We start from the raw sequence: 115,343 nt of genomic DNA on the forward strand, positions 1-115,343 counted from the left end.
GGCCGCAACAGGCCCTCGGCGTGCAACACCCACTCTGAGCCCGGCTGCGCGACATCCGAATACACCGACAGCCGACGCCGACCCGACTCGTCCGCCGCCCCGACGACCAGCTGCACCTGCACACCGTCCCCGACGGACAGCACCAACGGCGCCGACAGCGTCAACTCGTCGAGCACGCCGCATCCGACCTCGTCGCCCGCGCGGATCGCCAGCTCGACAAAACCGGCCCCCGGGAACAACACCGTCTGGCCTACCGCGTGATCGGCCAACCACGGATGGGCGGCCGTCGACACCCGGCCGGTCAGCACCACACCGCCGGAGTCGGGCCGCGGCACCACCGCGCCGAGCAGCCCGTGTTCGGCGCCGTCGATACCCAGGGTGGCGACGTCATACGAGCCCGTCGACCCGCCCGGAAGCCAAAAGTGTTGCCGCACAAACCCGTACGTGGGCAGGTCGACACGCCGGCCGCCCAGGCCGTCGAATGCGGCACGCCAGTCCACGCCCACGCCCGCCACGAACGCCTGCCCGGCCGAGAGCCAGAAGCGGTCCACGCCGCCGTCGTCGCGGCCCAACGACGGGAGGACGCAGCCTTGTTCGTCGTCGGGCATCGTTTCTTCGATGGCGGCCATCAGCACGGGATGCGGGCTGGATTCGATGAACGCCCGATAGCCCGCGTCGCAGGCGTTGCGGACCGCCCGCTCGAACTGCACCGTTTGCCGGATGCTGCGGAACCAGTAGTCGGCGTCCAGTCCCGCGGTGTCCATGAGCTCACCGGTGACGGTGGAGAAAAACGCGACCGACGACGACCGCGGCGCAATGCCGTTCAGCGCCGCGGCCAGGGGCTCGCGGATGGCGTCGACCTGAATGGAATGCGACGCGTAGTCGACGTCGATGCGGCGGGCGCGGATGTCGTCGGCTTCACACCGGTGCATCAATTCGCTCAGCGCGTCCACCTCGCCGGACACCACCACCGCCGAAACCCCGTTGACCGTGGCGATATTCAATCGCTCGCCCCACGGCGCGATCAGCTGCTCGACGTTCGCCTGCCCGCGGGCCAGCGAAACCATGCCGCCGCGGCCCGACAGCCCCACCAGCAGCCTGCTGCGCAGCGCCACCACCCGGGCGGCGTCTTCGAGCGACAGCGCCCCCGCCACGTAGGCCGCCGCGATTTCGCCCTGCGAGTGGCCGATCACCGCGTCGGGAACCACGCCCACCGAGCGCCACAACTCGGCCAGCGACACCATGACCGCCCACAGCGCCGGCTGCACCACGTCCACCCGGTCCAGTCCGGGCGCGCCGGGCAGGCCGCGGATGACGTCGATCAGCGACCAGTCGACGTGGTCGGCGAGAGCGTGCGCGCACCGGTGCATCTGTTCGGCGAATACCGCGGAACCGTCCAGTAATTGGGCGCCCATGCCGGCCCATTGCGAGCCCTGGCCGGGGAACACGAACACCGTCTTGCCGGGCGACTGCGCCCGCCCCACCGCAACGCCGGCGCCCTGTTCGCCGGCGGCCAATTCGGCCAGCCCGCGCAGCAGCTGCGCGCCATTGGCGCCGACGATCACCGCCCGGTGCTCGAAGCGCGACCGCGTCGAGATCAGCGACCAGCCCACGTCGAGCACCCGCAGCGCGGGATGGGCCTTCACGTGCGCCAGCAGCCGCGCCGCCTGGTGCGACAGCGCCTCGGCCGAGCGGGCCGAGAGCACCCACGGCACCACCACGTCATCGCCTGGGGGCGAGTCGCTTTCGGGCTCCGGCGCATACTGTTCGACGATGACGTGCGCGTTGGTGCCGCTGATGCCGAACGACGACACACCCGCGCGGCGCGGCCGGTCGAGCACGGACCAAGGCCGCGACTCGGTCAGCAGCGACACCGCCCCTGCCGACCAATCCACGTGCGGCGTCGGCTCATCCACGTGCAGCGTCTTGGGCATCACGCCGTGGCGGATCGCCTGCACCATCTTGATCACACCGCCCGCGCCGGCCGCGGCCGAGGTGTGACCCATGTTCGACTTGATCGACCCCAGCCACAGCGGCCGGTCCGCCGGCCGGTCCTGCCCGTAGGTGGCCAACAACGCTTGCGCTTCAATCGGATCCCCGAGCGTGGTGCCGGTCCCGTGCCCTTCCACCAGGTCCACGTCCGCGGTGCCCAGCCGCGCGTTGGCCAGCGCCGCCCGGATCACCCGCTGCTGCGAGGGCCCGTTGGGCGTCGCCAGCCCGTTGGACGCGCCGTCCTGGTTCACCGCGGACCCGCGTATCACGGCCAGCACCGGATGCCCGAGCCGGCGCGCGTCGGCCAGCCGCTCCAGCACGAGCACGCCGACGCCCTCGGAAAACCCGGTGCCGTCGGCCGCGCCCGCGTAGGCCTTGCAGCGGCCGTCGGCCGCCAGCGCCCGCTGCCGGCTGAATTCGATGAACATCGCCGGTGTGGCCATCACCGTCACACCGCCGGCCAGCGCCAGATCGCATTCCCCGGAACGCAACGACTGCGCCGCCAGATGCAGGGCCACCAGCGACGACGAACACGCCGTGTCGACCGAGACCGCGGGGCCCTCGAGTCCCAACGAATAGGCCACCCGCCCGGATGCCACGCTCAGCGTCGAGCCGCGCAGCCCGTACCGCTCGAGGTGCCCCGGCACCCGGCCCTGGCCCCCGTAGGAGCCGTGGAATATCCCGGCGAACACCCCGGTGGGCGAGCCGCGCAGGGTGGCGGGATCGATTCCGGCCCGCTCCAACGCCTCCCACGACACCTCGAGCAGCAGACGTTGCTGCGGGTCCATCGCCAGCGCCTCGCTGGGGGCGATCCCGAAGAAGGTGGCGTCGAAATCCCCGACGTCCGAGAGGAATCCACCGCAGCGCGCGTACGACTTTCCGACCGCGTCGGGATCCGCATCGAAGAGCCCCGCCAAGCTCCAGCCGCGGTCCGACGGGAACTCCGAGACGACGTCGCGGCCCTCGACCACCATGTCCCACAACGCCTCTGGTGAGTCCACCCCGCCGGGGTAGCGGCATCCCATGCCGACCACCGCCACGGGTTCGGTGGTGGCGGCGAGGTAGTGGCGGTTCTCGCGCTTGAGTCGCTCGTTGTCCTTCAGCGCTTGGCGAAGGGCCCGGACGAGCTCTTCGTTGTTGCCGTTCATCGACCGCGGCCTTTCGTGTCACTCACAGCGCCACCCCCGGCGGTGGGTCAGTTCCCCGTCGACTTGGACCCGCCGCCACGACTCCCGACCGCCCAAGGGCGCTTCAGGGTAGGAACGCAAGTACACGAGCGACCATCAGTGCCAACGCAACAACACGAGTTCGGAACAGAAGCCCGGGCCCATCGCGAGCATCAGGCCGGGGCTTCCGCTCGGGGGCGGCTTGGCGATGGTGTCGCGCAGCACGTGCAATACCGACGCCGACGAGAGATTGCCGATCTCGCCGAGCGAACGCCAGGTCAGTTCGAGGGCCTCGGGCGGCAGGCTGAGCGCCGCGTTGATCGCCTCGATGACCTTGGGGCCGCCGGGGTGGCTGACGAACGCGCCGATGTCGGCCGGGGTCAAGCCGTGGGCCCCCAGGAACTGGGTGACGTCGTCCTCGATGTATTGCTCCACGACGGCCGCGACGTCCTTGGACAGCACGAGTTCGAACCCGCCCGATCGCACGTCGAACCCCATGGTGCGCAGGGAATCGGGGTACAGGTGGCTGCGTGAATCCAGGACGCTGGGCCCGCCGGCCGCGAGCTGTTCGGCGCGCCGGTCGCCCACCGCCACCACCGCCGCGGCGCCGTCGGCGAACAGCGCGCTGCCGACCATGCCGGCCAGCGACGGCGTGTAGCCGGGATAGGTCAGCGAGCACAGCTCGACCGAGACCAGGGCGGCGACGGCATCGGGCGCACCGCGCAGGTAGTCGTTCGCGCGCGCCACCCCCGCGGCGCCGGCAACGCAGCCGAGGCCGAACAGCGGCACCCGGCGCACGTCGTCGCGCAGGCCGAGCCGCGCGGCGATGCGGGCGTCCACCGACGGCACCGTCAGCCCGGTGACGGTCGTCGTGATCAGCACGTCGACGTCCTGGGGCCGCAGGCCCGCCTCGTCGAGCGCACCGGACAGCGCCTCGCAGCCGAGGTTCACGGCGTGCTCGGTGAAGATCCGGTTGGCCATGCCGAAGTCGGTCAACGTGGGGTACTGCTCGAGCGGCAGCACCAGGTGACGGCTGTCGACTTTGGCGCTGGCGTGCAGCTGCCGGACGATGTCTTCGTAGTCCGCGAACTCGGGAATGCTGACGAAGAAGTCGGTGAGCTCGCGCTGCGAATAACGGTGCGGCGGTAGCGCACCGAAGACGCCGGCGACGACGCTCATTGGTTTCCCACCCCTTGGTCACGGGGATCCGGCCCGAAACGTTCATCCGGATCGCTTTGAGCCCGAAGTCTAGTCGGCGCGGCAACGACGGGCAGAAAAACCGCCCTCATCTAACGACTCCCACGCGCCCCGTCGCCGAGCCGCTCTTTGAGCCGTTCGGCGCTGGCCAGGACGTTTTCGACCTGCTCGGCGACGCGAACGGGCGCGGTGCCGCCCCGCGCGTCGCGCGAGGCCACCGAGCCCTCGATCGTCAAAACCTCGCGAACCTGCGGTGTGAGGTCAGCGCTGATGGCGGCCAGCTCGTCGTCGGTCAGCTCGTCGAGCCCGACGTCGCGCTGCTCGGCGGCGCGCACGGCGGCCCCGGCGGCCTCGTGCGCGGAGCGGAACGGCACCCCCTGGCGCACCAGCCATTCGGCGATGTCGGTGGCCAGCGTGTACCCGGCCGGCGCGAGGGCGGCCATCCGGTCGACGTCGAACGTCAGGCTGCCCACCAGACCCGCCATCGCGGGCAGCACCAATTCCAGCTGGGCCACCGAATCGAACACCGGTTCCTTGTCTTCCTGCAGGTCACGGTTGTAGGCGAGCGGCTGGGCCTTCAGCGTGGCCAGCAAGCCGGCCAGGTTTCCGATCAGCCGCCCCGACTTGCCGCGGGCCAGTTCGGCGATGTCCGGGTTCTTCTTCTGCGGCATGATCGAGCTGCCGGTGGACCACGAATCGTGCAGGGTCACGTAGCCGAATTCGGTCGAGCTCCACAGGATGACGTCCTCGGCCAGCCGGGACAGGTCGACGCCGATCATCGCGAACACGAAGGCGGCCTCCGCGGCGAAATCCCGCGATGCCGTCGCGTCGATGGAGTTGTCGGCGGCAGCCGCAAAGCCCAGCTCCGCGGCGATCGCGTCGGGGTCCAGCCCCAGCGACGATCCGGCCAGCGCCCCGGATCCGTACGGGGAGATCGCGGCCCGCGTGTCGAAGTCGGCGAGGCGGTCGACATCACGCAGCAGCGGGTGGGCGTGCGCGAGCAGGTGGTGGGCCAACAGCACCGGCTGGGCGGACTGCAGGTGGGTTTTGCCGGGCATGATGGCGTCCGGGTGGGCGGCGGCCTGGGCGGCCAGCGCGCCGACGACGTCCAGCGCCCCAGCGGCGACCCGGCGCACGGCGTCGCGCAGCCACATCCGGAACAGCGTGGCCACCTGGTCGTTGCGGGAGCGGCCGGCCCGCAGCCGCCCGCCCAGGTCCGGCCCGACCCGGTCGATCAGCCCGCGCTCCAGCGCCGCGTGCACGTCCTCGTCGGTGATCAGCGGCGAAAAGCTGCCGTCGGCGACGTCGGTGGCGAGCTGGTCCAGGCCGGCCAGCAGCCCGTCGCGCTGCTCTTCGGTCAGCAGCCCGGCCCGGAACAGGATCACCGTGTGCGCCCGCGAGGCGACGATGTCGTAGGGGGCCAGCACCCAGTCGAAGTGGGTGGACTTGCTCAGCGCGGCCAGCGCGTCCGACGGGCCGTCCGCGAACCGCCCGCCCCACAGTGACCCCTCGCGCGTGCTCACCTACCCGCTCCTGCGCCGCGAGTGTGAGCCCCGCGACGGGTCGACGGCGTGTCGCGTCGTGGAATGCACAGTCACGCCTCGGTGGCCTGGTCGCGGCGGGATGCGATCTTCGACGACAACCCGTGCACGTAGACGAAACCCTTTGCGGCCGACTGGTCGAAGCTGTCGCCCTCGTCGTAGGTGGCCAGGTTGAAGTCGTACAGGGATTCGGCGCTGCGCCGCCCGTTGACCGCAATGTGGCCGCCGTGCAACACCATTCGCACCTCACCGGTCACGTGCTCCTGGGTCTTGGCGACGAAGCTCTCCAGCGCGTCCTTCAGCGGCGAGTACCACAGCCCGTCGTATACCAGCTCGGCCCAACGCTGATCGGTGTGCCGCTTGAACCGGCCCAGCTCGCGCTCCAGCGTGACGTGTTCGAGTTCGGTATGCGCGGTGATGAGCACCATCGCGCCGGGCGCCTCGTAGATCTCGCGGCTCTTGATGCCCACCAACCGGTCCTCGACGACGTCGAGGCGGCCGACGCCCTGCGCGCCGGCGCGGGTGTTGAGCTCCTCGATGGCGCCCAGCACCGACACTCGCTTGCCGTCGATCGTCACCGGCACGCCGCGCTCGAACCCGACGATCACCTCGTCGGGGGTACTCCAGTTCAGCGTGGGGTCTTCGGTGTAGGCGTAGACATCCTTCGTGGGCGCGTTCCAAAGGTGTTCCAGGAAGCCGGTTTCCACCGCGCGGCCCCACACGTTCTGGTCGATCGAGAACGGCGAGCGTTTGGTCACGTTGATCGGGATGGCGTTCTCCTCGGCGAACGCGATCGCCTTCTCGCGCGTCCACGCGTAATCGCGGACGGGGGCCAGCACCTCGAGATCGGGTGCCAGCGAACCGAATCCGACCTCGAACCGGACCTGGTCGTTGCCCTTGCCGGTGCAGCCGTGCGCGACGATGCCGCCGCCGTGCTCGCGGGCCGCCGCCACCAGGTGCTTGACGATCAGCGGCCGGCTGATGGCCGACACCAGCGGGTAGCGATCCATGTAGAGGGCATTGGACAGGATGGTGGGAAGGCAATAGCCCTCGGCGAATTCGTCGCGGGCGTCGACAACGACGGCCTCCACCGCCCCGCAGTCCAGGGCCCGCTGGCGGATGACCTCCATGTCTTCGCCGCCCTGGCCGAGGTCGATCGCCACCGCTACGACCTCACGGCCGGTCTCCTTGCCGATCCAGCTGATGGCCACCGAGGTGTCCAGACCGCCGGAATACGCCAGGATGACGCGTTCTGACATGAACCAATCTCCTTAGGTTGAAATCGCTTACGTGAGTTTTTCCAATGTGGTGGCCAGTTCGGCGCCGGTCATCGGCTCTCGAGCGGCCACGAAGACGGTGTCATCGCCGGCGATGGTGCCGACGACGTACGGTAGCGCCGCGCGATCGATCGCGCTGGCCAGATAGTCGGCGGCGCCGGGCGGCGTGCGCAGCACCGCGAGGTTGGCGCTGGCGTCGGCCGACACCAGCAGCTCGCTCAGCAGTCGCGACAGCCGCGCGGTCCCGCCGGACACGCCGCGCACCGGGTTGCCGTCCTCGGGAACCATGTAGACGCCGACGCCGCCGTCGGCGCCGCGCAGTTTCACCGCGCCCAGCTCTTCCAAGTCGCGCGACAGGGTGGCCTGGGTGACCTCGATGCCCTCGTCGGCGAGGCGCGCCGCCAGTTCGCTTTGGCTGCGCACCTCGGCCGACGACAGGATCGCCACGATCCGGGCCTGCCGGCCGGCCCGGGTGGTTTCGGGGGTGGTCTTGCTACGAGTCATCGGCGTCGCTCCAAAAGCCACACCAGCAGCGCCTTTTGGGCGTGCAACCGGTTTTCGGCCTCGTCGAAGACCACGCTGGCCGGGCCGTCCATCACCTCGTCGGTGATCTCGTCGCCGCGGTGAGCCGGAAGGCAGTGCAGCACAATGGCTTCCGGGTCCGCCAGGGTCAGCAGGTCGGCGTTGATCTGATAGGGCCGGAACGGCTTGATCCGGTCCAGGCCGTCGTCCTCCTGGCCCATCGACGTCCAGGTGTCGGTGACCAGGACGTCGGCGCCGCGCGCGGCCGCCGCGGCGTCGGGGGTGACGGTGACCGACGCGCCGGTGTCCTCGGCGCGCCGCCGGGCCGCCGCCACGAACGCCTCATCCGGGGCGAAGCCGTCGGGCGCGGCGATGGTGACGTGGACGCCGGCGGTAACCCCGCCGAGCATCAGCGAGTGCGCCATGTTGTTGGCGCCGTCACCGAAATAGGCCATCCGCAAACCGGTCAGCGAGCCCTTGCGTTCGGCGATGGTCTGCAGATCGGCGAGCACCTGGCAGGGGTGGAACTCGTCGGACAGCGCGTTGACCACCGGCACCGTCGCCACCGCGGCCATCGCCTCGAGACGCTCCTGCCCGAACGTGCGCCAGACGATGGCCTCGACGTAGCGGGACAGCACCCGCGCGGTGTCCTCCAGCGTCTCCTCGCGGCCCAGCTGGGTGCTGCGCGCGTCGACGACGACGGCGTGCCCGCCGAGTTGGGCGATGCCCATCTCGAACGAGAACCGGGTGCGCGTGGAGTTCTTGTCGAACAGGACCGCGACCCCGCGCGGGCCCTCCAGCGGGCGGGCACTGAACGGGTCCTTCTTCAGTTCTGCGGCCAGCTGCAACACTTCGGCCTGCTCCGCGGGCGACAGGTCGTCGTCGCGCAGGAAATGTCTAACCATGTGCGGCCCCCGCCTCATCGAGAATGCCCGGCAGCGCGGCGACGAAGCCGTCGAGCTGGTCTTCGGTGATGATCAGCGGCGGCGCCAGCCGGATGACGTCGGGGGCGGCGGCGTTCACCAGGAACCCGGCCGTGCGCGCGGCGGCCTCGGCGTCCTTGGCGCGAGCCGCGGTGAGCGCCACCCCGCACAGCAGCCCGCGCCCGCGCACGTGGTCGACGAGCGGATGGCCGAGCCCCTCGATGCCGTGCCGCAGCGACTTGCCCAGCACCTCGGCGTGGCGGACCAGGTTTTGCGACGCCAGCACCCGCAGCACCGCCAGCGCCGCCGCGGTGCACACCGGGTTGCCGCCGAAGGTGCTGCCGTGCAGGCCGGGCGTCATCAGCTCGGCGGCGCGTCCGACGGCCAGGCAGGCCCCGATGGGCAGGCCGCCGCCGAGCCCCTTGGCCAGCGTGACCACGTCGGGGGTGATGCCGTCATGCTGGTGTGCGAAAAACGTTCCGGTGCGGCCCATCCCGGTCTGCACCTCGTCGAGCACCAGCAGGGCGCCGTGCCGCGCCGTGACGTCGCGCGCGGCGGCCAGGTATCCCTCGGGCGGCACGACGACGCCGCTCTCCCCCATGATCGGTTCCAGGAACACCGCCGCGGTGGCGTCGTCGACCGCCGCGGCCAGCGCTGCCACGTCGCCGTACGGCACGTAGGTGACGTCGCCGGGCAGCGGGGCGAACGGCGCCCGCTTACTCGGCTGACCGGTCAGCGCCAGCGATCCCATCGTCCGGCCGTGGAAGGCCTCTTGCGCGGCAACCAGTTTCGTGCGGCCCGTGAGCCTAGACAGCTTGAACGCCACCTCGTTGGCCTCGGTGCCGGAGTTGCAGAAGAACACCCGCGCCGGCGTGTCCTCGGGCGCGCCCAGCAGGGCGACCAGTTCCTCGGCCAGCGCGATACCCGGTTCGGTCGCATACAGGTTGGACGTGTGGCCCAGCGTCGCCATCTGCTGGGTGACGGCCTCGATGATCGCGGGGTGGCGATGGCCGAGGATGTTGACCGCGATGCCGCCGAGCAGGTCGAGGTAGCTGTTTCCGTCGGCGTCGGTGACCACGGCCCCGTCACCGCTGGCCAGTGCCACCGCGGGGGTGCCGTAGTTGTTCATCATCACGGCTTCCCAGCGCCGCTTGATCGCGTCGGTATTACTCACGCTGAGACCACCTTGGTGCCGGTGCCCTCGTCGGTGAAAAGCTCGACCAGCACACAGTGTTCGACCCGACCGTCGATGACGTGCGCGCTGGGCACGCCCGCGGTGACGGCCCGCAGACACGCCTCGACCTTGGGAATCATGCCCGCCTCCAGCGTGGGTAGCAGTTGCGACAGTGTGGCCGTGTCGATTTCGCTGACCAGCGAATCGCGGTCGGGCCAACTCGTGTACAGGCCTTCGACATCGGTGAGCATCAACAGCTTCTCGGCGTGCAGCGCGTCGGCCAGCGCCGCCGCGGCGGTGTCGGCATTGATGTTGTGCACCACACCCTCGGCATCCGGCGCCAGCGTCGATACCACCGGAATGCGCCGTGCGGCAATGAGATCCAGCACCGCGGCGGTGTTGACGCGCTCGACGTCGCCCACCAGGCCGATGTCGGTGGCCACACCGTCGACGGTGACGCTGCGCCGCACGGCGGTGAACAGCTGCGCGTCCTCGCCGGTGATGCCGACGGCGTACGGCCCGTGCGCGTTGATCAAGTTGACCAGTTCGCGGCCGACCTGGCCGAACAACACCATCCGCGCCACATCGAGCACTTCCGGTGTGGTGACCCGAAATCCGCCCTTGAAGTCACCCTGGATGCCGAGCCGCCGCAGCATCGCGCTGATCTGCGGGCCGCCGCCGTGCACGACGACGGGGTGCACGCCGCAGTTGCGCAGGAACGCCATGTCGGCGGCGAAGGCGTGCCGCAGTGTGTCGTCGGTCATGGCGTTGCCGCCGTACTTGATCACGACGATCTTGCCGTGCAGCTGCTTGAGCCACGGCAGGGCCTCGGCGAGCACCTGCGCCTTGACCGCGGTGGATAAGTCGCTGGCGCGGGTCATGAGCTGTAGGCCGAATTCTCTTCGACGTAGCCGTGGGAGAGGTCGGTGGTCCGGATGGTGGCAGCGCCATCGCCGAGCCTCAGGTCGACGGTGATGTCGATGTCGGCCCCCGAGAGGTCCACCTCGCGCGCACCGGGCATCGGAACCCCCTCGGCGAAGACCGCGAAACCGTTGAACGACACCGTGATCCGGTCAACGTCGAGGGCGATGGGCGCGATGCCAACGGCGGCGAGCACCCGGCCCCAGTTGGGGTCCGAGCCGAACACCGCCGTCTTGACCAGGCTGTCGCGGGCGATGGTCCGCGCGCCGACCAGGGCGTCGTCCTCGGAGGCGGCGCCGGTGACGGTGACGTTGACACGTTTGGTGACGCCCTCGGCGTCGGCCTGTAGCTGCGCGCACAGGTCGTCGCAGACGCGCAGCACGGCGTCGTCGAGATCGCCCTGGCCCGGGGTGATCCCGCTGGCCCCCGATGCCAGCAGCAGCACCGTGTCGTTGGTCGAGCACGCGCCGTCGATGTCGAGCCGGTCGAAGGTGCGCGCGGTGGCGTGGCGCAGCGCGGAGTCCAGCGCCGCGGCGTCGACGGCCGCGTCGGTGGTCAGCACGCACAGCATGGTCGCCAGCGACGGCGCGAGCATGCCCGCGCCCTTGGCCATCCCGCCGACCGTCCAGCCGCCCGGGTGGTGCAGCGCAACCTGTTTGGGCACGGTGTCGGTGGTCATGATCGCCTGGGCGGCGTCGTCACCGCCGGACAGGCCGCCGGCCATGTCCTGCACGATCGCGCGCACACCGGACAGCACCTTGTCCATCGGCAACCGGTCACCGATCAACCCGGTGGAGCACACCGCCACCTCGATGGCGCCGGTCTCGGTTCCCCAGTCCGACAGCGCGGCCGCGACGGCCTCGGCCGTGGCGTGGGTGTCCTGGAAGCCGCCCGGCCCGGTGCAGGCGTTGGCGCCGCCGGAGTTGAGGATGACCGCGCGCAGCGCGCCGGTGCTCAGCACCTGCTGGCTCCAGAGCACCGGTGCGGCCTTGACCCGGTTGCGGGTGAACACCCCGGCGGCCGCGTAGTCGGGTCCCTCGTTGAAGACCAGGGCCAGGTCGCGCTTGCCCGAGGCCTTGATGCCGGCGGCGATGCCCGCCGCCCGGAATCCGGCCGGCGCGGTCACGCCCTGCTCGCGCAGCAGCCGCGCCTCGGCGGCGGTGGACGTCATGGCGCCACCCCGATCACCGAAAGGCCTTCGGTCTCCGGCCAACCCAGCGCCAGGTTCATCGACTGCACGGCGGCCCCCGCCGTGCCCTTGACCAGGTTGTCGATCGCGGCGATCGCCACGAAGGTCTGGGCCGCCTCGTCCACCGCGACAGCGATGTGGGCCGCGTTGCTGCCGATCACCGCTCCGGTGCGGGGCAGCTGACCCTCGGGCATCAGGTAGATGAACGGCTCTGTGTCGTAAGCCTTTTCGTAGGCCTCCCGCAGTTGCGGCAACGACGCGCGGGTGCGGGCGGTGCAGGTGGCCAGGATCCCGCGCGACGTCGGGATCAGCACCGGGGTGAACGACACCGTGACGTCGCGGCCGGTGACGGCCCCCAGGCCCTGGGCGATCTCCGGGGTGTGCCGGTGCGCCCCGGCGATGTTGTAGGCGCGCGCCGATCCGATGACTTCGGCGCCGAGCAGGTCGGTGTTGGCGGCCCGCCCGGCTCCGGAGGTGCCGCTGACGGCGACGACCGTGACGGCGGGCTCGATGAGGTCTGAGGCCACCGCGGGCAGCAACGCCAGCAGCGCCGCGGTCGGGTAACACCCGGGAACCGCGATGCGGCGGGTGCCGCGCAGCCGCTCGCGCGCGCCGGGGAGCTCCGGCAGGCCGTACGGCCAGCTGCCGGCGTGCGGGGAGCCGTAGAACCGTTCCCACACCGCCGCGTCGGTGAGCCGGAAGTCCGCACCGCAGTCGATGATCACGGTGTCGGGGCCGAGCTGAGAGGCCAGCGCGGCCGAATGGCCGTGCGGCAAGCCCAGGAACACCACGTCGTGGCCGGCGAGCACGGCAGGCTCGGTCGGCTCGACGACGCGCTGGGCCAGCGGTGTCAGGTGCGGATGATGCTCGGCGAGCGTGCTGCCGGCGCTGGTCGCGGCGGTCAGCGCGCCGATCGACAGCCGCCCCTGGGCGTAGGCCGGGTGCCCGAGCAGCAGGCGGAGGATTTCACCGCCCGCATAGCCGCTGGCGCCGGCAACTGCCACCTTGATCACGTCGGCCATTTCGACGATTCTGCATGGTTATGCAGTACTTTGCAAATCCATTCCTACTGGGCGCGGAGCTCGGCGCCGACCGACTCGGCGGCCCGGCGCACGGCGGCGTCGCGGGCCGCGGTGGCGTCGTCCTCGGTCAGCGTGCGATCCGCCGCCCGGAACCGCAACGCGAAGGTCAGCGACTTGCGGTCCTCGCCGATCTGCGGGCCGGTGAAAACGTCGAACAACTGCAGGTCCTCCAGCAACTCCCCCGCGCCTTGGCGCACGGCGTCCGCGACCGCCTGTGCCGGGACGTCCGCGGACACCACCAGGCTGACGTCCTGGAAGACGGCCGGGAACGGCGACACCCGGGGCGCGGGCAGCGCCGCGACGAGGGGCATCGCGTCGAGGTTGAGTTCGAGGGCGCAGGTGCCCTTGGGCAGCCCGGAGCGCTCGGTCACGGCCGGATGCAGCTGGCCCGCGTACCCCACGGTGGTGTCGCCGACGAGCACCTCGGCGCACCGGCCCGGATGCCACGGCAGCTGCTGCGCCGCCCGCAACCGCACCTCGATGCCGGCGGCGCGGGCGATGATGCGCACCGCCTCGAACGCGTCGGCCGCCTCAGCGCGCCGGCCCGGTCCCCAGGGGCCGCGCGCCTCCCGCAAGCCGGTCAGCACCGCGGCGACGTGCTGGGGTTGGCGCGGCAAGGACGCGTCGAGCGTGGCGATCTCGGCGTCGGTGGGCCGGCGATCGACGGGAATCAGTGTCACGCCGCGGGTCTCGGTGGTCGGCTGCACCACCTGGGCCAGGGCATAGAGCGAGACGTCGATCAGGCCGCGGGACACGTTGCGCACCAAGGCTTCCAGCAGCGCCGGCAGCAGCGTGGTGGCCAGCTGCGGGCGGTCGGCCTCCAGCGGGTTGAGGACGTTGGTCGTGACGCGCCGCGGATCGTCGGGCGGCAGTCCCCACAGGTCGAAGACGCCGGCGGGCAGGAACGGCGTCGGCAGGATCTCGACGTACCCGGACTGGGCCAGCGACTTGCCGATGGCGCGGCGGCGTTGTTGCACGGCGGACAGCCCGCGGCCGGCCGGCGCCGACGGCAGCACCGACGGAACGACCTCCAGGCCCTCGAGCCGCAGCACCTCCTCGACGAGGTCGGCGGGCTGCAGTAGGTCCGGCCGCCAGCTCGGTGGGGTGACCGTCAGCGTGTCGCCGTGTTCAACGACGGCGGCGCCGATTTGGGACAGCCGCTTGGCGGCCGTGCCCGGGGCGTAGGCCACGCCGGCGATGCGGCCGGGTAGGTCGGCGGCGATGTCGATCGGCGCCCCGGCCCAGTCGTCGCGCGGCGGGTCGCCCCGCCAATCGGTCAGCGTGTCGGCTACCGCGCCGCCGGCGATCTCGGCGAGCAGTGTGGCGCAGCGGTCCAGCGCGGCAACGGAAATGGCCGGATCCACGCCGCGCTCGTAGCGGCGGGCGGCCTCGCTGGGCAGGTGCAGCCTGCGCTGGGTGCGCGACACCGCGGCGGGATCCCAGACCGCGGCCTCGAGCAGCACGTCGGTGGAATCGGCGCGCACCTCGGTGCTCGCCGCGCCCATCACACCGCCGATCGCCGTGGTCGCCGCGTCGTCGACGATCAGGACGTCGGCAGGTTCGAGTTTGCGCTCGATGTCGTCCAGGGTGACGACGGTCTCGCCGGGCCGGGCGAAGCGCACGCCGAAGCCGCCGGTGATGCGGTTGCGGTCGTGGGCGTGCATGGGGTGGCCGAGCTCGAGCATCACGTAGTTGGTGACGTCGACCGCCGGCGAGGTGGCGCGGATGCCGCAGAGCAGCAGGCGCCGCTGCAGCCACCACGGCGACACGGCGGCGGGGTCGATACCGGTGACCGGTCGTAGCGCGAATCGCCGCACGCCGGTGTCGGGCTGCACCGTCAGCGGCCAGGCCTCCCCCTCGGCCGGCAACGGCTTGATGTCCGCCGGGTCGACGAAGTCCAGGTCGTAGGCGCAGGCGACCTCGCGCGCCAGGCCCCGCAACGACATGCCGTAACCGCGGTCGGGGGTGATGGCCAGGTGGAAGATCACGTCGTCGAGTCCCAGCACGGCGTGGCCGTCGGCTCCGGGCTCGGCGGTGCCGGGCGGCAACACCAGGATCCCCGAATGGTCGGCACCCAGACCGAGTTCGGCCGCCGAGCAGATCATCCCGTCCGAGGTGCGGCCGTAGGTCTGGCGCGCGGCGATGGCGAACCCGCCGGGCAGCGTGGTTCCCGGCAGCGCGGCCACCACGAGGTCGCCCACCACGAAGTTGGTTGCGCCGCAGACGATCTCACGGTCTTTACCCTCGCCGACGTCGACGTGGCAGAACCGGATCGGCTTCTTGAAACCGGTGAGCTCCTCGATGTCGGTGACGCGGCCCACCGTCAGCGGGCCATCGACGGGCCCCAGGGTGAGAACCTCTTCGACCTCGTGGCCGATGTCCACCAGCGCCTGCTCCAGCTCGGCGGGGGCCACATCCCAGCCCGGTGCGCCGGCGTTGACGACCTCGCGCAGCCAGCTGTACGGAACGCGCATCAGGCACCGACCCCGAACGGCAGCGAGAACCGGACGTCGCCCTCGACCATGTCACGCATGTCCGGAATCCCGTTGCGGAACTGCAGCGTCCGCTCCAGGCCCATGCCGAACGCGAAGCCGGAGTATTCCTCGGGATCAATTCCGGCCGCCCGCAACACGTTTGGGTGCACCATCCCGCAGCCGCCCCACTCCACCCAGCCGGGGCCGCCCTTCTTGCCGACGAACCACACGTCGACCTCGGCGGAGGGCTCGGTGAAGGGGAAGAAGTGCGGGCGGATGCGGGTGCGCGCCTCGGGACCGAACTGGGCGCGCGCGAACGCATCCAGCGTGCCCCGCAGGTGTGCCATGGACAGGCCGCGGTCCACCGCCAGGCCCTCGACCTGGTGGAAGACCGGGGTGTGGGTGGCGTCGAGCTCGTCGGTGCGGAACGTGCGGCCGATCGAGACGATGTAGACGGGCAACTCGCGCGCCAGCAGCGTGCGCACCTGCACCGGCGAGGTGTGGGTGCGCAGCAGCTGGCGGGAGTCCTCCGGCGCGATGTAAAAGGTGTCCTGCTCGCTGCGCGCGGGGTGGTCGGCGGGGAAATTGAGCGCGTCGAAGTTGAACTGCTCGGTCTCGACCTCGGGGCCGTCGGCCACTTCCCAACCCATCGCGATGAAGGTGTCGGCGATGTTTTCGGCCAGGATCGTGATCGGGTGCCGCGCCCCGGTCGGCTGCCGCGTCGACGGCAGCGTGACGTCGATGCGCTCGGCGACCAGCACCGCGGCGTCGCGTTCGGCGCGCAGGGCGGCGAGGCGTTCGTCGTACCCCTGCTGGGCCTCGCCCCGCGCGGCGTTGACCCGCTTGCCGGCGTCGGCACGTTGGTCTTTGGGAACGCTGCCCAGCGCCTGGCGCGCCAGCGCCAGCGGCGAGCGGTCACCGAGGTGCTCGGTCTTGGCGCGCGCCAGGGCATCGAGGTCGCCGGCCCGCGTGAACGCCTGCCGGGCGGCGTTGACCGCCTCGGTCAAGGCTTCGGGCGACAGGTCGACGGGTTGCTCACCCACGCGGCGACACTCTCCTTGCTGACGAGGCTGTTAGGGCTGCCCGCATCGATAGTGCTTTCCGCGCGCGGGTCGTGCTGATCATAGTGATCGGATGCGCGGCGCCCGGCGGCCGCTGGGCAGTCGCCCGGCGGGGCTCAGCCGGCGACGGCCGGCGCCGGGCCGGGCAACGTGTCGTCGCCGTCCAGCGGGGCGTCCGGCAGGCCCCGGCCCGCGACGTACTTGGCGCCCGCGTAGGCGACCAGGGCGCCGAGGAGGCCGAACACCGGCGTCGCCGCCATGGTGCCCCAGTGGTGGGCCAGCATCAGGAAACCGAAGCCCGAGGAGGCCGCCAGCATCAGGTACCGGGCCGGCGTCCAGTGGATCGGCTGCCGGAATCGTGCCGACACCAGCACGCCGAGGATCACGGCGACGGTGTGCCCGGCGTCGGTGAAGTCAGCGCCGACGATGGCCGAAGCGATGCCCGCCGCCACCCACCAGCCGACCCAGGCGGCCCGCCAGCGCGACGGGATCACGGCGGTCATCGCGCCGAGGACTGCCAGCGCGCCGTAGCTCATCCCGACGTCGCTGGCCCGGGTGATCGACACGGGCAGCCAGCCGAATTCGACGGCCCCGGCCAGGGCGGCGGCCACCAGCAGCGTCGCGCCGATGTGGCCGACCAGGAACGCCACCACCAGCCGGATGGTGCGCAAATGCAGCTCCGCCAGCGCCAGCAGGCAGGTCAGGAAAGGCAGCCAGAAGTAGAGCGGGCCGGCGTCGACGACCAGCGCGCTGCCCAGCAAGGTGCCGAGATGCCCGTGGGCCAGGTTGTGCACGTTGGTGCTGGCGCGCGCGACGATGACGTCATGCGCGTCCGGGCCGAGCGCCAGGATGGCGCAGCTGATGGCGAGCAGCAGCGCCGCATACCCCACAGTGAATTGGACCCGGGCGAGCCGGGACACGATGCCCCCGATCATTGGCACCCATTATGACTGCGGTTTTGTTTCGGTTGTGTCATCAGCGCCTGACAACTCCCTATAAGTCTTGAGGCGATATATCGCCAAATCTGCGGGCATACCGGCGGGCTTCGGCCCGAAAACCGGTTTGCGGGTGCGTTTGGCCTCGACGCCCAACGCGTCCAACTCGCTTTGCGGTATGAGATCCAACGTTGAACTCGACACCATGATTCCACCTTTGGTGGCCCGTTCCATAACTCGTGCGGCGATGTTCACATCCACACCGAGCCAATCGGCGGCCAGCCGCTGCGGCCGTCCGGTGTGGATTCCCACCCGCATCCGCGGGGTGTGGCCCTCCACCTCGACCGAACGGAGCGCCTCCTTGGCGGCCAGTACCGCCCGCACGGCGACCATCGGGTCGCCGAACACGGCCATGAGTCCGTCGCCCATGCGTTTGACGATGTGCCCGCCGGCGTCGAGCAGCGGCGGCTCGAGGGCCCGCGCCACCTGACGCAGCAGCGCCAGCGCCGCCTCGTCGCCGGCCTGCAGGGACCACGTCGAGAAGCCGACCAGGTCGGTGAAGACCAACGTCACCTCGGGATTGGCCGGCCGCCGGGAAACCCCTTCGGTCAGCGCCTGCCACACCTGCAGCACCCCGAGGCTGACCTCCCGCGACACCGCGTCGCGGTCCCCCAGCAGCCGGTCGGCCGCGCGCGCCGCGGCGCGCGGACCACCCTCGCCGGCCGTGGACAACGGATCGCCGAACTCGGGATCCCCGGGCAACAGCCGGCGCGCGCGCCGGACCAGGGCGACCGCCCCGGGGCTGCGATTGCGGCCGTGCAGCCATTGAGTCGCGTTATGCACCGACAGCGGCGAACGCCGCGCGGCGGAATGCGCCGCAGGGGATTCGTCGGGCTCGCCCGGGTCCAGATCGCGACGCGCGAGTTCCACCTGGCCAGGTTATTTGGTTTCGTCAGAGGCAGGCAACGACTGTCCCGGGCGGGCCGGCGATGTGTGTCGTAAGTCGCACCTCACCGCCTCATCACGGTGGCGGCACACCGGTGTGGAAGCTCGATAACACCTGGGCGGACACATCGCCGAAATCGTAGACAACGTGCGTTGTCAAAGTTATCGTGAGGCCAATCGGTGCAGGAGGCCGCGATGACTGCCAGATCGACTACGCCCGCTGATCCGCTCGGACCAGATTCTTTGACCTGGAAGTATTTTGGCGATCTGCGCACCGGAATGATGGGTGTGTGGATCGGGGCGATCCAGAACATGTACCCCGAACTCGGCGCGGCCGTCGAAGAGCATTCGATCCTGCTGCGCGAGCCGCTGCAGCGGGTGGCCCGGTCGGTCTACCCGATCATGGGCGTGGTCTACGACGGCGACCGCGCGGCCCAGACCGGGCAGCAGATCAAGGGCTACCACCGCACGATCAAGGGCGTCGACGGCGAGGGGCGCCGCTATCACGCGCTGGATCCCGACACCTTCTACTGGGCGCACGCCACGTTTTTCATGCTGATCGTCAAGGTGGCCGAGTACTTCTGCGGCGGCCTGACCGAGGCCGAGAAGCGGCAGCTGTTCGACGAGCACGTGCAGTGGTACCGGATGTACGGGATGAGCATGCGGCCGGTGCCCGGGTCGTGGGACGAATTCCAGGAGTACTGGGAGCGGGTCGGTCGCGAGGAGTTGGAGATCAATCAGGCGGTCCTCGACATCTTCGACATCCGGATTCCCAAACCCCGGTTCGTGCTGATGCCGACCCCGGTCTGGGACCAGATCTTCAAACCTCTGGTGGCCGGGCAACGCTGGATCGCGGCGGGCCTGTTCGAGCCCGCGGTCCGCGAAAAAGCCGGTATGCGTTGGACTCCCGGCGACGAGGTGGTGCTGCGGTTGTTCGGCAAGATCGTCGAACTCGCGTTCCTGGCGGTGCCCGACGAGATCCGGCTGCACCCGCGCGCGCTGGCCGCCTACCGCCGCGCCGAGGGGCGGCTGCCCAGCGACGCGCCGCTGGTCGAGGCCCCGCCGTTCATGGCGCCGCCGCGGGACCGTCGCGGTCTGCCGATGCACTACTTCCCGCCACCGCCCAAGTTGCCGTTCGACCCCGCGCTGCAACCCGCCCGGGCGCTGCTGGAGCGGGCCGGATCGCTGGTGCACACGACGTTGTCGCTGGCCGGCCTGCGCGCCGGGCGGGCCCGCTCGAAGCGAGCGGTCAGGGCCGCGTAGGCAGCTTGAGCGCCCGCGCGCTCGCATACAGACAGATGGCCGCGGCCGACGCCACGTTCAGGCTCTCGGCGCCGCCGGACATCGGGATGCGCAGCCGGTGGTCGGCCGCCGACGCGATTTCGCTTGGCAGGCCGTGGGATTCGGGCCCGAACAGCCACGCCGTCGGCCCGCCGAGCAGTTCGCCGGCCTCATCCAGCCGTTGCTCACCGTCCACCGTGGTGGCGAGCGCCTGCAGACCCGCGGCGCGCATCGCCTCGAGGGCGCCGAGCGTGTCCGGCGCGACGACGACCGGGATCGAGAAGATGCTGCCGGCCGAGGCGCGCAAACACTTGCCGTTGTACGGATCGACGCTGTGGCCGCCGAGGATCACACCGGACGCACCCATCGCGTCCGCGAGGCGGATCAGGGTGCCGGCATTGCCCGGCTCGCTGATCTCGACGGCGACCGCGATCAGCCGGGGCGAGCCGGCCAGCACGCCGTCGAGGCCGGTCGCCGGCATGTCACACACTGCGACCAGCCCCGCGGGGGTGACGGTGTCGGAGAGGGTCTTCGCGGCGCGCTCGGTGACCGGGTGGACCGGGCAGTCGAGGGATGCCAGCAACGACGCATGGCGTTGCTGGGCGACTTCGGTGACGAAGACGTCGCGGACCAAGTCACGACGCGCGGCGGCCTCGACCAAGTTGGGCCCCTCGGCCAGGAAACGCCCCGCCCGGCGGCGGCCGACGTGGCGGTGCAGTTTGACGGCCGCGGCGACCCTGGCCGAACGTTCGGTCAGCACCTGCCGGTCAGGCATGTCCGAGCGGGTCGGTTAGGCCGCTTCTCCCGAATCCGAGGGAGCGTTGACGTCCTCGGGCAGCGCCGCGCGGGCGATGTCGACCAGCGCGGTGAAGGCGGCCGGGTCCGCGACCGCGATGTCGGCGAGGTTTTTGCGGTCCACCTCCACCCCGGCGGCCTTGAGGCCTTGGATCAGCCGGTTGTAGGTGATGTCGTTGGCGCGCGCCGCCGCGTTGATGCGCGAGATCCACAGTTTGCGGAACTCGCCCTTGCGCGCACGGCGGTCGCGGTACGCGTACTGCAACGAATGCAGCTGCTGCTCTTTGGCTTTGCGGTAGAGCCGGGATCGCTGGCCGCGATAGCCCTTCGAGGCCTTAAGGATGCTGCGCCTCTTCTTGTGGGCGTTGACCGCCCGCTTCACGCGTGCCATTGGATATTCCTACTCTCGTTCATGCGTCGTGGGTCGATAAAGGGGTTCGCCGTGCCAGCTCGCGATGCGGGTCTGGCCGGCGCGGTGGTCAGCCGTTCAGCAGCCGGTTGATCCGCTGGGTGTCGTTGGCGGCCACCACGGTGCGGCCGTCGAGGCGCCGGGTCCGCTTGGTCGGCTTGTGCTCGAGCAGGTGCCGGCGGTTGGCCTTCTGCCGCACGATCTTGCCGGTTCCGGTGCGCCGGAAGCGCTTTGCGGCCCCGCTGTGGGTCTTGGCTTTGGGCATGTTTCCTCTGGTTCTCGCTTGGTTCTCGCTATTGGGTCAGTTCGACGTAGGTTCGGCGTCGGCGGGGGCATCGGAATCCGGCGCCGCGCCTCCCGGCTCTTCGGGGTGCCGCGCCCGGGCGCGGGTCTTCGCGCCGCGGTGCGGTGCCAGCACCATCGTCATGTTGCGGCCGTCCTGCTTGGCGGACGTCTCCACGAAACCGTATTCGGCGACGTCGGCGCCCAGGCGCTGCAGCAATCGATAGCCCAGCTCGGGCCGCGACTGCTCACGTCCGCGGAACATGATGGTGACCTTCACCTTCGATCCCGCCTCCAGGAAGCGGATGACGTGGCCCTTTTTGGTCTCGTAGTCGTGATCGTCGATCTTGGGCCGCAGCTTTTGTTCTTTGACGACGGTCTGCTGCTGGTTCCGGCGGGATTCGCGCGCCTTTTGCGCCGCTTCGTATTTGAACTTGCCGTAGTCCATGATCTTGCAGACCGGCGGCCTGGCGTTCGGGGCAACTTCGACAAGGTCGAGATCGGCGTCCGCAGCGACGCGCAGTGCGTCTTCGATGCGCACTATGCCTACCTGCTCTCCCCCTGGGCCAATCAATCGGACTTCAGGTACGCGGATGCGCTCGTTGACGCGGGTCTCAGTGCTGATGGGGCCTCCCTTGTTGGGCTTCTCTATGTCCTGCGGTGACGACCGGTGACCTGGGTTCGTCGGGAAGCAGCGGCGGAGACTCCACACCACGAGCAAAAAAGCCCTGCACAAGCAGGGCCCAATGCCGACCGATCGCGGCCGAGGACTACTCGGGCCGCCCGCGCTACGCGCGGAACAGGCATACACGTTGCCTGTGACCGGACCGCCGAACCTTCCGCAGATCCGCCAGGGATCTCGTCGGTTCGCGGTGGGAGTGGGACTCCACTTAACTGTTCCTGGCGTTCGCCGGGATGGTCGCAGGCGTCAGTTTAGCAGCCTTGAGGTGCCTTTTAGCACTTCGGCCGATCGACGGGCCTGCACCGGCCACCAACCGGGCCCGAAAAACGAGGGCAAACTCGTCCCCGCCACTCTTAGCGCTTCGGCAAGCTTTTCACGGATTGAGGGCATATCCTCGCGGTCTGTGACTCTCGCTTCTCCTCGTTCAGGTCCCCGTTCGGGGCCGCGCTTGGGGCCCCGTAGCCGGTCGAACTCGCGGTATCGCTGGGTGCCCGCGGCGGCCGGATGGACCGTGGGTGTCATCGCCACCGTGTCGCTGCTGGGCAGCGTGTCCCCGTTGATCCGTTACCTGATCAAGGTGCCGCGCGAGTTCATCAACGACTACCTGTTCAACTTCCCCGACACCAGCATCGCGTGGTCTTTTGTGTTGGCCTTGTTGGCCGCGGCCCTGACCGCGCGCAAGCGGATCGCTTGGCTGCTGTTGCTGGGCAACATGATTCTGGCCGCCGGCCTGAACGCCGCCGATATCGCCGCCGGGGACAACACCGCCGCGGAGATCTTCGGCGAGAACCTCGGGTTCGCGCTGCACATCGTCGCGATCGTGCTGCTGGTGCTGTCCTATCGGGAGTTCTGGGCCAAGGTCCGCAAGGGCGCGCTGGTCAAAGCGGCCGGTGTGCTGGTGGCCGGGGACGTCGTGGGGATCCTGGTGTCCTGGGGCCTGGTCGAGTTGTTCCCCGGAACGCTGGCCCGCCAGGACCGCCTGCCGTACGTGGCCAACCGGGTGGTCGGATTCGCGCTTGCGGATCCGGACCTGTTCACCGGCCGGCCGCATGTCTTCCTCAACGCGCTGTTCGGTCTGTTCGGCGCGCTCGCGCTGATCATGGCGACGATCGTGCTGTTTCAGTCTCAACGCGCCGAAAACGCGCTGACCGGTGAGGACGAATCGGCCATCCGCGGGCTGCTCGAGTTGTACGGCAAGAACGACTCCTTGGGGTACTTCGCCACCCGCCGCGACAAGTCGGTGGTCTTCGCCCAGAGCGGGCGGGCCGCCATCACCTACCGGGTCGAGGTCGGCGTCTGCCTGGCCAGCGGCGACCCGATCGGCGATCCCCGGGCGTGGTCGCAGGCCGCCGACGCCTGGCTGGGCCTGTGCCAGACCTACGGCTGGGCGCCGGGCGTGATGGGCGCCAGCACCCAGGGCGCGCGGACATATCGCGAAGCCGGCCTGAACGCGCTGGAGCTCGGCGACGAGGCCATCCTGCGGACCGCCGACTTCAAGCTGTCCGGTCCCGATATGCGCGGCGTCCGCCAGGCCGTGACCCGGGCCCGCCGGGCGGGGCTGACCGTGCGGATCCGGCGGCACCGCGACATCGGCGCCGAGGAGATGGCCGACACCATCACCCGCGCCGACGCCTGGCGCGACACCCAAACCGAACGTGGCTTTTCCATGGCGCTGGGCCGGCTCGGTGATCCCGCCGACGGGGATTGCCTGCTGGTCGAGGCGCTGGACCGGGACGGCGCCGTCGTCGCGATGCTGTCGCTGGTCCCGTGGGGAACCACCGGTGTCTCCCTGGACCTGATGCGCCGATCGCCGCAGTCCCCCAACGGCACCATCGAGCTGATGGTCAGCGATCTTGCCCTCAACGCGGAAACCCTTGGCATCACCCGTATTTCACTGAACTTCGCGATGTTCCGCTCGGCGTTCGAACAGGGCGCCCAGCTGGGCGCGGGCCCCGTCGCCCGGCTGTGGCGCGGGTTTTTGCTGTTCTTCTCGCGGTGGTGGCAGCTGGAGACGCTGTATCGCTCCAACATGAAGTACCAGCCCGACTGGGTGCCGCGCTACGCCTGCTACGAGGACGCCCGCCTGATCCCGCGGGTCGGCGTCGCCTCGGCCCTCGCCGAGGGCTTCCTCGTCATGCCGTTCGGCCGGCGCAAACCACATACCGGCCATCACCCGGCCGTCCCCGCCAGGCTGGCCGAGTCCGGGCTGCTGCACCACGACGGCAGCGCGCCCGACGTCAGCGGGCTGCAGCGACGCCAGGAGTCGGCCGACGAAGAAGAGGCGAGATCCCGGCTGCCCGAGCAGGTTCGGGTACGCCTGGCCAAGCTGAAGGTGTTGCGGCGCAACGGCATCGACGCGTACCCGGTGGGCCGCCCGCCCAGCCACACCGTCGTCGCGGCGCTCGACGCCGACGACCGCGAGACGATCACGGTCTCCGGCCGGATACTGCGGATCCGTGACTTCGGCGGAGTGCTGTTCGCCCAGCTGCGTGACTGGTCGGGGGAAATGCAAGTGCTGCTGGACAACTCGCAATTACAGCGCGGGCGAACGGCCGACTTCACGGCGGCGATCGACCTCGGCGACCTGGTCGAGGTGTCCGGGCACATGGGCTTTTCCAAGAAGGGCACCCGCTCGCTGATCGTCGGCGACTGGCGGATGATCGGCAAGTGCCTGCGGCCGTTGCCCAACAAGTGGAAGGGGTTGACCGACCCGGAGGCCCGGGTGCGGACCCGCTACGTCGACCTCGCGGTCAATCCCGAGTCGCGTGAGCTGATCACCGCGCGCAGCGAAGTGTTGCGCTCGGTGCGCCAGACGCTGTTCGCCAACGGATTCATCGAAGTCGAGACCCCGATCCTGCAGCAGATCCACGGCGGCGCCACCGCCCGGCCGTTCGTCACGCACATCAACACCTACGACATGGACCTGTTCCTGCGGATCGCACCGGAGCTCTATCTCAAACGTTTGTGCGTCGGGGGCGTCGAGCGGGTCTTCGAGTTGGGTCGGGCCTTCCGCAACGAAGGTGTGGACTTCAGCCACAACCCGGAGTTCACCTTGCTGGAGGCCTACCAAGCGCACGCCGACTACAAGGTCTGGATCGACGGATGCCGCGAGCTGATCCAGAACGCCGCCCAGGCCGCCCACGGCGAGCAGACCGTCCTGCGCCCAGGCGGCCAGGGCACCAGTGGCCGCCTCGAACCGGTCGACATCTCCGGCGTGTGGGCGGTCAAGACCGTGTACGACGCCGTCTCCGAGGCGCTCGGCGAGCACATCGACCCGGCCACGCCGCTGCCCACCCTGCGCAAGCTGTCCGACGCCGCGCGCATTCCGTATCGGGCCCACTGGGACGCCGGCGCGGTGGTGCTGGAGCTGTATGAGCACCTGGTCGAGGACCGGACCGAGGAACCGACGTTCTATGTCGACTTCCCGACCTCGGTGTCACCCCTGACCCGGCCGCACCGCAGCGAGCCCGGCGTCGCCGAGCGGTGGGACCTGGTGGCGTGGGGTGTCGAGCTGGCCACCGCCTACAGCGAGCTCACCGATCCGGTGGAACAGCGCCGCCGCCTGCAGGAGCAGTCGCTGTTGGCCGCGGGTGGGGATCCCGAGGCGATGGAGCTCGACGAGGACTTCTTGCAAGCGATGGAATACGCGATGCCGCCCACCGGTGGGCTGGGAATGGGCGTCGATCGCCTCGTCATGCTCATAACGGGCCGCAGCATCCGCGAGACGCTGCCGTTCCCGCTGGCCAAGCCCCATTGAGCGAGGTCAGCAACCGTTCGTCCGTCGTCGGCGAACATTAGGTAAATAGGTTCCAGGCCGGTAAACAATAGATCACAATGACTCACGTGACAGCCTCGACGAACGGTGCGCCCGCGCAGTTCCTGGCCTTTAGTCACACCTCGCTGATGCATGGCTGGGTGCCGACGACGATCCAGGTGCTGGCCGCCGTCGTGCTGACGGTGGCGGTCGGCTGGCGGTCGCGACGCTGGCGCACGGGGCGGATGCCGGCGGCCGCGCTTTGCGGCGCCGCCGTGGCCTACCTGACGCGCTGGTACATCGTCGACCATGGGCTCTCCGAGGAGCCGGCGCCGACGGCGCTGTGGGTGTGGATCGCGCTGACGGGGATGGCGGCCGCGGTGCTGGTTCTGGGTTGGGGCAGCGCGCGGGGCTGGCGGCGTGGCGCGGCGGTGCTGTCCGTGCCGTTGTGCTTGCTCAGCGCGGCGCTGGTGCTCAACCTGTGGGTGGGCTACTTCCCCACCGTCCAGTCCGCGTGGAGCCAGCTGACGTCCGGTCCGCTGCCCGACCAGACCGATCAGGCGACCGTTACCGCGATGGCCGCCAAGGGAACCCGGCCCCCGCACGGCACCGTTGTGCCCGTCGCGATCCCCTCGGACGGGTCGCACTTCAAACACCGCGGCGAGCTCGTCTACCTGCCGCCCGAGTGGTTCGCCACGTCCCCACCGCCGCCGCTGCCGACCGTGATGATGATCGGCGGGCAGTTCAACACCCCGGCGGACTGGACGCGGGCGGGCAACGCGGTCAAGACGATCGATGACTTCGCGGCCGCGCACGGCGGCAAGGCGCCGGTGTTCGTGTTCGTGGACTCCGGCGGCGCCTTCAACAACGACACCGAATGCGTCAACGGGGTCCGGGGCAACGCGGCCGACCATCTCACCAAAGACGTCGTGCCCTACATGGTTTCGGCGTTCGGCGTCAGCCCGTTCCGGTCCAACTGGGGCGTGGCGGGCTGGTCTATGGGCGGGACCTGCGCCGTGGACTTGACCGTCATGCATCCCGACATGTTCAGCGCGTTCGTCGATGTCGCCGGCGACTTCTTCCCCAACGCCGGCAACAAGGCCCAGACCATCGCCCGGCTGTTCGGCGGAAACGCCGACGCCTGGGCGGCTTTCGATCCGTCGACGGTGATCAATCGGCACGGGGCGTACCGCGACGTGGCCGGCTGGTTCGCGATTTCCTCGGACGGTCCGCCGGCGGCGCGCCGGGACATCCAGCTGACCGACACCGGCGCCATCCGGGTGGCCGGGCGCGAGGCGGCCGCCAACCCCGCCAATCAGACCGCGGCCGCCTATTCGCTGTGCGCGCTCGGCCGCGCCAACGGCATCGACTGCGCCGTCGTTCCGCAGCCCGGCCGACACGATTGGCCGTTCGCGGACCGGGTGTTCGCGACGGCGCTGCCCTGGCTGGCCGGCGCGCTGGGTACGCCGGGTATTTCGCGCACGCCGCTGCCGGCACCCTCCGCGCCGGGCGCCGGTGCCCCGGTCGTCGTCCCGGCCGAACGTTCCCGCACCGCGATGCGGTAGCGGGTGTTATCCGTTGCGCGCGTTCGGCGTGCGGTCTTCGCGCGGCACTGCCACCCGTGGAGTGCGTGGACCCGGTGGGCGAGCACGCCGTTGATTCTCGTCCCGCCATGGACGCGGAAACGGAGCCACGCGGTGTGGATTGCGCTGTGGCTGGCCGTGAACCCGTTCGTTTTCGGCAAGCCCGCGCATCACCGCGCCTGGTCGACCCGGGCGATGCTGGGCGAGGAGCTGTGGATCAGCCGTCGCCCCCGCGATGCGGCGACGGTGGTCAGCGGGGCGACGTCGGCCGCCGCGTTGGGCGCGGTGCTCGCCGCCCGTCGCCATCGGTTGCGGCCGGCGCTGAGCGCGGTCGCCGTGCAGATGGCGCTGACGCTGGTGTACTGGCACCAGATGGTCCGGTATCTCGAACGGCAGTCGCGATAGCCTCGTGGGACCTCCCGGCGACCTACAGCCCTCGAGCGAACGAAAACGCCGGAATCGATACGCAAATACGGTAATCCGATATTTACATATGGAGATGCGGTGCGGGTGTATTGTCCGGCCGTGGGATCCACCCGGCTGTTTCCGTACGACCCGCCCCCTCCGACAGAACCCTCGGCCAAGGAGCGGATTCGCGACGCCGCGCTGAGCTGCTTTGCTGTTCGCGGCATCGCCGCAACGACGCTGCGCGCGATCGCAGAGGCCGCGGAGGTTTCGATTGGGCTGGTGCAGCACCACTTTCGCACCAAGGAAGCGCTCACTGCTGCCGTCAATCAGTACGTGCTGCAGGTGGTTGGCGACGCGTTGGAACCGACGGCGCTTCCCGAGGCGCCCTCCGACGGGCTCGACGAGGCCGGTCGCCGGCTGACTTCCTTGATGGCCGCACGACCCGATCTCATGACCTACCTCGGGCGCGCGCTCGCAGAGGGCGGCGCCTTCGGATCCGTCATCTTCACCGGGCTTTTGGGCATCAGCGCGGGCCAGCGCGAGGAGTTCTCCCGGTGGGGCAGGCCTCATCCTGACCTCGATCCCGATTGGGCCGCCCTCAACCCGCTGATCCTGCGCGTCGGTGCGATCATTCTGCATCCGTACATCGAGCTATATCTGCGGGAGTCCTTCTTTACCGAACCGCAATTGCGACGTTGGGATGCAGCCGTCACCAACCTCATCCGGCATGGCCAATTCCTCGACGAAGCGGCACCCCGCGAATCAAGTCGTCACCAAGTGTGAGATCGCCGACAGCCGCGAGGTTGCGCGACGGAAAGCGGGTCAAACCCGGTCGGGCTCGCCGCCTGGGTGCTATACACGAAGCACCATGGATGAGTCCGCCGTATCCGCTTACTCCGCGCAGATTCTCAACGCCGATGCGCCTGACGGCGATGCGGCGTTGCGGCGACTCCAGGCCGACCCCGGCGTAGAATTTATCGACCGGCTCGACGCACAGGTCGCCTGCCTGAGAAGCCTTCGGCCCGGCCCGCGCCCTGACCTCCTCGCGGAGCCTGGGCGATGGGCCTACTACCCCTGGAGGCGCGCCGTCGTGGCCGTCCTGGGCCCGCGCGGCTACCGCGCGGTTCGTCTGGACCGCAACCGCAACAACATCACTCCGACGGAACAGGATCGGTTGGGCGCACTCCGGATCGGCGTGGCCGGGCTTAGCGTCGGGCATGTCATCGCGCACACCCTTGCCGCCCAGGGATTGTGTGGCCGCCTTCGGCTGGCCGACTTTGATCAGCTTGAGCTATCAAACCTGAATCGGGTGCCGGCCAGCGTGTTCGACCTCGGCGTCAACAAAGCTCGTGTGGCAGCGCGCCGGATCGCCGAACTCGACCCGTATCTCCCGGTCGAGGTGTTTGACGCCGGGCTCAGCTTCGCTACCGTCGACACGTTCCTCGAGGGACTCGACATCGTGATCGAAGAATGCGATTCGCTGGACATGAAGGCGGTGTTGCGGGAAGGCGCCCGCGCTCGCCGTATTCCAGTTTTGATGGCTACCAGTGACCGCGGTCTGATCGATGTGGAGCGCTTCGACCAAGAACCGCAGCGCCCAATTCTGCATGGTCTACTCGGCGACCTGGACGTCGGGCTGCTGCCCGGCATGAGCAGCCGCGACAAGGTGCCCCACATCCTGCGTCACCTTGAGGCCGAACGGCTTTCACCGCGCACGGCCGCCTCACTGCTAGAGATCGACCGCACGGTGTCGACCTGGCCGCAGGTGGCTTCCGACGTCATACTGGGCGCGTCTGCCTTGGCCGAGGGCGTGCGCAGGATCGGGCTCGGCGAGGCGTTGTGTTCGGGCCGCACTCGCATCGATATCGGCTGGGCGCTCGACCAACTTGATGAACCCGACATGGCTCGGGGCCAGCCCGTGCCGGTAGACGATCGCCAAGCGCCGGAACTACCCGGGATGCCCGGAGTCATCGCCACGGCGGCGATCCGCGCGCCGTCGGGAGGAAACGTCCAGCCGTGGTGCATCCATGCCGCACCGGCGGAGATCACAATCGACATTGCCGCACAACACACTTCGACAATGGACGTCGGGTTTCGGGGAAGCGCCGTCGCCGTCGGAGCCGCCCTGATGAACGCTAGAATCGCCGCGGCCTCTCACCACGTGCTGGGACAGGTCAGCCTCGCGCACGACGCCAACGGATCGCCGTTGCGCGCCACCCTGAAGTTGAGCGACGGCACCGACCCCGGCCTCGCTGACCTATATCAACCGATGCTCGAACGCGAAACCAACCGGCACCACGGAAGCCCCCAACCGATCGACACCGTCGCCATCGAGGCGCTAGTCAATGCCGCACAGCGGGAAGGCGCGCAGCTCCACCTTCTCACTGAAAGAGGCGACATCTCCCGTGCGGCAACACTTCTGGCCGCTTCCGACCGTACCCGGTACCTAACACCGCAGTTACACAAAGAGATGGTCTCGGAACTGCGCTGGCCCGGCGATGCGGACCCCGACACCGGCATCGACGTACGCAGCCTCGAACTCGGCGCTGGCGATCTGGCGATGCTCGACATCCTGCGCCGCGCCGACGTCATGACCCGCCTGGCCGAATGGGATGCCGGCAGCGCGCTCGGCGAAGACACTTACGACCGAATATCGGCCAGTTCCGCACTGGCCGTGATCACCGTGCCCGGACGCGATCTTTGCGACTACGCCCAGGGAGGAGCGGCCGTCGAGCTGGTCTGGATCATCGCCCAGCGGCACGGGCTCTCGGTCCAGCCGGTCTCGCCTGTCTTCCTGTACGCCCGCGACCGGACCGAATTTGACGAGCTGTCATCCGAGTTCGCCGATGAACTCAGCCTATTGCAGCGCGAGTTCCAAGCATTAGCTGGCATACCGTCCGAGCAATCGCCGGTGCTGGTACTCCGGTTCGCCGTCGGGCCGCCCACATCGGTACCGAGCCGCCGCAGTCTTGATCGTGCCCGGGTGTTCAGTTGAGCGTTTCGTTGCTGGACCACCGAGGGACGCCGAATCCGTTTCGCACACGGATTCGTGACGTCGCACGCGAAATCGCCACCGCACACCTGATGCAGCTACGGTAACGGTAATGTCGGGTACGGACTATCTCGTTACCGCTGCGGCCGCACAGCTGATGGCGGCCACCGCGGCGGACGCCGCCGCGATCAGTCAACAGGTGCTCCACGACCTGGTTCACGAATTGGGCGTGGACTTCAGCTTCCTGCGCCACAACGATCACACGATCCGCGCCACGGTGCTCGTTGCGGAGTGGCCGGCACGCAACGCCGATCCCGACCCGATCGGTGTCGTCTATTTCGCCGACGCCGACTCGGTTTTCGCGCAGGCCGAAAGCCTTAAGGCACCCCAAGTCGTGCGTCCCGCGCCAGCCAACGCCGACTACCAACGCAATATCGACGAGGGCACCGGTTGGGGCGCTGTCTCCCTTGCCGCCGTGCCGCTGCTGTCTGGCGACGTGACAACCGGGACGCTCGCTTTCGGCAAGGTCGGGGACCGAGAATGGCTACCGGACGAGCTGAACGCGCTGCAGGCGATCGCCGCCCTATTCGCGCAGTTGCAGGCACGCGTCGTCGCCGAGGAGCAAATCCACTACCTGGCCGAGCATGACGAACTCACCGGGCTGCTGAACCGCAGGGCGCTCATCGCATATCTCGACGATCGGCTCGGTGACGGACAACCGGGTCCGGTCTCGGTGGTGTTCCTTGCCCTGGACCGCTTCAAGGTCATCAATGATCGCCTCGGCCAAAATGCCGGTGACCGATTCATCGAAGCCTTCGCAGCGCTATTACGTGAGGCCACCGAGGGTATCCCCACGGTCGTCGCCCGCTTCGGCGGTGACGAGTTTGTCGTCGTGCCGGCCGCGGCCATGGACGTCCCGGCTGCCGAAGCGTTTGCTCAGGCGCTGCACAGCCGAGTCCATAGACAGATTGCGATCGATGGTGAGATGCTCAGTCGCACCGTGAGTCTCGGCATCGCAACCGGTCATCCCGGCCAGGACAGCACCTCGGACCTGTTGCGCCGCGTCGACCAAGCCACCCGGTCGGCCAAGGGCTCGGGCGGCAGCAAGGTCGCAACTTTCAGCCCGGACATGTCGACAACTGACATGATCCGCAACGACATCGAACTGCACCTGGAAGGGATGATCGACAGCGGTGGTGGCGCCCTCGTGTTGCATTACCTCCCGGAGTTCGACATGCGGACCGGCGACATCCTCGGTGCCGAGGCGCTGATCCGTTGGCAACACCCAACACTTGGGTTGTTAATGCCCGACTCGTTCATCCAGGTTGTGGAATCGATCAACTTGGGCGCCAGACTCGGCCGTCTCGTCATGCGTTCGGCGTGTGCGCAATTCGGCCTCTGGCAATCACGCGGCGTCGGACTAGGCGCGGTACTACGGGTCAACGTGTCGCCGGTGCAGCTCGTCACAGACGGTATCGTTGGCACGGTCACGGCCACGCTCGACGAATTTGGCCTCGATCCCAGTACCGTCTGTCTGGAGATCACCGAAAGCGTTGTCGTCCAAGACATCGACGCAACACGCAAAACGCTGTTCGGGTTGAAGGACATCGGAGTACAGATCGCCATCGACGACTTCGGCACCGGCTACAGTGTGCTGACGTACCTGAAGTCCCTTCCCGTCGACTCACTCAAGATCGACCAAGGTTTTGTACGCACTGTGGATACCAACCCCGGTGACTTGGCCATCGTGCGCTCTACCATGGCCCTGGCTGACGCCTTCGGGCTCGACGTCATCGCCGAAGGAGTCGAAACCGTGGCGGCGGCAAAGACGCTGCTGAGCCTGGGTTGCCATCGCGCACAAGGCTTTCTGCTCTCTCGCCCGCTAGACGGCGCCGCAATGGAGTCGCTCCTCGCCCAACGCGTCATACCGATGAACTTGACCGACGCGGGGCCTACGGGAGACGAGAACGCAATCTAGATCCGCGCCGCGCGGAACCTCGCCACCGATCGGGACTTAGGCGCGTCGCTGGAACAAGTAATAATACGTCGGGGTTTTCTCGTCGAGCTGCCGCTCGTCACCCGTGGACAACAACGTCCAGCCCGGCGCGAATCGTCGTTCGACCTCAGCATGATCGATGCCCGGTACGCCGAGCCGGCCACCAGGCGGGAACGCGACGATGTACAACCGCGCGTCGGGTGCCGCGATGGCACCAACTTCCCGAACGTAGGCCTCGCGATCGCCGCCACTCATGTTGTGGATACACCCGTTGTCGACGATCAACTGAAAGCCCGCCCCGATCCCGGAGTCACTCAGCTGCGTGACGTCGGCGCGGACAAATCCGACCGCAACGTCGGCGGTGCGGGCCTTGGCCCGCGCCTTTTTCAGTGGCTTTTCGACGTAGTCGACCCCGGTGACGTCCCAGCCGTGCTGGGCGAGGTAGATGGCGCAATCCCCGGTGCCGCATCCCACGTCGAGGGCCGATCCGGCGGGCAGCGGCGCGGTGTCACCGGCTCCCTCGACCAGATCTCGCAGGCCCTGCCCGATCGGATGACCTTCCCACGGAGTGAAGCCGACCCGGTAGAAGAACCGAAATCGCGCGTGTCGAGAAGCCATAGCCGCAATGATGGCATTCGCAGCGACCTGCCCGTCCGAGACCCCGCCCTACGACACCAGCCAGCTTCGGTGCGGCGCGCGGGCGTGGAACCGCATAAAGATCAGTGACGCAGTCGAATCGTGGCCCTGATCGGAGCGGCCGCGACCATGGTGAACGGAACTGCCAGCGGGAAGTCGCCCGAAAGGGAATCAATTTCGACGCGGCGAACGATGGTGGCCAACGCCAGAGTGGCTTCGAGCATTGCGAAGTGGTCTCCGATGCATGAGCGAGGCCCGCCTCCGAATGGAAGATATTGCCAACGGTCACGATCGCCGGCGTGTCCGGGGCTGAACCGGTCGGGATCGAACCGGAGCGCTTCATCCCATAAGGCCGGATCTGTCTGTACCGCCATTCGTCCGAATGCGAGCATGGTGCCGGCTTTAACGCGATAGCCACCGACCTCTACATCGCGGGACGCCATCCGGGTTCCGGTCGGCCCCGGCGGGCACAATCGCAGCGCTTCCTGCAGTACCTGGACCGTAAAGCCCAGCCGTGCAACGTCGTCGGGAGTGAGCTGGCCGTCACCGAGCGCGGCGGCTTCGGCCGCGACCCGCTCCTGGAAGTCGGGATGGCGGCCCAGCGCCCACAGCGCGTAGGTCAAGGTCGTCGCCGTGGTGTCGTGACCGGCGAACAGAAAGATGATCAACTCATCACGGATCTCGTCGTCCGACAATGCTTTCCCGGTTTCCGGATCAGTGGCTGCGATCAGCGCATGAACCAGCGGAGCCTCTCTGTCGTCATCGGCACGGCACGCTTGCAGAATCTCGTCAGCCAGCTGACGAATCGCTCCGGCGGCGCGCCGGGCGTGCCTCCGCGCAGGGGTCGGCATCCACTCGGGTGCGCGGATCGGCCGCAGCGCACGCCTCACCGCGTAGCTCGTCGCCACGCGCAGCGGCTCAGCGATGGCGTCGGAGCGCTCATCGAGGTCCAAGCCCAACACCGAGCGCCCCAACGCCCGCAATGTCAGCGTGCGGCACTGCTCATCCAGATCGATCTCGGTGCCCTCGTGCCACTTGCTGCAGACGACCTCCGCCGCCTCGGCCATGTGCCCACCGAACTGACGGACACGCTGCCGGGTAAACACCGGTTGCAGGGTGCGTCGCCGCGGCAGCCACTCGCTGTGCGGTAAGACGAACAGGTTTCCGCCGAGCAGCCGGCGAAGCTCGGTGGCCACCGTGCTGGTCTTATCGACCGAACCGTCTCTCACACTGACGATGTCGCGGATTCCTTGCGGGGATGTCGCCAATACGATCGGCGGGATCAACCACCGAGGCCCTAAGGTCACCCGGGTGACAGGCCCGCCAACATCGCGCAGTTTGTTCGTGCCGGTGTGAAATTCCCTGATCGCCTTAAGTCGCTCGCGATACGGAAGCGGGTTTTTCGGAGCCAACGGCAAAGCGGCCACGTCACGTTTGGACTCGGCGAGCGACACGACTCGACCCTAGAACACTTTCGCGGCCAACCGGAACCGCCTCGTCACGACGTCAGCTCTTCCAATGCCGAAAAGCGGCTAAGGATTTCGGCGTTCTCCGCGCACATCAGCTTGAATTGTCCGGGCTCGGCATGGGCGGAAAGGGTGCGACGATCCCACCACATCACTTTGGTCCGGTAGTTTTCATTCGGATAGGCCGCCGCCGGAACGCGTGCGGCCACGACGCCCCCGGAGGATTGCCACTGCTCCAGCACATGGGCCGCCGCGGTAGCCATCACAAATTGAGCGCCCAGTAGCGTCATCGTCGGCAGCGCCGTGCGGGCCAATACCCGGGAAAGCGACTGATTGCCATATTCGCGGGAATTGGCCCAGGCGCTTTTCACCTCCACGACGCCAAACGGAAGCCGGTTGGCGATCATATGACGCAACAGGGAAAGGCCGGGGCTGCCTTTCCACTCCACCAGGGCGTGGGAATCCTCCGGCGTACGCAATGGCCCCACGACGCGGGTGCCCCCGACCACGCGCCCCTGCGGATCCAGCGCGGCGAAGAACAGCGCCGTGTCCGCACCGTCCTGGATGGCGTCCACGTCGAGCACCCAATCCAACCCGTGCCGGCGATAGCTCTGCTGTGCGCCTTCGAGGTATTGATTCCACAGCGCGGGCTCCGCCCTGGGCGTGGAGGCGACGACCCAACATCCCGTCGCGTGATCGCGCCAGCCGGACGCAATGTCCGACCGCGGGGCATCAAACAGGCTTGCTTCGAGCTGAGCCGCTTCCATGGGTTTCCTCCACTATTAACCGTGCGATACGCACTATTTCTTGAACGCGCCTTGAATCGTTTCTCAATTCGACTCGCGACAAATAACCAAGGAGATTGTGGCATAACTAGCTAATGGCAGCCGCGCAGCGCGGGCGGAAATTTTCGACGGCGCTTGTTCACCGGCGCATGGGATTTGGCGGATGCGTCAGCTACTGTTCAGTAACCCGCGACCGCAACGGATTTACGGTTAACGCCGGTCGGGGCCAGAGCACCGGAAATGCAACGCGCAGCGACCAATCCGTCGCAAGCCGATACGAACATATTGCCCCCAAATCAACTGACAACGCGCGTTGCCGATTTCGGCCGCGCCGCGCAGTAACGTGGCGGCATGCCCGACGAACCCAGCGCCAAGGGCACCGCCGACGACGGATACGACGACGACGGTGTGCCGACCTTCGAGTCCGTGCGCGACAAGATCGAGGCCCGGTACGCGACGGCACAAGGTTCCGCCGAACTCGATGCGGAGTCACCCGAGGGACGGTCGGTCGAGGCCGAGTACGACGAACGCCGGCGCGCGGCGGCCGAGCGGCTGGCCCAGATCCGCGAGTCGATGCGACCGGACGGCGACGCGTGAGGGCGACGGACTGCGTCGCCGTTGAGGGGTTTTCCAGATGCCTTGCCCGGCAACGCTACTCGGGTCGTGCGATGGCGGTCATCGTAGCGAGGATGGTGGCCACGTGTTTGGCGTCGCGCCTCCGCTGATGGCATAGGCATCGCCCCGGCAGACCGTGAGGTCGCGACCGGGGCGCACGGCCTCGCCGCGGGCGCGCGGACGATCGCCAACGGCGGGAGCGAGCAGGTTGACCTTTAACTCGACCGTCAATACGACCATCCCCCGCGCCATGAGCGTGAACGCCGCGTAGCCGCACGCGCTGTCGAGGTGGGCGATGCCGACCCCGGCGTAGAAGGACCCGTCTTGATCGCGAAAGCGGGCTCAGGCGGTGGCTTTGCGGCGCCGGGTCGACCGGCGCGCGGGAGCGCTCGCCGGCGGCGCGCTGCGCCCGATGACCTCGGCGAGGAACTTGCCGGTGTAGCTCTCCGGCACCGCCGCGACGTCCTCCGGAGTGCCTTCCGCGACAACGGTTCCGCCCTCGGCGCCGCCTTCTGGCCCCATGTCGACGATCCAGTCCGAGGTCTTGATCACGTCCAGGTTGTGTTCGATGACGATGACCGTATTGCCTTTGTCGACAAGGCCGTTGATGACCTTGAGCAGCTTGCGGATGTCGTCGAAATGCAGCCCGGTGGTCGGCTCGTCGAGGATGTAGACGGTGCGGCCAGTGGAGCGCTTCTGCAGTTCGGCGGCCAGCTTGACGCGCTGCGCCTCGCCGCCGGACAGCGTCGGCGCGGGCTGGCCGAGCCGCACATAACCGAGGCCGACGTCGACCAGGGTGCGCAGGTAGCGGTGGATGCCGGTGATCGGCTCGAAGAACTCCGCCGCCTCCTCGATGGACATGTCCAGCACCTCGGAGATGGTCTTGCCCTTGTAGTGCACCTCGAGCGTTTCCCTGTTGTAGCGGGCGCCCTGACACACCTCGCACGGCACGTACACGTCGGGCAGGAAGTTCATCTCGATCTTGATGGTGCCGTCACCGGTGCACGCTTCGCAGCGGCCGCCCTTGACGTTGAACGAGAACCGGCCCGGTTGGTAGCCACGCACTTTGGCCTCGGTGGTGGCGGCGAACAGGGTGCGGATCTTGTCGAACACCCCGGTGTAGGTGGCCGGGTTGGACCGCGGCGTGCGGCCGATCGGCGACTGATCCACCCGCACCAGCTTGTCCAGGTGGTCCAGCCCGGTGACCCGGGTGTGGCGACCCGGGACCTGCCGGGCGCCGTTGAGCCGATTGGCCAGCACCGCCGCGAGGATGTCGTTGACCAGAGTCGACTTGCCGGAACCGGAGACGCCGGTCACCGACGTGAGCACGCCCAGCGGGAACGAGACGTCGATGCCGCGCAGGTTGTGCTCACGGGCGCCGACGACGGTGAGCTGACGCCGGCGGTCGACGGGACGCCGGATCGCCGGCATCTCGATGCTTTCCTTGCCCGACAGGTAGGCGCCCGTGATCGAGTCCTTGTTGGCCAGCAGCTCGCTGTAGGTGCCGCTGTGCACGATCTGGCCGCCGTGCTCGCCGGCCCGCGGGCCGATGTCCACGATCCAGTCGGCGTGCGCAATGGTGTCCTCGTCGTGCTCGACGACGATCAGCGTGTTGCCCAAACCCCTGAGGCGAGTGAGGGTTTCGATGAGGCGACGGTTGTCGCGCTGATGCAGCCCGATGGACGGCTCGTCGAGCACGTAGAGCACGCCGACCAGACCGGACCCGATCTGGGTGGCCAGCCGAATGCGTTGCGCCTCACCGCCGGACAGCGTGGCCGCCGCGCGGGACAGCGACAGGTATTCCAGCCCGACGTCGAGCAAAAAGCCCAGCCGCGACTGGATTTCCTTGAGCACCTGCCCGGCGATCGCCTGCTCGCGGGTACCCAGCGTGAGCGTGTTGAGGAAGTCGGCGCAGTCGGAGATCGACAGCTCACACACCTCGGCGATGGACTTCTTGCCGCGATTGCCCGCGCTCAGCGACACCGCCAGGATCTCCGGCTTAAGCCGGGTGCCCTCGCAGACCGGGCACGGGATGTCGCGCATGAAGCCCTCGTAGCGCTCCTTCATCTGCTCGGATTCGGTCTGCGCCATCTTGCGCTGCAAGAACGCCAGCACGCCCTCGAAATCGGCGTAGTACGAACGGGTCCGGCCGTACCGGTTGCGGTAGCGCACGTGCACCTGATGGTCGGAGCCCTCGAGGATCGCCTTGCGGGCCTTGGCCGGCAGCTTGCGCCACGGGGTGTCGACGTCGAAGCCCAGCTCGTCACCGAGCCCGGCCATCATCCGGATGAAGTACTCCGCGGTGTGGCCCGTCGACCACGGCGCCACCGCGCCCTCGGCCAAGGTGCGCTCGGGGTCTGGCACCACCAGGTCGGGGTCGACCTCCTTGCGGATGCCCAGGCCGCTGCACTCGGGGCAGGCGCCGTAGGGCGAGTTGAACGAGAACGACCGCGGCTCCAGGTCGTCGACGGCCAGCGCGTGCCCATTCGGACAGGCCAGCTTCTCGGAGAACCGCTGCTCGCGGTTGTGGGCGTCGTGTTCGTGATCGACGAATTCCAGCACCACAATGCCGTCGGCCAGGTTCAGCGCGGTCTCCACCGAGTCGGTGAGCCGCTGCTTGGCGCTGGCCTTGACGGTGAGGCGGTCCACCACCACCTCGATGTCGTGCTTCTCCTGCTTCTTCAGCTTCGGCGGGTCGGTCAACGGATGCACGACGCCGTCGACCCGGACCCGGCTGTAGCCCTGGGCGTTGAGCTTCTCGAACAGGTCGGCGAACTCGCCTTTGCGGGTGCGCACCACCGGCGCGAGCACCTGGAACCGGGTGCCCTCCGGCATCGCCAGCACCTGGTCGACGATTTGCTGCGGCGTCTGACGGGCGATGCGCTCGCCACACACCGGGCAGTGCGGGGTGCCCGCGCGGGCGTAGAGCAACCGCAGGTAGTCGTAGACCTCGGTGATGGTGCCGACCGTCGATCGCGGGTTGCGGTTGGTGGATTTCTGGTCGATGGACACCGCCGGGGACAGGCCCTCGATGAAGTCCACGTCCGGCTTGTCCATCTGCCCGAGGAACTGGCGGGCGTAGGCCGACAGGGACTCCACGTAGCGCCGCTGGCCCTCGGCGAAAATCGTGTCGAAGGCCAGCGACGATTTGCCCGACCCCGACAGACCGGTGAAGACGATCAGCGCGTCGCGGGGCAGGTCGAGGTCGACGCCGCGCAGGTTGTGCTCGCGGGCGCCCTTGATGATCAGACGGTCAGCCAACGCTGCCCCTCTCAGGAACTCTCTGCTACATCTCCGTTGCCGCAACGCCGATCCCGGGTCGGGGTTGCGCACGGCGCATTCCATGCTATGTGCCCATACCGACAAGCAGCGGGTGACCAGTAACGTGGCCGCTATGACTGCCCAGGACGGCCCCACTGACAAGCTTGTCGACACCTACACGGGACACGTCGACCCTGGTACCGCGGCCCGCCGGACCCTACCCGGCGCCACGATCATAAAGGCGTCGGTGGGCCCCATGGACAACAATGCGTATCTGGTGACATGTTCCGCCACGGGCGAAACCCTGCTCATCGACGCCGCCAACGATGCCGACGACCTGATCAGCCTGATCCGGCAGAACACACCGAAGGTATCGCTGATCGTGACCAGCCATCAGCACTTCGATCACTGGCAGGCGCTGGACGCCGTGGCGAAGGCGACCGGCGCGCCGACCGCGGCCAACGAAATCGACGCCGAGGCGCTGCCGGTCACGCCGGACCGTTTGCTGGCGGGCGGTGACACCGTGCAGATCGGCGAGCTCAGCTTCGACGTCATCCACCTGCGCGGGCACACCCCCGGATCAATCGCGCTGGCCCTCGACGGACCCGCCACCGGCGGGGTCACCCAGCTGTTCACCGGCGACTGCCTGTTCCCGGGGGGCGTCGGCAAGACATGGCAGCCCGGCGATTTCGATCAGTTGCTCGACGACGTCACCACCCGGGTCTTCGACGTCTACGACGACTCGACGGTCATCTACCCCGGCCACGGCGACGACACGGTTTTGGGTGCCGAACGCCCCCACCTGAGCGAGTGGCGCGCGCGGGGCTGGTAGAGCCGCACCCCGCGGGAGGGCGCTACGTCGTGGTGTGCACGATCAGGACGTCGGTCTTGGCCCGTCGCGAGACGTTGGCCGGCACCGATCCCAGCAGCCGGCCGGCGATGGTGCTCAGGCCGACGTTGCCGACCACGAGCAGGTCGGCCTGCTCTTCCTCAGCGAGGTGGACCAGGGCATCGACCGGCGCCCCCACGATCGGGCGCTCGTCGATGTTTTGCGCGCCGGCGGCCTGGGCGCGGTCCTTGGCGTCGCGCAAAATCGCGTAGATCGGCGCAGTGCCCGAAACCTTGTAGCTTTCGTCCCGGAGGGCGTCGGCGGCCCGGGCGTCCTCATGTTGCGGCAAGTACGCCGAGGCCACGATCAGCTTGGCGTCCGGCCCGGCGATCTGCGCCGCCTTCTCTACCGCACGCATCGATGAGTCCGAGCCATCGGTTCCTACCACCACAGTCCGATAGGCGCCCATTTACCCTCCCAGTGTCGGTTGGTCAGCCAACCCAAGACAGTATCGCGTTTGCTCGATGCCGTGGCGAAAGATTTGCGACACAGTGCGTCGCGGCGCAGCCGCAATTTGCGGCGCCTGGCTGGGCCAACGGACAATATCGACAATGACAAAACAATCGAATGCCCGGGGCGGCGACGGAAAGCATTGCATTGCCCCGCTTTTCGTCAATACGGACGCGAACTGCGAATGCGGCGGGGGCTATTTGTGACCGGTTCGGCCGAGCGCGCCCTACAGTAACAAGCATCATGTCCATGCCCACCCTCGAGCCGATTTTCGAGCCGCGCGCCGGGGATGTTGCCGATAAACCCGTCGCCGCGCGCCCCCGCGGCAGGTTGCTCGATCCGTGGGCGATCGCCCTGTTCGCCACCGCCGTCAGCGCCGCCTGGGCGTGCCGGCCGTCGCTGTGGTTCGACGAGGGGGCCACGATCTCGGCGGCGGCGAGCCGGACGTTGCCCGAGCTGTGGCGGCTGCTGGGGCACATCGACGCCGTCCACGGGGCGTATTACCTGGTGATGCACGGTTGGTTTGCCCTGTTTCCGCCAACCGAATTCTTCTCGCGGCTGCCCAGCGCGCTGGCGGTGGGCGCCGCCGCCGCCGGGGTCACGGTGTTCACCAAACAGTTCGCGACGCGGCCGACGGCGGTGTGCGCGGGCGTCGTCTTCGCCATCCTGCCCCGCACGACGTGGGCCGGTATGGAGGCGCGTTCGTACGGCTTCGTGGCGGCCGCGTCGGCGTGGCTGACGGTGTTGTTCGTGGCCGCCGTCCGGCGCAACCGGCCCCGCTGGTGGATCGGGTACGCGCTGGGATTGATGCTGTCGATCCTGCTCAACGTCAACCTGGTGCTGCTGGTACCCGTGTTCGGCGCGATCCTGCCCCTGCTGCTCCCCGCGGGCTCCCGCAAGTCCCCGGTCTCGTGGTGGGCCGCCAGCTCGGCCGTCGCGGTCGGGGCGATGATCCCGTTCGCGGTGTTCGCCCACGGCCAGGTGTGGCAGGTCGGCTGGATCTACCCGGTGAGCTGGCATTACGCATTCGACATCATCCTGCGGCAGTACTTCGACCACAGCGTCGCCTTCGCCGTGCTGAGTGCCGTTGTGATCGTCGCCGCGACGGCGGCCCGGCTGGCGGGCGCGCCCGCCCCGGCCGGCGACCCGCGCCGGCTGTTGATCCTGTGTGCGGTGTGGATGGTCGTCCCGACCGCGCTCGTCGTCATCTATTCGGCCGTCAGCGAGCCGATCTACTACCCGCGCTACCTGATCTTCACCGCGCCCGCGATGGCCATCGTCCTGGCCGTGTGCATCGCCACGCTCGCCCGGAGGCCCTGGCTGATGGTCGGCGCGGTGCTGCTGTTCGGCGTCGCCGCGGTGCCGAATTACCTGTTCGTCCAGCGCTGGCCGTATGCCAAGGAGGGGTGGGACTACAGCCAGGTCGCCGACCTGATCGGCTCGCATGCCGCCCCCGGCGACTGCCTGATGGTGGACAACACCGTGCCGTGGCGGCCCGGGCCGATCCGGGCGCTGCTGGCGACCCGGCCGGCGGCGTTTCGGTCGCTGATCGACGTCGAGCGCGGCGTGTACGGCCCGACGGTCGGCTCGCTGTGGGACGGTCACGTCGCCGTCTGGCTGACCACGGCCAAAATCAACAAATGCTCCACGATCTGGACCATCACCAATAAAGATGCGTCGCTGCCCGACCACCAATCGGGACACTCGCTGCCACCCGGCAGCGCATTCGGGCGCGCCCCGGCATACCGATTCCCGGGCTACCTCGGGTTCCACATCGTCGAGCGCTGGCAATTCCATTACTCGCAAGTGGTCAAGTCCACGCGGTAAGTGCCGACGGCTCAGCCCACGTTGGCAACCGGCCGGGCCTGGCGCGTGGCCCGGGTCGCCGCGTACGACACCGCCACACCGGCGGCGCTCAGCGCGGTGAACACCGTGAACAGCAGGTGAGCCGCGACCGCCTCGCCGCCGGTGGCGGTGTTGACGACGACCCCGGCCAGCCCGGCGCCGATCGCCGCGGAGGTCAGCTGGACGGTGTTGATCGCCGCCGAGGCCGCGCCGCCTTCGGCCGGATCGTTGACGCAAGCCATCGCGCGGGCCGACAGGTGCGGCCAGGCCATCCCGATGCCGACGCCGGCGACCAGTAGGGCTACCGCCCACAGGGCGGCGGTGCCATTGGACGCGTCGCCGCGCCGGGCCACCGCCCCCAGCGCCAGTCCGGACGCGGCCACCAGGGGCGCCACCATGACCACCCGCCCGATCGTGCGCGGGTTTTCCAGGGAGGCGCTGACGATTTCGCTGACCGTCCAGCCGAGGGCCAGGGCCGCGCCCAGGAAGCCGGCGGCGATCGGCGTCAGGTGGGCCAACCGCTGCCCGAACAGCGGCACATAGGTGTTCACCATCGCCGCACCCATCAGGACGCCCATCGTGAGGTAGATCCACTTCAACGGCCCGGGCGAGAACACGCTGGGCGGCAGGATGGCGGCGTGCATGCGCCAGTCGACGACCACGAACAGGCCGACCAGCAGGATGCCGGCGGCGAGCAGCCCGTACGTCGCGACGGTGTTGCGGGGAATCTGCGCGACGCTGACGGCCAGCGCGGCCACACCGATGATCAGCAGCGACCACACGGGCACCTTCATCCGCGGGATGCCGTTCGTCGGGTTGACGCGGGCCAGCGCGACCGGCACCAGCAGGGCCATCAAGACGGTCAGGACGGCCATCGCGACAAAGGCCCAACGCCAGATCCCCAACTGGGCGAACAGGCCGCCGGTCGTCGGCCCCACCACCGTCGCGACGCCCCACATCGCCGACACCAGCGCCGAGCCCCGCGTCCACAGCCAGCGAGGCAGCGCGGAGTTGATCACCGCGTAGCCCAGCCCGGCCAGCAAGCCCCCGGCCACCCCCTGCATCGCGCGCCCAGCAATCAAAACGTGCATGGTGGGCGCGGTCGCGCAAACCAGGCTGGCGACGCCGAACACGGCGAGTCCGAACAAATACGACGTCCGCGCCCCCACGCGCAGCAGCATCGGATTGACCATCGTCGCCGCGACCACAGACCCGACCAGGTACAGCGTCGTCACCCACGCATAAAGCCGGCTGCCGCCGATCTCGGCGATGGTGTTCGGCAACAAGCTCGTGGTCAGGAACTCGTTGGTGGCGTAAAGCGCTACCCCTCCGGCCAGCAGGATGGACGTCCTCAGATACCGGGCGCCCAGCAGCTCTCGCCAGCCGCCGGTGATAGTCGCCGCGTCGGTCACCCCTCTACCGTATGGGGTGTCGCCCGGTCAGCCGCCGGAGATCGGTTGCCAGCAAACTCATTTCAGGCCGGCGGCGTCCATCCCGCGCAGTTCCTTCTTGAGGTCGGCGATCTCGTCCCGGAACCGCGCCGCCAGCTCGAACTGCAAGTCACGGGCGGCGGCCATCATCTGCGCGGTGAGGTCCTTGATCAGGTCGGCCAATTCGGCGCGGGGCATGCTGGTCGTGTCGCGGCCCTCGAACACCCCGGCGCTGACGGCACGGCCCGGCTCCCCCTGCGCGCGCCGGCCGCGCGACGCATTGCGGCCTGACCCGCCGATCTCCACCGTTTCGCTATCGTCGGCCTCGCGATAGACCTGGTCGAGGATGTCGGCGATCTTTTTGCGCAGCGGTTGCGGATCGATCCCGTTGGCCTCGTTGTAGGCGACTTGCTTCGCCCGGCGCCGCTCGGTCTCGTCGATCGCCTCCTTCATCGAGTCGGTGATCGTGTCGGCGTACATGTGCACTTCGCCGGAGACGTTGCGGGCGGCGCGGCCGATGGTCTGGATCAGACTGCGCGCTGATCGCAGGAAACCCTCCTTGTCGGCATCCAGGATGGCCACGAGCGACACCTCGGGCAGGTCCAGGCCCTCGCGCAGCAGGTTGATGCCGACCAGCACGTCGTACTCGCCGAGCCGCAGCTGACGCAGCAACTCCACCCGGCGCAGCGTGTCGACCTCCGAGTGCAGATAGCGCACCCGGATGCCCATCTCGAGCAGGTAGTCGGTGAGGTCCTCGGCCATCTTCTTGGTGAGCGTCGTGACCAGCACCCGCTGGTCGGCGTCGGTGCGCTTGCGGATCTCGCCGATCAGGTCGTCGATCTGGCCCTTGGTCGGCTTGACCACTACTTTCGGGTCCACCAGGCCGGTGGGCCGGATGACCTGCTCGACGAACTCGCCGCCGGACTGGCTGAGCTCGTAGGGACCCGGGGTGGCCGACAGGTACACCGTCTGGCCGATGCGGTCGGCGAACTCCTCCCACGTCAGCGGGCGGTTATCGCACGCCGACGGCAACCGGAATCCGTATTCGACCAGGTTTCGCTTGCGCGACATGTCGCCCTCGTACATGCCGCCGATCTGGGGCACGGTGACATGCGACTCGTCGATGACCATCAGGAAGTCTTCGGGGAAATAGTCCAGCAGGGTCGCCGGCGGCGAGCCCGGGCCCCGGGCGTCGATGTGGCGCGAGTAGTTCTCGATGCCCGAGCAGAACCCGACCTGGCGCATCATCTCGATGTCGTAGTTGGTGCGCATCCTCAGCCGCTGCGCCTCGAGCAGCTTGCCCTGGCCCTCCAGCTCGGTCAGCCGGGCGGCCAGTTCCTCTTCGATCGTCGAGATGGCGTGGGCCATCCGCTCGGGGCCGGCCACGTAGTGGGTGGCCGGGAAGATGCGCAGCGAGTCGACCTGGCGGATCACGTCGCCGGTCAGGGGGTGCAGGTAGTAGAGCGCCTCGATCTCGTCGCCGAAGAACTCGATGCGCACGGCCAGCTCTTCGTAGGACGGGATGATCTCCACGGTGTCGCCGCGCACCCGGAACGAGCCGCGGGTGAAGGACAGGTCGTTGCGGGTGTACTGGACGTCGACCAGCAGCCGCAGCAGCCCGTCCCGGGGCACCTCGGTGCCGACCCGCAGCTCCACCGAGCGGTCCAGGTAAGACTGCGGGGTGCCCAGGCCATAGATGCATGACACCGACGCGACCACGACCACGTCGCGGCGCGACAGCAGTGACGACGTCGCGGAGTGCCGCAGGCGCTCGACGTCGTCGTTGATCGAGCTGTCCTTTTCGATGTAGGTGTCGGTCTGCGCGATGTACGCCTCAGGCTGGTAGTAGTCGTAGTACGACACGAAGTACTCAACGGCGTTGTGCGGCAACATCTCCCGCAGCTCGTTGGCCAGCTGGGCGGCCAGCGTCTTGTTGGGAGCCATCACCAGGGTCGGCCGCTGCAGCCGCTCGATGAGCCAGGCGGTGGTGGCCGACTTCCCCGTCCCGGTGGCGCCGAGCAGCACCACGTCGCGCTCCCCCGCGTTGATCCGGCGCTCCAGCTCCTCGATGGCCGCCGGCTGGTCCCCGGCGGGATCGTGCGGGCTGACCACTTCGAAGCGGCCGCCGGCGCGCACCAACCCCGCCACGGCCTCTTCGGCCGGGCGATATTCCGAATGAGCGACTACCGGATGTTCGGTGGCAAATGCCATGCCACCAGGGTAGAGGCGATCACCGACAAGTGCGTTGGAGCTGGTCTGATCGCTGGCCGCGCCTGCGCCGAACCACATCGGTCACCTGCGTACCAAAGGGAAGGACACAGTGATGCCCCAACGCGCTAGCGGATGCGATAGCGGGTTCAAACGTCACCTACTGGTCCCCGGAGGTTGACCGTCCCGCGCGCCCTTCCCCGGCTATCCCGCGGGCCGCGTCCATGTCCGGGTGACCGGGTCGCATTGCAGCAGGTAGCCGTCGCTCGAGGTGCTCATGGCGAACACCGAGGTGCCCGGCCGGTCACAGGAGCCGCCCGCCGCGTGCACGCCCATCGTGATGGGGGCCTTGGCCCAGCTGCTGCCCTCGCACACGATCTGCTCGTTGTTGGTCGGGTCGTAGGCGACCTTGCCGACGTCGGCGCATACCCCACCGAGCACGGGCGGCGCCGGCGCGGACGCGGTGGTCGAGGTACTGATGACCTGGGTGGGGTCCGCGAGCGTGACCCCGGCCGGCGCGGCCCCCGACCGGGTGGCCACCACCGGCACGCGGACCACCGCTCCCTGGGCGCCGCACTCATTGCTGAGCACGGTCTCGGTCTCCGTGCCGCGCAGCGTGCCGTCGGCCTGCGGCGCCAGCGACCAGGCGACGGTTTCCTGCTGGGTCGCCGGGACGTGTCCGTTCGGCAGGGTGCAGCCCACGCGCAGCTGCTCGGGCGCCCCCTGCCAATAGCCGCCCACGTAGCGCAGGGTGTCGGCCTGGCCGCCGTCGGTGGTGCTGGCGAGTTGGTGGGTGGTCTCGTCCAGCTGGGTCCCGGTGGCCGCGCACCCGTTCGTGGTGCAGGCCGACCGGAACGCCCACCAGTCGGTGGCGGCTCCCCCATGCCGGACGCCGATGCCGTTGGTGGTCCGCTTGGCCTGGTCATAGTCCAGCCGGTAGGTCCCGTTCAGCGCCGGTCCCCCCGCGGTGGGCGCGGCGCTCGCAGCGGGGACGGACGGTTTGGACGCGAGCGCGGGGTTGGGCGACGGCGTGGTGGGCTCGAACGAGTACAGGATCGACCAGGTCGCCGCGACGGCGACGAGCACCGCGCACACCAGCCCCGCCGCCCACCGGCTTTTCGACGAGAACCGGTGGTTCAACGCCGCAAGGGTGGTGCCGGGTCCGCGGCGGCGGGGCGGCGTCAAAGGTGCGGTGCGGGCTCGGGTTTCGGTGGATTGCTCACTGACGGCCGTGGCGAACGCGCGGCACCGCGCGAACCTGTCCTCGGGTCGTTTGGCGAGCGCCGTCGAGAACACGTCGTCGAGTCCCGCCAGCTCCGGCCGAAAGTCGCTGAGCCGGGGAGGCTCTTCGTGCAGGTGCTGGCTGATCACCGCGATCGGGTTGGAATGCTGAAACGGTGGCGCGCCGGTGAGTAGATGGAAAGCCGTTGCGGCCAAAGCGTATTGGTCCGCCCGCCCGTCGATGGGAGCACCCGCAAGCTGCTCGGGCGCGGCGTAGGCCACGGTGCCCACCGCGACATTGGTTTCGGTGATGCCGCTGACATCGCCGAGGTGACGAGCGACACCGAAGTCCGCCAACAGGATTCGGCGTTCCCCGTCGTCAGGATGGGTGAGCAGGATGTTGGCGGGCTTGACGTCGCGGTGCAGCAGGCCACGGTCGTGCGCGTAGTCCAGCGCGCCCGCGACCGCGTGCACGATGGCGCACACCTCGTCGACCGGCATGCCCTCGGGGTGGCCCTCCTTGACCAACCGCGACGCGTCGGTGCCCTCGACATAATCCATCGAGATCCACAGGTGGCCGTTGAAGGCGCCACGGTCGTGGACGCCGACGATATGGGGATGCCACAGCGTCGCCGCGAGATCGGCTTCCCGGTTGAACCTTTCGCGAAACTCGGGATCGGCCGTCACCGCCTCGGCGAGGACTTTGATCACGTCGCGGCGCGGCAGCCGGGGATGCAACGCCAGGTAGACCTCGGCCATGCCACCGGCGCCCAGTTGGCGCAAGATCGTGTAGCCGGCGAACGAGCTGCCATTTCCGACCGCCACGCGCGGCGTGCTGGAGTCGCTGTCTGGTTGCGGCGCTTGCGGTTCCGCGTTCGGCGCGGAACTCACCGGCGGTATCCCGCGAAACAGCTGCCCGATCGGCATCGCGGGCAACGACTGAAAACCCGCGCGCAGGGCGTCACGGGCCTGGCGCGGGTTGCTCAGCAGTCGTCGCCCGGCGCCGATGCGCCGGGTCGTTCGCTTGTGCTCATCCATCAATGCCTTGGCCCCCTCCGTTCGAATAATGCCGCACGGCAGTAGGTGATTCGAATCCGCCGGCTATGAAAGCGCTATGAATAGCCGCGCCAGAAACAAAGGGAAGTCACAGCCGGATCTCATAGAGGCACGGCCGGGGCGGGCCGATACTTGAGTGGTGACTCGACCCGCCCCGCCTCTGTTGACCATTCGGCACGACGGGTCCCAACGATCGTTCGCGGCCGGACACGAAGTGGTCGTCGGACGCGACGCGCAGGCCGACGTGCGGATCGCCGATCCGCGAATCTCGCGGGCGCATCTGATCCTGCGTTTCGATCAAGGCCGCTGGCTGGCAATCGATAACGGCTCGCTGAACGGGACCTATCTGAACGGCTACCGGATGCCGGTCATCGACATCCACGACGGGCAGAGCATTCACGTCGGCAACCCCCGAGGCCCCCACCTGACCTTCGCGATCGGGCCCCGGCAGGGCCAGGCGACCCGCCCGGCCCGCACCCGGCCCAGCCACGATTCCGGGCCGCCGACCCTGGCGTGGTCCGCGCTTGGCGAGCAAACGAATCCGACGCCTCATCGACCCCCACCGGGCCGGGGCGGTCCGCACGGCCCCCGGGCTCGCCCCGGGCCACCACCGCCACGCGTCGCGCCGCCACCGGCGCGCGGCGCACCAGCGGAGGAACTGACCGTCATCGATCCCGGCTCGCCCGCGAGGTTTCGGGCCGCTCCGGCAACGGAATTCACGGTGATCGACGCCAAGACCGCCGACGTGTCGAACCTGGCGACGCGTTTTGTGAGATTGCTCTCGCCGCGCGCGTCATCGGCCGCGGGCACGGCCGGCACCATGACCATCGGGCGCGCCCCCGAAAACGACGTCGTCGTCTCCGACGTGCTGGCCTCGCGCCAGCACGCGACCCTGGTGCCCACGCCGCTGGGCACCGAGATCCGGGACACCAGCGTCAACGGCACGTTCGTCAACGGCACCCGGGTCGGGTCGGCGATCTTGTCCGAGGACGACGTCGTCACCATCGGCAACGTCGACCTGGTGTTCCGTGGCGGCGCGCTCACCCAGCGCAGCGAGGCCGCGACGCGTGGCGGCGGCCTCGAGGTGCGCAACGTCAAGTACGTCGTCGACAACGGCAAACAACTCGTCGACGACATCTCGCTGACCGCGCGTCCCGGCACCCTGACCGCCGTCATCGGCGGGTCGGGCGCCGGGAAGAGCACCCTGGCCAGGCTGATCGCCGGCTACACCACCCCCAGCTCGGGCTCAGTGACGTTCGAGGGACACGACATTCACGCCGAGTACGCGTCCCTGCGCAGCAGGATCGGCATGGTGCCCCAAGACGACGTCGTGCACCGCCAGCTGACCGTCAATCAGGCGCTGGGCTACGCCGCCGAGCTGCGGCTGCCGCCCGACACCAGCAAGTCCGACCGCGCCCAGGTCGTCGCCCAGGTGCTCGAGGAACTCGACCTGACCAAGCACGCCGACACCCGCGTCGACAAGCTGTCGGGCGGGCAGCGCAAACGCGCCTCGGTGGCGCTCGAACTGCTGACCGGGCCGTCGCTGCTGATCCTCGACGAGCCCACCTCGGGCCTGGACCCCGCGCTGGACCTGCAGGTCATGACCATGCTGCGCCAGTTGGCCGACGCCGGTCGCGTCGTGCTGGTGGTGACCCACTCGCTGTCCTACCTGGACGTCTGCGACCAGGTGCTGCTGATGGCCCCCGGCGGCAAGACCGCCTACCGCGGTGCGCCCGAACAGATCGGCGACGCAATGGGGACCACCAACTGGGCCAAGATCTTCACCCAGGTCGGTGCCGACCCCGAGGAAGCCAACCGCCGTTTTCTGGAACAGAGCGAGGCCCAGAAGCGGCCCGCAAAGCCGTTGTCGGACAAGGCCGATGAGCCGAGCGGCCTCGGTGAGCCGGTGCACACCAGCGTGCGACACCAGATCTCCACCGTCGCACGACGGCAGTTCCGCCTCGTCGTCGCCGACCGCGCCTACTTCGTCTTTTTGGCGCTGCTGCCCTTCATCTTGGGCTCACTGTCTTTGACCGTCCCGGGCAGCAACGGGTTTCACGCGCCCGCGCCGAACGCGGGAACACCCGACGAGGCCGCGCAGATACTCGCCCTGCTGATGCCGGCCGCGGCATTCATGGGCACCGCCTTGACCATTCGCGACCTGGTCGGCGAACGGGCCATCTTCCAGCGGGAACAGGCGGTCGGCCTGTCGACCACCGCCTACCTGCTGGCCAAGTCCGCGGTGTTCTGCGCGTTCGCCGTCCTGCAGTCGGCGATCGTCACCGCGATCGTGGTGGCCGGCAAGGGCGCACCGGCGCGCGGGGCAAATCTGTTCGGCCACTCCACGATCGGGGCCACCGTCGAACTGTTCGCCACCGTCGCCGCGACGTGCGTCGCCTCGGCCATCCTGGGCCTGGCCATCTCGTCGCTGGTGCGCTCCAGCGAGCAGATCATGCCGCTGTTCGTGGTGACGGTAATGGCGCAGTTGGTGCTGTGCGGGGGCATGGTGCCCGTCACCGGCCGGCTCGGCCTGAACCAGCTGTCGTGGGCGATGCCGGCGCGCTGGGGCTACGCCGCCGCCTCGTCGACGGTGGACCTGCGGCACCTGGTGCCCGATTCGCTGCTGTCCCAGGACCGGTTCTGGCAGCACACGCCGAAGACCTGGCTGCTCGACATGGCCATGCTGGCCGCGCTGTCGCTGTTGTATGCCGGCTTTGTGCGGTGGAAGATCCGGTTGCGCCGGTAGGGTGACATCATTCAGGAGGAACAGCGAGATTCATCCACCGAAACACGAGACGTTCGACCTAGTGGGCCGCACCAACACCGATCCCAAGGGCATCGTGCGGGCCGTGGACGAGTACGCGGTGCATCCCTGGGGTCTCTACGTCGCCCGCCCCACCCCAGGCCGCGCCCAGTTCCACTACCTCGAGTCGTGGCTGCTGCCGTCGCTGGGCCTGCGGGCCACGGTCTTTCACTTCAACCCCGGCCATGAACGCGGCCATGACTACTACCTGGATGTGGGCGAATACACGCCGGGCCCAAAGGTGTGGCGCTCCGAGGATCATTACCTCGACATCGAGGTCCGCACCGGCGTCGGTGCGGAACTGACCGATGTCGACGAGCTGCTCGATGCGGTCCGCCACGGCCTGCTGACGCCCGAGGTCGCGGAGCTGGCGGTCCGGCGCGCCGTGGCCGCCGTGGACGGATTGGCCTGCAGTCGCTATGACCTGTCCCGGTGGCTGGCCGGCGAGGGCATGGAGCTCAGCTGGCGCCGACGCACCGCTCCACCCGGCAGTACGTCATGACGGACTTCGCGCACCTGCCCGGCGCGGTGCGCGAGGAACTGTACGACGAGCCCGTGCCCGACTGGTACTCGCCCACGCTGGCCACCCTCACCGAAGACCGGTTTTCCGATCCGCACTGGATCTTCGAGCGCAAGTTCGACGGCATGCGCTGCCTGGCGTTCCGCGACGGCGATCGGGTGCACCTGTTGTCGCGAAATCGTCAGCCGCTCAACGGAACCTATCCCGAGTTGGTGGATGCGCTTGCCGCCCAACCCGTCACGAGGTTCGTTCTGGACGGCGAGGTGGTGGCCTTCGACGGCCGACGGACCAGCTTCGCCCGGCTGCAGGGACGGCTGGGCCTGACCGACCCCGACGTGGCCCGGGCGTCGCCAGTGCACATCTTCTTCTACGTCTTCGATCTGCTGCATCTCGACGGCAAATCCACCGTGGCGGTGCCGCTCCTCTGGCGAAAACGGCTGCTGCGCAAGGCCATCGACTTCGCCGATCCGCTGCGCTATGCGCCACACCGAGTCGGAGACGGCATCGCGGCCTACCGGCGCGCATGTGAGCGCGGCGACGAGGGCGTGATTGCCAAGCGAGCTGACTCCACCTACCAGAGCGGTCGCTCGAAGAACTGGCTGAAGTTCAAATGCGTACGCGATCAGGAGTTCGTGGTGGGCGGCTATACCAGCCCCAAGGGCAGTCGAGTGGAGTTGGGCGCCCTGATGCTCGGCTACTACGAGGGCGGCGATCTGATCTACGCGGGCAAGGTCGGCACCGGATTCGACGACGCCACGCTGCGCCGCCTGCACGCGCGCCTGGCGCCGATCACCCGGGACTCGCCGCCGTTTGCCCGCGGTTTGGTGCGCGAAGCCGGGGCGCACTGGGTATCCCCGGAGATGGTGGTTCAGATCGGGTTCAGCGAGTGGACGCGCGATGGCAAGTTGCGCCATCCGCGCTACCTCGGTCTGCGCACCGACAAGGAGCCCGGTGACGTGGTGCGGGAGACGCACTGATGCCCCGCGTCGACGTCGAGATCACCCACCCGGACCGAGTGCTGTTTCCCGCCGACGGCATCACGAAACGCGATCTGGCCGCCTACTACGACCAGGTGGCCGACACGATGTTGCCGCACCTGCGGGACCGGGCCCTCAACGTGCAGCGCTATCCCCGCGGCATTGCCGAAACCGGGTTCATCCAGCAAGATTTCGCCGATTCGCTACCGGACTGGATGAGCAGCGTCCGGGTGTCCAAGGAAGGCGGCACCGTAGCGCATCCGGTCGTGCAACGCCGCGAGGCGCTGCGCTGGCTGGCCAATCAAAGCTGCATCACCTTGCACATGTGGCAGTCGCGTCGAGGCCGGCTGGACAACCCCGACCGGCTCGTTGTCGATCTCGACCCGGCCGACAGCGACTTCGCAGTGGTGCGGGCGACCGCTCGCGCCACGGCCGGCGTGCTCGGGGACCTGGGCCTGACGTGCTACGTCCAGACCACCGGCTCGCGGGGGCTGCACGTCGTGGTTCCCTTGCGCGCCGACACCGACTTCGACACCACCCGCCAGTTCGCCCGCGACGTCAGCGAAGTGATCGCCGCCGACGATCCCGCGCATCGCACCGTGGAGGCGCGCAAGAACAAGCGCGACGGGCGGGTATACCTCGACATCATGCGAAACGCCTACGCACAGACGGCGGTCGCGCCGTATTCGGTGCGGGCCCGCAACGGCGCGCCGGTAGCCACACCGCTGGAATGGGACGAATTGGACACCAAGGGGTTGCGGGCCGACCGGTTCACCATCCGAGACCTCCCGAAACGGCTTGCCGGACAACCCGACCCGTGGGCGAACATGTCGAGGCACGCCCGCTCACTGGCCGGCCCACTGCGGCGATTGGCGAAGCTGCGTGCCTGAACTGCCCGACGTGGAAGGGTACCGGCGGCAACTGGCCGCCACCCTGCCGCGGCGGCGAATCCGGGGCGTGCGGGTGCACGATCCCGGGATCCTGCGCAACACCACCGCACCAACGCTCGCGCGCCGGCTGACCGGTCACCGCTTCTCCGGCCCACGCCGGCACGGCAAGTGGCTGGTGCTGCCCACGGACGGCCCGGCGCTGCTGATCCACAGCGGCATGACCGGCCGCCCCTACTACGCCGCCGACGGGGCCACCCACGACCCCTACGAGCGGCTGCTGGTGACGCTGGACGAGGGCGAGCTGCGCTACGCCGACCTCCGCAAGTTACGCGGGGTGTGGCTGGCCGACGATGCCGACGACATCGGGCACATCACCGGCCCGCAGGGCCCCGACGCGTTGGGCCTGGACCTGCGCGAATTCCGAGCGCTGCTGGCCTCGCGGTCCACCCGGTCGCGGCAGCTCAAACCCACGCTGATGGACCAGGCGGTGATCGCCGGCCTCGGCAACCTGCTGGTCGACGAAATCTGCTGGCGGGCCAGAATCCGGCCCACCATGGCGGTCGCGGAACTAGGTGACGACGACGTGAAGGCTCTGCACGCCGCGATGACGCGGGTGCTGCGCACGGCGGTGCGACACGGCCGGGTGCCGGGCTTGCCGCGCTGGCTCACCCGGGCGCGCGACGAGCCCGACCCCCGCTGCCCGCGCTGCGGCACGCCGCTCGAGCGTGCCCGGGTGGGCGGCCGGGCGACGCTGTGGTGCCCGCGCTGTCAGCCCTAGCGCACTCCAGCGCAAACCATCTGGTTCGCACATCACGCTGGTTGTAATGTCACCGGCTATGAGCTGCAAAGGCCGCAGGTTCCTGCCGATCGCCGCGGTGACGGTGCTCGCGGCCGGGGCCCAGCTGTATCCGGCGACCGCAAGCGCGGATCTGCACAACATCACCTACCGCGCCAGGATCGACGGCGTCACGACAGGCAGTCAGGCCACGTTCGTGATCAACGGCGGCCAGACGAACACGGCCGGGCTGAGCTCGATGCCCGGCAACGCATTCGAGGCCGACACGGTGTTGCCCGATCCGCAGCAGGCCGGCATGCGCATCATGCTGCACTTCCCGTACTCGGCGAACGTGCACTGCGAAATCGACGTGGACGACAACGTTTTCGTCCAGGCCGACCAGATGGTCAGGCCGGTGGCCGGGAACGCCGATCCCAACAACGGCGCGCTGCAGTGCGGGGCGCCGCTGCCTGGCTAGGGGCGATCGCAAGCGCGGCGAAACCGGGCGCAGCGGGTCGCCCCCATCGGCCTAGGGCTTCCAGCCCGTCGAGTCGGCCCACTCCCAGGCCCGCCGGTAGGCGTCGAGAAACCACGGCTCTTTCACGGCGACGTAGCCCGCGGTGTCTCCCCCGCCGTCGGTTTCGGCGGTGCGCTTGACGCTCAGGTACTCGGCGCGCGCATCGGGGTCAGCGGTCAACCAGTCGACGAACAGAAGGGCGAACTGCTGATTGGGCCACCCGTCCACCCGGATGTGCACATTGGTGGGCCGGCCGGGATCCGCCGAGGCATGAATCCGCTTGGACCACAACGCCGGATCGTCATCGCGGTCGTAGCGGTCGACGGTGCTGCGCGCCTCGCTCTTGGCGACATCCTCGACGATGCGCTCGATGCGCGGGTACCCCGCGGACAACAACGGTTCGGCGAGTTCGTCGGCGACGGCCAGGGATTCGACGGTGACCTGGACGTCGATGACATCCTTGGCCGGAAAATCCGGCACGGCGGTCGAACCGATGTGGTCGACGCGTAACGCCCGGTGCCCGCAGGTCGTCCTCAGGCGGTTGAGGATTCGCTGCGCCTGGTCCGGCCAGGCGGGGTCGGGCGGCACCAACCGGGCCGGCGCCCGGGCGATCTGACCCGTGCTCAGATTGTGGGCGAACGGCACGATGCGCTGGTCCCACACCTCCTGGGCGCGCTGCACCAAGTCTTGGGGGCTGCCCGAGTTGTCCACCCAGATGTCGGCGACCGCACGGCGCTGGTCGTCGCCGGCCTGTGCGGCGATCCTGGCGCGGGCATCGTCTTCGGCCATGCCGCGCTGGTCGACCAGCCGCCGCAACCGCACCTCGACATCGGCGTACACGATGACCACGAGCGGGAACAGCGGCGCCATCCCGGACTCCACCAGCAGCGGAATGTCCTCGACGACAACGGAATCGGCGGGTACCGACGCGATGATCTCCGCCCGGCGCTTGCCCACGAGCGGGTGCACGATGCCATTCAGCCGCTGGCGCGCCTCGTCGTCACGAAAGGCCTTGGCGGCCAACGCCGGCCGATCCAGCGATCCGTCCGGCAGCAGGATGTCGGCACCGAACGCATCGACAAGGGCCGCCAGCCCTTCGGTGCCCGGCTGGACCACCTCACGCGCGATGACGTCCCCGTCGACGATGACGGCGCCGCACCGCGCGAACGTGGACGACAGCGCCGACTTGCCGGCGCCGATGCCACCGGTCAACCCGACACGCAGCATGGCGTCCTCAGGTCAGGGTCACGCGTTGCCGGCGAGTTTCTCCCGCAGCGCGGCCAATTGGGCATCGCTGGCCAGCGATCCGCCCGCCTTCTCCGGGGGCGCACCGTTGCCCGGCGACTGCTCGCCGGAGGTGTGGCCGGCGGCCTCGGCCGCGGCGAACTTCTCCATCTGCGCGGTGTGCATCTTGTGCCGGCGCTCGGCCTCGGCGTAGCGGGCTTCCCACTCGGTGCGCTGCTTGTCGAAGCCCTCGAGCCATTCGTTGGTCTCGGAGTCGAAGCCCTCGGGGAAGATGTAGTTGCCCTGCTCGTCGTAGCTGTCGGCCATGCCGTACTTCGCCGGGTCGAACTCGTCGGTGTAGTCCTCGTTGGCCTGCTTGAGCGACAGCGAGATCCGGCGACGCTCCAGGTCGATGTCGATGACCTTGACCATCGCGTCGTCGCCGACGGCAACCACCTGGTCGGGAACCTCGACGTGGCGCTCGGCCAGCTCGGAGATGTGCACCAGGCCCTCGATGCCCTCCTCCACGCGCACGAACGCGCCGAACGGAACCAGCTTGGTGACCTTGCCGGGCACGATCTGGCCGATGGCGTGGGTGCGGGCGAAGTGGCGCCACGGGTCTTCCTGAGTCGCCTTGAGCGACAACGAAACCCGCTCGCGGTCCATATCGACGTCGAGCACCTCGACGGTGACCTCGTCGCCCACCTGAACCACCTCGGACGGGTGGTCGATGTGCTTCCAGGACAGCTCGGAGACGTGCACCAGACCGTCCACACCGCCGAGGTCGACGAACGCGCCGAAGTTGACGATGGAGGAGACGACACCCTTGCGGATGGCGCCCTTCTGCAGCTGGTTGAGGAACTCGCTGCGCACCTCGGACTGCGTCTGCTCCAGCCATGCCCGGCGGGACAGCACCACGTTGTTGCGGTTCTTGTCCAGCTCGATGATCTTGGCCTCGATCTCCTTGCCGATGTACGGCTGCAGATCGCGCACCCGGCGCATCTCGACCAGCGAGGCGGGCAGGAAGCCGCGCAACCCGATGTCGAGGATCAGGCCACCCTTGACCACCTCGATGACGGTGCCCTTGACGGCCTCGTCCTTCTCCTTGAGCGCCTCGATGGTGCCCCAGGCGCGCTCATACTGCGCGCGCTTCTTGGACAGGATCAGGCGACCCTCTTTGTCCTCCTTGGTGAGAACGAGGGCTTCGACCTCGTCGCCCACGGAAACGACCTCATTGGGGTCGACGTCGTGCTTGATCGAGAGCTCGCGGGCGGGGATGACCCCTTCGGTCTTGTAGCCGATGTCGAGGAGCACCTCGTCCCGGTCCACTTTGACGATCGTGCCCTCGACGATGTCGCCATCGTTGAAGTACTTGATCGTTTTGTCTATTGCGGCAAGAAAGTCCTCGCTGGAGCCAATGTCGTTGACGGCTACTTGGGGCGAGGTGACGGCGGGACTCGGCATATTGTTGGGGTGCTCCGGACAGGTTTGGTCGTAGGGACAATTGGGATTTACCCATCGAGGCTACTCGACTGTGCACACGCTGGCCAAACCCAGTCCCGAGGGCTCACCCGCTTCGGTGCGCCACCCGGTCGGTGAAGGCGCCGTGATAGCTCATCGGCACGTGGAACGGCAGCCACGCCTCCGCGATCGGGCCGTCGGCCACGCGGGCCGCGTCGACCACCATCAACCTGCTGCGATGCTGTGCTTCGTGGTATCCGACGGTGAGTAGCCAACCGTCGTCCTCGGCCGTTCCGCCGGGCCGCGGTACAAACGTCGGCTCCACCAATACGTCCCCGGGCGGGCAATAGGTCTGGGCCGCGCCGGTGCGGTGATCGACGCGGGCTAATCCTTGTTGGGGCCCACGCCCCCGATACCTGGCCGGGTCCTGGACCGTCACGTAGGACACGTCGTGGCGCGTCGTGGAACGCCGCTGGTCGATCTGCGGGAACTCGCACCCGAAATCGGCCAACGGCTCGCGGGACACGCGCCCCGACGGCGCGATCCGGAACCGCGTCAGCACCACCGCGTCCTCGATGGCTCCGTAGTCGTCGACCTGGGCGATATCCGACCGGATGTGTGCGGTGTATTTCTTCATGCCGGCGTAGGTCTGGGGCACGAACCGCGGCAGCTCGACGACGACATCGTCGCCGTCGTCATACGCGTTGGTGAAATGCCAGTGATAGAACGGCTCCGTCTCGACCACCCGCACCCGATCCCCATCGCGCGGGGCGAGAACGAAATAGGACGGCGCATCCGGCTGGAAAAGGATGGATTCCCAATAGGATTGGCGGCCCGCGAGCGCCCACGGATTGATCCGCAGCGGCGACACCACAAAGATCGCGTAGCGCCGGGTCAACGCCATGTCGTGCACCACGCCCATCCCCGGCAGCGGCACCGCACGCAGGTAACGGGTCACCCCGTTCGCGCCGGTCTCATAGAGGCGCAGGCGCATCCGCGGCACCGCCTCCGCGGCCAACTCCCGCAGCCGCCGCCACCGCTCGCCGCCGCGCGTCCCGCGCAACACGTGGCCGAGGTCGATGCGCGGGAAGTACGGGTCGAACCCGAAGTTGAGTTTGGTGTTGGTGGCCGGGTCGTAGGTGTAGTGCGCCGAATAGGCCCGGACCGGGCCCCTGAGCGCCCCGCCGAGGTTGGACGGCCCGATGGTGTCCAGGGTGTCGAGATCGAGTTCGTGCGGCGGGCCGCCCTCCCAGAGCGCCAGCAGCTGGTTGCGGTTGACCATGACGCTCGTGTTGGCGGTGTTCGCCGGCAGCCGCAGCGCGTTGGCCAGCGCGCCGCCGTCGCGCTGGTAGGCGAACCCGCGGTCCACCAGCCGCCCGGCCGCCGTCGACCTCAGGTAGTGCCGGGTGCGCACGAAGCGGTTGCGAAAACGCACTCGGGATCCGTCGAGCACAAAGGCGCTGACCATTCCGTCGGCATCAAAGATGCTTTCCACCTGTGTCGATCCGACGGTCCAGCGGCCCGAACCGTTCCGGTACAAGGTGCCGGCCAGGCCGTCGGGGATCGTTCCGGTGATCTCGGTGACGTCGACATCGGTTTCGCCGACGATGTTTTCCCAGTAGCGTGACGGAGCTTGAACGTCTGCCAGAACCATAAAAGACAGTGTGTCTATTATGGCTGGGCGCTGTCAATGGTCTTGATGTCGTCGGCGTTGAACGGCAGCGCGGCGCCACCGTCCCAGCACAGCGCGGTGAGGTGTTCGACGAGCGCCGCCCGCGGCATGGTTCCGGCACGGCACCACCATTCCGCGGCCGACACCGCCGACCCGACGATGGCCCGCGACCAGGGCGCCGCCGCCATGCGTGCCGCCTCCGAGTCGGATGACGAGGTCAGCATCCATTCGACCGCGCCGGCCAGTTGCTCGAAGACACTGGTCGACGGGTCGCCGGTCAGGGCGCGATAGAGGTTCGGCTCGGCCTCCATCCACGCGCTGATCACGTCGAAAAACAACGCCATCCGCTCCCGAAGGTCGGTGGAACCGGCTGCGCGAGTGGTGATTTCGGCGAGCAGTCGCTGCGAAGTGCGCTTGCTCAGCTCGGCCAGCAGCGCGTCCCGGCCGGGGTACATGGCATAGACCGCCGACCGGACGAAACCGGCCTCGCCCGCGATGTCGACCAATCCGGCCGACGGGCCCTTGGCGCGGATCACCCGCTCGGCGGCGTCGAGAAGCTCCGAGCGCCGCTCGCCCGGATCCACCCGCGAACCCGCCGGGCGACCTCGACTGCGCTTTCCCGGGGGCATCGACGGTGGCCTTGTCAGTGCGCCGCAGCGTCCCAGCTGCGCCCGTAGCCCACCGAGACCTCGAGCGGGACGTCCAGCGGGTAGGCGCCGCCCATCGTGTCGCGCACCAGGGCTTCGAGCTGTTCGCGTTCCCCCGGCGCGACCTCGAACAACAGCTCGTCGTGCACCTGCAACAGGATCCGGGAGGAAAGCCCGGCGTCCTTGATCGCCTTGTCGGTTTCGATCATCGCCACCTTGATGATGTCGGCGGCGCTGCCCTGGATGGGCGCGTTGAGCGCCGCCCGCTCGGCCGCCTCGCGCACCTGGCGGTTGCTGCTGTCGAGTTCGGGCAGATAGCGGCGGCGACCGAACACCGTCGACGTGTAGCCGTCCTTGCGCGCCTGTTCCACGACGTCCATCAGGTAGTCGCGGACCCCGCCGAACCGGGCGAAGTATTGCTCCATCTGGTCTTTGGCCTCTTCGGTGGAGATCTTGAGCTGGGCGGACAGCCCGTAGGCGCTCAACCCGTAGGCCAGCCCGTAGGACATGGCCTTGACCCGGCGGCGCAGCTCGGCGGTGACCTCCTCGATCGGCACGCCGAAGGCCCGCGAGGCCACGAACGAGTGCAGGTCCTCACCGGTGTTGAAGGCCTCGATGAGCCCTGCGTCCTTGGACAGGTGGGCCATGATCCGCATCTCGATCTGGCTGTAGTCGGCGGTCATCAGCTCGCTGTAGCCGGCGCCGACCACAAACGCGTCGCGGATCCGCCGGCCGGCCTCGGTGCGGATCGGAATGTTCTGCAGGTTCGGCTCGGTCGAGGACAACCTGCCGGTGGCCGCGATCGTCTGGTTGAACGTGGTGTGGATGCGCCCGTCGGAGGCCACCGAATTCAGCAGGCCGTCGACGGTGACCTTGAGCCTGGTGGCGTCACGGTGGGCCAGCAGATGCTGCAGGAACGGGTGGCCGGTCTTGTCGAACAGCGACTGCAGCGCGTCCGCGTCGGTGGTGTAGCCGGTCTTGGTGCGCTTGGTCTTCGGCATCTCCAGCTCGTCGAAGAGCACCGTCTGCAACTGTTTGGGCGAGCCCAGGTTGATCTGCTTGCCGATCACCGCATACGCCGCTTCGGCCGCGTCGCGGATCAGATGGGCGAAATCGCTTTGCAGCTCGGTCAGCAGCTCCAAATCGACTGCGATACCGGCGTTTTCCATTCCCGCCAGCACCCGCTGCACCGGCAGCTCCATGCCGCTGAGCAACGAGGTCGAGTTGATGCGGGCCAGCTCCTCGTCGAGCGCGTCGGCCAGATCCAGCACCGCCACGGCACGCAAGAGCAGCGTCTGCACCGCCTGGTCGTCGGTGCCGTCGGTGTCATCCAGCAGCGAAAGCTGTTGCTGTTCCGGGTTTTCGGCGCGCAACTCGCGGCGTAGGTAGCGCAGCGACAGGTCGTCGAGGGAGAAGCTGCGCTGCCCGGGGCGCACCAGGTAGGCCGCCAGCGCGGTGTCGGAGGTGACGCCGGCCAGCGCCCAGCCCCGTCCGGTCAGATCGTGCATGGCCAGCTTGGCTTCGTGCAGCGCCTTGGGCGGGCCGGGATCGGCCAGCCAGGACGCCAGCGCCGCCTCGTCCTCGGGGTCCAGCGTCGCGGTGTCGATGTAGCGGCCCTCGCCGTCGGCGGAGACGATGGCCAGCGCGGTGGCGTCGGCGTCGTAGGCCAGGTGGGTGCCGACGACGGCCAGCCCGAAGCGCTTCCCCGAGCTGTGTTCGGCCAACCACACCGCCAGCTCGCCGGCTTCCAGCGCGCCGCCGCGCACGTCGAAGCCCTCGTCGACCTCGGGCTCCACCGCGGCCAGAGTTTCGAAGAGCCGGTCGCGCAGCACCCGGAATTCCAGGTCGTCGAAAAGCCGGTGGATCTGGTCGCGGTCCCACGGCTGCAGCCGCAGCGTGTCGGGCGTCTGGGCCAGCGGCACGTCTTTGACCAGGTCGGTGAGCTCGCGGTTGCGGATCACGCTGGCCAGGTGTTCGCGCAGCGCGTCGCCCACCTTGCCGCGCACCGAATCGACGTTGTCGACCAGCGCCTGCAGCGACCCGTACTCGCCGATCCATTTGGAGGCGGTCTTCTCCCCCACGCCGGGAATGCCGGGCAGGTTGTCGCTGGGGTCGCCGCGCAGGGCGGCGAAGTCGGGGTACTGCGTGGGCGTCAGCCCGTACTTCTCGACGACGGCGTCAGGAGTGAAGCGGGTCAATTCGCTGACGCCCTTGCGGGGATAGAGCACCGTCACGTTCTCGCTGACCAACTGCAACGAATCGCGGTCCCCGGTGACCACCAGCACGCGATAGCCCTCGTTTTCGGCCTGGGTGGCCAAGGTGGCGATCAGGTCGTCGGCCTCGAATCCCGCCTCGGCGAGCACCGTGATGCCCAGGGCCGCCAGGACCTCCTTGGTGATGTCGATCTGGCCGTGGAACTCGTCGGGCGTCGCCGACCGATTGGCCTTGTACTCCGGATAGCGCTCGGAACGGAAGGTCTGCCGTGACACGTCGAAGGCCGCGGCGATGTGGGTGGGGGCCTCGTCGCGCAGCAGGTTGATCAGCATGGCCGTGAAGCCGTAGACCGCGTTGGTGGTCAGCCCGCCGCGGGTTTTGAAGTTCTCGGCGGGCAGCGCATAGAACGCCCGAAACGCCAGGGAATTGCCGTCCAGCAGCATGAGCGTCGGCCTGGTTTGTTCCTCGCTGGCCTTCGTAGCGGTTTTGGTGGCGGGCACGGCTTTCACTTTAGGCATCCGGTGCGACGAGTTACGCGCCACGACCGTGCCGGCCGCAGAACTGCAACACGTTTCAGTTTTGTGCATGGGCTGGGTACGCTGGCCCGGTGCCAGAAGTCATCCGACAAGAACCGGCGGTCGATGGATGGTTCGCCACCGACGACGCCGGCGTCCCGCATCTGATCGGCAGTAAATGCCCCGAATGCGGCACCTACGTCTTCCCCCCGCGGGCGAACAATTGCCCCAATCCGGGTTGCGCCAGCGACACGCTGGAATCGGTCGCCCTGTCGACGCGGGGAAAGCTGTGGAGCTACACCGAGAACCGGTACGCGCCACCGCCGCCCTACCCGTCGCCGGACCCCTTCGAGCCGTTCGCCGTCGCCGCGGTGGAGCTGGCGAAGGAGGGCCTGATCGTGCTGGGCAAGGTCGTCGAGGGCACGCTGGCCGCCGACTTGAAGGTCGGCATGGAGATGGAACTGGCGACCATGCCGCTCTACACCGACGACGACGGCGTGCTGCGCATCGTGCACGCGTGGAGGCGAGCCTGATGAGTAGCGCACCCGAACCGCTGTACATCCTGGGCGCCGGGATGCACCCCTGGGGTAAGTGGGGCAACGATTTCACCGAGTACGGGGTGGCCGCGGCCCGGGCCGCGCTGAACGAAGCCGGCCTGGACTGGCGACAGATTCAGTTGGTGGCCGGCGCGGACACCATCCGCAACGGCTACCCCGGGTTCGTCGCGGGCGCGACGTTCGCCCAGAAGCTCGGGTGGAACGGCGTGCCGGTCAGCTCGAGCTACGCCGCGTGCGCCAGCGGCTCGCAGGCGCTGCAGGCCGCCCGGGCCCAGATCCTGGCCGGCTTCTGCGATGTCGCCCTCGTCATCGGCGCGGATACCACGCCGAAGGGATTTTTCGCCCCGGTCGGCGGCGAGCGCAAGAACGATCCCGACTGGCAGCGGTTCCACCTGATCGGCGCCACCAACCCGGTGTACTTCGCGCTGCTGGCGCGGCGGCGGATGGACCTCTACGGCGCCACACTGGAGGATTTCGCCCAGGTCAAGGTCAAGAACTCGCGGCATGGCCTGCAGAACCCGAACGCCCGGTACCGCAAGGAGGTGTCAGTCGAGGACGTGCTGGCCAGCGCGGTGGTGTCCGACCCGTTGCGGCTGCTGGACATCTGCGCCACCTCCGATGGCGCGGCCGCGCTGATCGTGGCCAGCGCGAAGTTCGCCCGCGAACACCTCGGCTCGCTGGCCGGTGTCCCGTCGGTGCGGGCGGTGAGCACGGTCACCCCGAACTATCCGCAGCACCTGCCCGAATTGCCGGACATCGCAACGGATTCCACCGCCGCGGTGCCCGCCCCCGATCGGGCGTTCAAGGACCATATCCTCGACGCGGCCTATGCCGAGGCGGGCGTCGGGCCCGAGGACGTGAGCCTGGCCGAGGTCTACGACCTGTCCACCGCGCTGGAGCTCGACTGGTACGAACACCTGGGCCTGTGCCCCAAGGGCGAAGCCGAGGCGCTGCTGCGCAGCGGCGCCACCACCATCGGCGGCCGGGTCCCCGTCAACGCCTCCGGCGGGCTGGCCTGCTTCGGGGAGGCCATCCCCGCGCAGGCGATCGCTCAGGTCTGCGAGCTGACCTGGCAGCTGCGCGGTCAGGCCACGGGTCGACAGGTGGAAAACGCCACGGTCGGGATCACCGCCAACCAGGGGCTGTTCGGGCACGGGTCGTCGGTGATCGTCGCCCGCTAGAGAGTACCGCCGCGTTGGCTTCCGTTGTGCGGCCAGGGTTTTGAGCGTGAAGCCACGGTTTTGAGTGTGAAGCCTGGGCGCGGATTGCCGGCGTGTCATCGCCGAGGGTTCACACCCAAGGCCAACGATTCACACTGGACGGCTCGGGCTACTCCTTGGACGGGTCCAGGGTCTCCAGGACGACCTCGGCCACCCGCTTCATCGTGGTCCGCCGGTCCATGGCGGCGCGCTGAATCCACTTGAACGCCTCGGGCTCGCTCATGCCCTGTTCGGTCTGCAGCAGGCCCTTGGCGCGCTCCACGAGCTTGCGGGTCTCCAGCCGATCGGACAGCGTCGCCACCTCGCGTTCGAGCTCGGCGATCTCGCCGAAGCGGCTGACGGCCAATTCGATCGCCGGGATCAGGTCGCTGATGGTGAACGGCTTCACCAGGTAGGCCATCGCCCCGGCGTCCCGGGCCCGCTCGACCAGGTCGCGCTGACTGAACGCGGTCAACACGACGATCGGGGCGATGCGCTTGCTGGCGATCTCCGAGGCCGCATCGATGCCGTCGCGGCGGGGCATCTTCACGTCCATGATCACCAGGTCCGGCCGATGGCGCTCGGCCAACTCAACGGCCTCCTGCCCGTCGCCGGCCTCGCCGACGATCTCGTAACCCTCCTCTCGGAGCATCTCGGCGAGATCCAGTCGGATGAGCGCCTCGTCTTCAGCGATCAGGACCCGGCGCGGCACAGCGGCGTCGGTGTCGGTCGTGGGGCCTGTCATGACGGATATTGTGTCGCGCACGCCTCAGACCAGCGTGCGCGGGGGCAGTGTGGCAGGTGAGGACACCAAATCCTCTATGGTGGGAGGCTGCCTCTAAGGTAAGAGGCCGGCAAGCCCTCGTATCCCAACTGGCAGAGGAAACGGATTCAAAACCCGTCCAGTGTGAGTTCGAATCTCACCGAGGGCACCAGCAGCGCGGTCGGTCGGCCGGCTCGTCCGCGCCGCCGGCGTTCCGGTACCGGAGCGGCGCTTTCGCCGGCATAACCGGGTCGCAAGTTTCTATAACGGGCTTATTACCTTCCAATGGTATGGAATTCGCCGAATTTCAAAACCTCGCGCATTTCTATTGGTTTGCATTGCCCGCGGGGATATCGCCCTAAAAAGATCACTTGAATTCATAATGTGGCGCGCGGCGCGCGGCCGACATCGACATGGATAGCGGCGGCGCCGAATGACGATCGGCAACGTCGGCCGTCGGCCTCGCTATCGGTCCCGGGCGATCCCGCGGGAACCCGCGCGAGGCGACAGGCTCAGTCGCCGAACGATCGCGTGACGCACACCTGGCCCGAAGCCGAAACCTCCGGCCCCGCGGTGTAATTGCCGATGGAATCGCCCGCCACCCGCAGCAGCCAGCTCGGCTCACTACAGGCAATGCTGCAGCCGTCCATGAGCATGGCGGTAAGGGCAATGAGCGACGCAAGGACGATTCTTTTCAGACCCGCCATCAGGCACCCCTTAGTCGAGGCGAACGCGTGTCACGCAGGACGTGCGACACGTGTTGAATAACCGAACCAAATGACTCGTAAACCCGACAAAAACCCGATAACTAGATGGTTATCAGACTGGGCAAACTTACGGGGGCGAAAACGAGATATTCATTAGACAGCCGACAAATACCCTGCTCGGCGGTTAGGCTTGCTGCGTGGCGGCCAAGGATTGTGGTGGCCCACCGCGATGGCCAGACGGCTTGTCGAAGCGCCCGGACTGTGTAGCCGCGGCGCGGGCTCAGTCGCGCGCCCGCAACCAGCACTATGCCGACAGCGCCGCGCGCCAATACCGGGTGCTCGCGATCGCCGCGTGGCTGGCCGTGCTGGTCTGTGTCGACTTCGTGGCGTTGCAGTTGATCACCGGAGTCTGGACGTGGCAGATCATCTCGCTCAACGCCGTCGCCGCGATGATCTTCGCCGCCGTGCCGTGGCTGCACCGCTTCGGTGACCTGGTTGCGCCGCTGACCTTTATCGGCGCCGCCTACGTCACGGTCTTCGCCAGTACGTGGGACGCCGGCACGGCCACGGGCGCGCAGTTCTTCTTTTTGGTGGGAGCGTGCCTGGCGGTGCTGCTGCTGGGCATTGAACACACGGTCTTGGCGGCAGGCGTCTCGGCGATCGGGGCCGGGCTGGTGATCGCGTTGGAGTTCCTGGTCCCGCGCGACACCGGGTTGCAGCCGGCGTGGGCGCAATCCATGACCTTCGTCGTCACCATCGTCTCCGCGTGCGTGATGGTGTTCGTGGCGGTGTGGTTCGCCCTGCGCGATACCCAGCGCGCCGAGGCGGTGATGGAAGCCGAGTACGAACGCTCGGAAGCATTGCTGGCCAACATGTTGCCGGGCAGCATCGCCGAGCGGCTCAAGAGCTCGTCCCGCAGCGTCATCGCCGACAAATACGACGAGGTCTCCGTTCTGTTCGCCGACATCGTCGGATTCACCGAACGCGCCAGCACCACCACCCCGGCCGACCTGGTGCGATTTTTGAACCGGCTGTACGGCGCCTTCGACGAGCTGGTCGACAAACACGGCCTCGAGAAGATCAAAGTCAGCGGCGACTCCTACATGGTGGTCAGTGGGGTACCGCGGGCACGCCCGGATCACGCCTTCGCCCTCGCCGATTTCGCTCTCGACATGGCCAATGTCGCCGCCGCACTGAAGGATCCGCACGGCGACGCGGTCCCGCTGCGGATGGGCATGGCCTGTGGACCCGTGGTCGCGGGCGTCGTGGGCTCGCGCCGGTTCTTCTACGACGTGTGGGGCGACGCGGTCAACGTCGCCTCGCGGATGGAATCCACCGATTCGGTCGGCCGCATCCAGGTGCCCGAGGCGATGTACGAGCGGCTCAAGAACGAGTTCGTCCTGCAGGAGCGCGGCCGCATCGAAGTCAAGGGCAAGGGAGTCATGCGCACCTGGTATCTCATCGGCCGCAAGGCGGACGACGAGCCCGCAGACCTGCTCACCCGGCGACCACACAGCGCCCACGTCTGATCAAAGTCCCTATACCGTGGCCCGCGTTTGTGTCAGACTGCGGCCATGACTATCTCCCCTGGCTCTCCTGGAACCCACCCCGTTCCAAGCTTGCTGCCGCATCTGTGGAAATCCGCTCTGCTGTCGGGAATTCTGTCGCTCGTCCTCGGTGTCCTGGTGCTGGCGTGGCCGGGAATTTCCATCCTGGTCGCCGCCGTCGCCTTCGGCGTGTATCTGCTCATCACCGGTATCGCGCAGGTCGTCTTCGCGTTCTCGCTGCACGTCTCGGCGGGGAGCCGGATCCTGTTGTTCATCAGCGGCGCCGCGTCGCTGATTCTCGCACTGCTCGCGTTCCGCCACTTCGGTCAGGGATACGCAATTCTGCTGCTGGCCATCTGGATTGGCATCGGGTTCATCTTCCGCGGTGTCGCGACGACGATTTCGGCGGTCAGCGACCCGCACCTGCCGGGCCGGGGCTGGAACATCTTCCTCGGCGCGCTCAGCCTGCTGGCCGGCATCGTGGTCCTGGCATCACCGTTCGAATCGATTGTCACCCTGGCGATCGTGGTCGGCGCGTGGTTCGTGGTCATCGGAATTTTCGAGATCATTTCGTCCTTCGGCATCCGCAAGGCGTCCAACACCCTCAGCGGCTGACGCGGGCGCCGGTAGCGCGGGCACCCACGCATCTACTACACTCTGTCGTAGCCGTTGATCGGGCCTCCGCAGTCGGGAGATGACAGATGAATGTCGTCGATATTTCGCGGTGGCAGTTCGGTATTGTTACCGTCTACCACTTCATCTTTGTGCCGCTCACGATCGGTTTGGCGCCGCTGATCGCCATCATGCAGACGGTGTGGGTGGCCACCGGCAACACCGCGTGGTATCGGCTGACCAAGTTCTTCGGCAAGCTGTTTTTGATCAACTTCGCCATCGGCGTGGCGACCGGCATCGTCCAAGAATTCCAGTTCGGGATGAACTGGAGCGAGTACTCGCGCTTCGTCGGCGATATCTTCGGTGCCCCGCTGGCGATGGAAGGGTTGTTCGCCTTCTTCTTCGAATCCACGTTCATCGGCTTGTGGATATTCGGCTGGAGCCGGCTGCCGAAGCTGCTCCACCTGGCCTGTATCTGGATCGTCGCGATCGGTGTCAACGCCTCGGCATTCTTCATCATCGCGGCGAACTCGTTCATGCAACACCCGGTCGGCGCGCACTACAATCCAGTGACGCGACGCGCCGAGCTGGACAGCATTTTCGCCCTGCTCTCCAATAACACTGCGCAAGCCGCGTTTTCACATACCGTGGCGGGAGCGCTGCTGACCGCGGGCACCTTCGTCGCCGCCGTCAGCACCTGGTGGATGGTGCGCTCACGCACGACGGGGTCCACCACCGAGGCCGCGGAAACCGAGGCCCGCATCATGTTTCGCCCCGCGGCGATCCTGGGCTCTGGGGTCGTGCTGCTCGCCGCGGTCGGCCTGTTCTTCACCGGCGATCGGCAGGGCAAGCTGATGTTCGTCCAGCAGCCGATGAAGATGGCGTCGGCGGAGGCGTTGTGCCACACCCAAACCGACCCCGACTTCTCGGTGCTGACCATCGGCACCCACAACAACTGCGGCAGCGTCACCGAAGTGATCAAGGCGCACTACGTGCTGCCGTTCCTGGCCGAGGGCAAGCTCAGCGGCGTGACGCTGCAGGGGGTGAACGAGCTGCAGCAGCAGTATCAGCACCGCTTCGGCCCCGACGACTACCGGCCGAATCTGTTCGTCACCTACTGGTCCTTCCGGTTGATGATCGGGTTTTTGGTGTTCCCCGTAATGTTCGCCCTGGCAGTGCTGTGGCTGACCCGCGCCGGACGAACTCCCAAGAGCCGCTGGGTTTCCTGGTTCGCGCTGCTCACCATCCCCACGCCGTTTTTGGCCAACATCTCGGGTTGGGTGTTCACCGAAATGGGCCGCCAGCCATGGGTGGTGGCGCCGAACCCGACCGGTGATCCGTTGGTCCGGATGACCGTCCGCGAAGGCGTGTCGAATCACGTGCCGGGCATGGTCATCACGTCGCTGGTGACCTTCACCCTCGTCTATGCGGTTCTCGCGGTCCTGTGGTTCTTTCTGCTCAAGCGCTACACCGTCGAAGGCCCACTGGAACACGACGCGGAGCCCGCTCCCCCGCAGGCGCCCAGCGCTGACGAGGTGGCGCCCCTGTCGTTCGCCTACTGAGGCGTGCTGGCGCATATCGACGCCGAAAGGAGCTGATCGAAGTGGGACTGCAAGAGGTGTGGTTCGGCATCATCGGGGTGTTGTTTTTGGGGTTCTTCATCCTCGAGGGCTTCGACTTCGGCGTAGGCATGTTGATGGAGCCGTTCGCGCGGGTGGGCATCGGTGAGGCCGAACCGTTGCGCCGCACGGCACTCAACACCATCGGGCCGGTCTGGGATGGCAACGAGGTGTGGCTGATCGTCGGCGGCGCGGCCATGTTCGCCGCCTTTCCCGGGTGGTACGCCACCGTGTTCTCGACGCTGTATCTGCCGCTGCTGGCGATCCTGTTCGGCATGATCGTGCGGGCGGTGGCGATCGAGTGGCGCGGCAAGATCGACGATACAAAGTGGCGCGGCTGGGCCGATTTCGGCATCGCCGCGGGCTCGTGGCTGCCGGCCGTGTTGTGGGGTGTCGCGTTCGCCGTCCTGGTCCGCGGGCTCCCGGTGGACGCCGACGGCCACATTCATTTGTCGATCGCCGATGTGCTCAACGCCTATACGGTGTTGGGCGGCTTGGCGACCGCCGGCCTGTTCCTGCTGTACGGAGCGGTGTTCGTCGCGTTGAAAACCTCCGGCGCCATCCGCGAGGACGCGTACCGCTTCGGTGTGTGGCTCTCGCTTCCGGTGACCGGACTGGTTGCGGGCTTTGGGCTTTGGACGCAGGTGGCCTATGGCAAAGACTGGACCTGGCTGGTGCTGGCCGCGGCCGTCGTGGCGCAGCTGGCGGCGGTGCTTCTGGTGTGGCGGCGCGCCTCCGACGGCTGGGCGTTCACCTGCGTCGCGCTCGTGGTCGCGGCGGTGGTGATCCTGCTGTTCGGGTCGCTGTATCCGAACCTGGTGCCCTCGACGCTGAACAAGCAGTGGAGTCTGACCATCTACAACGCGTCCTCGACGCATTACACGCTCAAGGTGATGACGTGGGTGACGGCCTTCATGGCCCCGCTGACGGTCGTGTATCAGGCATGGACGTACTGGGTGTTCCGGCAACGGATCTCGGCCGACCGGATACCCGCACCCATCGGTCTGGCAAGGCGCCCGTCCTGAGCGGTAGCGACCGCGCAGGCAGGGCGCCACTGGACCCGAGACTGTGGCGGGCATCGACGGCGCTGCGCCGCTATCTGGTCGCCGCGGTGGGTTGCGGGGTGCTGATCTCCGCCTGCGCGATCGCCTCGGCGATCGTGCTGGCGCGCATCGTGGCACGCGCCGTCGACGAGCCCCCCGGGCGCGGGCTGCACACGTGGTGGGGACCGCTGTCACTCCTGTTGGCACTATGGGTGATTCGCGCGGCGGCGCATTGGTTTCAGGCCCGGCTGGGGCACCGGGGAGCCAGCGCCGTCATCGCCGACCTGTCCGGCCAGGTGCTCGATGCGGTGACCGCCAGGCAGCCCGGTGAGCTCGCGGCGCAACGCGACGCCGCCGCGGTGGTGGTCACCCGCGGCCTGGACGGCCTGCGTCCCTACCTCACCGGATACCTGCCGACGTTGCTGCTCGCCGCGATCCTGACGCCGGCCACCGTCGCCGTGATCGCGGCCTACGACCTGAAATCGACGGCGATCGTGGCGATCACGCTGCCGCTGATACCGATCTTCATGGTGCTGATCGGGCTGGCAACGCGGGACCGCTCGACGGCCGCACTGGCCGCCATGACCACCCTGCAGGCCCGGCTGCTGGACCTGATCGCCGGCATCCCCACCCTGCGGGCGTTGGGGCGTGGCGCGGGCCCCGAACGGCGCATCGCCGAACTCGCTGCCGCGCACCGGCGCTCGGCCATGGCGACGCTGCGAATCGCCTTCCTGTCGGCCCTGGTCCTGGAATTGTTGGCCACCCTCGGGGTGGCGCTGATCGCCGTCGGCATCGGGCTTCGCCTGGTCTTCGGCGAGATGACCCTGACCACGGGTTTGACGGTGCTGTTGCTGGCGCCGGACGTGTACTGGCCGCTGCGGCGCATCGGCGTGGAATTCCATGCCGCGCAGGACGGAAGGGCCGCCGCGGCTGAGGCGTTCGCCCTCATCGGCGGACAGACCGCGCCCCCAACCGGGACACGGACGGTCACCGCGCGCGGTGCGCGGATCCGCCTCGAACATCTCACCGTCACCGGCCGCGACGGTCAGGCGCCGCGGGATCTGAACGCGGCGATCGAACCCGGCACCGTGACGGTGCTGACGGGTCGAAACGGCGCCGGCAAAAGCACCACACTGCAGGCGATCGCCGGCATCACCGCGCCCTCGTCGGGCCGGGTCACCGTCGCCGGGGTCGATGTCGCCGATCTCGAGCCCGCCCGGTGGTGGCGGCAGCTGTCCTGGCTGCCGCAACGCCCGGTGCTCGTGCCGGGCACCGTCGACGAGAACCTGGCGCTGCTCGGCGAGCTGGAGGATCGCGAAACAGCCTGTGCTGTCTCCGGATTCGGCGCAGTGCTGGCGGAGCTGCCCGAGGGGCGCGACACCGTGCTGGGGCGTGGCGGTGTCGGACTGTCCCTGGGACAGCGGCAACGGCTGGGCCTCGCGCGGGCGCTCGGATCGGCGGCCGACGTGCTGTTGCTCGACGAGCCGACCGCGCACCTGGACGCGCGCACCGAGGAACGCGTCCTGCAAGCCATCGTGGAGCGCGCCCGCGCCGGCGCGACCGTCATCGTGGTCGGGCACCGCGAGCCGGTGCTGGCCATCGGGGATCAGGTCGTCGAGGTGGTCGCCGACCGTGAGGTGCGTTATGCCCCGGTCTGATTCGACGGCGACTCGCGGGCACGAGCCCCTGCTGGCCGCCGCGGCGCTGCTGCGTCCCCGACTGCCACGGGTGCTGACCGCGATCACGCTCGGGGTGCTCTCGTTGGGCAGCGCGCTGGCGCTGGCCGGCATTGCGGCGTGGCTGATCACCCGTGCCTGGCAGATGCCGCCCGTGCTCGACCTTTCAGTCGCCGCGGTCGCGGTCCGCCTGTTCGCGATCTCGCGGGCCGTGCTGCATTACTGCGAGCGCCTGGTCACCCACGACACGGCCCTGCGCGCGGCCGGCACCGCCCGAGTGCAGGTCTATCAGCGCCTGGCGCGCGGACCCGCGGCCGCGGCCGTCCGGCTGCACAGCGGTGAACTGGTGGCCCGGGTGGGCGCCGACGTCGACGAACTGGCCAACGTCTTGGTGCGCGCCCTGGTGCCTATCGGCGTCGCGGCGGTGCTGGCGCTCGCGGCCACGGCGGTCGTGGCCACCATTTCGCCGGCGGCCGCCGTCGTGCTCGCCATCTGCCTTCTGATCGCCGGTTTCCTCGCGCCCCGCCTCGCCGGCCGGGCCGCGGCGACCCAGGAAGACATCGCGCGGCAACATCATTCCGAGCGCGACACCTCCGCGATGATCGCGCTCGAACACGCGCCCGAGCTGCGCGTCGCCGGCCTGCTTCCCGACGTCATCGCCGAATCGCAACGACGGCAACGCGCGTGGGGTGGCGCCCTGGACGCGGCCGCCAAACCGGCCGCCATCGCCGAGGCGATGCCCACCGCGGCCGTCGGTGCCAGCGTGCTCGGTGCGGTGGTGGCCGGGATCGGGCTGGCGCACGCGGTCGCGCCCACCACGCTGGCCGTGCTGATGTTGCTGCCGCTGTCCGCGTTCGAGGCGATGACGCCGCTGCCGGCGGCGGCCGTGCAGCTGACCCGGTCGCGGATCGCCGCGCGCCGATTGCTCGAGCTGACGGCCGAGGGGCCCCGTGCGGCTCTCGAAACGACACAGCCGGCGCCGAGGCCGGTCGGCACCGGCCGGCTATCCGCGGATGTGCGTTGCGGTCACGGCGCGGCCGGCTCGATCCGCGTCGAGCTGGACCTGGCCCCGGGGGCGCGGTTGGCCGTTACCGGTGCCAGCGGTTCGGGGAAGACGACACTGCTGATGACGCTCGCCGGATTGCTACCGCCGCTGGATGGACAGGTGCTGCTCGACGGCGTCGCCTTGACTCAGTTCGGCGAAGCCGACTTGCGCTGCGCCATCGGCTTTTTCGCGGAGGACGCCCACATCTTTGCCACCACCGTCCGGGACAACCTGCTGGTCGCCCGCGGCGACTGCCGAGACGACGAACTCACTGCGGCCCTGGGAGCCGTCGGCCTGGGCACGTGGCTCGCCGGCTTGCCCGACGGCTTGGCCACGGTGTTGACCGGTGGCGCGCAAGCCCTTTCGGCGGGCCAGCGCAGGCGACTACTGCTGGCCCGAGCGGTCCTTTCGCCCGCGCGGATCGTGCTGCTCGATGAGCCCACCGAACACCTCGACGTCAGCGACGCCGACGAGGTCCTGCGCGACCTATTGGCCCCGGACTCCCGGCTGCTGTCGCCGGAGCGCACCGTGGTGGTGGCTACCCACCACCTGGGGACGGGAATCGGCTGCGACGAACTGCGTGTCGACCGCGAGGCCTGAGCGCCGCGCTCCTACTGTCAGCTGGCGGGGCGCTGCCGATAGGCTTCCGGGTGCTCCTCATACCAGCGGTTCTCGAGCTTGCGGACCCGCCCGCGTTCGACCTTGAGCCACAGCAACCCGACCGTCATCGCGACGATCGCTATCGCGCCGCCGATCAGGCTCCGGCCGTCGTGGCCCGTGCCGAGGGCGACGAGGCACCGGAAAACGGCGATCACGCCGACGACCATGAACAGGTAGCCTGGCCAGCTCATCACGTCGATAAGCGACTCGCCGGCATGTGGTCGTGTCGTCCTCACATGGTCGAGGGGGTCGCGAAAGGTGTCACCCATGACATTCCCCTTTCCCGTAGTTTCACCAACCGCTTCGTTCGGGGCGTCCGGACCCCGCGCGCGCGACAGCCAACCACTACCTATCCCTTCGACGGTAGTCACCAAGGGTGAGAATGTTCTGTCCGTTAACTGGGCAGGCGCTGCCAATCAGGCTGTCCCCCACAGCTGACGGGCAGGTTCAGAGGTGCCGCCGGCGCGGCATGAACTCCAGCGACAACAGCACGAACAGTAGCGGCACGATCTGCGTCCAGGAGATCAGCGCGTAGCGCCGGGCGTCGAGCGCGTGCCACTTGCGCACGTACCGGTACAGCGATTCCAGTGCGATCAGCGGGTCGAGAATGTGGATCAGCCGGTAGAAGACGCGCTGGGTCCAGCCGCGGTTCTTGTCGTCGAAGATCTCGGGGAAGGCGGCAAACGCGAGCGAGACTCGCTGTGCCCCATTGTCTTTGCCGGCCATGATCATGTCGACGCTGAGCCGCTCGTCGAGCCCGTTGGGGGCACCGCGGCGTCGCCACGGGACGTCGAGGGTGATGTCGCTGCCGCCGCCGGCCGTGGCGTATCGGTGGAAAGCCTGTACCTTGCCCGCGGCGTCCCTGGCGATGATCAGCTGTATCCCGGGAAATCGGCCTTCCAACACGCCGTCGAGGTTCATGTGGAATCCGCGGTCGGCGCGTGCCCCCTTGGACGATTCCCGGACCACCTCGGTCAGCTCGGCCAGCAGCGTGTCGCCGAGCTCCTGCTCGGCGACGATTTCGGTTGTGACGCCGCAGTTATGGGTGCGCTTGACCGCCTGACGCAGGTTGCGGTACTTGCGGCCGACCATGTCGAACCCCGACACGTCGACAACCACGTCGCGCCCAATCGGTATGGCGTGCAACGATTGTCCCAACGCCGCCGAGTCGTTCCAGAGTCCGAGGCGGCGCTCGCCGCACCCCACCACCGCGATGCGCCATCCGTGGGCATGACAGGTGGCCGCGAAATCGGCCACCAGTTCCGGGAAGTGCTCCTCGTCACCGATCGGGTCGCCGCCGACGACGGCGATTCCCATCCGCGTCCGGTAGGCCAGCGCCGCGGTGCCGTCGGCGGTGAAGTGGTAGCTCTTGCCGGTCTGCATGGTGAACGGCGCCAACGCATCGTCGCCGGTCGCCTCGATCAATTTCCACACCCGTGGCAGGTCGGCGGGCCGCGGATGCGAGGTCATCGGCCACATCAACACCATGCCGGAGCTGGCGATCACGATGTCACCGAGCAGATCGAAGGACAGCACATGCAATCCCAACCCCGCCAGCACGAACAACGCGGCCGCAATGGCGTGCATCGTCGTCACCGGGCGGCCCAAAAAGACGCCGCGCGCGATCCACGCCACCGCAACCAGAACCGTCACCGACCACGCCAGGCGGTCGGCGAAATGCCAGTTGGGTTGGCTGTGGTGGCGGGCGAGGATCTCGATGAACCAGCACGCCGCGCACAGCAGCGCCAGGGCGCCGGCCAAACGGATCGCGAACGAATCGGCCGAGACGACAACGCGTTCGCGCACCCGGGGTTTTGCTGTGACGTCCACTACCGGCCCGTTCACCCTCACCTCCCGATGCGCTGACAACAGCTGGGCGGCGTGTGTGCCGCCTCTGCACCGAATACCCGGCTACGTCAAAGTTACGCCCGGTCAGGACCCCACCGGGAGAGATTCGGGCCGATATCCTGCAGCTATTGGGTAACGGTTTATCGGCGAGAAGACGGAAAGTACTTCAGCACGCCCTCTTGCACCACCGTGGCGAGCGGTTGCCCGGACCGGTCGAAGAAGTGCCCGGTGCCCAGCCCGCGCGAATCCGCCGCCACGGGCGACGACGTCGAGTACAGCACCCAGTCGTTGAAGTTGACCTGCCGGTGAAACCATATGGAATGGTTGGCCGACGCGGCGAAAATGCGGTCGAACCCCCAGGAGAGACCGTGCGTCGTGATGACCGAGTCCAACACCGTGGTGTCCGAGGAATACACCATTGTGGCCGTGTGCAATACGGGGTCCTCGGGGACCTCTCCCAGCGCCTTGACCCAGACCCGGTTGTGCGGCAGCCGATCCCCCTTCGTCCGCATCACCCATGCCGGATCGTTGGTGTAACGCCATTCGATGGGCTGCAGGGCGTTGACGAAGTGCGGGACCGTCTCTTCGTAACCGCGCAACAGGTCGCCGATCGTGGGTTGGGTGTGCGGCTCGGCCACCTGCGGCGGCTCGATGCCGTGCTCGAGGCCCCGGCCGCCGGCCATGTAGGAGACCATCGCCGAGCACAGCAATGTGCCGTCCTGTATCGCGTCGACGCGCCGGTTGGCGAACCGCCGCTCGTCACGCAGCCGCGTCACGTGGTACTCGATGTCCTTGTCGGTGTCGCCACCGTTGATGAAGTGCACCGACAGCGCGCTCGGCGGCAGGTCGTCACGAACCAGGCTGCGGCTGCTCGCGACGAACGATTGCGACATGAGCTGACCACCGAACGTCCGCATCGGGTTCTTGCTGGGATGCGAGCCGATGAACAGGTCCTCGGAGACACGGTCTAGGTCGAGGGTCGCCATCAGCTCCGCGAAGTCCGACGTGGTGTTCGGCTCATTGCCGGCTGGCACAGGCTCTCCTCGGGGCTGGTGGGGCTGGGTCGAATTTGCCCCACTCCTCCTCGATCCGCTGCACGGACCGCATCGTCGTGGGGCTAGACGTCGTCCTCCCCGATCCGGTGCACGTGGATCAGGTTGGTGGACCCCACTGTGCCAGGTGGCGCTCCGGCGACGATGACCACCAGGTCACCGCGCTTGTACCGACCGAGTTCGAGCAGCGACTTGTCGACCTGGCGGATCATGCCGTCGGTCGAGGTCATCATCGGGACGATGAACGTCTCGGTGCCCCAGGTCATGGCCAGCTGGCTGCGCACCTCGGGCCACGCGGTGAAGGCCAACAGCGGCAGCGGGGTGTGCAGCCGCGCGAGCCGCTTGACCGTGTCGCCGGATTGGGTGAAGGCGACCAGGGCCTTGGCGTCGAGGCGCTCGCCGATATCGCGGGCCGCATAGGAGATCACCCCGCGCTTCGTGCGCGGCACGTGGGTCAGCGGCGGGGCGGCCGTCGAATTGTCCTCGACCGCGCAGATGATGCGCGACATGGTCCGCACGGCCGCCATCGGATACTTGCCCACCGACGTCTCCCCGGACAGCATCACCGCGTCGGCGCCGTCGAGGACGGCGTTGGCGACGTCGGAGGCCTCCGCCCGGGTTGGCCGTGAATTCTCGATCATGGAATCGAGCATCTGGGTCGCCACGATGACCGGTTTCGCGTTCTCGCGGGCCATCTGGATGGCCCGCTTCTGCACCAGGGGAACCTCTTCCAAGGGCAGTTCGACGCCGAGGTCGCCGCGGGCCACCATGATGGCGTCGAAGGCCAGCACGATGGCTTCCAGATTGTCGACGGCTTCAGGCTTTTCCAGCTTGGCGATCACCGGAACCCGCCGCCCGACCCGATCCATCACCTCGTGCACCAACTCGACGTCGGCCGGCGAACGCACGAACGACAGCGCCACCAGGTCGACACCGAGGTCCAGCGCGAAGGTGAGATCCTCGATGTCCTTCTCCGACAAGGCCGGTGCCGACACGTTCATGCCCGGCAGCGAGATGCCCTTGTTGTTGCTGACCGGACCGCCCTCGACGACAGTGCAGATGACGTCGTCGCCCTCGATGCCGTCGACCACCAGGCAGACCTTGCCGTCGTCGACGAGAACCCGGTCACCGACGGCGGCGTCCTCGGCCAGCTTTTTGTAGGTGGTCGACACCCGGTCGTGGCTGCCTTCGCAATCGGCGACGGTGATCCGGACCGTCTCACCGTCGGCCCAGTAGGTGGGGCCGGTGGCGAAGCGTCCCAGCCTGATCTTGGGGCCCTGCAAATCGGCGAGCACACCGACGGCGCGGCCGGTGGCGTCGGAGGCAACCCGGACCCGTTCATAGGCGGCCTTGTGATCGGCGTAATCACCGTGGCTGAAGTTCAACCGGGCGACGTCCATTCCGGCCTCAACCAGCGCCAAGATCAACTCGTCCGAATTGGTCGCAGGCCCAAGGGTGCAGACGATCTTCCCGCGTCTACTCACGCCGACCCAGCATAGTCGCGTGTAACCCCCGCGGCCCGCACATAAGGCCGTCGCGCAGTGTGCTTTTACCCACCAAGAACGGTCGGAATCAACGGGAAGGCGGGCAAGTTACGCAAAACCGTCCAAACGACCGTCGCCACCACGATGGTCACCAAGGCCGCACGGGGCACCGATGCTGCGCCGCGTGCGCGGCGAAGGGCCAGCCACAGAACCAGCATCGGGATTCCGACCAGCACGAAGGCGTTGTCGTGGAGGGCGGCCGCCAGGTCACCGTGCACGACGTCATACGTCATGCGCAGCCCACCGCAAAACGGGCAATTCCATCCGGTGAGCAACTTGAACGGACACGGCGGGTAGATCGAGGCGGGATCGTGCGGGTCGACCAGGCCGACGTAGCCGAGCGCGCCGCCCAGCACGACGGCGGCGCCGGCGCCGGCATAGCCGAGCTGACGACGCAGGCCGTGCGAGCCGGCCCCAGGTTGCGTCACCGAACGGTCGACCTTGCGGGGGTCACAGTCTTCCAGCATGCCAGATTCATCGCGCCGCGCCGCCCGAGATTCGGGCACACCGTCATGAACGGATGGTTAGCGGCCCGACAGCCGGTTCCGCAGTCGCGCGCCCCACCGCCGCCGCGTCTCGGGCTGAGCCGGGGTTTGTTCGGCGACAGGCTCTTCCGGGGCGACGTCTGCGCTTTCGGCTTCCGGTTCGTCTGATTCGGAATCCGCTGCGTCCGCTTCGGGTTGGAGCTCCTCGTCTTCCACCTCGTCGGTGTCTTCGGCTTGCGGCTCTTCGACTTCCGCATCGGCCTCCGGCTCGCCGAGCTCGAGCTCCTCGGCCTCGGATTCCTCGGCTTCGGCCTCGTCGGCCACCGCCTCGGCCTCCGGCTCGCCGGACTCATCGACGACCGCCTGTTCGTCTTCGGCTTGCGGCTCTTCGACTTCGGCGTCCGCCTGCGGCTCGTCGAGCTCGAGCTCCTCGGCCTCGGATTCCTCCGCTTCGGCCTCGTCGGCCACCGCCGCGGCCTCCGGCTCGCCGGATTCATCGACGACCGCCTCGTCGGATTCTTCCGCCTGCGGCTCTTCGACTTCGGCTTCCGCCTGCCCGGCTTCCGCCGCGCGTGCGTCGGTATCGGCGACTTCGGCCGCCCCCACCGCGGATTCGGTCGGCGCGTCGTCGTCAGCGGCACCCGCGGCGCCCGCCGCGACCGTCGTCGCGGCAACGGTCGCCGGCTCCGGCTCCGCGGCTTCCTCGTCCAGGTAGTGCTTGCCGCGCAGGCTCTCCGGATCCTCGCGGCCCTTGGGCGCCGCCATGAGGTACACCACGGCCCCGATGAACACGAAAGTCGATGTGAACGAATTGATCCGGATGCCGGCAATGTGGGTGGCGGTGTCATCGCGCAGCAGCTCCACACAGAAGCGGCCCACGCAATAGCCGGCCACATACAGCGCGAACAACCGGCCGTGCCCCAGCGTGAATCGCCGGTCCGCATAGATCAGCACGGCGAAAATCAGCAGGTTCCATAGCAATTCGTAGAGGAACGTCGGCTGCACCACCAGTGCCACCTGGCCCGTGGAGATCCCGTCCAGCGAATGCGGGTCGATGTATCCCGAGGGGTCTCGGCGGTAGAAGATCTCCAGCCCCCACGGCAGGGTGGTCTCGCGGCCGTACAGTTCCTGGTTGAAGTAGTTGCCGAGCCGACCGATGGCCTGCGCCAAGATGATTCCCGGGGCGATCGCGTCGGCGAAGGCCGGCAGCGGAATGCCGTGCCGGCGGCACCCGATCCAGGCGCCCACGGCGCCGAGCGCCACCGCACCCCAGATACCCAGGCCGCCGTCCCAGATCCGGATCGCCGCCCCGAGTCCGGCCCCGCCCGGGCCCCAATAGGTTCGCCAGTCGGTGGCCAGGTGGTAGAGCCGACCACCGATCAAGCCGAACGGCACGGTCCACAGCGCGATGTCATAGATCACCCCACGCTCGCCGCCCCGCGCCTCCCAGCGCCGGTCGCCGATCAGCAGGGCGGCCACAATGCCGGCGATAATGAACAGCGCGTAGGCCCGGATGGGCAGCGGGCCGAGGTGCCAGACACCCTGCGGCGGACTCGGAAAAGACGCGAGCAACTTCGTCACGACGCCGCCGCCCTTCGACGCACACCGGCGGCGAGTTCCTCAGTGAGTGCGCCCAATGCGGTCAAACCCCCGTCTCCGAGCGCCGACACCAGCGCGGAACCGACAATGACACCGTCGGCGTAGCCGCCGATCTGGGCGGCTTGCTCTCCCGACCGCACCCCCAGCCCGACACCGACGGGGATTTCCGATATCCCCTTGACCCTGCCCACCAACTCGGGCGCGGCGTTGGACACCACGTCGCGCGCCCCCGTCACGCCCATCGTCGACGCCGCGTAGACGAATCCGCGGGACGCCTCGACCGTCATCGCCAAGCGCTGCGGCGTCGAGGAGGGGGCTACCAGAAATATCCGGTCCAACCCGTACTCCTCGGACGCCGCCAGCCACTGCCCGGCTTCGTCGGGGATGAGATCGGGAGTGATCAGGCCGTATCCGCCGGCCGACGCCAGGTCGCGGGCGAAGGCTTCAATCCCATAGCGCAACACGGGGTTCCAGTACGTCATCACCACGGCGTGGCCGCCGGCGGCGCTGATCGCCTCGACCGCGGCCAGGGTGTCGCGGACGCGCACCCCCCCGTGCAGCGCGGCCTCGGTGGCCTTGGCGATGGTCGGGCCGTCCATGCCCGGATCCGAATAGGGCACCCCGACTTCGACGATGTCGCAACCCGATTCGACCAGGGCGACCATCCCGTCCAGGGACGTCCGCACATCCGGATACCCGGTAGGCAGATAGCCGATCAGCGCCGCGCGACCGTCGTTGCGGCACACGTCGAAGATCGGCCCGAGCCTGCTGGTTTCGCTCTGCTTGACGGTCATCTGTCGCTGGATCCCAACAGCCCGAACCACTGCGCGGCCGTCTCGACATCCTTGTCCCCGCGCCCGGAGAGGTTCACCACGATGATCGCGGCCGTCCCCAATTCGGGTGCCACCTTCAGGGCCCCGGCCACCGCGTGCGCGGATTCGATGGCGGGGATGATCCCTTCGGTGCGGCACAGGGTGCGGAATGCCTCCATCGCCTCGGAGTCGGTGATGGGCCGGTACTCGGCGCGTCCGCTCTCACGCAGCCACGCGTGCTCTGGGCCCACCCCCGGATAATCGAGACCCGCTGAGATGGAATGGGATTCGATGGTCTGGCCGTCCTCGTCTTGCAGCAGGTAGGAGAACGACCCCTGGAACGCCCCGGGGGAACCGCCGCTGAAGGTGGCGGCGTGCCTTCCGGTTTCGACGCCGTCGCCGGCCGCCTCGAATCCGATCAGCCGCACGCCGGGATCGTCGATGAACGGGTGGAAGATGCCGATGGCGTTCGACCCGCCACCGATGCAGGCCATCACCGCGTCGGGCAGCCGCCCCGCCTGCGCCTGGATCTGGGCGCGCGCCTCGAGGCCGATGATGCGCTGAAAGTCGCGCACCATGGCCGGAAAGGGGTGCGGCCCGGCCGCGGTGCCGAAGCAGTAGAAGGTGTTGTCGGCATTGGTAACCCAATCCCGGAACGCCTCATTGATGGCGTCCTTGAGCGTCCTCGAACCGCTTTGGACCGAAACGACCGTGGCTCCCAGCAATCGCATCCGTGCCACGTTGAGCGCCTGGCGCTCGGTGTCCACGGCGCCCATGTAGATCACACAGTCCAGGCCGAGCAGGGCGCACGCGGTGGCGGTCGCCACGCCGTGCTGACCGGCCCCGGTCTCGGCGATGACCCGCTTCTTGCCCATGCGCTGCGCGAGCAGCGCCTGACCGAGCACGTTGTTGATCTTGTGAGAACCGGTGTGGTTCAGGTCTTCTCGCTTGAGGAAGATACGGGCGCCGGCCTGCTCGGACAGTCGAGGCGCCTCATACAGCGGCGACGGCCGGCCGGCGTAGTGCGCCTGCAGGTAATCCAGCGTGTCCAGGAAGTCCTGGTTGACGCGCTCCTTCTCGTAGGCCGCGGTGACCTCTTCGATGACGGCCATCAGCGCTTCGGCGACGTAGCGACCGCCGTACACGCCGAAATGGCCACCCGCATCGGGTTCGTGGCGGGTGGGTTCGGCGATGGCTGCGCTCGGAAGCGGAAGGTCCGGGCGGGACAGATCCACCATCACCAAGGCTCTGTGCGGGGATGGCTCATGGGGTTCAACGTATCAGCGCGGGGGCTTTTGCCGTGACGTAGCGACTAGCGAGCCGGCTTCGGACAGGACGGATGGGTGCCCGCAGTGACCAGATCGGCGACCGCGGCGCGCGGGTCACCACTTTTGACCAGACCTTCGCCGACCAACACGGCGTCGGCACCCGCACCGGCGTACGCCAGCAGGTCTGCGGTACCGCGCACACCGGATTCGGCGATCCTGATCACGTTGCTGGGCAGCCCGGGAGCGATGCGCGCAAAGCAATCCCGGTCCACCGCCAGCGTGGCCAGATCGCGGGCGTTGACGCCAATTACGTTGGCCCCGGCCTTGAGCGCCCGGTCGGCTTCCTCTTCGGTGTGCACCTCGACGAGCGCCGTCATGCCCAGCGATTCGGTGCGGTCCAACATCGACACCAACGCCGACTGCTCCAGCGCGGCAACGATGAGCAACAACATGTCGGCGCCGTGCGCACGCGCTTCGTGGATCTGATAGGGCTGCACGACAAAGTCTTTGCGCAAAATCGGTATCGAGACCGCCGCCCGAACCGCATCGAGATCGTCGAGCGAACCGTGAAAGCGACGCTCCTCGGTCAAGACGCTGATGATGCGCGCGCCGCCGTCTTCGTAGGCCCTGGCCAGTTTCGCGGGATCGGCGATGGTCGCCAGGGAACCCGCCGACGGGCTGGCGCGCTTGACTTCGGCGATGACGCCGATTCCGGGCTCGCGCAAGGCGGCCATCACGTCGCGTGGCGGCGGCGCGGCCGCTGCGGCAGCCTTGATCTCGGACAGACTGATGAGGGCTTCGCGCGCGGCAACGTCGGCCCGGACTCCTTCGAGGATGGAGTCAAGCACGGTTGCCGGACTCATGCCTGTCGTTTCCCTTCGCCCTGTCGCCCCGCTGTCATCCCACGGCCACTCAGTTGTCCCCAGCCGATTGCGACGACGTCAATGAGGGTAGCGGCCCGCGGCTCGCGGTCCGTCACCGACCCTCGGTGTCAGACTCGCTCGGCGCATCGGTCGGGTCGCGCCCCTCGTCAAGCGCGTCCCAGATCATCCGCTCCGACATTTCCGGCGTCTGTCGCCCCTCCAGCATCGCCCCGTCGGCGTCGTTGCGTCGCGCAATCGAGCGGCGCGTCGCCGGCGTCGTGTACTTCATGGCGCTGGATCGGGCCGACCCCGGGTCCGACGCCGATCGCAGCAGCAGGACGGCCGCGATCAGGGCGAACGCCGCGGCGGTCACCGTGACCCCGGCGCCCCAGTACCGCCGCTCGCTTCCGACCAGCGACATCACCGAGACGTGCGCCAGCTCGGCGCCGCGCACCGCCACGTCGGGCAGCGCCCACAGGCTGATGCCCAGGTAACCGACCGCCAGGCTGGCCAGCGCCAACAGCCCCGCCAGCGCGCGCAGCAGCCAACCGCGCACGGCGATGGCGGCGACGGCCGCGGCCAGCAGGAGCATCGCCAACGGCAGCAGCGCCGTCGACCACGCCCCGCCGGACAGCGTCACTTCCTTGGGCGGCCCGAGCCCGTCGAACGACCGGATCACGACCCAGGGCAGGCGCGAGGCCACCCACAGCGCGCCCGCGGCCACCACGAGCGTTACCTGGGCGATCCGGATCAGCCACCGGGCGTCGAGCCGGCGGCGCTTTGGGCGGGCCTCAGCCATCGCGGCGTGCACCCGGCTCGGTCAGCGTCTCGGCCGCGGCGATCGCGCTGAGCACCGCGCGCGCCTTGTTGGTCGCCTCGGTGTACTCATAGGGGCCGTTGGAGTCCGCCACGACCCCGCCCCCGGACTGCACGTAGGCGGTGCCCGCGCGCATCAACGCGGTGCGGATGGCGATCGCGAAGTCGGCGTTGCCGGCGAAGTCGAGGTAGCCGACCACGCCGCCGTACAGGCCGCGGCGCGTCTTTTCCACCTCTTCGATCAACTCCATGGCCCGCACCTTCGGCGCGCCCGACAGCGTGCCGGCGGGGAAGCAGGCCGTGACCGCGTCCAGGGCGGTCCGGCCCTCGCCGAGCAGCCCGGTCACCGTCGACACCAGATGCATGACGTGGCTATAGCGTTCGATGTGGCTGTAGTCCTCGACGCGGACGGTGCCCGGCGCGCACACCCGGCCGAGATCGTTGCGGCCCAGATCGACCAGCATCAGATGCTCGGCGCGTTCCTTCTCGTCGGCCAGCAACTCCTTCTCCAGCAGCTGATCCTCTTCGTCGGTCTCCCCTCGCCAGCGGGTCCCGGCGATCGGATGCGTGGTGGCGACGCCGTCGGCCACGGTGACGAGCGCCTCCGGGCTGGAGCCGACGATCGAAAAGTCCGTTCCCCCAGCGTCATTCGGCACGTGCAGCAGATACATGTAGGGGCTCGGGTTGGTCACCCGCAGCATCCGGTACACGTCGAGCGGGTCGACGTCGGTGTCCATTTCGAACCGCTGCGAGGGCACCACCTGAAAGGCCTCCCCCGCGGCGATCTGCTCGACGAGATAGTCGACGATCTTCCCGTATTCCTCGACGCTGCGCTGCGCGCGGTAGCGCGGCTCGGGCCGGTCGAACGTGGCGACGGTCGACGACAGCGGCTGGCTCAGCGCCGCGGTCATCACGTCCAACCGGGCGACCGCGTCGTCGTAGGCCTCGTCCACCCGCTCGTCGGTCCCATTCCAGTTCACGGCGTTGGCGATCAGCGTGATGGTGCCCTCGTGGTGATCCACCGCCGCCACGTCGGTGGCCAACAGCAACAGCATGTCCGGCAGACCCAGGTCGTCGGCGGCCAGCTCGGGCAGCCGTTCCAGGCGCCGCACCAGGTCGTAGGCGAAGAAGCCGACCATGCCGCCCGACAGCGGCGGCAAGCCCGAGAGCGGCCCGGTGGCCAGCAGCTCGAGCGTGGCCCGTAGGGCCCGCAGCGGGTCGCCGCCGGTCGGTGCGTCCCGCGGCACCACGCCGAGCCAGGTCGCGGCGCCGTCGCGCACGGTCAACGCCGAGGGCGCCCCGGCGCCGATGAACGACCACCGCGACCAGGAACGACCGTGCTCGGCCGACTCCAGCAGAAAAGTGCCCGGGCGGTTGGCGGCGAGTTTGCGGTAGGCCGACAGCGGCGTCTCACTGTCGGCCAACACCTTGCGGGTCACCGGGACCACACGGTGCTCGGCGGCCAGCTGGCGGAAATCCTCTCGTGAGGTCGTCGCGGCGAGGTGGGCGTGCACCGACCCATCTTCCCAGATGGGCTCGGCCGGCTCGCGCGCGTAACGTGGCTGCGCTTGTCGGCGCTCAAATTCGCCGCGGCGTTACGCTCGCGGAATGAAAACTGGTGAGACCGTCGCCGACTTCGAACTGCCCGATCAGACGGACACGCCGCGCAAGCTCAGCGAACTGCTGTCCAGCGGGCCCGTCGTCCTGTTCTTCTACCCGGCGGCGATGACGCCCGGCTGCACCAAGGAGGCGTGCCACTTCCGCGACCTGGCCTCCGAATTCGCCGCGGTCGGGGCCAACCGGGTGGGGATCAGCGCCGATCCGGTGCAAAAGCAGGCCAAGTTCGCCGACCTGCGCAACTTCGACTACCCGCTGCTGTCGGACACCGACGGCACCGTCGCCGCGCAGTTCGGCGTCAAACGCGGCCTGCTGGGCAAGCTGATGCCGGTCAAGCGCACCACGTTCGTCATCGACACCGACCGGACGGTGCTCGAGGTGATCTCCAGCGAGTTCAACATGGACACCCACGCGGACAAGGCGCTGGCGATGCTGCGCGCCCGGTCCTAGCCGGCCTCATGGGCTGATCGACAAAAAGACGTAGGCCGCCAACAGCACCAGGTGCACCTCGCCCTGCAACCGGGTGGCCCGCCCGGGCACGACGGTGAGCACGCTGATCACCACGGTCAGCGCGAGCAGCACCAGCTGGACGGAGCCGAGGCCGAGCACCAGCGGCCCCTTGAGCCAAACCGACGCCAGCGCGATCACCGGGATGGTCAGGCCGATGCTGGCCATCGCCGAGCCGTACGCCAGGTTCAGGCTGGTCTGGATGCGGCCCTTTCGCGCAGCCCGCGCCGCGGCGAGGGTCTCGGGTAGCAGCACCAGCGCCGCGATGATCACACCCACGAACGACTGCGGCAAGCCCGCCACCATCACCGCGTGTTCGACGGCAGGCGACTCCTCCTCGGCCAGACCGACCACCGCCACCAGCGCGCAGAGCAGCAGCACCAGGCTGCTCAGCGCCTGCCGCCTGGTGGGTGGATCCGCGTGACTCTCGTCCTCGAACGCACGCTTCTTCTGGCCTCTCTGCGCGATCGGGAGAAAGAAGTCGCGGTGCCGGACGGTCTGGGTGAACACGAACAGCAGGTACACGAAGAGCGTGGCGATCGCGGTGAAGGCGAGCTGGCTGCGGGTGAACTCCCTGCCCGGATGGCCGGTGGTGAAGGCGGGCAGTACCAGGCTCAACGTGGCCACTGTGGTGACCGTGGCCAGCGCGGCCCCCGCGCCCTCGGCGTTGAACAGCGTCACGCCGTAGCGCCGGGAGCCGAGCAGCAGCGACAACCCGGCGATCCCGTTGGTGGTGATCATCAGCGCGGCGAATGCGGTGTCGCGGGCCAGCGTCGCGGCCTCGTTGCCGCCGGACGTCATCAGGGCGACGATGAGCGCCACCTCGATGATGGTGACCGCGGCCGCGAGGATCAGCGACCCGAACGGCTCGCCGACCCGGTGGGCGACCACCTCCGCGTGATGCACCGCGGCGACCACGGCGCCGACGAGAAACAGCGCGGCCACCGCGACCAGGACCGGTCCCAGCTTCTCGCCCCAGATCCCCGCCAGCACCACGACAGCAAGAACCGGAACGACCACGTTCCAGGACAAGACGTCCCGGGACAACCATTTCGACATTGCCTGCCATTCTCGTCGAAGAAATGCGCGCGCCCGGCGAAAGTGACGCTGCACACAGGCGCGAAGCGTTTGTGGGTTAGCGCTCCGGTTGCAACAGCGCGTCGGCGTCGAAGCAGCTGTGATCGCCGGTGTGGCAGGCGCCGCCGACCTGGTCGACCGTCAGCAGCACGGTGTCCCCGTCGCAGTCCAATCGCACCGAGTGGACGTATTGGGTGTGGCCGGAGGTCGCGCCTTTCACCCACTGTTCGCGACGCGACCGCGAATAGTAGGTCGCCTCACGGGTTTCCAGGGTCCGGGCCAGGGCCGCGTCGTCCATCCAGGCGACCATGAGCACGTCGCCGCTGCTGCGCTCCTGCACGACGGCGGCGATCAGGCCATCGGCGTTGCGCTTGAGGCGGGCGGCGATCTGCGGGTCCAGCGTCATCGGACGGTGATCCCCTCGGCCGCCATGGCGGCCTTCACCTGACCGATGGTCAGCTCCCGGAAGTGGAAAACGCTGGCCGCCAACACCGCGTCGGCACCGGCCTCGATCGCGGGCGCGAAGTGTTCGGCCGCCCCGGCGCCGCCGCTGGCGATGACGGGCACGGTGACCGCCGAGCGCACCGCCTGCAGCATCTCCAGGTCGAACCCCGCCTTGGTGCCATCGGCGTCCATCGAGTTCAGCAGGATCTCCCCCACCCCCAAATCGGCGCCGCGAGAGGCCCATTCGACGGCGTCGAGTCCGGTGCCGCGGCGCCCGCCGTGGGTGGTGACCTCCCAGCCCGACGGGGTCGGCACCGAACCCGACGGCACGGTGCGGGCATCGACGGACAGCACGATGCATTGGGATCCGAACTGCCGCGCCATCTCGGCCAGCAGCTCAGGCCGGGCGATCGCGGCGGTGTTGATCGAGACCTTGTCCGCTCCGGCACGCAGCAACACGTCGACGTCGGCCACGGTGCGCACCCCGCCGCCGACGGTCAGCGGGATGAAGACCTGCTCGGCGGTGCGCCGCACCACGTCGAGCATGGTGGTCCTTCCCGACGATGACGCGGTCACGTCGAGGAAGGTGAGCTCATCGGCGCCTTCGGCATCATAGGCGGCGGCGAGTTCCACGGGATCGCCTGCGTCCCGGAGATTTTCGAAATTGACCCCCTTGACCACCCGCCCGCCGTCGACGTCCAGGCACGGGATCACCCGGACCGCGAGGCCGCTGTGGTTGGCGTGCATGTCAGTAGTCCTCCGGTCGGCCGGTGCTGCGCAACAGGTCGAGGATCTCGGCGTGCGCGGCGGGGCCCGCCGCCAGCGCGGAGTCCGACGCGGGGCTCCAGGGCTCGCCGGCCAGGTCGGTGACGACGCCACCGGCGGCCCGCACCAATGCGACCCCGGCGGCGTGATCCCACACGTGTCCGCCGAAACTGATTGCCGCACCGAGGATTCCGTCGGCGACGAAGGCGAGGTCGATGCCGGTGGACCCGTGCATACGTAACCGCGACGAGACCCGGCTGAGATTCTCCAGCACCGCGATCCGGTAGCGCCCCGGAAAGCGGCCCCGGGCATCGGCACTGAACGACCCGGCGCCGACGAGGGCGTCGGCCAGATCGATCGCCGCCAGCCGCGGCTGTGCGACCCCGTTCTTGCGCAACGGTCCGCCCGACACCGCGGTGTAGCGCTGGTCCATGAACGGCAACCAGGTCAGTCCGGCGACGGGGTCGCCGTGGTGCAGCAGGCCGAGCAGGATCCCGGCCATCGGTGATCCAGCCGCGTAGTTGAAAGTGCCGTCGACGGGATCGAGCACCCAGACCCAGGGTGAGTCGACGTCCGAGCCGCCGAATTCCTCGCCGTGGACGCCGATTCCGGTCGCGTCCACCAGCGCTGCCACCACCTGACGCTCGATCGCGAGGTCGACCTCGGTGGCGAAGTCGTTGCCTTTCTTGCGCACCGCGGAGTCGGCGCGGTGACCGGCGAGGAACGGATCCGTAGCGTCGTCGAGGATCGCCGATGCCGTCTCGACCAACGCGTCCACGTCCATGCCGCTGTTACCCTCCGACCGCGGCCAGCGCCTGCGGCAGCGTGAATCGCCCGGCGTAGAGGGCCTTGCCGACGATGGCTCCCTCGACGCCGCGGCCGGTGAGGGTGGCGATAGCGCGCAGGTCGTCCAGGCTGGACACCCCGCCCGACGCGATCACCGGGACCTCGGTGCGGTCGGCGACGGCCCCTAGCAGGTCCAGGTTGGGGCCGCCCAGCGTGCCGTCCTTGGTGACGTCGGTGACCACGAACCGCGAACACCCTTCGCTGTCAAGGCGTTCCAGCACCTCCCACAGGTCGCCGCCGTCGGTTTCCCAGCCACGCCCCCGCAGCCGGTGCGTGCCGGCCGGATGGGTTTGGTCGATCTGGACGTCGAGTCCGACGGCGACCTTGTCACCGTGCTCGCCGATCGCCCGCGCGCACCACTCCGGGTTCTCCAAGGCCGCCGTGCCCAGGTTCACCCGGGCGCAGCCGGTGGCCAGGGCCGCTGCCAGCGAATCGTCGTCGCGGATCCCGCCGGACAGTTCCACCTGCACGTCGAGCTTGCCGACCACCTCGGCGAGCAGTTCGCGGTTGGACCCGCGTCCGAACGCCGCGTCCAGATCGACCAGATGGATCCATTCGGCGCCGTCGCGTTGCCAGGCCAGCGCGGCGTCCAGCGCCGAGCCGTACTCGGTTTCACTGCCCGCCTTGCCCTGCACCAGGCGCACGGCACGGCCGTCGACCACGTCGACCGCGGGCAACAAGATCAACACACTTTCTCCTTTGCGCCGAGACTGCAACCAGCCACGGGTCTGCTCGGCATTTGCGTCGTGGAATACGGTTTCGCGCGGCCGGTCACAATCCGTGGACCCAATTGCTCAACACGGCCGCGCCGGCGTCTCCGCTTTTCTCCGGGTGAAACTGGGTGGCCGACAACGGACCTTCCTCGACCGCAGCCAAGAACGGCCCTTCGTGGGTGGCCCAGGTCAGCACCGCCTCGGGCGACCCCTCCCACTGTTGCGCGGCGTAGGAGTGCACGAAGTAGAACCGGGTCTCGGCGTCGAGCCCCTTGAACAGGACGCTGCCGGGCCCGGAAGTCACGACGTTCCAGCCCATGTGCGGGATCACCGGCGCCTGCAGCCGCGTCACGTATCCCGGCCACTGCCCGCATCCTTCGGTTTCCACGCTGAATTCGACGCCGCGGGCGAACAGGATCTGCATCCCGACGCACACGCCCAGCACCGGGCGCCCGGCGGCGACCCGATCGGCGATGATGCGGTCCCCGTTGATCCTGCGCAGCCCCGTCATGCACGCCTCGTAGGCGCCGACGCCGGGCACCACCAGGCCGTCGGCCGCGCCCGCGGCGCCGGCGTCGGCGGTCACCTCGACCGACGCACCGACCCGTTCCAGCGCGCGCTGAGCCGACCGCAGGTTGCCCGAGCCGTAATCAAGGACAACGACCGATTTCTTTGTCACAGAACACCTTTGGTGGACGGCACGCCCGACACCCGGGGATCTGGCTCGACCGCCTGGCGCAACGCGCGGGCCACGGCCTTGTACTCCGCCTCGGTGATGTGGTGCGGGTCGCGCCCGTACAAGACGCGCACGTGCAGCGCGATGCGGGCGTTGGCGGCCAGCGACTCGAACACGTGCCGGTTGATGACGGTGTGGTACGGCACCGAATTGCCGGCAATGGTGGTGTGCTGCAGGTGATCCGGCTCGCCGCTGTGCACACAGTAGGGCCGGCCGGACACGTCGACCGCCGCGTGGGCCAGCGTCTCGTCCATCGGGATGAAGGCGTCCCCGAACCGGCGGATGCCCCTCTTGTCACCCAGGGCCTGGCCGAGCGCCTGCCCCAGGGCGATCGCGGTGTCCTCGATGGTGTGATGGCCCTCGATCTCGACGTCGCCCTTGGTGCGCACGGTCAAATCGAAGCTGGCGTGACTGCCCAGCGCGGTGAGCATGTGGTCGTAGAACGGCACCCCGGTGTCGACGTCGACCTGGCCGGTGCCGTCGAGGTCGAGTTCGATGACGATGTCGGATTCCTTGGTGCGACGCTCGATGCGCGCGCGACGGGCGGCTTGTCCGGTGTGGGTGGCGGTCATGGCGCTCCTACGTTGACGGGGGCCAGTTCGGTGGCGGCGATCCGGGCGCTGGCCCGCAGGAACGCGTCGTTCTCCTCGGCCAGGCCGGTGGTGGCGCGCAGGTAGCCGCGGATTCCGACGTCGCGGATCAGCACGCCGGCGTCCAGATAGCGCTGCCAGGTGGCGGGCGCGTCGGCGAACTCGCCGAACAGCACGAAGTTGGCGTCGCTGGGGATCACCCGAAAACCCAGGCGGGTCAACTCGGTTGAGACGCGCTCCCGTTCGGCGATCAGCGTCGCGACGCTGCCCAGCGTGTCGTCGGCGTGCCGCAGCGCCGCGCCCGCGGCGGCCTGCGTGACCGACGACAGGTGATACGGCAGCCGCACCAGCAGCATCGCGTCGATCACCGCCGGTGTGGCGATCAGATAGCCGAGCCGGCCTCCGGCGAAGGCGAACGCCTTGCTCATGGTGCGCGAGACGATGAGCTTGGTCGGATACTCCCTCACCAACGCCACCGCGCTGGGCTCCGACGAGAATTCGCCGTAGGCCTCGTCGACGATCAGGATGCCCGGCACCGCGTCGAGCAGCCGCCGCAGATCCGGCAGCGAAACACTCTGTCCGGACGGGTTGTTCGGGCTGGCGACGAACACCACATCGGGTTGACGGTCGGTGATGGCGGCCACCGCGGCCTCGACGTCCAGGCTGAAGTCGTCGGCCCGGGCGGCCTGCAACCATTCGGTGCGGGTGCCGTCGGAGATGATCGGGTGCATCGAGTAGGAGGGGACGAACCCGATCGCCGTGCGCCCCGGGCCGCCGAACGCCTGCAGCAGTTGCTGCAGGATCTCGTTGGAACCGTTTGCCGCCCAGAGGTTTTCAACACCCAGTCGAACCCCGGTTTGGGCGCTCAGGTACTCGGCCAGGTCGGTCCGCAACGCGACCGCGTCGCGGTCCGGATAGCGGTGCAGGTCGCCAGCGGTGTCGGCGACCGAGCGCACCACGTCGTCCACCAGCGCCTTGCTGGGCGGGTGCGGGTTCTCGTTGGTGTTCAGCCGCACCGGCACCGCCAATTGCGGTGCGCCATAAGGCGACTTGCCGCGCAGGTCCTCGCGCAGCGGCAGGTCGTCCAGTGTCGGTTGCTGCGGCCCGGTCATCGCTCGAACCTCCGCCGTACCGCCTCACCGTGCGCCGGCAGGTCCTCGGCCTCGGCGAGTGTGATCACGTGCCCCGACACGTCTTTGAGCGCCGCCTCGGTGTAGTCGACGACGTGGATGCCCCGCAGGAAGGTCTGTACGGACAGGCCGCTGGAATGCCGCGCGCAGCCCGCGGTCGGCAGGACGTGATTGGAGCCGGCGCAGTAGTCCCCGAGGCTCACCGGCGCGTACGGGCCGACGAAAATGGCTCCCGCCGCGCGTATCTGCCCGGCCACGCTCGCCGCGTCGGCGGTCTGGATCTCCAGGTGTTCGGCGGCGTAGGCGTTGACCACCTTGACGCCGGCGTCGACGTCGTCGACCAGGATGATCGCCGATTGACGCCCACCCAGCGCGGCGGTCACCCGCTCGCGGTGCACGGTGGTCTGCAACTGGGCGGCCAGTTCCCGGTCGGTGGCCGCGGCCAGATCTGCGCTGGGGGTCACCAGCACGCTGCCGGCCATCTCGTCGTGTTCGGCCTGGCTGATCATGTCGGCAGCCACGTGCGCGGGGTCGGCGGTGTTATCGGCCAGGATCGCGATCTCCGTCGGGCCGGCCTCGGCGTCGATGCCGACCCGCGAGCGGCACAGCCGCTTGGCGGCGGTGACGTAGATGTTGCCGGGCCCGGTGATCATGTCGACGGGCGCCAGCTCGGCGCCGTCGAGATCGGTGCCGCCGTAGGCCAGCAGCGCCACCGCCTGCGCGCCGCCGACGGCCCACACCTCGTCGACCCCCAGCAGCCGGGCCGCGGCCAGGATCGTCGGATGCGGCAGCCCGTCGAATTGGGCCTGCGGCGGACTGGCCACCACCAGCGAGGCGACCCCGGCGGCCTGCGCCGGCACGACGTTCATCACCACGCTGGACGGGTACACCGCGTTACCGCCGGGCACGTACAGGCCCACCCGCTCGACCGGTACCCACCGTTCGGTGACCGTCGCGCCCGGGCCGAGTGTCGTCGTGACGTCGGTGCGGCGCTGGTCGGCGTGCACGGCGCGGGTGCGGTCGATCATCACGCGCAGGGCGTCGGCGACCGCCGCGTCCAGGTCGGCCAGGGCCTTCTCGAGGGCCGCCTCGGGCACCCGGACGGCGGGGGGCCGCACGCCGTCGAAGGAGGCCCCGAATTCCAGGGCGGCTTCGGCGCCGCGCTCCGCGACGGCCTGCACAATCGGGCGCACGGTGGGCAGCACCGCCTCCACGTCGGCGCCGCCGCGCGGCAGCGCCGCCCGCAATCGGGCAGCCGTCAATTCCGCGCCCCGCAGGTCGATACGGGCCATCGGCGACGGTTGGGTGGTGCTCACGGTGTCCATTGTCCCAGAGGAACTCAAATCAATATCCCACCGGTAGTGTGCCGGTACAGAGGCCATACCCCGCGCTGAAAACAAGAGCCGACCCAGGGAGGCGCCAATGTCCGCCAAGGATCACCCGAACAATGCTCCGGGCGTCCCCATGGTCTTCCCGCCCTGGCTCGAGCGGTTTCAGATCAAGTACTTCAACCCGGCGGTCAAGCCGATCGCCCGCTTTCTGCCGGGGACGGCGACGATCAAGCATCGCGGCCGCACCTCCGGCAAGCAGTACGAGACCATCATCACGCCGTACCGCAAGGGCAACGTGCTGGCGATCGTGCTGGGTCACGGCAAGACGAACTGGGTGAAGAACGTGCTGGCCGCCGGCGAGGCCGACGTGGAATTCAGCCGCAACCGGACGGTGCACCTGATCAACCCGCGGATCCTGCCCGCGGGCTCGGACGGGGACGGGCTGCCTGCGATGGCGCGCATGCAGCTGCGCCGGATCGGCGTTTTCGTCGCCGACATCGCCTGAACTCCGGTCGCGCGGGCGTTGAGTGTGAGCCGGCGGTGTTGAGTGTGCGCTGGCGGCGTTGAGTGTGCGCTGGCGGCGTTGAGTGTGCGCTGGCGGCGTTGAGTGTGAGCCCAGGGCGGCGACACGCCGAGAAGTGCCGCCCAGGATTCACACTCCATGCCCAGGATTCACACCCGATGGTGGTGGCTCACCCGCGGCAATCGCCTACATATCCAGGCCGATGTCGAGCACCCGCACCGAATGCGTCAGCGCCCCGACGGCCAGATAGTCCACGCCGGTCGCGGCGTAGGCGGCGGCGTTCTCCAAGCTGAGGCCGCCGGAGGACTCGAGCAGGACGGCGGGTGCGCGCGCGTCGCGGCGTTGCACCGCCATCTGTGTCTGCCACACCGGAAAGTTGTCCAGCAAAATCAGTTCGGGCTTTTCGGGCAGCACCTCGTCGAGCTGCTCGAGGGAATCCACTTCCACCTCGCACGGCAGATCCGGCGCCGCATCGCGCACCGCGCGCAGCGCGTCGACCACCGAACCCGCGGCCACCACGTGGTTGTCCTTGATCAGCGCGGCATCGCCGAGCCCGAGGCGGTGGTTGACGCCCCCGCCGACGCGCACCGCGTACTTCTGCAGCACCCGCAGGCCGGGCAGGGTCTTGCGGGTATCGCGCACCTTGGCCTTGGTGCCATGCACGGCGGCCACCCAGTGCGCCGTCGTGGTGGCGATCCCCGACAGATGGCAGATCAGGTTCAGCATGGTCCGCTCGGCGGTCAACAGCCCGCGGGTTTCTGCCCGCACGGTCAGCACGGGCTCGCCCGCCTGCAAGTGGGCGCCGTCCTCCACGCGGTCGACGACCTCGTAGCCGCGCGCGCCGAGCACCTCGTCGAGCACCAGCAGCGCGATGTCGATGCCGGCGATCACGCCGGGTTCCCGGGGCACCATGGACGCGGTGGCCACCGCCTCGGCGGGCACCGTCGCCAGCGTGGTGATGTCGGGTCCGTAGCGCAGGTCCTCGACCAGGCCGCGCTTGATGGTTCCCCGCGCGGCGGCGAGTTCGCAGTCCGACATCACGGTCACACCACCGCCGCCAGTGCCTCCACCAGCACCGAGTCCTGGTCGTCGGCCAGCCGCAGCACGTTGCTGCGGGCCTGCTCGGTCACGGCTTGCGGGTGCTCCTCGCGGTGGTGGCAGCCCCGGCTTTCCGTGCGGGCCAGGGCCGCCGCCGTGACCGCGCGGGCGGCCACGGCCAGCGCGACGTCCTCGAAATCGCGGCGTCCCCCGACGGTGCGCGCCTTGGCCTGCGAGAGCGTGGTGGACAGCCTGGTCAGCCCGGCGGCGTCGCGCACCACCGAGGCGTCGCGGCCCATCGCGCGCTGCAGCTCGGCGCGCTCGGGCGCGGTGTGCACGACCGGCTCGGGCGCGACCGCGCGCACCGGCCCGGTCGCCGCGGCGTGCGCGGCCGCCGCCTTGCCGGCCCGGCCGCCCACCACCAATCCCTCCAGGAGGCTGTTGGACGCCAACCGGTTGGCGCCGTGCAGCCCGGTGCGCGCCACCTCGCCGGCGGCGAACAGCCCGGGCAGCTCGGTCTGGCCGCAGACGTCGGTGACGATGCCCCCGCAGCTGTAATGCGCCCCGGGCACAACGGGAATGGGCTCGCGGACGGGGTCGACGCCGGCGGCCCGGCAGGCGGCGGTGACCGTCGGGAACCGGTTCGCGAAGTCCGCGATGTGGCGCGCGTCGAGGAAGACGCACGGGTCCCCAACGGCCTTCATCCGCGCGTCGATGGCCGCCGCGACGACATCGCGCGGAGCCAGGTCGCCCATCGGATGAACACCAGCCGTCACCGAATCGCCTTGCCGGTCAATCAGTCTCGCGCCTTCGCCGCGGATGGCCTCGGTCACCAGCGGACGCCGGCCACCGGCGGCCCCGGGCGCGAAGAGCATCGTGGGGTGGAACTGGATGAACTCGAGATCGCTGACCGCGACGCCGGCCCACAGGCCCAGCGCGATGCCGTCACCGGTGGATCCCTCCGGGTTGGTGGTCGCGCCGTACAGGTGCCCGAGGCCGCCGCTGGCGATGATCACCGAGGGCGCGCTGATGATGCCGTAGCCCTGTGGGTTGCCCACCAGGACGCCGGTCACGGCCGCCCCGTCGTGCAGCACTCGCAGGGCCACGTACCCGGTGCGGATGTCCAGCGTGCGGGCGGCGTGGTCGAGCGCGCGCTGCACCTCGGCGCCGGTGGCGTCGCCCCCGGCGTGCACGATGCGCCGCCGCGAGTGCCCGCCCTCGCGCGTGAGCGCCCACCGGCCCGGGGCGGACTCGTCGAATCGCGCTCCGTCACCGACCAATTCGGAGACGGCCGCGTACCCGTCGGCGACGATCGAGTAGACCGCCTGGGGATCGCACAGGCCCGCCCCGGCGACCACGGTGTCGGCGACGTGGGCCTCGACCGAGTCGTCGTTGTCGGGCAGGACGACCGCGATACCGCCCTGCGCGTAGTGGGTCGCCGTCGCGCCGCGCGCCTGATCCGCCTTGCTCAGGACGACGACGCGGCGGCCGGCGCGGTGGGCGGCCAGCGCGGCAGCCAAACCCGCGACGCCGGTGCCGATCACGACGACGTCGGCGCTGTGAGTCCACTGGGGACGGGCGATCATTCGCCACCGCCCGGCTGCCCGATCTCGATCATGCGCTGCACGCTGCGGCGGCCGGCGGCCGCGATCTCGGGGTCGACGTCGACTTCGTCGGCGCCCTCGACCAGGCAGCGCAGCAGGGCCGCCGGGGTGATCATCTTCATGAACTTGCAGGAGGCACGGTCGTTGACCGCGCGGAAGTCGACCTGCGGCGCGGCCCGCCGCAGCTGATACAGCATGCCGACCTCGGTGGCGACCAACACCTTCCGCGCATTGGTCTGGGTCGCGGCATCGAGCATGCCCCCGGTGGACAAGATCTTCACCCGGTCCGGGGGGAAGGCGCCTTCGCCGGCGAGGTACAAAGCCGAAGTGGCACAACCGCATTCGGGGTGCACGAAGAGCTCGGCGTCGGGATTCGCGCGGGCCTGGTCGCCGAGTTCGTCGCCGTTGATGCCCGCGTGCACGTGGCATTCGCCGGCCCACACGTGCAGGTTCTCGCGGCCGGTGACCCGGCGCACGTGGGCACCGAGGAATTGATCCGGGCAGAACAGGACCTCGCGGTCGGGGTCGATGGACTCGACGACCTCGACGGCATTGGAGGACGTGCAGCAGATGTCGGTGAGCGCCTTGACCGCCGCGGTGGTGTTGACGTAGGAGACGACGACCGCCCCGGGGTGTTCGTCCTTCCAGGCGCGCAGCTCGTCGGCGGTGATGGAGTCGGCCAGCGAGCAGCCGGCGCGCTGGTCCGGGATCAGCACCGTCTTGTCGGGGCTGAGCATCTTGGCCGTCTCGGCCATGAAGTGCACACCGCAGAACACGATGGTGTCCTCGGGTGCCTCAGCGGCGATCCGCGACAGCGCCAGCGAGTCGCCCACGTGGTCGGCCACGTCCTGGATCTCGGGCAGCTGGTAGTTGTGCGCGAGCACGGTGGCGCCGCGCAACTTCGCCAGCCGGCGAATCTCCGCGGCCCACTGCGCATCAGCGGCCACGCCGGCGTAGCCGGTGGGCGAATTCGTGATGTCGGCAACCATGTCTTCGGCGAGCGTGTCCATGCGATTGATCACCGTCATGGGGGCTCCTTTCAGCCAGGAGGTTTTCGACTTATAATCGAAAACATGGCCCATCGTAGCACCGCCCACGAAGTGCTCGCGGTCGTGTTCCAGGTTCGCGACGTCACCGACGAGGTTGCCAAGGGGCGCCCAACGGCGAAACCGCAGCTGAACGTGCTGTTATGGCAGCGCGCCAAGGACCCACAACGCGGCGCGTGGTCGCTGCCGGGCGGGCAGGTCCGCAACGACGAGGACATGATCACCTCGGTCCGCCGCCAGCTCGCCGAGAAGGTCGACCTCAAGGAGTTGGCACATCTGGAACAGCTGGCGGTGTTCTCCGACCCGCACCGGGTGCCGGGCGCCAGGGTGATCGCGTCCACCTTCCTGGGCCTGGTGCCCTCCCCCGCCAGCCCCGAGCTGCCGTCGGACACCCGCTGGCACCCGGTGAACCGCCTGCCGCCGATGGCCTTCGACCACGGACCGATGGTGGACAACGCCCGCACCCGGCTGAATGCCAAACTGTCCTACACCAACATCGGGTTCGCCTTGGCGCCAAGGGAATTCGCGCTCTCCACGCTGCGCGACATCTACGGAGCCGCGCTGGGATATCAGGTCGATGCCACGAACCTGCAGCGGGTGCTGGCACGGCGCGGCGTCATCACCGCCACCGGCACCATCGCGCAATCCGGGCGCAGCGGCGGACGTCCGGCCGCGCTGTACCGGTTCACCGACGCCGCGTTGCGGGTCACCGACGAATTCGCCGCGCTCAGGCCACCCGGGCTCCCCGGCTAGGCTTAGCCACACGCGTCGTTCGGGCGACGCGCCCTGCGGTGGGCACCCGTGACGTGTCTGACCTGCCCGCGGTGACGAGAAGTCGCTCACAGCGCGGCGTTGACGTTTTGGTTACCTGTCGTTCGTACGCGACAATGCCGGGTGGCCACGAAGGGAGCCTCAATGGCTGAGCTCGGCAACCTGGCAGGCACGCAGGGCGCGGAATGGATCGCCCGGCCGCCGCACGAGGAACTGCAACGCAAAGTGCGTCCCCTGCTGCCCTCGGACGACCCGTTCTATCAGCCGCCATTGGGTTTCCAGCACGCCGAGCCCGGGACCGTGCTGCGCTCGCGCGACGTCGAGCTGGCCTTCCTCGGTCTGATCCCGCAACCCATCAAAGCCGTCCAGCTCCTCTACCGGACCATGGACATGAACGGCGAGCCCGAGGCGACCGCGACGACCGTGATTGTCCCGGCCGACCTCCCCCCGGGGCGCCCCTGCCCGGTGCTGTCGTACCAGTGCGCGATCGACGCCGTGTCGTCGCGCTGCTTCCCGTCCTATGCGCTGCGGCGCCGGGCGAAGGCGCTCGGGGCGATCGGCCAGTTCGAGCTCTTCCTGATCGCCGCCGCCGTCGCCGAGGGCTGGGCCGTCTCGGTGCCCGACCACGAGGGCCTGCGCGGCCTGTGGGGGGCGCCGTATGAGCCCGGCTATCGCGTCCTGGACGGCATCCGGGCCGCGCTGGGTTCGGAGCGCCTGGGTCTGTCCAAGTCGGCACCGATCGGGCTGTGGGGATACTCCGGGGGCGGCCTGGCCAGCGCATGGGCGGCCGAAGTGTGCGCCGAGTACGCGCCTGAGCTCGACATCGTGGGGGCGGTGCTCGGCTCGCCCGTCGGCGACCTGGGCAATACGTTCCGCCGGCTCAACGGCAGCTTCCTGTCGGGCTTGCCCGCGCTGGTGGTGGCCGCGCTCGCGCACATCTACCCCGACCTGGACCGGGTCATCCGGGAGCACACCAACGAGGAGGGGCGCGCCCTGCTCGACTCGCTGGAGAAGATGACCACCGTGGGGGCTGTCGTCCGCATGGCCGGCAAGAACATGGGCGACTACCTCGACGAGCCCCTCGAGAAGATCCTGTCCACGCCGGAAGTCTCGTACGTCTTCGACCACATCAAGCTGGGCGCCGCGGTGCCGACGCCGCCGGTGTTGATCGTGCAGGCCGTGCACGACTACCTGATCGACGTCCACGACATCGACCTGCTCGCCCACGCCTATTCGGCGGGCGGCGCGCGGGTCACCTACCACCGCGACGCGTTCAACGAACACATGATGCTGCACCCGCTGTCGGCGCCGATGACCTTGCGCTGGCTGACGGATCGCTTCGAGGGGCGCCCGCTGACCGAGCACCTGGTGCGCACCACCTGGCCGACGATGTTCAACCCGATGACCTACGTCGGGATGGCCCGGCTGGCCAAGATCGCGGCCAAGGTGATCACGGGCCGCAGGATTCGCCGCCGTCCGCTATGACACCGTCGCTTCCGCCGCGCCGCCCCCTCGCATCGGCAGCGCATCGGAAGGCTTAGGCGCGGGCGGAAGCGCGCCCAGGTCGTCACGGGCGTCCGCGGCCACCCGCACGGCATACACCAGGGCGGCGACGCCGACCGGCCACAACAGGCTGACCGCAATCTGCAGCGGACGGTCGGAGAAGAACACCGGCGGCGCCTGAGTGACGTACGCGACGGACGGGCTTTTGCTCAGCGGCACCGCATCGAAGTCCAAGGCGCCGTAGCCGAGCCGCACCAGCCCGGCCCCGACCGCGACGGCGGCCGCGGCGGCGGTCACCATGCCGACCGATAGGGCGACGACCATTCCCGGTCCGCGGTGCTGTTGCCACTGCCACGCCCACACCGACGCGACCACCGCCAGCACGGTCAGCAGGCCCAGCATCAGGGCGGGCGCGACGAAGAAGTGCTCGGACTCGTTGCCCAGATAGTCATGGACCCGCTCGCCCGAGCGGGTGAGCGCCACCACGGCCCGGATCGGCGGCGCGATCCACGCCCACACCGCGCCGATCAGCAGGCCCGTCAGCGCCGAGGCCGCGGCGACGAGCACGAGCGCGCGCACCCGTTCCCGGGCGTCCGACTGGGTCTGCTCGCTCACCGTTGTGCCTCCAGGTCGGCGGAGTCGACCTCACCGTGGCGCGAACAACGCGCCCGCCACCCGTCGGGACGGACCTGCACCACCATCCGGCGGCCGCACGCCGCGCAGAACCGGGGCGGCTCAAGACCCAACTGAGCCGCTGTCGGCACGGCGGTGCCCCCTAATTCCCCGGTGTAGACGTTGTAGACGCCGGCGCTGACCGCAGCACCCAGATCGCCAACCACAAGTGTCCAACCTAGCCGCGGCGAATCGGGTTACAAACTGGCGTTGAGGCCCTTGAGGGGCATCTGCAGATCGCCGAGCAATTCCAGGTCGGATTCGGCCGGACGGCCCAGCGTGGTCAGGTAGTTGCCGACGATCACGGCGTTGATGCCGCCCAGCATGCCCTTCTTGGCGCCGAGGTCGCCCAGCGTGATCTCGCGGCCGCCGGCGAAGCGCAACATGACGCGCGGCAGCGCCAGCCGGAACGCGGCGACGGACTTCAGCGCCTCGCTGGCCGGCAGCACTTCCAGGTCGCCGAACGGCGTGCCCGGTCGCGGGTTGAAGAAGTTCAGCGGGACCTCGTCGGGTCCGAGTTCGGCGAGTTCAGCGGCGAATTCGGCGCGCTGCTCGAGCGTCTCCCCCATGCCGAGGATGCCACCGCAGCACACCTCCATGCCGGCGTCGCGCACCATCGACAGCGTCTCCCAGCGCTCCTCCCAGGAGTGCGTGGTCACGACGTTGGTGAAGTACGAGCGTGCGGTCTCGAGGTTGTGGTTGTAGCGGTGCACCCCCATGGCCGCGAGCTGCTCCACCTGCTCGGGCGTCAGCATCCCCAGCGAGCAGGCGATGTTGATCTCGACCTCGTTGCGGATCGCCTCGATGCCGGCGGCGACCTGGGACATCAACCGCTCGTCGGGCCCGCGGACCGCGGCGACGATGCAGAACTCGGTGGCACCGGACTTGGCCGTCTGCTTGGCCGCCTCGACCAGGCTGGGGATGTCGAGCCGCGCGCTGCGCACCGGCGATTCGAACAGGCCGGACTGGGCGCAGAAGTGACAGTCTTCGGGGCAGCCGCCGGTCTTGAGGCTGATGATGCCCTCGACCTCGACCTCGGGGCCGCACCAGCGCATCCGCACCTCGTGGGCCAGCGCCAGCAGGTCGTCGAGCCGGTCGTCGGGCAGCTGCAGCACCCGCAGGACCTGGTCGCGGCTCAAGCCCTGGCCACCTTCCAGCACCTGCTGCCGGGCCACCGCCAGGATGTCCTCGTCGTTGCCGGTTTCGGCCGTCGGTCGGGTTGCCGCTTGCGTCACCAGGTACTCCCTTGCCTCTTTCTCGTGTCCGCGCATGGGGACACATCTGCCCCGTGGCGGTGGCAGCCTGAATGAAAAGGTGTTCAAAGTAGGGTAACGGCCGAAGAACTCCGCCGACCCCTGGGTATACGACCATGGTGACCCCGCACGTCGAATACCTGGCACACCACTACCTGCTGTTGGCGTTGCCGGCATTCCTGCCTGCGGTGATCGTCGTCGCCGTGATCCTGTACATCGCGCTGCGCGACCGCCGGGAGGGCCGCGACGCCGCGGGCGCCGCGAAGCCCACCACCGAGGCTGCGAAACCCGACACGCCCGATCAAGAGCGTGATTGACGGGCACCGGATCGGGGCATTAAACAATCAGTCACGAACCTACTTGACAGTAATAAGCGGTTGACTTCAATCGGATCCTCCGGGGCGGCCCGGCGCGATTGGGAGGCACGACGATGCGGTCGAATGAACTGACGATTGTTGCCGAGGCACCGGCGCGCGGTGCGGGGTTGGACCAGGTGATCGGGCTCTCGATCGCCGCGGTGGTGATCACGTTGCTCATGCTGTGGGTGGGCCACGCCCACCGCACGCATCGCATCCGGTGGCTCGCCCGGGCCGCGGACAAGGTGGGCGAGAAGTTCCACCGGCCGAGCTGGGTCGCCCTGCCGGTGCTGGTATTCACCACGTCAATCATCTGCGCGCTGTTCGGGTTCATCTGGGATGTCAGCTGGCACATCGGCAACGGCCGCGACCCCGGCCCGCTGGCCAACCCGGCGCACTACTTCATCATCATCGGGCTGTTCGGCATCTTCCTGGGCGGGATGACCGCGGTCGTCCTGCCCTTCGACAAGCCCGGCCCGGCGGCGGTGCGCATCACGCGTAACTGGCAAGCCCCGGTCGGCGGTGTGCTGATGGCCGGCTGCGGGCTGTACGCGATGATCGGGTTCCCGCTCGACGACATCTGGCACCGCATCTTCGGCCAGGACGTAACCCTCTGGGGTCCAACACATTTGATGATGATCGGCGGCGCCTGCTTTTCGTTGTTCGCGGTGCTGATGCTGGAGCGCGAGGGTGAGGCCCAGCTGGGTGCCGACGTGCTGCACGGCGCGTTCATCACGTTCCTGCGCTACCTGTCGTTCGGCGGGATGTTCATCGGCTTGTCGGTCTATCAGATCGAGTACGACTTCGGCGTCGAGCAATTCCGCCTCGTCCTGCAGCCCATGATGATCGCCGCCGCGGCCGCGCTGGCAGCAGTCGCCGCTCGCATCACCATGGGGCGGGGCGCGGCCCTGATCGCGGCCGTCTTCGCCATCGCCCTGCGCGGTGGGGTGGCCTTGCTGGTCGGCCCGATCCTGGGGGCACCGATCAACTGGTTCCCCCTGTATCTCGGCCCCGCGCTCGCGGTCGAGTTGATCGCGCTGACCCCGCTTGTCAAGCGGCCCATCGCTTTTGGCGCCGTCGCGGGCCTCGGTGTGGGCACCGTCGGGCTGTGGCTGGAGTCGCTGTGGATCTCGGCGGTCTACCACTACCCGTGGCCGATCAGCATGTGGGGCGAGGCCCTGGCCATGGCGGTGCCCGTCGCAGTGCTGATGGGGATGTGCGGCGCGCTGTTCGGCATGGTGCTCACCGGCCAGCGGCTTCCCGGCCGCGCCGCCGGCATCTCGGTGGTGGTGGTCACGGTGCTGGTGATCGGCGGCGCGGTGGCCAACGGGCTGCATATCGTCGTGCCCCGACAGAACAACGCCACCATCATGCTGACCGATCTGCCCGCCGCGCCCGGCCACCGCATGGTGTCGGCCGACATCCAACTGCAACCGGCCGACATGGTCAGCCAGCACCCGGAGTGGGTGACGATCCTGTCCTGGCAAGGCCGGATGGAGAACAACCGCGGGCTGCAGATCGACGAGCTCGAGAAGGTGGGCCCCGGGCATTACCGGTCGACGCACCCGCTTCCGGTGTGGGGCTCGTGGAAGACGCTGCTGCGGGTCCAGGACGGCTACACGATGACCGCGGTGCCGATCTACGAACCGGCCGACGAGGCGATCCCGGCGCCCGAGGTTCCGGCGCTGTCGGCGATGAACCGGCCGTTCGTGCAGGAGATCACCATCCTGCAGCGCGAGCGCGACCAGAACGCCCCGGTGTGGCTGTTCACCGCCGGCTCGTTCGTGGTGCTGTTCCTGACGCTGATGGTGATCGCCGGCCTGACATGGGGGGCGGGACGACTCGGCAACGCCGTCACCGAACCGGAGCCCGTCGAGGACAAGCAACAGACCCCCCGGGCGGCCTAGGGCGATGACGATGCGCGGCACTTTTTTCGCGGCGTTCGTGGCGGCGCTGGTCTGGGGCCTGGTCGCTTGCGGCGGTTCCACCAACAACAACGCGGCGGCGCCCCTGGTGATCGACGTGACCATCGCCAACGGGCAGGTCACCCCCACCAACGCCACGCTGCAGGCCAAGGTGCGCCAGCAGATCACCCTGCACGTGACCAGCGACGCCACCGACGAGCTGCACGTGCATTCCACACCCGATCACAAGTTCCAGGTCGCGGCGGCACCACACCAGACGTTTGACTTCGCCGTCGAGGTCCCCGGCAACGTCGCGGTGGAGCTGCACCATCTGGACCGCACTATCGCCACCATCCAAGTTCAGCCGTGACCTCCGCCCCCACGGCGGTGGTGCTCGCGCATGGCCTCGGCGGGTCGGGCGACCTCCCGGTGCCGTACGCGTACGCGATGGTCGGCGCGGCATGGGCGCTGACGTTCACGTTCGCCCTCGTCGCGTTCGCGTGGCGGCAACCGCGGTTCGATCCGCTGCGGCCGGGCCGGCCCTTACCGGCGGCGCTGACCACCTTCGTCGACGCCCGGGTCACCCGCTGGACGGCCGCGGCGCTGGCGCTGGTATTCGCGCTGTGGGCGGTGGCGGCCGGGATCTGGGGACCCGAGTCGGAAGCCAACGCGCTGCTCGGCGCGTTCTATGTGCTGCTGTGGGTCGGATTGGTGGCGCTGTCGCTGGTCTTCGGGCCGGTATGGCGGGTGATCTCGCCCATGCGCACGGTGTATCTGCTGCTACGACGCCTCACGCCGGCGCGGATCGGCCGTCCGCGGCTGTCCTACCCGGAAGGCTGGGGCTACCGCCCCGCCGCGATCGGCCTGTTCGCCTTCGTCTGGATGGAACTGGCCAGCCCGAACTCGGCGTCGCTGCCCTGGATCAGGACGTGGATCGCCGCCTACGCGGTGCTGATGCTCGTCGGGGCCTGGTTGTGCGGGCAGCGCTGGCTGGCGCGCGCCGACCCATTCGGCGTGTACAGCATGGCCGTCTCCCGGCTCTCGCCGTTTCGCCGCAATCGGGAGACCGGCCGAATCGTCGTCGGGAGCCCGCTCGACCATCTGCCGTCGCTGCCCGTGCGCCCGGGTGTCGTCGTGCTGCTGGCGGTGCTGCTCGGGTCCACGGCGTTCGACAGCTTCTCGTCATCGCCGACCTGGCGCGGCTTCGCCGACGAGCTCACGCGGGACGTCGGCGTGTCCCCCACGGTGGCGTCGTCGGCGCTGCGCACCCTCGGGCTGATCGTGTTCATTTCCGTTGTGGCGGTGACGTTTTCGTTGGCCGCGCGCGCCACCGGAGGCGTCGACCGCGAGCGGCGCCGCGCGCTGCCCGGCGAGATGGCGCACTCGTTGATCCCGATCGTGGTGGGCTACATCTTCGCGCACTACCTGTCTTACCTGGTGGAGCGCGGACAGCAGGCGGTGTTCGCGCTGGCCGACCCGTTCGGCCACGGCTGGAACCTGTTCGGCCTGGCGCACTTACACGTCGCCTACGTGTTGTCCATGCATCCGCCGGTGCTGGCCGCGATCAAGGTGATCTGCGTGGTCACCGGGCACATCGTCGCGGTGATCGCCGCCCACGACAAAGCTTTGCGGCTGCTGCCCGCCGGCCACCAGCTCACAGGGCAGTTGACGATGATGCTGGTGATGGTCGGCTACACCTTCACCGGTTTGTATCTTCTCTTCGGTGGGTAGGCGTTGCGGCGTGCGCTCCCCCGTAACGCAATCCCTGACCGAACTCGATTGATGTCGCGGCGCTCGACCGAGCCGGTCCCCCCGGACGAGCAGAACCCGGCCCGACAGAAGTGGCGTCGCCCACGAGCGCTGTCCCGATTCAGCATTCAGTCCAAGGTGATGCTGATGCTGCTGGTGGCCAGCCTGGCGTCGCTGGGTGTGATTGGAACGGTCGAGTACGTCGCGGCCCGCAACGCGCTGTTGCCCGCGGCGTCCGAGCGGATGACCCAGATGCGCGCGGCGCAGAAACGCGCCATCGAGACTCTGTTCTCGGATCTGTCGGATTCGCTCGTCGTCTACAGCCACGGGACCACCGCACTGGATGCGGTGCGCGACTTCACCGCCGGTTTCGATCAGCTGGCCAACGCGCCCGTGGACCCGGGACAGCAACGCGCGCTGGTGGACTTCTACACCAAGCGGCTGATCGAACCGATCGAGCGCGACACCGGCAAGAAGCTGGCACTCGATGCCGTGCTGCCGAGCAACAACGCGCAGAAGTACCTGCAGGCGCACTACACCGTGGCGGCGAGTCGGTCCTCGAGTCAGACGGACGCCGCGCCCGATGGCGCCGGCGACGACAGCGCTTGGTCGGCCGCCAATGCGCGCTTCAACGACTACTTTCGCGAGATCGCGACCCGATTCGAATACCGGGATGCGCTGCTTTTGGACACCCGCGGCAACGTGGTCTACAGCGTGCGGAAATCGGCCTCCCTCGGCACCAATGTCCGCACCGGTCCGTATCGCCAATCGAACCTGCGGGACGCCTATGAGAAGGCGATGGCCGCGAACTCGGTGAACTTCGTGTGGATCACCGACTTTGCGCCCTACCAACCCCAACTCGGTCAGCCCATCGCGTGGTTGACGGCGCCGATCGGTCCGCCCGGCAGCGCGGCCGGGGTGCTGGCGCTGCCCCTGCCCATCGCCAAGGTGAATCGGATCATGACCGCCGACAAGCAGTGGAAAGCCGCGGGCATGGGCGAGACCGCCGAAACGTATCTCGCCGGCCCGGACAACCTGATGCGCTCCGATTCACGGCTGTTCCTCGAGGACCCCGAGCGATACAAAACCGAGGCGGTCGCGACCGGAACCCGGGCCGACACCGTCGACACGGCGATCAGGTGGGGCGGCACCACGCTGGTTCAGCCCGTGGCCACCGCCGCCGTGCGCGCCGCCCAACGCGGCGAGACCGGAACCCTCACCGACACCAGCTATCTGGGACGGCGTGAACTCGCGGCCTACGCCCCGCTGTCCGTGCCGAATTCCGACCTGCACTGGTCGATCATCGCGACCAGAGAGACCGCCGAGGCCAACGCCCGGGTCATGTCGCTCACCCAGACGCTCGTGATCACCACCACCGCAATGGTTTTCGTGATCTGCGTGGCGGCGCTGCTGGTCGCGCAGATCTTCGTGCGGCCCATCCGCAGGTTGCAGGCCGGCGCCCAGGAGATCGGGGCCGGCAACTACGACGTCACGATTCCGGTCACCTCCCGCGACGAAATCGGGGAACTCACGGCCACTTTTAACGAGATGAGCCGCAACCTGCAGATCAAGGAAGAGCTGCTGGGCGAACAACGCAGGGAAAACGACCGGCTGCTCGGGTCGCTGATGCCCGAGCCCGTGGCGCGGCGTTACCGCGAGGGCGAACAGACGATCGCCCTCGAGCACCAGGACGTCACCGTCATCTTCGCCGACCTCGTCGGCCTCGACGAGATCTCGGGCAGGCTGTCCGGCCGCGAACTGGTGGGCATCGTCGACGAATTGATCCGCGAACTCGACTCGGCGGCCGAATCCCTCGGCATCGAGCCGATTCGCACGCTGCACAACGGCTACCTCGCCAGCTGCGGCCTGAACTTCCCCCGCCTGGACAGCGTCCACCGCACCGTCGAATTCGCGATCGAGATGACAGAAATCATCGCGCGCTTCAACGCAAGGACGGGCTACCACCTGGCCCTGCGGGCCGGCATCAACACGGGAAACGTCATCAGCGGACTGGTCGGACGCTCCAGCATCGTCTACGACATGTGGGGCGCGGCGGTCAATCTGGCTCATCAAACACGCAGCAGCACAACGCAAACGGGGATCTTTGTCACCTCGAAGGTGTACGAGGCGATGCACGACATCCGTCAATTCACGCCGGCGGGCAGCGTCACCGTCGGCGGCGTCGAGCAGCAGATCTGGAAGTTGTCGGAAGGATAGGGCAGGGCCGTGACCTCCTTGGACTCGTCATCGCTGTATTGGGCCGCCGGCGTGGTCGTCGGGCTGCCGCTACTGCTGATCGCGCTCACCGAATGGCATCACAACCTGGTCCGCAAGAACAGCCCGCTGGCCCGGCCCGCGTTCCTGTTGCGCACTTACCTGATCCCGCTGGGCGCCCTGCTGGTGTTGCTGGTCAACGTCGCACGGATGCCGGCGCAGTTCACGTCGGTGCGGGTTCTGGCGACGGTGTTCGGCTTCGTGGTGTTGGTGCTGCTGCTGTCCGGGCTCAACGCGACCGTGTTCGAGGGCGCGCCGCAAGGGACGTGGCGCCAGCGGATTCCGGGCATCTTCCTCGACGTGACCCGGTTTGTGCTGATCGGGGTCGGGCTGGCGGTCATCTTCTCCTACGTGTGGGGCGTCCGCGTGGGCGGCCTTTTCACCGCGCTGGGCGTGACCTCAGTGGTGATCGGGCTGATGCTGCAGAATTCCGTCGGCCAGATCGTGTCGGGGCTGTTCATGTTGTTCGAGCAGCCCTTCCGCATCGGCGACTGGCTGGACACCCCGGCGGCGCGGGGCCGCATCGTGGAGGCCAACTGGCGCTCCGTCCACATCCAGACCGGCCGCGGACTACAGATCACCCCGAACTCGGTGCTGGCCACCACCTCGTTCACCAACCTCAGCCGCCCACCCGGTGGTCACCAATTGGCCATCACCACAACGTTTTCCGAGGTTGACCCGCCCGACCGGGTGTGCGCACTGCTGGAACGAGTGGCCAACGCGTTGCCGCAGCGCAGGCCCAACGCGGTGGCCGCCGCGGCGCCCGCCGGGGGTGTCGACTACCTCCTCACCGTCGGGTTGAAGTCGCCCGCTGACGATTCCGCCGCGCAAGCGACGTTTCTGCGCTGGCTCTGGTATGGCGCGCGGCGCGAGGGCCTGCGCCTGGATGGTGCCGAAGACGACATCTCGACGACCGAACACATCGAAAAGGCTTTACGGACAGTGGTGGCGCCGGCGTTGCGGCTGAGCCCATCGGATCAGCAGTCGTTGGTGTCGCACGCCAGAATCGTTCGCTACGGGGCGAACGAGATCGTCGAGCACGCCGGCCGGGTCCCCGAGAAGATGACGTTTCTGCTCGCGGGCGGAGTACGGTTGAGCGCCACCGCCAAGGACGGAACGACGGTCGCGGCCGGCGGCCTGGACGAGGGCTCGTTCCTGGGAGTGACCGCGCTGACCCGGCAGCCCAACCTGGCTGACGCGCAGGCGGTCGACGAGGTCACCGCTTTGGAAATCGACCGCGATCGCCTCGTCGAATTGGTGACGGGCAAGCCGTTGTTGTTGCAGGACCTCGGTCGCGCCATCGACGAACGACGCGCCCGAGTGCAGGAGGCCATGGCAAGGGGCGAGTTCGCGCTGTCGGGCGGCTAGTGAGCCGGGTGGCGACGAAGCGCTGCGACGGCTGATGTCCCGGCGGGGCACCAGATCCAGAGGGCGATGTCAGGTGGGGTCTGGCGTCCATGGGCGCAGTCGGGGGAACCACGCGGGCACCGCCTGCACATAGGCCTGGTATTGGGGCCCGAATTGGCGCTGCAGGGTGGGTTCTTCGTACCAGCGCACGAACGATGCCGTCACCGCCCACATCACCGCGGCGTAGATGAGCGCGCCGAGACTGCCGAACAGCAGGGCTTGGCCGACAATGACTACCAGCAGGCCGACATACATCGGATTGCGCACATACCGGTTGAATCCACTGACGACGAGTCGTCGAGGCGCAGCGACGGGTAGCGGGGTGCCACCCGCCTTGGCGAACTCCACGAACGCCGACAGCACCGGCACCAGGCCCATGCAGATCAACAGCACGCCAACGATTTGGGCGATCACCCAATGCCCGAGCGGCTGATGGCACTGCCAGCCGGTGATCAGCCAGGGGATCAGTCCAGCGACGGTCCCCGGGGCGACGAGAAAAAACGCCGCACTGCCTAGCGCCGCAGTCGTTGTACGCATCATGCCCTCCTTCACTCCGAACCTGCAACCCGGCCGCTCCCAATGGTTTTCACGCCATATACGGTCGCGATGTCAAGCCGCGGAAAGTCCTGGCATCGCATAACTCCCCGGGTGTGGACTTTCTGCAGATTCAGGCTAACGACACCGACGGAGATAAGTCAACGACCGTAGAATTTCTGCGGACTGCACCGAGAGGGACGACGGCCCGGAAAGCCCGACCCGCGGCGCCCGGCTACGCCGCGCTTGCGATCACCACTGGCCCAAAGATGGCGACCCGCTGCGCCCGGCTACGCCGCGCTTGCGATCACCACTAGCCGATCAGGTGCTCGGCTTTCTTGTTGCCGTCCCAGCGGCGCAAACCCACGAAGCTGCCCTGGATTTGGGCGGGCCGGCCCGCGATGCGTAAGGCGCGCCCGAGCTGCGCGCCACCGACCCGGCGGGCCATCGTCACGTGCGCGGTCCATTGGCCGGGCAGGCTGTTGGGCATCGGGCCGGGCACCAGATGCGGGGCACAGAGCTCGTGCACCCGGGCGTGCAGGGCCAACAGCTCGGCGGACGGCACCACGAGCCGCGCGAAAACCGCGCTGCCGCGGCCGAACAACACCGGCGCGCCGACGAGGCACCCCAGCGGCAACCGGTTGCTCAGGGGGACCAGCAGCGCGTCGACGTCGGCGGCGATGCCTTCGGCCACCGCCAGCGTCACGTGCGGCCGGCTGGCCGGCGCCTGGCTGGGAATTCCCGCCGCGGCCAACGCTTCCCAGCTGGTGCGGATCGCGGCCTCGGTGTCGCGGTCGAAGATCAGCTCGATGGAGTGAACCATCAGCCGGCCAGCGTGGCGATCCAGTCGCGGTCGAAGGCGTTGGCGCACAGTGCCGCGAAGGCGGCCGCGTCCAGCGACGCCGCGCCGGCGGGCAGCGCGGCGCGCACCGCGGCCAACCGGGCCAGCGCGGATCGATTGGACGTCTCCACAACCCCCGGACGCTGCGGCCAGGCGCCGATCACCAGCCCGGCACACGAAAGATTATGCGCGACAAGTGATTCCAGTGTCAGCGCGGTGTGGTTGAGGGTGCCCAGCGACGGGCTGACCACAACCAGCACCGCCGCGCCGAGCGCGACAGCGAGATCGCGTGCCGTGACACCGTTTTCGCCGAGTTCGACCAGCAGCCCACCGGCGCCCTCGACCAGCGTCAGCCGGCCCGGCCGGTCCAGCTCGCCGATGAGCGCGAGCAGCTGCTCGCGGGTGGGCAACGGCATCCCGGCCTGCTCCGCCGCGGCCACCGGCGCCAGCGGTTGCGGATAGCGGGCCAGCCCGGCCAGATGGGTCGCCCCGGACAGCCGGCCGACCTCCGCGAGGTCGTCGTCGCCGGAGTCGGTGCCGGTCTGGACCGGTTTGCACACCGCCACGTCGATGCCGGCCTGGCGAGCGTGGCAGGCCAGCGCCGCGGTGACGACCGTCTTGCCGACCCCGGTGTCGGTGCCGGTGACGACGAGGACCGTCACCGGTATGCCCTAGCCAAGCGCGGCAAGCACATCGGTCAGCACGCGGCGCGCGACCTCCAGCTCGTCGGCGTCCAGCGAGGCGCGTGCGGTCAGCCGCAGCCGCGAGGTGCCAGCGGGCACGGTCGGCGGCCGGAAGCATCCGACGCGCACACCGGCGTCCAGGCAGGCAGTCGCGGCGGCCACCGCCACGTCCGGGTCGCCCAGGATCACCGACACGACCGCCGACTGCGGCACCTCGAGCACGCCGCAGACTTCGGCGAGGATGGCGGCGTGGCGCAGCACCGCGTCCGCACGCCACGGTTCGGCCCGCAACACGCCGAGCGCGGCGCGTGCCGCGCCCACCGCCGCGGGGGCCACGCCGGTGTCGAAGATGAACGTGCGCGCCGCGTCGATCAGGTGGGCCCGCACCGACTCCGGCCCGAGCACCGCGCCGCCCTGGCTGCCCAGCGCCTTGGACAGCGTGGTGGTCATGACCACGTCGGGCGCGCCGGCCAGCCCGACCTCGTGCAGCAGCCCGCGCCCACCGCCGCGCACCCCGAGGCCGTGCGCCTCGTCGACGATGAGCAGGGCACGGTGCCGGCGGCACACGTCGTGCAGCTCCCGCAGCGGCGCCAGCGCGCCGTCGGTGCTGAACACCGACTCGGTGATGACGACCGCGCGTTCCTCGGCGCGCGCCCGCAGCGCCGCTTCCACGGCGCCGACGTCGCGATGCGGCGTCACCGCCACCCGCGCCCGCGACAGGCGGCAGGCGTCGACCAGCGAGGCGTGCGAGAACTCGTCCGACACCACCAGCGAGCCCCGGCCGGACAGGCCGACGACGGCCCCCAGATTGGCCGCATATCCCGAGGAGAACAGCAATCCCGCGGCCGCCCCGACGTAGTCGGCGAGCTCGGCCTCGAATTCCTCGTGCAGTTCGGTGTCGCCGGTGACCAGGCGGGACCCGGTCGCCCCGGCGCCCCACATGCGCAGCGCGGCGACCCCGCCGTCGATCACGTCGGGATGTTGGGAAAGCCCCAGGTAGTCGTTGGAGGCCAGGTCCAGCTCGGTAGCCACGGCGGGGCGCGGCCGCAGCGAGCGGCGCAGCCCGGCCTCGCGGCGCTGCCGTTCCACCGCGTCCAGCCAGGCCAGGGGGGAAACGTCGATCGGTGCCCGCGGGGAGGCGTTCATAGGCGTTCAGCGTAGTGGCGATCGCCAGCGCGGCGACGCCGGGCGCAGCGGGTCGCCACCATCGGTGTCAGTGGCGATCGCCAGCGCGGCGACGCCGGGCGCAGCGGGTCGCCACCATCGGCGTCAGTGGCGATCGCCAGCGCGGCGACGCCGGGCGCAGCGGGTCGCCACCATCGGCGTCAGTGGCGATCGCCAGTGCGGCCGCGGCCACCGCCAGCGTGGCGCAGCCGGGCGCAGCGGTCGCCGCATAGTCCAAGCCGGGCGCAGCGGTCGCCGCATAGTCCAGGCGCAGCGCAGCGGGTCGGCACCGCTAGCCGACGAGGCGGGCGACCTGCACCATCGCCGAGGTGATCCGGGAGATCTCGTCGGGCGTACAGATATAGGGCGGCATCGCGTAGACGAGGTTGCGGAACGGGCGCAGCCAGACGCCGTGATCGAGCGCCGCCGGAGTGGCGACGGCCAGGTCGACGGGCCGGGCGCATTCGATGACGCCGATGGCGCCACGCACCCGGACGTCGGTCACACCGGGCAGGGCCCGCGCGGATTCGAGGCCGGCGGCCAGCCCGGCGCCGATCTCCGCGACCCGCGACCGCCAGTCCTGCGCGAGCAGCACCTCGACGCTGGCGACGGAGACCGCGCACGCCAGTGCGTTGGCCATGAACGTGGGCCCATGCATCAGCGCGCCGGCCTCGCCGCCACTAATGGTGTGGGCGATATCGGTGGTGCACAGGGTGGCGGCCAGGCTCAGGTAGCCGCCGGTCAGCGCCTTACCGACGCACATGATGTCGGGGCTGACGCCGGCGTGGTCGGCGGCGAAGAGCTCGCCGGTGCGGCCGAAGCCGGTGGCGATCTCGTCGAAGATCAGCAGCACCTCGTGCCGGCGGCAGATCTCGCGCAGGTCGCGCAGGTACCGGGGGTCGTGGAAGCGCATGCCGCCGGCGCCCTGCACGACGGGCTCGACGATGACCGCGGCCAGTTCGTCGGCGTGCCGGGCCAGTAGCGCCTCGAACGCCGCGCTGTAGGCGGCGTCGTAGTCGCGAGGCACCTGCGGGGCGAACACCTGGGCGGCCAGGATGTCCGTCCACAGCGAATGCATGCCGCCATCGGGGTCGCAGACGCTCATCGGGGTGAAGGTGTCGCCGTGATAGCCGCCGCGCCAGGTCATCAGCCGGTGCTTGCCGGGCCGGTTGAGGCTGCGCCAGTACTGCAGCGCCATCTTGACCGCCACTTCCACCGACACGGACCCGGAGTCGCTGAAGAACACCGTCTCCAGACCGGCTGGGGTGATCTCGACCAGCAGCTGGGCCAGCCGGGCCGCGGGTTCGTGGGTCAGCCCGCCGAACATGACGTGGTTCATCGCGCCGAGCTGAGCGGACAGCGCCGCATCCAGCACCGGGTGCCCATGCCCGTGGATCGCGGTCCACCAGGAACTCATGGCGTCGAGCGCCTCGACACGCTCGCCGTCGCGGATCAGGGTCAACTGGGCGCCGCGCGCCCCGACGGCGACGACGGGCGCGATGGATTCGGCGCCGATCGTGCTGTACGGATGCCACAGGTGCGCGGCGTCGATCGCGCTGATCTGCTCGGGCGTGAGCCCGGCCTTCGCCGCGGGCATAGTGATCGAGGGTAGAGCAGCCGATTCGCGCAAAACTGGGCCGTCGGGAAGCATGGGACATCATGGCCACGCCGCAGCAGCCCGACAGCGCAGGGCCCGCGCCCGATCCGGTCGCCGGCTGGTCCACCGACCCCCACCGCCGGCTGGTGGACTACGACACCGAGGCCCCCGCGGCGCCCCGGGTGATCCGGGTGCGGCTGGCGGTGTGGGACGTCGTCTGCACCGTGACCCTGCTGGTCCTGCTCGCCGTGCTGGCCACGGCGACGAGCTGGCCGTCGCGGCTTTTCGGCTTCCT

Annotated in this window: 99 protein-coding genes, 1 tRNA gene and 1 pseudogene (2 of these 101 only partly in view); 36 read left to right on the plus strand and 65 right to left on the minus strand. The window is 68.8% G+C overall.

Annotated features, from left to right (window positions below; translation table 11 throughout):
* The 14 genes and pseudogenes from G6N26_RS06020 to G6N26_RS06085 all read right to left on the minus strand — a co-directional run.
* On the minus strand, positions 1 to 3,140 hold the start of the coding sequence (locus G6N26_RS06020; protein ID WP_083016018.1) for a type I polyketide synthase. It extends 3,253 nt beyond the left edge of the window; the window shows 3,140 of its 6,393 coding nt (coding positions 1–3,140); the start codon lies at positions 3,138 to 3,140; its stop codon lies beyond the left edge, outside the window.
* A gap of 135 nt (positions 3,141 to 3,275) precedes the next feature.
* The gene (locus G6N26_RS06025) at positions 3,276 to 4,337 is read right to left on the minus strand and encodes a type III polyketide synthase (RefSeq protein WP_083016022.1); all 1,062 of its coding nucleotides are present in this window, start codon (positions 4,335 to 4,337) and stop codon (positions 3,276 to 3,278) included.
* A gap of 110 nt (positions 4,338 to 4,447) precedes the next feature.
* Entirely contained in the window at positions 4,448 to 5,878 is a 1,431-nt protein-coding gene (gene argH / locus G6N26_RS06030; RefSeq protein ID WP_083016025.1) for an argininosuccinate lyase, read from the minus strand.
* Between the two features lie 71 nt (positions 5,879 to 5,949).
* On the minus strand, positions 5,950 to 7,155 hold the full coding sequence (locus tag G6N26_RS06035) for an argininosuccinate synthase (RefSeq protein ID WP_067174262.1): 1,206 nt from the start codon (positions 7,153 to 7,155) through the stop codon (positions 5,950 to 5,952).
* 27 nt (positions 7,156 to 7,182) lie between these two features.
* Positions 7,183 to 7,677, minus strand: coding sequence for an arginine repressor (locus tag G6N26_RS06040; RefSeq protein ID WP_083016028.1), 495 nt, complete (start codon positions 7,675 to 7,677; stop codon positions 7,183 to 7,185).
* A complete protein-coding gene (argF, locus tag G6N26_RS06045; protein ID WP_083016032.1) occupies positions 7,674 to 8,600 on the minus strand; it encodes an ornithine carbamoyltransferase in 927 nt (308 codons plus the stop codon). Before argF ends, G6N26_RS06040 begins: the two co-directional genes overlap by 4 nt.
* Complete coding sequence (locus tag G6N26_RS06050) at positions 8,593 to 9,750, minus strand: acetylornithine transaminase (protein ID WP_232067574.1); 1,158 nt, start codon at positions 9,748 to 9,750, stop codon at positions 8,593 to 8,595. Before G6N26_RS06050 ends, argF begins: the two co-directional genes overlap by 8 nt.
* 38 nt (positions 9,751 to 9,788) lie before the next feature.
* Positions 9,789 to 10,673, minus strand: a complete 885-nt coding sequence (gene argB, locus G6N26_RS06055) for an acetylglutamate kinase (protein ID WP_067174272.1) — start codon at positions 10,671 to 10,673, stop codon at positions 9,789 to 9,791.
* Positions 10,670 to 11,884 (minus strand): bifunctional glutamate N-acetyltransferase/amino-acid acetyltransferase ArgJ, encoded by a 1,215-nt coding sequence (gene argJ, locus G6N26_RS06060; RefSeq protein WP_083016040.1) that lies wholly within the window; start codon positions 11,882 to 11,884, stop codon positions 10,670 to 10,672. Before argJ ends, argB begins: the two co-directional genes overlap by 4 nt.
* Positions 11,881 to 12,940 (minus strand): annotated as a pseudogene (gene argC, locus G6N26_RS06065) (N-acetyl-gamma-glutamyl-phosphate reductase). The gene argJ and the pseudogene argC overlap by 4 nt, the downstream one beginning before the upstream one ends.
* Positions 12,941 to 12,968: 28 nt before the next feature.
* Complete coding sequence (gene pheT, locus G6N26_RS06070; RefSeq protein ID WP_083016044.1) at positions 12,969 to 15,458, minus strand: phenylalanine--tRNA ligase subunit beta; 2,490 nt, start codon at positions 15,456 to 15,458, stop codon at positions 12,969 to 12,971.
* On the minus strand, positions 15,458 to 16,501 hold the full coding sequence (pheS, locus tag G6N26_RS06075) for a phenylalanine--tRNA ligase subunit alpha (protein ID WP_083016046.1): 1,044 nt from the start codon (positions 16,499 to 16,501) through the stop codon (positions 15,458 to 15,460). Before pheS ends, pheT begins: the two co-directional genes overlap by 1 nt.
* 134 nt (positions 16,502 to 16,635) lie before the next feature.
* Positions 16,636 to 17,454 carry a rhomboid-like protein gene (locus G6N26_RS06080; RefSeq protein WP_083016048.1) on the minus strand — a complete coding sequence of 273 codons (819 nt, stop codon included), beginning with the start codon at positions 17,452 to 17,454 and terminating at the stop codon, positions 16,636 to 16,638.
* Positions 17,455 to 17,463: 9 nt separating this feature from the next.
* On the minus strand, positions 17,464 to 18,384 hold the full coding sequence (locus G6N26_RS06085) for an adenylate/guanylate cyclase domain-containing protein (RefSeq protein WP_067174290.1): 921 nt from the start codon (positions 18,382 to 18,384) through the stop codon (positions 17,464 to 17,466).
* 210 nt (positions 18,385 to 18,594) lie between these two features.
* On the opposite strand from G6N26_RS06085, the gene G6N26_RS06090 reads away from it, so the two are divergent.
* Complete coding sequence (locus G6N26_RS06090; RefSeq protein ID WP_067174345.1) at positions 18,595 to 19,662, plus strand: oxygenase MpaB family protein; 1,068 nt, start codon at positions 18,595 to 18,597, stop codon at positions 19,660 to 19,662.
* Here the strand turns inward: G6N26_RS06090 and G6N26_RS06095 are convergent.
* From G6N26_RS06095 to infC, 4 genes are all read right to left on the minus strand, one after another.
* The gene (locus G6N26_RS06095; protein ID WP_139799099.1) at positions 19,649 to 20,440 is read right to left on the minus strand and encodes a TrmH family RNA methyltransferase; all 792 of its coding nucleotides are present in this window, start codon (positions 20,438 to 20,440) and stop codon (positions 19,649 to 19,651) included. The genes G6N26_RS06090 and G6N26_RS06095 overlap by 14 nt on opposite strands.
* A 30-nt stretch (positions 20,441 to 20,470) precedes the next feature.
* Entirely contained in the window at positions 20,471 to 20,866 is a 396-nt protein-coding gene (gene rplT, locus G6N26_RS06100; RefSeq protein ID WP_008257634.1) for a 50S ribosomal protein L20, read from the minus strand.
* Between the two features lie 88 nt (positions 20,867 to 20,954).
* Complete coding sequence (rpmI, locus tag G6N26_RS06105) at positions 20,955 to 21,149, minus strand: 50S ribosomal protein L35 (protein ID WP_067174297.1); 195 nt, start codon at positions 21,147 to 21,149, stop codon at positions 20,955 to 20,957.
* Positions 21,150 to 21,185: 36 nt separating this feature from the next.
* Complete coding sequence (gene infC, locus G6N26_RS06110) at positions 21,186 to 21,791, minus strand: translation initiation factor IF-3 (RefSeq protein ID WP_082991527.1); 606 nt, start codon at positions 21,789 to 21,791, stop codon at positions 21,186 to 21,188.
* 505 nt (positions 21,792 to 22,296) lie between these two features.
* Between infC and lysX the strand changes: the two genes are divergently transcribed.
* The 6 genes from lysX to G6N26_RS06140 all read left to right on the plus strand — a co-directional run bounded on the left by lysX (position 22,297) and on the right by G6N26_RS06140 (position 32,563).
* The gene (gene lysX, locus G6N26_RS06115) at positions 22,297 to 25,605 is read left to right on the plus strand and encodes a bifunctional lysylphosphatidylglycerol synthetase/lysine--tRNA ligase LysX (RefSeq protein WP_082991524.1); all 3,309 of its coding nucleotides are present in this window, start codon (positions 22,297 to 22,299) and stop codon (positions 25,603 to 25,605) included.
* A 77-nt stretch (positions 25,606 to 25,682) separates the two neighbouring features.
* Positions 25,683 to 27,167, plus strand: coding sequence for an alpha/beta hydrolase (locus G6N26_RS06120; protein ID WP_179960295.1), 1,485 nt, complete (start codon positions 25,683 to 25,685; stop codon positions 27,165 to 27,167).
* A gap of 3 nt (positions 27,168 to 27,170) precedes the next feature.
* On the plus strand, positions 27,171 to 27,590 hold the full coding sequence (locus tag G6N26_RS06125; protein ID WP_179960296.1) for a DUF6653 family protein: 420 nt from the start codon (positions 27,171 to 27,173) through the stop codon (positions 27,588 to 27,590).
* Positions 27,591 to 27,710: 120 nt separating this feature from the next.
* Entirely contained in the window at positions 27,711 to 28,376 is a 666-nt protein-coding gene (locus tag G6N26_RS06130) for a TetR/AcrR family transcriptional regulator (protein ID WP_067174310.1), read from the plus strand.
* 85 nt (positions 28,377 to 28,461) lie between these two features.
* Positions 28,462 to 30,588: an Rv1355c family protein gene (locus G6N26_RS06135; protein ID WP_083016055.1), complete on the plus strand. Its 2,127-nt coding sequence runs from the start codon at positions 28,462 to 28,464 to the stop codon at positions 30,586 to 30,588.
* Positions 30,589 to 30,697: 109 nt separating this feature from the next.
* Positions 30,698 to 32,563, plus strand: a complete 1,866-nt coding sequence (locus G6N26_RS06140) for a putative bifunctional diguanylate cyclase/phosphodiesterase (protein ID WP_067174317.1) — start codon at positions 30,698 to 30,700, stop codon at positions 32,561 to 32,563.
* Between the two features lie 36 nt (positions 32,564 to 32,599).
* Here the strand turns inward: G6N26_RS06140 and G6N26_RS06145 are convergent, their stop codons facing one another.
* The 3 genes from G6N26_RS06145 to G6N26_RS06155 all read right to left on the minus strand — a co-directional run bounded on the left by G6N26_RS06145 (position 32,600) and on the right by G6N26_RS06155 (position 35,450).
* On the minus strand, positions 32,600 to 33,199 hold the full coding sequence (locus tag G6N26_RS06145) for a class I SAM-dependent methyltransferase (protein ID WP_067174321.1): 600 nt from the start codon (positions 33,197 to 33,199) through the stop codon (positions 32,600 to 32,602).
* Positions 33,200 to 33,300: 101 nt separating this feature from the next.
* Positions 33,301 to 34,671 carry a cytochrome P450 gene (locus G6N26_RS06150; RefSeq protein WP_083016058.1) on the minus strand — a complete coding sequence of 457 codons (1,371 nt, stop codon included), beginning with the start codon at positions 34,669 to 34,671 and terminating at the stop codon, positions 33,301 to 33,303.
* A 44-nt stretch (positions 34,672 to 34,715) separates the two neighbouring features.
* The gene (locus G6N26_RS06155) at positions 34,716 to 35,450 is read right to left on the minus strand and encodes a hypothetical protein (RefSeq protein WP_067174330.1); all 735 of its coding nucleotides are present in this window, start codon (positions 35,448 to 35,450) and stop codon (positions 34,716 to 34,718) included.
* Between the two features lie 369 nt (positions 35,451 to 35,819).
* Here G6N26_RS06155 and G6N26_RS06160 point away from each other — a divergent pair, with 369 nt between their 5' ends.
* Positions 35,820 to 36,065, plus strand: coding sequence for a hypothetical protein (locus G6N26_RS06160; RefSeq protein WP_067174333.1), 246 nt, complete (start codon positions 35,820 to 35,822; stop codon positions 36,063 to 36,065).
* A gap of 78 nt (positions 36,066 to 36,143) precedes the next feature.
* Here the strand turns inward: G6N26_RS06160 and G6N26_RS26520 are convergent, their stop codons facing one another.
* Together G6N26_RS26520 and uvrA are read right to left on the minus strand one after the other, a co-directional pair.
* Positions 36,144 to 36,380: a PaaI family thioesterase gene (locus G6N26_RS26520; RefSeq protein ID WP_083016061.1), complete on the minus strand. Its 237-nt coding sequence runs from the start codon at positions 36,378 to 36,380 to the stop codon at positions 36,144 to 36,146.
* A 45-nt stretch (positions 36,381 to 36,425) separates the two neighbouring features.
* The gene (gene uvrA, locus G6N26_RS06170; protein WP_067174334.1) at positions 36,426 to 39,344 is read right to left on the minus strand and encodes an excinuclease ABC subunit UvrA; all 2,919 of its coding nucleotides are present in this window, start codon (positions 39,342 to 39,344) and stop codon (positions 36,426 to 36,428) included.
* Between the two features lie 133 nt (positions 39,345 to 39,477).
* Here uvrA and G6N26_RS06175 point away from each other — a divergent pair, with 133 nt between their 5' ends.
* Positions 39,478 to 40,176: an MBL fold metallo-hydrolase gene (locus tag G6N26_RS06175; RefSeq protein ID WP_083016065.1), complete on the plus strand. Its 699-nt coding sequence runs from the start codon at positions 39,478 to 39,480 to the stop codon at positions 40,174 to 40,176.
* A gap of 22 nt (positions 40,177 to 40,198) precedes the next feature.
* Here G6N26_RS06175 and G6N26_RS06180 read toward each other — a convergent pair whose 3' ends face one another.
* Positions 40,199 to 40,642, minus strand: coding sequence for a universal stress protein (locus G6N26_RS06180; protein WP_009954226.1), 444 nt, complete (start codon positions 40,640 to 40,642; stop codon positions 40,199 to 40,201).
* A 284-nt stretch (positions 40,643 to 40,926) separates the two neighbouring features.
* Between G6N26_RS06180 and G6N26_RS06185 the strand changes: the two genes are divergently transcribed.
* The gene (locus G6N26_RS06185) at positions 40,927 to 42,510 is read left to right on the plus strand and encodes a mannosyltransferase (protein WP_067174339.1); all 1,584 of its coding nucleotides are present in this window, start codon (positions 40,927 to 40,929) and stop codon (positions 42,508 to 42,510) included.
* A gap of 11 nt (positions 42,511 to 42,521) precedes the next feature.
* Here G6N26_RS06185 and G6N26_RS06190 read toward each other — a convergent pair whose 3' ends face one another.
* The 3 genes from G6N26_RS06190 to G6N26_RS06200 all read right to left on the minus strand — a co-directional run bounded on the left by G6N26_RS06190 (position 42,522) and on the right by G6N26_RS06200 (position 48,425).
* Positions 42,522 to 43,940, minus strand: coding sequence for an MFS transporter (locus G6N26_RS06190; RefSeq protein ID WP_067174341.1), 1,419 nt, complete (start codon positions 43,938 to 43,940; stop codon positions 42,522 to 42,524).
* Between the two features lie 57 nt (positions 43,941 to 43,997).
* Positions 43,998 to 46,169 (minus strand): excinuclease ABC subunit UvrB, encoded by a 2,172-nt coding sequence (gene uvrB, locus G6N26_RS06195; protein ID WP_067174349.1) that lies wholly within the window; start codon positions 46,167 to 46,169, stop codon positions 43,998 to 44,000.
* Positions 46,170 to 46,370: 201 nt separating this feature from the next.
* A complete protein-coding gene (locus tag G6N26_RS06200; RefSeq protein ID WP_083016068.1) occupies positions 46,371 to 48,425 on the minus strand; it encodes a serine/threonine-protein kinase in 2,055 nt (684 codons plus the stop codon).
* 157 nt (positions 48,426 to 48,582) lie between these two features.
* On the opposite strand from G6N26_RS06200, the gene G6N26_RS06205 reads away from it, so the two are divergent.
* The 6 genes from G6N26_RS06205 (at position 48,583) to G6N26_RS06230 (ending at position 54,886) form a co-directional block, all read left to right on the plus strand.
* Positions 48,583 to 51,189, plus strand: coding sequence for an ATP-binding cassette domain-containing protein (locus tag G6N26_RS06205; RefSeq protein ID WP_232067538.1), 2,607 nt, complete (start codon positions 48,583 to 48,585; stop codon positions 51,187 to 51,189).
* A gap of 94 nt (positions 51,190 to 51,283) precedes the next feature.
* Positions 51,284 to 51,748, plus strand: coding sequence for a ribonuclease FAU-1 family protein (locus tag G6N26_RS06210; protein ID WP_163648890.1), 465 nt, complete (start codon positions 51,284 to 51,286; stop codon positions 51,746 to 51,748).
* A complete protein-coding gene (ligD, locus tag G6N26_RS06215; protein ID WP_083016074.1) occupies positions 51,745 to 52,743 on the plus strand; it encodes a non-homologous end-joining DNA ligase in 999 nt (332 codons plus the stop codon). The genes G6N26_RS06210 and ligD (G6N26_RS06215) overlap by 4 nt, the downstream gene beginning before the upstream one ends.
* Positions 52,743 to 53,633 carry a non-homologous end-joining DNA ligase gene (gene ligD, locus G6N26_RS06220; protein ID WP_083016078.1) on the plus strand — a complete coding sequence of 297 codons (891 nt, stop codon included), beginning with the start codon at positions 52,743 to 52,745 and terminating at the stop codon, positions 53,631 to 53,633. The genes ligD (G6N26_RS06215) and ligD (G6N26_RS06220) overlap by 1 nt, the downstream gene beginning before the upstream one ends.
* Positions 53,626 to 54,411, plus strand: coding sequence for an Fpg/Nei family DNA glycosylase (locus G6N26_RS06225; protein ID WP_083016082.1), 786 nt, complete (start codon positions 53,626 to 53,628; stop codon positions 54,409 to 54,411). The genes ligD (G6N26_RS06220) and G6N26_RS06225 overlap by 8 nt, the downstream gene beginning before the upstream one ends.
* Positions 54,412 to 54,469: 58 nt before the next feature.
* Positions 54,470 to 54,886, plus strand: coding sequence for a hypothetical protein (locus G6N26_RS06230; protein WP_083016085.1), 417 nt, complete (start codon positions 54,470 to 54,472; stop codon positions 54,884 to 54,886).
* Between the two features lie 51 nt (positions 54,887 to 54,937).
* On the opposite strand, the gene coaE is transcribed toward G6N26_RS06230, so the two are convergent.
* From coaE to polA, 5 genes are all read right to left on the minus strand, one after another.
* Entirely contained in the window at positions 54,938 to 56,152 is a 1,215-nt protein-coding gene (coaE, locus tag G6N26_RS06235) for a dephospho-CoA kinase (protein ID WP_083016088.1), read from the minus strand.
* 18 nt (positions 56,153 to 56,170) lie between these two features.
* Complete coding sequence (gene rpsA / locus G6N26_RS06240; RefSeq protein WP_067172835.1) at positions 56,171 to 57,613, minus strand: 30S ribosomal protein S1; 1,443 nt, start codon at positions 57,611 to 57,613, stop codon at positions 56,171 to 56,173.
* A gap of 103 nt (positions 57,614 to 57,716) precedes the next feature.
* Positions 57,717 to 59,264, minus strand: a complete 1,548-nt coding sequence (locus G6N26_RS06245; protein ID WP_083016092.1) for a carotenoid oxygenase family protein — start codon at positions 59,262 to 59,264, stop codon at positions 57,717 to 57,719.
* Positions 59,265 to 59,281: 17 nt separating this feature from the next.
* Positions 59,282 to 59,911, minus strand: coding sequence for a TetR family transcriptional regulator (locus G6N26_RS06250; RefSeq protein ID WP_067172838.1), 630 nt, complete (start codon positions 59,909 to 59,911; stop codon positions 59,282 to 59,284).
* 14 nt (positions 59,912 to 59,925) lie between these two features.
* Positions 59,926 to 62,661, minus strand: a complete 2,736-nt coding sequence (gene polA, locus G6N26_RS06255; protein WP_083016095.1) for a DNA polymerase I — start codon at positions 62,659 to 62,661, stop codon at positions 59,926 to 59,928.
* Between the two features lie 89 nt (positions 62,662 to 62,750).
* On the opposite strand from polA, the gene G6N26_RS06260 reads away from it, so the two are divergent.
* Entirely contained in the window at positions 62,751 to 63,191 is a 441-nt protein-coding gene (locus G6N26_RS06260; RefSeq protein WP_067172845.1) for a Zn-ribbon domain-containing OB-fold protein, read from the plus strand.
* Complete coding sequence (locus G6N26_RS06265) at positions 63,188 to 64,396, plus strand: lipid-transfer protein (RefSeq protein ID WP_179960344.1); 1,209 nt, start codon at positions 63,188 to 63,190, stop codon at positions 64,394 to 64,396. The genes G6N26_RS06260 and G6N26_RS06265 overlap by 4 nt, the downstream gene beginning before the upstream one ends.
* A gap of 148 nt (positions 64,397 to 64,544) precedes the next feature.
* On the opposite strand, the gene G6N26_RS06270 is transcribed toward G6N26_RS06265, so the two are convergent.
* Entirely contained in the window at positions 64,545 to 65,159 is a 615-nt protein-coding gene (locus tag G6N26_RS06270) for an ANTAR domain-containing response regulator (RefSeq protein ID WP_067172848.1), read from the minus strand.
* Positions 65,160 to 65,272: 113 nt separating this feature from the next.
* Here G6N26_RS06270 and G6N26_RS06275 point away from each other — a divergent pair.
* Positions 65,273 to 65,349 (plus strand) — tRNA-Leu (locus tag G6N26_RS06275).
* A gap of 340 nt (positions 65,350 to 65,689) precedes the next feature.
* On the opposite strand, the gene G6N26_RS06280 is transcribed toward G6N26_RS06275, so the two are convergent.
* Complete coding sequence (locus G6N26_RS06280; RefSeq protein WP_131813344.1) at positions 65,690 to 65,884, minus strand: hypothetical protein; 195 nt, start codon at positions 65,882 to 65,884, stop codon at positions 65,690 to 65,692.
* A gap of 197 nt (positions 65,885 to 66,081) precedes the next feature.
* Between G6N26_RS06280 and G6N26_RS06285 the strand changes: the two genes are divergently transcribed.
* The 6 genes from G6N26_RS06285 (at position 66,082) to cydC (ending at position 74,026) form a co-directional block, all read left to right on the plus strand.
* On the plus strand, positions 66,082 to 67,413 hold the full coding sequence (locus G6N26_RS06285) for an adenylate/guanylate cyclase domain-containing protein (RefSeq protein ID WP_067172852.1): 1,332 nt from the start codon (positions 66,082 to 66,084) through the stop codon (positions 67,411 to 67,413).
* Positions 67,414 to 67,440: 27 nt separating this feature from the next.
* Positions 67,441 to 68,046 carry an HdeD family acid-resistance protein gene (locus G6N26_RS06290; protein WP_372509334.1) on the plus strand — a complete coding sequence of 202 codons (606 nt, stop codon included), beginning with the start codon at positions 67,441 to 67,443 and terminating at the stop codon, positions 68,044 to 68,046.
* 86 nt (positions 68,047 to 68,132) lie between these two features.
* On the plus strand, positions 68,133 to 69,605 hold the full coding sequence (locus G6N26_RS06295) for a cytochrome ubiquinol oxidase subunit I (protein ID WP_083016101.1): 1,473 nt from the start codon (positions 68,133 to 68,135) through the stop codon (positions 69,603 to 69,605).
* A gap of 41 nt (positions 69,606 to 69,646) precedes the next feature.
* Positions 69,647 to 70,687, plus strand: a complete 1,041-nt coding sequence (gene cydB, locus G6N26_RS06300; protein ID WP_083016105.1) for a cytochrome d ubiquinol oxidase subunit II — start codon at positions 69,647 to 69,649, stop codon at positions 70,685 to 70,687.
* Between the two features lie 62 nt (positions 70,688 to 70,749).
* Positions 70,750 to 72,363 carry a thiol reductant ABC exporter subunit CydD gene (gene cydD / locus G6N26_RS06305; protein WP_083016234.1) on the plus strand — a complete coding sequence of 538 codons (1,614 nt, stop codon included), beginning with the start codon at positions 70,750 to 70,752 and terminating at the stop codon, positions 72,361 to 72,363.
* Entirely contained in the window at positions 72,350 to 74,026 is a 1,677-nt protein-coding gene (gene cydC / locus G6N26_RS06310; protein WP_067172866.1) for a thiol reductant ABC exporter subunit CydC, read from the plus strand. The genes cydD and cydC overlap by 14 nt, the downstream gene beginning before the upstream one ends.
* Before the next feature lie 17 nt (positions 74,027 to 74,043).
* Here cydC and usfY read toward each other — a convergent pair whose 3' ends face one another.
* From usfY to G6N26_RS06365, 11 genes are all read right to left on the minus strand, one after another.
* Positions 74,044 to 74,355: a protein UsfY gene (gene usfY / locus G6N26_RS06315; RefSeq protein WP_067172869.1), complete on the minus strand. Its 312-nt coding sequence runs from the start codon at positions 74,353 to 74,355 to the stop codon at positions 74,044 to 74,046.
* 178 nt (positions 74,356 to 74,533) lie between these two features.
* The gene (locus tag G6N26_RS06320) at positions 74,534 to 75,931 is read right to left on the minus strand and encodes a bifunctional lysylphosphatidylglycerol flippase/synthetase MprF (protein ID WP_067172873.1); all 1,398 of its coding nucleotides are present in this window, start codon (positions 75,929 to 75,931) and stop codon (positions 74,534 to 74,536) included.
* Between the two features lie 143 nt (positions 75,932 to 76,074).
* On the minus strand, positions 76,075 to 76,920 hold the full coding sequence (locus G6N26_RS06325) for an acyl-CoA thioesterase II (RefSeq protein WP_095578227.1): 846 nt from the start codon (positions 76,918 to 76,920) through the stop codon (positions 76,075 to 76,077).
* Between the two features lie 131 nt (positions 76,921 to 77,051).
* Positions 77,052 to 78,470, minus strand: a complete 1,419-nt coding sequence (pyk, locus tag G6N26_RS06330) for a pyruvate kinase (protein WP_008257742.1) — start codon at positions 78,468 to 78,470, stop codon at positions 77,052 to 77,054.
* Positions 78,471 to 78,535: 65 nt separating this feature from the next.
* The gene (locus tag G6N26_RS06335; RefSeq protein ID WP_067172880.1) at positions 78,536 to 78,997 is read right to left on the minus strand and encodes a DUF2752 domain-containing protein; all 462 of its coding nucleotides are present in this window, start codon (positions 78,995 to 78,997) and stop codon (positions 78,536 to 78,538) included.
* Positions 78,998 to 79,054: 57 nt separating this feature from the next.
* Positions 79,055 to 80,596 carry a prolipoprotein diacylglyceryl transferase gene (locus tag G6N26_RS06340; protein WP_083016108.1) on the minus strand — a complete coding sequence of 514 codons (1,542 nt, stop codon included), beginning with the start codon at positions 80,594 to 80,596 and terminating at the stop codon, positions 79,055 to 79,057.
* Complete coding sequence (trpA, locus tag G6N26_RS06345) at positions 80,593 to 81,408, minus strand: tryptophan synthase subunit alpha (RefSeq protein WP_067172888.1); 816 nt, start codon at positions 81,406 to 81,408, stop codon at positions 80,593 to 80,595. Before trpA ends, G6N26_RS06340 begins: the two co-directional genes overlap by 4 nt.
* The gene (trpB, locus tag G6N26_RS06350) at positions 81,405 to 82,667 is read right to left on the minus strand and encodes a tryptophan synthase subunit beta (RefSeq protein WP_179960298.1); all 1,263 of its coding nucleotides are present in this window, start codon (positions 82,665 to 82,667) and stop codon (positions 81,405 to 81,407) included. Before trpB ends, trpA begins: the two co-directional genes overlap by 4 nt.
* A 71-nt stretch (positions 82,668 to 82,738) precedes the next feature.
* The gene (trpC, locus tag G6N26_RS06355) at positions 82,739 to 83,557 is read right to left on the minus strand and encodes an indole-3-glycerol phosphate synthase TrpC (RefSeq protein WP_067172895.1); all 819 of its coding nucleotides are present in this window, start codon (positions 83,555 to 83,557) and stop codon (positions 82,739 to 82,741) included.
* Between the two features lie 112 nt (positions 83,558 to 83,669).
* Positions 83,670 to 84,356 (minus strand): TIGR02234 family membrane protein, encoded by a 687-nt coding sequence (locus G6N26_RS06360; RefSeq protein WP_067172970.1) that lies wholly within the window; start codon positions 84,354 to 84,356, stop codon positions 83,670 to 83,672.
* Positions 84,349 to 85,887 (minus strand): anthranilate synthase component I, encoded by a 1,539-nt coding sequence (locus G6N26_RS06365; RefSeq protein WP_067172897.1) that lies wholly within the window; start codon positions 85,885 to 85,887, stop codon positions 84,349 to 84,351. Before G6N26_RS06365 ends, G6N26_RS06360 begins: the two co-directional genes overlap by 8 nt.
* A 94-nt stretch (positions 85,888 to 85,981) precedes the next feature.
* Here G6N26_RS06365 and G6N26_RS06370 point away from each other — a divergent pair, with 94 nt between their 5' ends.
* Entirely contained in the window at positions 85,982 to 86,440 is a 459-nt protein-coding gene (locus tag G6N26_RS06370) for a peroxiredoxin (protein ID WP_083016115.1), read from the plus strand.
* A 6-nt stretch (positions 86,441 to 86,446) separates the two neighbouring features.
* Here the strand turns inward: G6N26_RS06370 and G6N26_RS06375 are convergent, their stop codons facing one another.
* The 9 genes from G6N26_RS06375 to hisD form a co-directional block, all read right to left on the minus strand.
* On the minus strand, positions 86,447 to 87,556 hold the full coding sequence (locus G6N26_RS06375; protein WP_083016118.1) for a calcium:cation antiporter: 1,110 nt from the start codon (positions 87,554 to 87,556) through the stop codon (positions 86,447 to 86,449).
* Between the two features lie 76 nt (positions 87,557 to 87,632).
* Positions 87,633 to 87,980 carry a phosphoribosyl-AMP cyclohydrolase gene (hisI, locus tag G6N26_RS06380; protein ID WP_067172901.1) on the minus strand — a complete coding sequence of 116 codons (348 nt, stop codon included), beginning with the start codon at positions 87,978 to 87,980 and terminating at the stop codon, positions 87,633 to 87,635.
* A complete protein-coding gene (gene hisF, locus G6N26_RS06385; RefSeq protein WP_067172904.1) occupies positions 87,977 to 88,765 on the minus strand; it encodes an imidazole glycerol phosphate synthase subunit HisF in 789 nt (262 codons plus the stop codon). The genes hisI and hisF overlap by 4 nt, the downstream gene beginning before the upstream one ends.
* 1 nt (position 88,766) lies before the next feature.
* A complete protein-coding gene (locus tag G6N26_RS06390; RefSeq protein ID WP_067172907.1) occupies positions 88,767 to 89,567 on the minus strand; it encodes an inositol monophosphatase family protein in 801 nt (266 codons plus the stop codon).
* 7 nt (positions 89,568 to 89,574) lie between these two features.
* Entirely contained in the window at positions 89,575 to 90,318 is a 744-nt protein-coding gene (gene priA / locus G6N26_RS06395; RefSeq protein ID WP_067172910.1) for a bifunctional 1-(5-phosphoribosyl)-5-((5-phosphoribosylamino)methylideneamino)imidazole-4-carboxamide isomerase/phosphoribosylanthranilate isomerase PriA, read from the minus strand.
* Between the two features lie 82 nt (positions 90,319 to 90,400).
* Positions 90,401 to 91,021, minus strand: a complete 621-nt coding sequence (gene hisH / locus G6N26_RS06400) for an imidazole glycerol phosphate synthase subunit HisH (protein WP_067172913.1) — start codon at positions 91,019 to 91,021, stop codon at positions 90,401 to 90,403.
* On the minus strand, positions 91,018 to 91,650 hold the full coding sequence (gene hisB, locus G6N26_RS06405) for an imidazoleglycerol-phosphate dehydratase HisB (protein WP_067172916.1): 633 nt from the start codon (positions 91,648 to 91,650) through the stop codon (positions 91,018 to 91,020). The genes hisH and hisB overlap by 4 nt, the downstream gene beginning before the upstream one ends.
* Positions 91,647 to 92,780 (minus strand): histidinol-phosphate transaminase, encoded by a 1,134-nt coding sequence (locus G6N26_RS06410; protein ID WP_083016122.1) that lies wholly within the window; start codon positions 92,778 to 92,780, stop codon positions 91,647 to 91,649. The genes hisB and G6N26_RS06410 overlap by 4 nt, the downstream gene beginning before the upstream one ends.
* Positions 92,777 to 94,123: a histidinol dehydrogenase gene (gene hisD, locus G6N26_RS06415; RefSeq protein WP_067172923.1), complete on the minus strand. Its 1,347-nt coding sequence runs from the start codon at positions 94,121 to 94,123 to the stop codon at positions 92,777 to 92,779. Before hisD ends, G6N26_RS06410 begins: the two co-directional genes overlap by 4 nt.
* Before the next feature lie 97 nt (positions 94,124 to 94,220).
* Between hisD and G6N26_RS06420 the strand changes: the two genes are divergently transcribed.
* A complete protein-coding gene (locus G6N26_RS06420) occupies positions 94,221 to 94,634 on the plus strand; it encodes a nitroreductase family deazaflavin-dependent oxidoreductase (RefSeq protein ID WP_067172925.1) in 414 nt (137 codons plus the stop codon).
* 204 nt (positions 94,635 to 94,838) lie between these two features.
* On the opposite strand, the gene nadC is transcribed toward G6N26_RS06420, so the two are convergent.
* Genes nadC through nadA form a run of 3 tightly spaced genes read right to left on the minus strand, consistent with a single transcriptional unit; the run spans position 94,839 to position 98,322 of the window.
* The gene (gene nadC / locus G6N26_RS06425; protein ID WP_163648892.1) at positions 94,839 to 95,690 is read right to left on the minus strand and encodes a carboxylating nicotinate-nucleotide diphosphorylase; all 852 of its coding nucleotides are present in this window, start codon (positions 95,688 to 95,690) and stop codon (positions 94,839 to 94,841) included.
* Between the two features lie 5 nt (positions 95,691 to 95,695).
* Positions 95,696 to 97,276, minus strand: coding sequence for an L-aspartate oxidase (locus G6N26_RS06430; protein ID WP_083016125.1), 1,581 nt, complete (start codon positions 97,274 to 97,276; stop codon positions 95,696 to 95,698).
* Positions 97,273 to 98,322 (minus strand): quinolinate synthase NadA, encoded by a 1,050-nt coding sequence (gene nadA, locus G6N26_RS06435; protein WP_083016127.1) that lies wholly within the window; start codon positions 98,320 to 98,322, stop codon positions 97,273 to 97,275. Before nadA ends, G6N26_RS06430 begins: the two co-directional genes overlap by 4 nt.
* Positions 98,323 to 98,367: 45 nt before the next feature.
* Between nadA and G6N26_RS06440 the strand changes: the two genes are divergently transcribed.
* Together G6N26_RS06440 and G6N26_RS06445 are read left to right on the plus strand one after the other, a co-directional pair.
* Complete coding sequence (locus tag G6N26_RS06440; RefSeq protein ID WP_083016130.1) at positions 98,368 to 99,093, plus strand: NUDIX hydrolase; 726 nt, start codon at positions 98,368 to 98,370, stop codon at positions 99,091 to 99,093.
* Between the two features lie 162 nt (positions 99,094 to 99,255).
* Positions 99,256 to 100,596, plus strand: a complete 1,341-nt coding sequence (locus G6N26_RS06445) for a lipase family protein (RefSeq protein WP_067172940.1) — start codon at positions 99,256 to 99,258, stop codon at positions 100,594 to 100,596.
* On the opposite strand, the gene G6N26_RS06450 is transcribed toward G6N26_RS06445, so the two are convergent.
* The 3 genes from G6N26_RS06450 to bioB are packed head-to-tail and all read right to left on the minus strand — an operon-like array spanning position 100,591 to position 102,521.
* The gene (locus G6N26_RS06450) at positions 100,591 to 101,229 is read right to left on the minus strand and encodes a DUF2567 domain-containing protein (RefSeq protein ID WP_067172943.1); all 639 of its coding nucleotides are present in this window, start codon (positions 101,227 to 101,229) and stop codon (positions 100,591 to 100,593) included. The two genes, G6N26_RS06445 and G6N26_RS06450, sit on opposite strands and share 6 nt — an antisense overlap.
* Complete coding sequence (gene bsaP, locus G6N26_RS06455; RefSeq protein ID WP_008257787.1) at positions 101,226 to 101,453, minus strand: biotin synthase auxiliary protein BsaP; 228 nt, start codon at positions 101,451 to 101,453, stop codon at positions 101,226 to 101,228. Before bsaP ends, G6N26_RS06450 begins: the two co-directional genes overlap by 4 nt.
* Before the next feature lie 30 nt (positions 101,454 to 101,483).
* A complete protein-coding gene (gene bioB / locus G6N26_RS06460) occupies positions 101,484 to 102,521 on the minus strand; it encodes a biotin synthase BioB (protein ID WP_067172973.1) in 1,038 nt (345 codons plus the stop codon).
* A gap of 134 nt (positions 102,522 to 102,655) precedes the next feature.
* Between bioB and G6N26_RS06465 the strand changes: the two genes are divergently transcribed.
* The 6 genes from G6N26_RS06465 (at position 102,656) to G6N26_RS06490 (ending at position 110,190) form a co-directional block, all read left to right on the plus strand.
* Complete coding sequence (locus G6N26_RS06465; RefSeq protein ID WP_067172950.1) at positions 102,656 to 102,856, plus strand: hypothetical protein; 201 nt, start codon at positions 102,656 to 102,658, stop codon at positions 102,854 to 102,856.
* A gap of 113 nt (positions 102,857 to 102,969) precedes the next feature.
* Positions 102,970 to 104,802: a hypothetical protein gene (locus tag G6N26_RS06470; protein WP_083016237.1), complete on the plus strand. Its 1,833-nt coding sequence runs from the start codon at positions 102,970 to 102,972 to the stop codon at positions 104,800 to 104,802.
* 4 nt (positions 104,803 to 104,806) lie between these two features.
* Positions 104,807 to 105,169 carry a hypothetical protein gene (locus G6N26_RS06475; RefSeq protein WP_083016133.1) on the plus strand — a complete coding sequence of 121 codons (363 nt, stop codon included), beginning with the start codon at positions 104,807 to 104,809 and terminating at the stop codon, positions 105,167 to 105,169.
* Complete coding sequence (locus G6N26_RS06480) at positions 105,166 to 106,530, plus strand: hypothetical protein (protein ID WP_083016137.1); 1,365 nt, start codon at positions 105,166 to 105,168, stop codon at positions 106,528 to 106,530. Before G6N26_RS06475 ends, G6N26_RS06480 begins: the two co-directional genes overlap by 4 nt.
* Positions 106,531 to 106,581: 51 nt before the next feature.
* Positions 106,582 to 108,765 carry an adenylate/guanylate cyclase domain-containing protein gene (locus G6N26_RS06485; RefSeq protein ID WP_083016141.1) on the plus strand — a complete coding sequence of 728 codons (2,184 nt, stop codon included), beginning with the start codon at positions 106,582 to 106,584 and terminating at the stop codon, positions 108,763 to 108,765.
* Between the two features lie 9 nt (positions 108,766 to 108,774).
* Positions 108,775 to 110,190: a mechanosensitive ion channel domain-containing protein gene (locus G6N26_RS06490; protein WP_067167658.1), complete on the plus strand. Its 1,416-nt coding sequence runs from the start codon at positions 108,775 to 108,777 to the stop codon at positions 110,188 to 110,190.
* A 69-nt stretch (positions 110,191 to 110,259) separates the two neighbouring features.
* Here G6N26_RS06490 and G6N26_RS06495 read toward each other — a convergent pair whose 3' ends face one another.
* The 5 genes from G6N26_RS06495 to G6N26_RS06515 form a co-directional block, all read right to left on the minus strand.
* A complete protein-coding gene (locus G6N26_RS06495) occupies positions 110,260 to 110,769 on the minus strand; it encodes a methyltransferase family protein (RefSeq protein WP_083016240.1) in 510 nt (169 codons plus the stop codon).
* Between the two features lie 307 nt (positions 110,770 to 111,076).
* The gene (locus G6N26_RS06500; protein WP_083016147.1) at positions 111,077 to 111,586 is read right to left on the minus strand and encodes a 2'-5' RNA ligase family protein; all 510 of its coding nucleotides are present in this window, start codon (positions 111,584 to 111,586) and stop codon (positions 111,077 to 111,079) included.
* Positions 111,586 to 112,266: a dethiobiotin synthase gene (gene bioD / locus G6N26_RS06505; RefSeq protein WP_083016151.1), complete on the minus strand. Its 681-nt coding sequence runs from the start codon at positions 112,264 to 112,266 to the stop codon at positions 111,586 to 111,588. Before bioD ends, G6N26_RS06500 begins: the two co-directional genes overlap by 1 nt.
* 9 nt (positions 112,267 to 112,275) lie before the next feature.
* Positions 112,276 to 113,433 carry an 8-amino-7-oxononanoate synthase gene (locus tag G6N26_RS06510; protein WP_083016155.1) on the minus strand — a complete coding sequence of 386 codons (1,158 nt, stop codon included), beginning with the start codon at positions 113,431 to 113,433 and terminating at the stop codon, positions 112,276 to 112,278.
* 310 nt (positions 113,434 to 113,743) lie between these two features.
* Positions 113,744 to 115,048, minus strand: a complete 1,305-nt coding sequence (locus G6N26_RS06515) for an adenosylmethionine--8-amino-7-oxononanoate transaminase (RefSeq protein WP_083016162.1) — start codon at positions 115,046 to 115,048, stop codon at positions 113,744 to 113,746.
* A 62-nt stretch (positions 115,049 to 115,110) separates the two neighbouring features.
* On the opposite strand from G6N26_RS06515, the gene G6N26_RS06520 reads away from it, so the two are divergent.
* Positions 115,111 to 115,343, plus strand: the start of a protein-coding gene (locus G6N26_RS06520) for a hypothetical protein (RefSeq protein WP_067167671.1). It continues 241 nt past the right edge of the window; only the first 233 of its 474 coding nucleotides appear in the window; its start codon is at positions 115,111 to 115,113; its stop codon lies off the right edge, out of view.

It is taken from the genome of Mycobacterium marseillense (assembly GCF_010731675.1).
Classification (GTDB): Bacteria; Actinomycetota; Actinomycetes; order Mycobacteriales; family Mycobacteriaceae; genus Mycobacterium; species Mycobacterium marseillense.

What these genes read in the sequence shown, in the direction of transcription:
- G6N26_RS06025 (WP_083016022.1), bottom strand. Translation starts at nt 4,337, where the DNA reads ATGAGCGTCGTCGCCGGCGTCTTCGGTGCGCTACCGCCGCACCGTTAT.
- G6N26_RS06035 (WP_067174262.1), bottom strand. Translation starts at nt 7,155, where the DNA reads ATGTCAGAACGCGTCATCCTGGCGTATTCCGGCGGTCTGGACACCTCG.
- G6N26_RS06040 (WP_083016028.1), bottom strand. Translation starts at nt 7,677, where the DNA reads ATGACTCGTAGCAAGACCACCCCCGAAACCACCCGGGCCGGCCGGCAG.
- argF (WP_083016032.1), bottom strand. Translation starts at nt 8,600, where the DNA reads ATGGTTAGACATTTCCTGCGCGACGACGACCTGTCGCCCGCGGAGCAG.
- G6N26_RS06050 (WP_232067574.1), bottom strand. Translation starts at nt 9,750, where the DNA reads ATGATGAACAACTACGGCACCCCCGCGGTGGCACTGGCCAGCGGTGAC.
- argB (WP_067174272.1), bottom strand. Translation starts at nt 10,673, where the DNA reads ATGACCCGCGCCAGCGACTTATCCACCGCGGTCAAGGCGCAGGTGCTC.
- argJ (WP_083016040.1), bottom strand. Translation starts at nt 11,884, where the DNA reads ATGACGTCCACCGCCGCCGAGGCGCGGCTGCTGCGCGAGCAGGGCGTG.
- pheT (WP_083016044.1), bottom strand. Translation starts at nt 15,458, where the DNA reads ATGCGCGTTCCGTACAGCTGGCTGCGCGAGGTCGTCAACGCCGGCGCA.
- G6N26_RS06080 (WP_083016048.1), bottom strand. Translation starts at nt 17,454, where the DNA reads ATGATCGGGGGCATCGTGTCCCGGCTCGCCCGGGTCCAATTCACTGTG.
- G6N26_RS06090 (WP_067174345.1), top strand. Translation starts at nt 18,595, where the DNA reads ATGACTGCCAGATCGACTACGCCCGCTGATCCGCTCGGACCAGATTCT.
- rplT (WP_008257634.1), bottom strand. Translation starts at nt 20,866, where the DNA reads ATGGCACGCGTGAAGCGGGCGGTCAACGCCCACAAGAAGAGGCGCAGC.
- rpmI (WP_067174297.1), bottom strand. Translation starts at nt 21,149, where the DNA reads ATGCCCAAAGCCAAGACCCACAGCGGGGCCGCAAAGCGCTTCCGGCGC.
- G6N26_RS06120 (WP_179960295.1), top strand. Translation starts at nt 25,683, where the DNA reads ATGACTCACGTGACAGCCTCGACGAACGGTGCGCCCGCGCAGTTCCTG.
- G6N26_RS06135 (WP_083016055.1), top strand. Translation starts at nt 28,462, where the DNA reads ATGGATGAGTCCGCCGTATCCGCTTACTCCGCGCAGATTCTCAACGCC.
- G6N26_RS06140 (WP_067174317.1), top strand. Translation starts at nt 30,698, where the DNA reads ATGTCGGGTACGGACTATCTCGTTACCGCTGCGGCCGCACAGCTGATG.
- G6N26_RS06145 (WP_067174321.1), bottom strand. Translation starts at nt 33,199, where the DNA reads ATGGCTTCTCGACACGCGCGATTTCGGTTCTTCTACCGGGTCGGCTTC.
- G6N26_RS06155 (WP_067174330.1), bottom strand. Translation starts at nt 35,450, where the DNA reads ATGGAAGCGGCTCAGCTCGAAGCAAGCCTGTTTGATGCCCCGCGGTCG.
- G6N26_RS06160 (WP_067174333.1), top strand. Translation starts at nt 35,820, where the DNA reads ATGCCCGACGAACCCAGCGCCAAGGGCACCGCCGACGACGGATACGAC.
- G6N26_RS06175 (WP_083016065.1), top strand. Translation starts at nt 39,478, where the DNA reads ATGACTGCCCAGGACGGCCCCACTGACAAGCTTGTCGACACCTACACG.
- G6N26_RS06180 (WP_009954226.1), bottom strand. Translation starts at nt 40,642, where the DNA reads ATGGGCGCCTATCGGACTGTGGTGGTAGGAACCGATGGCTCGGACTCA.
- G6N26_RS06185 (WP_067174339.1), top strand. Translation starts at nt 40,927, where the DNA reads ATGTCCATGCCCACCCTCGAGCCGATTTTCGAGCCGCGCGCCGGGGAT.
- uvrB (WP_067174349.1), bottom strand. Translation starts at nt 46,169, where the DNA reads ATGGCATTTGCCACCGAACATCCGGTAGTCGCTCATTCGGAATATCGC.
- G6N26_RS06200 (WP_083016068.1), bottom strand. Translation starts at nt 48,425, where the DNA reads ATGGATGAGCACAAGCGAACGACCCGGCGCATCGGCGCCGGGCGACGA.
- ligD (WP_083016074.1), top strand. Translation starts at nt 51,745, where the DNA reads ATGACGGACTTCGCGCACCTGCCCGGCGCGGTGCGCGAGGAACTGTAC.
- ligD (WP_083016078.1), top strand. Translation starts at nt 52,743, where the DNA reads ATGCCCCGCGTCGACGTCGAGATCACCCACCCGGACCGAGTGCTGTTT.
- G6N26_RS06230 (WP_083016085.1), top strand. Translation starts at nt 54,470, where the DNA reads ATGAGCTGCAAAGGCCGCAGGTTCCTGCCGATCGCCGCGGTGACGGTG.
- coaE (WP_083016088.1), bottom strand. Translation starts at nt 56,152, where the DNA reads ATGCTGCGTGTCGGGTTGACCGGTGGCATCGGCGCCGGCAAGTCGGCG.
- rpsA (WP_067172835.1), bottom strand. Translation starts at nt 57,613, where the DNA reads ATGCCGAGTCCCGCCGTCACCTCGCCCCAAGTAGCCGTCAACGACATT.
- G6N26_RS06245 (WP_083016092.1), bottom strand. Translation starts at nt 59,264, where the DNA reads ATGGTTCTGGCAGACGTTCAAGCTCCGTCACGCTACTGGGAAAACATC.
- G6N26_RS06250 (WP_067172838.1), bottom strand. Translation starts at nt 59,911, where the DNA reads ATGCCCCCGGGAAAGCGCAGTCGAGGTCGCCCGGCGGGTTCGCGGGTG.
- polA (WP_083016095.1), bottom strand. Translation starts at nt 62,661, where the DNA reads ATGCCTAAAGTGAAAGCCGTGCCCGCCACCAAAACCGCTACGAAGGCC.
- G6N26_RS06270 (WP_067172848.1), bottom strand. Translation starts at nt 65,159, where the DNA reads ATGACAGGCCCCACGACCGACACCGACGCCGCTGTGCCGCGCCGGGTC.
- G6N26_RS06280 (WP_131813344.1), bottom strand. Translation starts at nt 65,884, where the DNA reads ATGGCGGGTCTGAAAAGAATCGTCCTTGCGTCGCTCATTGCCCTTACC.
- G6N26_RS06295 (WP_083016101.1), top strand. Translation starts at nt 68,133, where the DNA reads ATGAATGTCGTCGATATTTCGCGGTGGCAGTTCGGTATTGTTACCGTC.
- cydC (WP_067172866.1), top strand. Translation starts at nt 72,350, where the DNA reads ATGCCCCGGTCTGATTCGACGGCGACTCGCGGGCACGAGCCCCTGCTG.
- usfY (WP_067172869.1), bottom strand. Translation starts at nt 74,355, where the DNA reads ATGGGTGACACCTTTCGCGACCCCCTCGACCATGTGAGGACGACACGA.
- G6N26_RS06325 (WP_095578227.1), bottom strand. Translation starts at nt 76,920, where the DNA reads ATGGCGACCCTCGACCTAGACCGTGTCTCCGAGGACCTGTTCATCGGC.
- G6N26_RS06335 (WP_067172880.1), bottom strand. Translation starts at nt 78,997, where the DNA reads ATGCTGGAAGACTGTGACCCCCGCAAGGTCGACCGTTCGGTGACGCAA.
- trpA (WP_067172888.1), bottom strand. Translation starts at nt 81,408, where the DNA reads ATGACCGTCAAGCAGAGCGAAACCAGCAGGCTCGGGCCGATCTTCGAC.
- trpC (WP_067172895.1), bottom strand. Translation starts at nt 83,557, where the DNA reads ATGAGTCCGGCAACCGTGCTTGACTCCATCCTCGAAGGAGTCCGGGCC.
- G6N26_RS06360 (WP_067172970.1), bottom strand. Translation starts at nt 84,356, where the DNA reads ATGGCTGAGGCCCGCCCAAAGCGCCGCCGGCTCGACGCCCGGTGGCTG.
- G6N26_RS06370 (WP_083016115.1), top strand. Translation starts at nt 85,982, where the DNA reads ATGAAAACTGGTGAGACCGTCGCCGACTTCGAACTGCCCGATCAGACG.
- G6N26_RS06375 (WP_083016118.1), bottom strand. Translation starts at nt 87,556, where the DNA reads ATGTCGAAATGGTTGTCCCGGGACGTCTTGTCCTGGAACGTGGTCGTT.
- hisI (WP_067172901.1), bottom strand. Translation starts at nt 87,980, where the DNA reads ATGACGCTGGACCCGCAGATCGCCGCCCGCCTCAAGCGCAACGCCGAT.
- hisF (WP_067172904.1), bottom strand. Translation starts at nt 88,765, where the DNA reads ATGCACGCCAACCACAGCGGCCTCGCGGTCCGGGTGATCCCGTGCCTG.
- G6N26_RS06390 (WP_067172907.1), bottom strand. Translation starts at nt 89,567, where the DNA reads ATGGACGTGGACGCGTTGGTCGAGACGGCATCGGCGATCCTCGACGAC.
- hisB (WP_067172916.1), bottom strand. Translation starts at nt 91,650, where the DNA reads ATGACCGCCACCCACACCGGACAAGCCGCCCGTCGCGCGCGCATCGAG.
- G6N26_RS06410 (WP_083016122.1), bottom strand. Translation starts at nt 92,780, where the DNA reads ATGACCGGGCCGCAGCAACCGACACTGGACGACCTGCCGCTGCGCGAG.
- hisD (WP_067172923.1), bottom strand. Translation starts at nt 94,123, where the DNA reads ATGGACACCGTGAGCACCACCCAACCGTCGCCGATGGCCCGTATCGAC.
- G6N26_RS06420 (WP_067172925.1), top strand. Translation starts at nt 94,221, where the DNA reads ATGTCCGCCAAGGATCACCCGAACAATGCTCCGGGCGTCCCCATGGTC.
- nadC (WP_163648892.1), bottom strand. Translation starts at nt 95,690, where the DNA reads ATGTCGGACTGCGAACTCGCCGCCGCGCGGGGAACCATCAAGCGCGGC.
- G6N26_RS06430 (WP_083016125.1), bottom strand. Translation starts at nt 97,276, where the DNA reads ATGATCGCCCGTCCCCAGTGGACTCACAGCGCCGACGTCGTCGTGATC.
- nadA (WP_083016127.1), bottom strand. Translation starts at nt 98,322, where the DNA reads ATGACGGTGATCAATCGCATGGACACGCTCGCCGAAGACATGGTTGCC.
- G6N26_RS06440 (WP_083016130.1), top strand. Translation starts at nt 98,368, where the DNA reads ATGGCCCATCGTAGCACCGCCCACGAAGTGCTCGCGGTCGTGTTCCAG.
- G6N26_RS06445 (WP_067172940.1), top strand. Translation starts at nt 99,256, where the DNA reads ATGGCTGAGCTCGGCAACCTGGCAGGCACGCAGGGCGCGGAATGGATC.
- G6N26_RS06465 (WP_067172950.1), top strand. Translation starts at nt 102,656, where the DNA reads ATGGTGACCCCGCACGTCGAATACCTGGCACACCACTACCTGCTGTTG.
- G6N26_RS06470 (WP_083016237.1), top strand. Translation starts at nt 102,970, where the DNA reads ATGCGGTCGAATGAACTGACGATTGTTGCCGAGGCACCGGCGCGCGGT.
- G6N26_RS06475 (WP_083016133.1), top strand. Translation starts at nt 104,807, where the DNA reads ATGACGATGCGCGGCACTTTTTTCGCGGCGTTCGTGGCGGCGCTGGTC.
- G6N26_RS06485 (WP_083016141.1), top strand. Translation starts at nt 106,582, where the DNA reads ATGTCGCGGCGCTCGACCGAGCCGGTCCCCCCGGACGAGCAGAACCCG.
- G6N26_RS06495 (WP_083016240.1), bottom strand. Translation starts at nt 110,769, where the DNA reads ATGATGCGTACAACGACTGCGGCGCTAGGCAGTGCGGCGTTTTTTCTC.
- G6N26_RS06500 (WP_083016147.1), bottom strand. Translation starts at nt 111,586, where the DNA reads ATGGTTCACTCCATCGAGCTGATCTTCGACCGCGACACCGAGGCCGCG.
- G6N26_RS06510 (WP_083016155.1), bottom strand. Translation starts at nt 113,433, where the DNA reads ATGAACGCCTCCCCGCGGGCACCGATCGACGTTTCCCCCCTGGCCTGG.
- G6N26_RS06515 (WP_083016162.1), bottom strand. Translation starts at nt 115,048, where the DNA reads ATGCCCGCGGCGAAGGCCGGGCTCACGCCCGAGCAGATCAGCGCGATC.